Source organism: Halomicrobium katesii DSM 19301, assembly GCF_000379085.1.
GTDB lineage: Archaea > Halobacteriota > Halobacteria > Halobacteriales > Haloarculaceae > Halomicrobium > Halomicrobium katesii.
Window position 1 is genome coordinate 459,165 of sequence record NZ_KB905379.1, and the last position, 111,122, is coordinate 570,286.

Genomic DNA, 111,122 nt, shown 5'->3' on the forward strand with positions numbered 1-111,122 from the left:
GGCTCCGGTATCTCGCGATGTCGACGATGCACGACCCCGACATCACCGTCTACCCGGACAACGACGCCGTCGGCGTGTTCGCCGGTTCGCCACCGGGCGGCGACGAGAGCGAGCGCCGCCTCTCGAAGTATCTCGACGCCGACGCCGAGGTGCCCTACTGGGACGGCGGGGATGGAGGCGGCCAGCGGGAGGAGTAGCGACACGCTTATTCGCGCGAGCGAACGAACTGTGATAACGGCAATGAGCACCGAGACGGGCGATCCGACGGAGTCCGAGGCGTTCGAGCAGGTCTGTGCGGAGCTGGTCGACCGCATCCTCGCGGGCGAACTGGAGCGCGAGGACGTGGAAAGCGCCAAGATGGAGGTCTGTTCGAAGTACTCCGCGCCGAAGGTCCCCAAGAACTCCGAGATCCTCGACTACGCGCCACTGGAGCGACGCGAAGAGCTCGAGGAAGCGCTCCAGCGCAAGCCGGTGCGGACCGCCTCCGGCGTCTCGCCGATCGCGGTGATGACCTCGCCCCACCGGTGTCCACACGGGAAGTGTCTCTACTGTCCCGGCGGCCCCGACTCGGAGTTCTCCTCCTCCCAGTCCTACACCGGCCACGAGCCCGCAGCGGCCCGCGGCGTCCAGAACGACTACGACCCCTACGGACAGGTGACGCTGCGGCTGAACCAACTGCGCGAGATCGGCCATCCCGTCGACAAGGCCGAACTGATCGTCATGGGCGGGACGATGACCGCCCGGAGCCACGACTACCAGGAGTGGTTCGTCAAACGCGCGCTCGAAGCGATGAACGACTTCGACGCCGAGGCCCAGCCAGCGCCAGCGGAAGACGAGAGCTTCGCGCAGGATCCCGAGGAGTACGACTTCCGCTATCTGGAGGACGTGATCGCGGAGAACGAGACCGCCGACGTGCGAAACGTCGCCACGACCTTCGAGACGAAGCCCGACTGGTGTGGCCCCGAGCAGATCGACCGGATGCTCCGACTGGGCGGGACGAAGGTCGAAGTCGGGGTCCAGACCACCTACGAGCGGATCAACCGCGAGATGCACCGCGGCCACGGCGTCCAGGCCAGCGTCGACGCGAACCGCCGGCTGCGGGACTCGGCGTTCAAGGTCGGCTTCCACATGATGCCCGGCCAGCCCGGCATGTCCAAGGAGATGTGCCTGGAGGACTTCCGGCGCATCTTCGAGGACAGCAAGTGGCGACCGGACTACCTCAAGATCTACCCGACGCTGGTCGTCGAGGGGACCGTCACCTACGACTGGTACCGCAAAGACGAGTTCGAGCCACTGGACAACGACGAGGCCGCGGAGCTGGTCGCCGAGATCAAGTCGATGATCCCGAAGTACACGCGCCTCCAGCGCGTCCAGCGTGACATCCCCGCGGACTTCATCGAGGGCGGCGTCTGGAAGTCCAACCTCCGACAGCTCGCCCGACAGCGCATGGACGAACACGGCTGGACCTGCGACTGCATCCGCTGTCGCGAGGTCGGGATGAACGACGAGGACCCAGAGCGCATCGAGAAAGACGTGCTGACCTACGAGGCCGCCGGCGGCACCGAGCACTTCATCAGCTTCGAGGACCCCGACAAGGACCTGCTGATCGGCTTCTGTCGGCTCCGATTCCCGAACGACTCGGTTCGCCGCGAACTGCAAAACGCCGCGCTCGTGCGGGAACTCCACGTCTACGGGAGCCAGGTCGGCCTCGGGAGCGCCAGCGAGGACGACCAACACCAGCACGAGGGGTACGGTCGCCGACTGCTCGCGACGGCGGAGGAACTGGCGGCCGACGCCGGCTACGACAAGCTCGCGGTCATCTCCGGTATCGGCGTCCGGCAGTACTACCGCGAGAAGCTCGACTACAAGCAAGACGGTCCGTACGTCAGCAAGCGGCTGTGACCGGACGAGCAAAGCTGTCGGAACCGTGCAGTGAGGCTGTCGACAGCCATTAGCGTGGGGCCGGCGTACGGTCGGCAATGGCACGGAGGTTGATCGACGGGGTCTGGGAGCTCGATCTGGGACTACTGCCGCCGCTGGCGTCGAACGCGTTTCTCCTCGACGAACGAGAGATGGACGGCACCGACGGCGAGGCGGTGACGCTGTGTGACACCGGACTGTTCTGGAACGAGCCCTCGATCAGAGACGAACTCGCGGCCGTCGGTTACGAGCCCGGCGATCTCGATCGGATCCTGCTGACCCACTACGATCTGGACCACGTCGGCGGGCTCGAACGGCTGCAACCGGAGTTCAGCGGACCGGTCTTTCTCGGGCGAGCCGACTACGAACTGGTCGAGAACGGCGCGCCGCCGTCGAACAACCACAAGGGACTGTTCCACCGCGCCGCCCGGACGCTCTGTCCGCTGCCCGACGGGATCGACCTGCGGCCGGTCGACGACGGCGAAGCCGTCGGTCGGTTCACCAGCTACGCGACGCCGGGACACAACCCCGGGCACACGGTGTACGTCCACGACTGCGGCGTGGCGCTGCTCGGCGATCTCGTCTGGGAGGAAGGCGGTGCGATGACGACACCGATCTGGTTCGACTCCTACGACATGGACCGGGTCCGGGCGTCCGTACGAGAGTTCGCCGCGCGGGCTCCCGCCTTCGAGGTGGCGGCGATGGCCCACGGAACGCCGTTCGTCCGTGACGGTGACGACGTACTCGGCGCACTCGCTGCGACTCTCTGACCGATCGAACGAGCGGGTTTTTGTACTGTCCGTGTGGAGATCTGTCTATGCAACGATCAGTCGCGGTCGTCGGTGCGGGCGCGGCCGGCGCGGCGGCGGCGTACGCGCTCCGGGAACACCCCGCGGACGTGACCGTCTTCGAGAAGAGCGGCGGCGTCTGCGGCCGGGCCGCGACACGGCGGCGCGACGGCTGTGTCTACGAGTACGGGGCCAACTACCTGACTGCCGACGACGATCGCGTGGCCGAACTGGTCACCGCGGAACTACCCTCGGAGGGACTCACCGAAATCGACGAGCCGGTGTGGACGTTCGACGCCGACCGCGAGATACGCGAGGGTCGCGACGAACAGACCACACGCTGGACCTACGAGCAGGGGATCACCCAGCTCGCGAAGCGGCTGTTCGCGGCCGGCGACGCGACGGTCCACCGGCACACGCGCGTCGAGTCACTGGAGCGACGCGGTGGCAGCTGGCGTGTCACCGACGCCGAGGGCGGTACGTACGACTCCTTCGACGCCGTCCTCCTGACGCCACCGGGTCCACAGACCGCGGACCTGCTGGGCCAATCGGAGTGGGAACACGCCGACCGGCGACGCCTCAGAAAGGCCGCCGCGTCTGTCCCCTACCGGACGATCGTCGCCGGCCTGTTGCACTACGAGTTCGAGCTCGACCGGCCCTACTACGGACTAGTCAGCGAGGACGAAGACCACGAGATCGGGTGGATCGGCCGCGAAGAGTGCAAGGCGGGACACGTCCCCGACGGCGAGGCGCTCCTGTTGGTCCAGATGGCACCGGACTGGTCGGTCACCCACTACCGTGACGACGCCGCCACGCTGACCGACGCCATCGCAGACGCGACGGCGACGCTGCTGGACGACGACCGACTGGCCGAACCCGACTGGACCGACCACCAGCACTGGCGGTACGCGCTGCCGGACGACGGCGTGGAGGCGGACGCCCTGGAGACCGCGGCGGAACACGATCTCTTTTTGGCCGGCGACTGGGTCGCGGGCGAGGCGCGGCTCCACGCTGCCGTCCGGAACGGCCTGAGAACCGGCGAGCGAATCGGCGAGCACCTGTAGCGAAGCGGTTTTGCGTCCCGGCCTGCACCACCCGACATGGACCACAAGCGGGAGCTGACGAGCGTCGACCTCGCCGCCCTCGAACGGGAGCTGGGCGGCTACGAGGGGGCCAAGCTCGACAAGGCGTACCTCTACGAGGACGATCTCCTGCGGCTCAAGATGCGGGACTTCGACCGCGGGCGGGTGGAGCTGCTGATCGAGGTCGGCGAGAACAAGCGCGCCCACGTCGTCGACGCCGACCACGTCCCCGACGCGCCGGGCCGACCGCCCAACTTCGCGATGATGCTTCGCAATCGGATCTCGGGCGGCGAGCTGGCCGACGTGCGCCAGTTCGAGTTCGACCGGATCATGGAGTTCGAGTTCGACCGTCCCGACGCCTCCACCACGGTCGTCGCGGAACTGTTCGGCGACGGCAACGTCGCGGTGCTCGACGAACACGGCGAGGTCGTCGACTGCCTGGAGACGGTCCGACTCAAGTCACGCACCGTCGCGCCGGGCAGCCAGTACGAGTTCCCGTCGGCGCGGTTCAATCCGCTGACCGTCGACTACGAGACGTTTCTGGAGCGGATGCGCCAGTCCGACGCCGACGTGGTACGGACGCTCGCGACCCAGCTGAACTTCGGGGGGCTCTACGGCGAGGAGCTGTGTACGCGGGCCGGGATTCCGTACAACCAGGCCATCGAAGACACCGACGAAGCGGCGTTCGAGCGGCTGTACGAGGTGATCGCCGATCTGAAAGCGCGGCTCCGCAGCGGCGACCTCGATCCGCGCGTCTACTACGAGTACGAAGAGATCGAGGGCGAGGAGATCGAGCGTCGCGTGGACGTGACGCCGATCCCCCTCGAAGAGTACGACGACGTAGAGAGCCGTGCCTTCGAGAGCTTCACCGAGGCGCTGGACGAGTACTTCTACGAGGTCGAACGGGAGGACACGGCCGAGGAGATCGCAGACGCGGGCGTCGACCGGCCGGAGTTCGAGAGCGAGATCGAGAAGTACGAGCGCATCATCCAGCAACAGCAGAGCGCGATCGAGGACTTCGAGGCCGACGCCGAGGCCGAGCGCGAGAAGGCGGAGTTGCTGTACGCTCGCTACGACCTCGTCGACGAGATCCTCTCGACGATTCAGGGCGCGCGAGCCCAGGACACGCCGTGGGACGAGATCGAGGCGACCTTCGAGGAGGGCAAAGAGCAGGGCATCGCCGCGGCCGAGGCCGTCGAGGGCCTCGACGGCAGCGAGGGGACGGTGACCCTGTCGATCGACGACGTGCGCGTGACGATCGACGCGACGATGGGCGTCGAGAAGAACGCCGACCAGCTCTACCAGGCGGCAAAGCGCATCGAGGAGAAGAAGGAGGGCGCGCAGGCGGCGATCGAAGACACGCGAGAGGATCTCGAAGCGGTCGAGCGACGCCGCGAGAACTGGGACGCCGAGGACACGACGGAGGCCCAGGAGCAGACGGCGGAAGCAGACGGCGTCGACTGGCTCTCGCGGGCGTCGATTCCGGTCCGGAGACAGGAGCCGTGGTACGATCGCTTCCGGTGGTTCCGCACCTCGAACGGCTTCCTCGTGATCGGCGGCCGCAACGCCGACCAGAACGAGGAACTGGTCAAAAAGTACCTCGACCGCGGAGACAAGTTCTTCCACGCGCAGGCACACGGCGGTCCCGTGACCGTCCTGAAGGCCACTGGTCCCAGCGAGTCCAGCCGCGACGTGGACATCCCGGACCGGGACAAACGTGAAGCGGCGACGTTCGCCGTGGCGTACTCGTCGGTGTGGAAGGACGGCAAGTACGCCGGTGACGCGTACATGGTCGATCCCGACCAGGTGTCGAAGACCCCAGAGAGCGGCGAGTACCTGGAGAAGGGCGGGTTCGCGATTCGAGGCGACCGGACATACTTCCGGGACCTCGAAGTCGACGTGGCCGTCGGAATCTCCTGCGAGGACTGGACCGGCGTTCTCGGCGGCCCGCGATCGGCCGTCGAGGACCGCGTCGCGAGCAGTATCGAGATCGAACCCGGCCAGTACGCACAGAACGACATCGCGAAGCGACTGTACCGGGAGTTCAAAGAGCGGTTCGAAGACGAGTCGTTCGTCCGCAAGGTCGCCAGCCCGGACCTGATCCAGGAGTTCCTCCCGCCGGGCGGCAGTCGGATGGTCGAGTGACTCCGCTCTCCGGTCCGTTTACCAGCAGTGAACGCCCGCCAGAACGGTGTCACAGCGCCGACAGCTACCGATGCGGAATATCCGAGAGTATTAGACGAGAGAACGGACGAACATCGAATTCTCGGCGATACGAGTACTTCGATACACTAATACCTCGTCCGACACCACATCCGATAATGGCAAGTGCCGACCGGTTTCGCGACAGCACGCAGATCCTCCTGCCAGCCGCTGCCCTGGACGGCATCCGCGAAGATCTCGAACGCGAGTTTACGCTGACGGTACGCGAGGAGGGCACACAGGTCCGCATCATCGGTTCGCCAGTGGAGATCAAGGCGGCCTCGGACTTCCTGGCGATGAACGGCGTCAACCTCGCCTGATACGGACGGTTGTAGGCGTTTACCCAGTCGACCGCACGACGGCGTGCGGTCGATCTGGTAAAGACCTACAACTTTCCGTATGACACCGTCGACCGTCACTGTTTGCTGTTCGCGACGACGGGTCGCGAGACACCGTGCGGACCGTCTCGACGGTCGTGATCGACGCGATTCTCCGACACCGACCGGAGCGGTGTGGTTCACTCCCACGCGGCGTCGTCGAAAAGCAATCCTTAAAACTGCTGGGCAGGTCAAACCTAACATGGCTGGAACTATCGAAGTGCTCGTTCCGGGCGGCGAGGCCAACCCTGGCCCGCCCCTCGGTCCGGAGTTGGGGCCGACCCCCGTCGACGTGCAGGCAGTCGTCCAGGAGATCAACGACCAGACCGCGGCCTTCGACGGCACCGAAGTGCCCGTCACCGTCGACTACGACGACGACGGCTCCTTCGAGATCGGGGTCGGCGTCCCGCCGACGGCCGAACTCATCAAGGACGAAGCTGGCTTCGACACCGGATCCGGCGAACCCCACGAGGAGTTCGTCGCCGATCTCTCGGTCGACCAGATCAAACAGATCGCCGAGCAAAAGCAGACCGACCTGCTCGCGTACGACACGAAAAACGCCGCGAAGGAAGTCGTCGGCACCTGCGTCACGCTGGGAGTCACCATCGAGGGCGAGAACCCCCGCGACTTCAAGGAGAAGGTCGATGCCGGCGAGTACGACGACATCCTGCTGAACGCTGCCGAAGCGTAGCGAGGCCACCGACGCCGGTTTTCCGCGTTTTCGCCGCTCCTCACCGACAGGTAGGTGACACGGTGACCGACGACAGTGCCGTCGCTGCCGTGGTTCGACGGCTTTAAGTGTCGCATCGGCTTCGTACCGGGTGAGACAGGCGACTGTACTGTCTACGACAGTACGCCCTGTTTCACTGACCCGTAGAAGCCCGTTGGGCGTACTACGGAGGTGAACAATGGCAGACCAGGATATAGAGAACGCAGTCTCTCGCGCACTCGACGAGGCCGACCCTCGGAACTTTACCGAGACAGTCGACCTCGCCGTCAACCTGCGCGACCTTGATTTGAACGATCCGTCGAACCGTATCGACGAGAGCATCGTCCTTCCTGCCGGTACCGGTCAGGAGACGAGCATCGTCGTGTTCGCCGAGGGGGAGACCGCTCTGCGAGCCGAAGACGTTGCCGACCAGGTCATGTCCAGCGACGAGCTGGCCGAGCTGGGCGACGACGACGATGCAGCGAAAGATCTCGCCGACGATACCGACTTCTTCCTCGCAGAGGAAGGGCTGATGCAAGACATCGGCCGCTACCTCGGGACCGTCCTCGGTCCACGCGGGAAGATGCCGGACCCGATCAGTCCCGACGACGACGTCGTCGAGATGGTCGACCGAATGCGCAAGTCCGTGCAGATCCGCAGCGGTGACCGCCGAACCTTCCACACCCGCGTGGGTGCAGAGGACATGTCCGCCGAGGAGATCGGCGACAACATCGACGTCATCCTGCGCCGCCTGCACGCCGACTTAGAGAAGGGGCCGATGAACATCGACTCGGTCTACGTCAAGACCACGATGGGCCCTGCGGTGGAGGTGGCCTAACATGAGCGCCGAAGCAGAACGAAAGACCGAGACGATCCCCGAGTGGAAGCGCGAAGAAGTCGACTCGATCGTCGAGATGATCGAGTCCTACGACAGCATCGGGGTCGTCGCGATCACCGGCATCCCGTCGCGCCAGCTCCAGGACATGCGCCGTGGCCTGCACGGGACCGCGGAACTGCGCGTCTCGCGCAACACGCTGCTGGAGCGCGCACTCGACGAGGTCGACGCCGACCTCGAACAGCTGGGCGACTACGTCGCCGGTCAGGTCGGTCTGATCGGGACGAACGACAACCCCTTCGGGCTGTACAAGGAACTGGAAGCCTCGAAGACGCCCGCACCGATCAGCGCGGGCGAGATCGCGCCCAACGACATCGTCATCCCCGAGGGTGACACGGGCGTGGATCCGGGGCCGTTCGTCGGCGAACTCCAGAACGTCGGTGCCAACGCGCGCATCGACGGCGGTTCGATCAAGGTCGTCGAGGACTCGACCGTGCTGGAAGCGGGTGGAGAGGTCTCGACGGACCTCGAGAACGTTCTCGGCGAACTCGGGATCGAGCCGAAGGAAGTCGGGCTGGACCTGCGCGGCGTCTTCGCCGACGGCGTGCTGTTCGAACCCGAGGAGCTCGAACTCGACGTCGAGGAGTACGAGGCAGACATCAAGGCCGCCGCGTCGGCCGGGTGGAACCTCTCGGTCAACGCCGAGTACCCGACCACGCAGAACGCGTCGACGCTGCTGCAGAACGCGCGCGGCGACGCCAAGGGCCTCGCGGTGTTCGCGTCGATCGAGGATCCCGAGGTCGTGCCGGATCTGGTCAGCAAGGCCGACGCACAGGTCCGTTCGATCGCTGCCCAGATCGACGACGAGGAAGCGCTGCCGGAGGAGCTCCAGGGCGTCGACGCCCAGCCGGCAGCCACGGACGCATCGACCGACAAAGACGAAACCGACGCTGAAACCGAGGACACCAGCGACGACGCCGAGGCCGAAGCGGCCGAGGACGACGACGACGATGACGACGACGAGGACGCTGGTGACGCACTCGGAGCAATGTTCTAATTACAACAATGGAATACGTTTACGCTGCACTCATCCTGAACGAATCGGGCGCAGAGATCAACGAAGACAACCTCACTGACGTGCTCGACGCCGCCGGCGTCGACGTCGAAGAGTCCCGCGTGAAGGCGCTTGTCGCCGCACTCGAGGACGTCGACATCGACGAGGCCGTCGACGAGGCCGCCGCCGCACCCGTCGCAGCCGGCGGCGCTGCCGCGCCGGCCGCCGAGGACGGTGCCGAGGAAGACGCCGGTGCCGAGGAAGACGCCGGTGCCGAGGAAGAGGCCCCAGAAGAAGAGGAAGCAGGCGACGACGACGAGGACGAGGGCGACGGCGGCGAAGGCCTCGGCGAGCTGTTCGGCTAATTCGGCCACAGCACCAACACTTCGATTCTTTCGACGCAGATCCGAGAGCGACAGCGCCGCGTCCGTGATTCGCCCCGGTAGCGACGCCACAGGTTTATCTTCGAAGGCGGGGCCAGCCCGTCGCAGTGACCGGACCGGTCCAGTTCGTCGTCCACCCGGAGCTGACAGCGGCGGCGCTGGCGGCGATTGCCGGCGGGATCGCACTGGGAACGGTCAGCGGGCTGGTGCCGGGCATCCACGCCAACACGTTCGCGCTGGGGCTGGCGACCGTCGCGCCGGCAGTGCCGGGACCGCCGCGGCTCGTCGGTGCTGCGATGCTGGCCGCCGGGACGACCCACACATTCCTCGACGTGGTGCCGGCGATGGCGCTGGGCGTGCCCGATCCGGCGATGGCCGCCAGCGCGCTCCCCAGCCATCGGCTCGTGATCGCCGGCCGGGGACGGGAAGCGCTCCGGCTGTCAGCGCTGGGCAGCGGGCTCGCGGTGGCGCTGGCCGTCCCGCTGGCGGTCCCGATCACGCTGGCGATGACGCGCCTGTACCCGACGGTCCGTACACATCTCGGCCCGCTGCTCGCCCTCGTCGCGGTGGCCCTGGTGCTCACCGAGCGCGGACGCCGGTCGCGGATCGGTGCCGGCGTCGCGCTGGTCGGTAGCGGTGCCCTCGGCGTCGTCGTGCTGCCGATCGAACCGGACGGTCTGGTCTCGGTCGGGAGCATGTTGATGCCGCTGTTCGCGGGGCTGTTCGGGGCACCAGTGCTGATCGAGAGCATCGGCGGCGACGGCGTACCCCCACAGGACGACGCGACCGTCGCGCTCTCACGGCGCTCGATCGGCGTCGTCGCCCTGACCGGCACCGTCGCCGGAGCGATCGTCGGCTACGTGCCCGGCGTGACGGCAGCGATCGCTGCGACCGGTGCCCTGGCCGCGCTGTCGGGATCGGGACCCAGAGAGTTCGTGGTCGCGACCAGCGGCGTCAACACGGCGACGGCCGTCTTCGCGCTATTCGCACTCGTCGCGCTCGAAACGCCGCGGACCGGCGTGCTCGTCGCCTTCGAGCAGACCGACGCGCCCCTGGCCGTCGGCCTCCTGCTCGTCAGCGTGACCGTCGCCGCGACCGCCGGGTTCGTGCTGGTCCCGCTAGTGGGCGATCGCTACCTCGCCGTCGTGGGGACGCTGGACACGACGCGACTCGCAGTCGCCGTGTTGGCCTCGCTCGTCGCCCTCGGGTGGTTGTTCGCCGGCCCCGTCGGCGTGGCGTCGCTGGCCGCCGGCACCGTGATCGGACTCGTCCCCGCCCGCTGTGGCGCACGACGGGCGAATCTGATGGGCGTCCTGCTCGTCCCCCTGGCGTTATAAGTAGCCCTGTCGGCGAAAGTACGCCAGCATCGCAACGCCGATCAGCGCCATCGCGACGAGGACCGCCGGGTAGCCGTAGGCCCACCCCAGTTCGGGCATGTTGTAGGGGCTCGCCGCCGGATCGAAGTTCATCCCGTAGAGGCCGGCGACGAACGTCAGCGGGATGAAAATCGTCGCGACGACGGTCAGCGTCTTCATCACCTCGTTGGTCGACTGCGAGAGCGCGTTGAGGTAGATGTCCCGCGCGCCCGAAACGAGGTCCCGGTACGTCTCGGTGAGGTCGGCCAGCTGGACGAGGTGGTCGTACACGTCCCGAAAGTACTTCTCGGTCTGTGGCTGGACCTGTGCGGGATCGCCGCGCGCGAGGACGCCGACGGCCTCTCGGGCCGGCCAGATCTGTTTCCGGAAGGAGAGCAGGTCGCGCCGAACCGCGTTGATCCGTTCGAGCGTCTCCCGATCCGGCGAGTCGATCACCTCGTCTTCGATCGCCTCGATGAGGTCCTCGACGCGGTCCAGCACCTCGAAGTAGTCGTCGACGACGACTTCGATGACGCGGTAGGCGGTGAAGTCGGCCCCGTGCTGGAGCAGTCGCTCGTCATCGCGTTCGACCGCGTGTCGGACCCGGTCGACGGCCGACGCAGCGCCCGGCGAGACGGAGACCACCCAGTCGCGGCCGACGAACAGTCCGATCGGCGTCGTCGAGAGCTCTTCGGCGAACGTCGTCGCACCGCCGGCCAGCGTGATCGTCTTCAGCAAGACGAAGGTGTACTCCGGGAACGTCTCGGTCTTGGCGCGAACGCCGTTCCGGAGGTCCTCGACGGTGAGCGGGTGGATAGCGAACGTCTCGGCGATGGCGTCCAGTTCCGCGTCGGTCACCTCGGGCGCGTGGACCCAGGTCGTGCCCTCGGCGTCGCGTACCGCCGAGAGTTCGTCGTGGCGGCTGATCCCGCCGTCGCCGAAGACGAACGCGTCGATCACGGCGCGGACCCTCCCCGAGAGTCGGACGAGCGAGGGCTCTCGCCGGCCGAGATCGTCTCAGACTGGGCGGAGGCGGCACGCGAGCGGGTCCTCGCTGACGATGTCATACGACGGTCCACACCGGGGATCGACAAAAGCGTTCTCGCTGGTCACCGAGCCGCTGGCGGTGGTGAGCGGGCGGACCGCTCGCAGGCGAGGCCGGCTATCCGAGTCGGTATGTCGGGCCGTCGTCGGTGTCCTGTACTTCGACGCCGAGAGACTCGACCTCGTCTCGGAGTTCGTCCGCCCGCTCGTAGTTGCCGGCGGCTCGCTCGGCCTCGCGCACGTCCAGCAGCAGTTCGACGAGATCCTCGGCGACCGACACGTCGCCGTCCTCGGAGTAGCCGAACGAGAGCCCGAGGACGCCACCGCCAAGTTCCTCGATCGTTTCGACGACCTCGCGAAGCGCCCGGTAGTCGAACGACGACTGCTCGTCGACGTGGACGTTGACGGCACCGACGAGTTCCGTCAGCGCAGCGAGCGCCTCGCGGGTGTTGAAGTCGTCGTTCATCGCCGTCTCGAAGTGCTCGCGAGCGGTGGTGACGGCCGTCCGGAGCGTGTCGTCTTCGACCGTCGCGTACGCGTCTACGTCGTCACACGCCCGTACGGCGCGTTCGTAGCCCCGTTCGAGCGTCTCCCAGCGCTCGATTGCCTCGTCGATCGTCGCCTCGCTGTAGACGGCGCTGTTGTGATACGCCGTCGACAGCAGGAACGTCCGCACCACATCCGTCCCGTACTCGTCGACGGCCGCCTCGACGGTGAAGAAGTTGCCCAGCGACGAGGACATCTTCTCGCCTTTGGTCTCCAAGAGGCGGACGTGGAGCCAGTGGCGCGCGAACTGCTGGCCGGTCGCGGCCTCGCTCTGTGCGATCTCGTTTTCGTGATGCGGGAAGACGAGGTCCTGACCGCCGACGTGGATGTCGATGGTCTCTCCGAGGTGGGTCGTGCTCATCGCCGAGCACTCGATGTGCCAGCCGGGTCGGCCCTCGCTCCACGGGGAGTCCCAGGTCTGGGCGCTCTCACAGGCCGCTTCGGGGGGCGACGCCCCTTCGTGCTGGTGGTCTTCGATCGCCGCCGGATCGACGCCGCCGGCCTTCCACAGCGCGAAGTCCGCGGGGTTTCGCTTCTCGCTTTGCTCGTCCGGGTCGCCCTGGGCTTCGATCTCGTCGAGTTGCTGGTTCGAGAGTTTCCCGTACTCCTCGAAGGTCGTCACGTCGAAGTACACGGAGCCGTTGGCCTCGTAGGCGTAGCCCTTCTCGATCAGCGTCTCGACCATCGCGACGATCTCGGGGACGTGTTCGGAGACGCGCGGGTACACCTCCGCGCGCCGGAGGTTGAGCGCGCGCATGTCGTCGATCACCGACTGGACGTAGTGGCGGGCCACGTCGGCCTCGCTCTCGCCGTCCTCGCCCACGCGGGCGACGATCTTCTCGTTGACGTCGGTGAAGTTCTCGACGTGACGCACGTCGTAGCCCAGGTGCGCCAGCCAGCGATGCATCACGTCGACGTGGACCCACCCGCGAGCGTGCCCCAGATGAGCGGGATCGGAGGTCGTCAGGCCACAGTAGTAGAGCAGGACGGAGTCGGGATCCCGTGGCTCGAACGCCTCTCGCTCGCCGGTGAGCGTGTTGGTCACGCGAAGCGTCATCGTCGAGTACCAGACGAGGCGGCGATTTCAAAGCGTCGGATGTCCGGCCACGCTCACGCCTCCAGCGCCGCCTCGACGGCCCGCACCGCGTCCGGACCGTCACGGCGACCGACCACCACCAGGGCCGTCTCCGCGGCGAATCCCGCGGCGTCGACGCCGATCCCCGCTGCTCTGAGCGCGCCGAGCACCCGCTCGAACGTGTCGACGCCGGTGAGGCCGACGACGACGATGCCGGTCAGTGAGCCACTGTCGGGAGCGTACGCGGCGTCGGCGACCGCGATCAGAGCGTCCTCGTCGTCGGTCCGGCCGAGGCCGCTGCGCATCTCGACGCGGGCGTCGGATTCGGGGCCGGCGTCGCCGTCCAGTTCCTCGGCGTAGCGCCGGAGCGCGGTCGCGACGGCGTCGATGTCGCCCTCGACGGAGAGCCAGCGGGCGGCGGCGGTGTAGTTGACCACGCCGGCCCGGAGCGCGTCGTAGAGGAACGGTCTCGCACGGACGGCCTCGCGCGTTCGCGCTGCGAGTGATGCCATAGCGGACCGTTCCGTCGGCCCCGGAAAAGCGCCACTGGTTCCGGCAACGAAGCCCCTAAGACCGCCTCTCCCCAAGAACGGGCTATGCAAGCGCTCGTCATCGCGGCCCACGGATCGCATCTCAGCGCCGGGTCATCGACGCCGACGTTCGACCACGCGGACACGATCCGCGCGGTGAGCGCCTTCGACGAGGTCCGCGAGAGCTTCTGGAAAGAGGAGCCACACTTCAGGGAAGTGCTGCGGACCGTCGACGCCGACGAGGTCTATCTCGTGCCGCTCTTTATCAGTGAGGGGTACTTCACCGAGCAGGTGATCCCCCGCGAGTTCCGCCTCGAAGAGTGGGAGCCGGAGCTGTGGGACTCGGACGGCACCAGCGCCGACACGGCGACGCTGACGGCCGAAGACACCGGGCAGACGATCCACTACTGTGGTCCCGCCGGCACCCACGACGCGATGAGCGACGTGATCGTCCAGCGAGCCCAGTCCGTGACCGACGATCCGGATGTCGGCGACGGCTTCGGGCTCGCGGTCGTCGGTCACGGCACGGAGCGCAACGAGAACTCCGCGAAGGCCATCGAGTACCACGCCGACCGCATCGGGGAGCGCGACCGCTTCGACGAGGTGCAGGCGCTGTTCATGGACGAGGACCCCGAGATCGACGACGTGACGGAGTACTTCGAGAGCGACGACATCGTCGTCGTGCCGCTGTTCGTCGCCGACGGCTACCACACCGAGGAAGACATCCCCGAGGACATGAGGTTGACCGACGACTACCGGACCGGATACGACGTGCCCACGACGGTCGACGGCCACGACATCTGGTACTCCGGTGCCGTCGGGACCGAGCCCCTGATGGCCGACGTGTTGCTCGAACGGGCCGCCGACGCGGGCGCGGACGTGGGCGACGCGATCCAGCGAGTGAAATCCGAGACCGGCGGGGCAGAGGCCAGCGGCGACTGATACGGACGGTTGTAGGAATTTACCGGTGAGCGTCTACCCTGTGGCGACGCTCACCGGTAAGCAACTACAACTTTCCGTATGAGCCCCGAGTACTGGGGCCAAATGTCCCACTGATACTGCCGGCTGTAACTTCGTGAAGATCTTCGCTACCCCGGGGTGGCGAAATCGTTCACAGATTTACAGCCGGTAGTATGAATCGCCCCACTTTTCTCGACAGAATCCGTCCGTTCGACCATGCAGGGTGCCCACTTGGACGCACTGGTGACGACGGCAGCCGACGGCATCGCGTTCGACGGACTCGTCGTGGAACCGGACGACGGCGGTTACGTCGTCGAGGTCGACGGCGACAGTCACGCGGTCGAGACCGACGACGACCTCCGTCGCGTCGCGACAGAGTACCCTGCGTACGTCTCGAACTGGTACTTCTGGCACGCGAGCGCGCCACAGAAGGCAGACCGGTGGGCGTTCCTCCGGTGGATCGAGGGGGCCGAAGAACGCACGGTGCCAGAGCGCTACAACGCGCTCGCCGAGGGCGTGACCCAGACCTGGGGACAGCTACGGATCACGGCCCGTATCGACGACGGCAATCGGCGCTACGACATCAGTCACGTCGACGACACGGCCGCGGACGCGACGCTCGAACGCTATGACGACCCGCTCGACGCGCGAACGCTCGTCAAACACGACGACGACGGCAAGTACCGTCCGCTGAAGACGGCTCCGACGCTGCGGACCGGCTGGCAGTTCGTCGACCTCGACCCGGCCGATCTGGTCCAGACCGTCGAGTTCGTCTACCCCGCGACAGTGGCCAACTGGCACCGCGAACGGACCGGCGACCTCGACGTCAACCACTGGCGCGAGACGATGGAGCGCCAGAGCGGGATCTACGGCGTGGTCCAGACCTGGGATCGCGGCAAGGGGTACGAACACGTCAACTGGGTCGCCGAGGCCTGCTGTGACGACTCGCAGTGTCTGAAGCGTCGGGAGTGGGAGTACGACGACGAGACCGAACTCGACGTCGACGGCGGTGACGGCGAGTTCCCGTGTCGCGAACCGTGCTCGCTGGTGATTTCTGCCGCGCGCCGCTGGACGAAGCTGGAGGGCGAACAGCCCCAGACCTACGAGTTCGAGCTCACCCCGAGCGAGAAAGAACAGGTCGAGCGGATCGTCGAGGCGGTGGCCGACGGCGAGACCGAAGCGATCAGAGAGGCCGACGTGTACGACGGAGCCAACCGCTACCGGACGCGGTTCCTGCGGGCGAAGCTGTTCGACGACGAGGGGAACCTCTGTGGCGTCGAGACCGACGCGGAGTGATCGTCACTCGCCGACTGCGAGCGCGGTCGCGACGGCGACGGCCGCGACGACGACGAACGCCCCGAGCCAGGCGGCCGTCCCACCGACCCAGGCTGCGACCACGAGCGCCAGCGCGACGGCGACGAGCCCGAGAGCCAGCAGCGGCCACGGAACCGCGCTCACGCCGGTCGCGTCGTCGCGCCCGTCCGACCGGGGCTGGGGCTTGGACAGCGACTCGTCGACCTGGACCGGCTCTTCGGTCTCGATTGGCTCGTCGATGTCGACGTCGACGTAGCGAGTCTCGGCCCCGTAGCTGGTCGCGATCTTGAGCTTGCCGAACGCCGAGCCGTGGCTGTGGACGGTGACGCGAACCCGCCGCTCGGACTCGCGCTCGACGTGGTGGTTCGGCGCTTCGATCGAGGCCAGTTCCGAGAGGGCGTCGTCTACGTGCAGGTGAACGTGGGTCGGCTCGCCGTGATTGATCAACAGGATCTCGAAGGAGTCGTCGGTCTCGAAGCGGTCGGCGACTTCGAGCGAGTGCAACGACGCCCTGTTGACGTGCACGGGTAACGTATCAGGCACGCCAGAGAGTGGGCGACGCCGGCAAAAAAAGGTTCACGTAGTGACAGCCATCAGGCCGGCGCGTCCTCGCGCATGTCCGGCGGGAGGAGATTCGGGATCCCGTCTTCGATCGGGTAGCTCTCGCCACACTCCGTACAGACCAGCGAGCCGGCGAGCACTTCCTCGTCGTCGCGCTCGTCGACTTCGAGGTCGAGGTCGTGCTTGTCGAGCGGACAGCAGATGATGTCCATCAGATCCTCCTTCATACACCCGTCTCCGGTCGGCGCTGTAAAAAACGTGCCGGGTGTCGACGGTCTAGAACGGCCGTTTGCAGACGATCGTCTCCTCGCGGCCGGGACCGACGCCGACCGCGTAGATCGGAACGTCGAGTTCGTCGCTGACGTACTCCAGGTAGGTCCGAGCCGTCTCCGGGAGCGCGTCGTAGCCCTCGTCGGCGATCGCGGCCCAGTCCTGCTCGTCCCACCCCTCGAAGGTGCGGTAGTTGACCGCACACTCGCCCCACCGTTCGGTCGTCGGGGGCATCGAGAGCAGTTCGTCGCCGTCGAGCGTGTAGGAGTGGCCGACCCGGATCTCGTCCAGTCCCGCGAGCGTGTCGACGTGGTTGACGACGATCCCGGTGAAGCCGGAGGCCCGCGCGGCGTGGCGAAGCATGGGCATGTCGAGCCAGCCGACGCGGCGCGCGCGGCCGGTGACGGTCCCGTACTCGCCGCCCTCTTCGCGGATGTAGTGTGCCAGCTCCTCCTCGCTCTGGGGCTCGGTGATGTCGGCCGAGACATCCGGTGACTCACTGTCCTCGTAGCCGGGCGTGTGGCCCTCGACGCCCGCCAGCTCCGTCGGGAGCGGGCCGGTACCGACGCGTGAGAGGTACGCTTTCACGATTCCGATGACTTCGCCTTGGCCGACCGTGGTCGGACCCAGGCCGGTCCCGGTACAGGCCCCGCCGGCCGTCGGGTTCGAGGAGGTGACGTAGGGGTAGATGCCGTGGTCGATGTCGATCGAGGTGCCCTGAGCGCCTTCGAGCATGACGTTCTGGCCGCCGTCGATGGCGTCGTCGAGGAACGAGCCGGCGTTGACGACCATGCCTTCCTCTCGGAGTCGGCGGCCGTACTCGCGGTACTGCTCGAAGAGCGGCTCGACCTCGAAGGCCTCGTCGGTCTCGATGCCGAACACGTCCGTCGCGAGGGCACGCTTCTGGGGGACGACGTACTCCAGTCGGGCCCGGAGGGTCTCGGGATCGAGCAGGTCGCCGACGCGAACGCCGCGCCGGCCCGCCTTGTCCTCGTAGGTCGGGCCGATACCGCGACCGGTCGTCGCCGCTTCGAGATCACCTTCCTCGCTCTTTGCGTCTTCTTCGATTCCGTCGAGAACGCGGTGGTAGGGGAAAATAACGTGGGCACGAGCAGCCACGCGAACGTCGGGTTCGATCCCCCGCTCGCGCAGCGCGTCGAGTTCGTCGAACAGCGTCTCGGGGTTGACGACACATCCGTTCCCGAGAACGCCGATCTTCCCGCGGATGGCTCCGCTCGGAACGAGGGAGAGCTTGTACTCCTCGCCGCCGTCGACGACGGTGTGGCCGGCGTTGTCGCCGCCCTGATAGCGGACGACGATGTCCGCCGCGTCGCCGTAGACGTCGACGATCCCGCCCTTCCCTTCGTCGCCGAGCTGCGAGCCGACGATGGTTACGGTCATCAATCCAGATTTTCAGCCACCGGGGTAAACAGATTACGGTACCGCGCGCGACGAGACTGTACGCACGCACCACGACAGCTTTATGCACACATTCGCTGTACGCTAAGGTAGCTCGCTGCCAGATGGTGGGGATCGGCGAAATATACCGGCAAACGGCCCCCCACGACAGCAACTTTTAAATCCTGCAAACACAAGTTAACAATTGCCATGATAGACAGGCTTGAGAAGGAAGTAGATATGCTGGAGCGTCATCTGCAGGTTCTGCGGATGGTCATCGAGAACGAACCGATCGGTATCGTGAAGATGTCCAACGAGACGGGCTACCCGCACCACAAGGTTCGGTACTCGCTGCGCGTCCTCGAAGAGGAGAACCTCATCGAGCCGTCGAGCCAGGGTGCCATCACGACCGAACAGACCTCCGGGTTCGTCGACGACCTCGACGAGAAAGTCGACGAGATCATCGACAAGCTCGAAGGCATGAAGATCGAAGACGCCGCCGAAATCGAAGGCTGACGCTCCAGTCGGGTGGGGATCGGACAGCCACGTTCAGTTCTCCGGATCGAATCGCCGTTCGATCCGTCAGTTACAGTTCCGGGACCGCGAGGTGGAACTCCTGGTTGCGCGCCTCGACCAGACAGAGGTGATAGCCGTCCTTGCGCGAGAGGTTGACGAAGCTCTTTCGCTTGTCGCGGCTCAGCAGTCCGCTGGAAGTCGCCTCCTCGGCCGTTTCGAGCGCAGGCGGTTCGAAGAAGCTCTCGGTGACGAGGAAGGCACCGGCCAGTGACTCGTTCGATGACCCGACCCGTTCGGCCCGCGTGATCAGGTCGGTCATCATGTCGTCGGTCGCCGGATCGCGGGAGTCGTTGATGTTGGCGACGATCAGCGGATTCCCCATCCGGTCGCGCACGACCACGTCGAACTGCTCCTGGGAGCGGTGTTGCTCGCCGTCTTCCGTGTACTCGACGGCGATCTGTCCGTTGAGTTCCGCTCTGTCGATCTGTGGCAGCGCGTCGAACAGCTCCGACATCGCTTCGGGGTTGCCGGTGTCGCGAATCTCGTAGAGGAGGTTCCTGACGAGCCAGTCGACGAAGCGGTACTGGATGCTCTCGGGCAGGAACGTCTCGAACTCCGTGTCGCCGACCGCGGCCGTCGCCGCGTCGAACTGCGTGTGAAACTCCAGCCGGAGATTGTCGTCGACCGCAGATCGGTCGGCGTTCCCGGAGTGGACGGCCGCGAGCGTCGCGTCGCCTTTCGAGTTGTAGCGAACGAAGAGGTTTGTCTGGTCGATGGCCTCTCGCTGGCTCAGCCGCGTCTCCGCGGCCGGCACGTCGTCGTCTTCGACCGACAGCTCTTCGACGCGCTGTTCGAGCCGTTCGATCTCCGTGCGAGCCTCTTCGAGTTCGGACTGGAGTTGATCGCGCTCGTTCGCGAGCGTGTCGAGTTCGGACTGGAGCTGGTCGCGCTCGGCCTCGGTCTCTTCGAGAGCCTGTTCGAGCTCTGCGACGCGCTCCGCGTGGGGCTCTGTCGTGTCCGTCGGCTCGGGCGCTGGTTCGTCCGTCGGCTGGGCTGGCTGGCGATCTGGAGCGTCCGCCGACTGCTGGTCGGCCCATCCCGCCGACTGTCGTTCGGGCTCGTCTCCCGGCTGGGACCGGCGGCGCTCGGTCGCCTCGGCGGAGCGCTCGGGTTCGCGCGTTCGGTCCGGCTCCGGCTCAGCCGTCGCCGACTGCTGGTCGGCCGGTGCGCCGGGATGGCGGGACTGGCGACCCTCGGGCTCCGGGTCGCTCTCGACACCGCCGTTCGTCCCGGCCGACGGCTCCGGGTCCGAGCGCTCGTCGGCGGCCGCGGCCGCGCTCGCGGTGCCGGAGTGGGACGGATCGAGCGACGGGATCGAACGCGTTTCGAGGTCACCGGCACCCGCGGCCGACGGATCGTTGGGCGCGGGCGCGACGCCAGTGCCACTCGCGGACTGCTCCGCTGGTTCGGGCTGTCTGCCCGCCTCGAATTCCTCCGAGACGCTGTCGGTGGGCTGAGGATCGACGGGCTCGCTGGACGCGCGTGTCGCGTTCTCGCCCGCCGGCCGGTCGGTCGCGGGCTGGCTCTGGGTCTCCCGTTCGCGCCGCGTCGGCTCCCCGGATCTGTCGCCGGCCGGCGTCTGATCGCTCTGGCGTCGGTCGCGGGGACGCTGGTGGCTGTCGGGCGACTGCTCGGGTGTTCGGTTCGGCGGCGACTGCTCGGATTCCCCGGACTCGGAGGACGGCGCGGGCGAGTCCGCAGCCGCGTCCGACCGTTCGTCCGTCGACGACGACTCTGACCTGCGTGGCTCGGTCTGTTCGCGGGCGTCGGCGTCCGCTTCGTGCCGCCGTGTCGTCTCTGTCCCCGTCTTCGCGACGGGGTCCGTTCGGGTGTTCCCGCCGTGTCCCGCCGGCTCCGCACTCGCGTCGTCTGCGGTGGTGTCCGCTGGCCCGTCGTCGCCCGGCGCTGCCGGCTCGTCTGGGGTGTCCGGGTCCGGAGACGCAGCCGATTCCGGGGCGGGTTCGTCCGCTGGCGGCTCGTCTGCCGGCGCTTGGCCGGAGACGCTCGCCGTCTCCTCGCTCGACGCCGGCTCGGGCATCGTCGGTTCCGGCACGTCGACGATCTCGATGTCGACCGGCCGGACCTCGTAGATCCCGACTTCGTCGTTGGCCTGCTCGAAGGCCTCGTCTTCGGTCACGAGCTGGTCGCTGTTGCCCACCCAGGCGACGCTCATCGAGCGCCCCTGGTGGTAGATCTGGTAGTAGTCGCCCGAGAGGACGTTCTCCGAGAGCTCGACGAAGCCGGTGAATCCGCCACTGGAGAGCGTCTGGTCGACCTCGGCGATTGGCGTGTCCTCGGTGTAGTACTTCGCCCTGACCTCGTCGGATCGCTCTTGCATGACTGCCAGCAACGGCAGTCCGGGATGCGGTGCCTTCCGTGCGGTCCCACCGGCGTCCTCGAAGTCCTCGATCGATCCGTCGAGGATTCCGACGACGTTGCCGTTGAGCATGAACAGCCGAGACGGACCGGCGACGACGACGCCGGAAAACTCCGAGTCGGCCAGCTCGTGGAGCCCCTCGTACCCACCCGAGAAGGGCACGGTGTCCCACGAGTCGATCTGCTCGACCGTGCGTGCACTCATTGTAACCCACAAGCCGCATGCGGGACAAATACTTTGCGCCCGGTCTGGCACGACGACTCCGACGGGACTATGTTTCCTCGCCCGCAAGCGCGCGTATGAACGAGGAGCAGGGATTGAGCGATCAGTACGGTCGAGCGAGCCCGTGGCCGCTGTTCGTCGCTCTGGGACTGGTCGTCTCGGAGGTCGGGGTCTTCCTGGGCCTGTTTACCGTCGCAGTGTTCGGACTGGTGTTGTTCGGTGGCAGTATCGCCGGCATCCTGACGGAGTCGGGGTACGCGTCCCGCCCGTGGCCGACGCTGCTGGGCTTCGGTGGGCTACTCGCCGTCGTCGGGCTCGGACTCGTCGTCTGGCAGGTGCCACTGTCGGCGGTGACGCTGGAGGGGTTCGGACAGAACGGACTCCTCTCGCGCAGCGTCGCTATCGTGGCTGCCGGCGTGATCCTCGCGGCGGCCGGAAGCGTCGCCTCGGTCGCCGAGCAGACGACGGTCTGACCGACGGAAAATCAAAGAGCTATTAGTCGCCGTTCGCTAACGATCAAGTATGTCACTGCTCGGTTTCGAGAAAGAGACGCTCCTGGATCTGACCGTCAACGCGATCCCACTGGGGATCCTCCTCTTTTTCATCGCGGCCTTCGCCGTCGTCCCGGCGTTCGGCGTCGATCCGGTGTTCAGTACGATGCAGTTCGCGCTGATCGGCTCGATGTTCGCGGGGCTGGCAATTCTCTCGTACTACACCGGCAAAGCGATCGAAGGGGCCGAACAGCAGGGCGAAGAGCACGCCGAGTAACGCCGTTTTTCTCGCGTTGCGCCGACAGTTCCGACTCCCGACTGCGTCGTGTTCGTCGCTCTCTTCGAATCCGTTCGGCCGCCCTTTCAAGTTGAACCGACCCTTTCATTATGCCCCAAACCTGAGGCACACCCATGGCAGGAGAGCAGTTAGTACTGACCGGACTCATGGCCGTTCTCCTCGTCGTGATTGTCGGGGCCCTCGCGCGAGCCGAGGACTGGCGGTCGTACACGCCCCTTGCAGGCGGTGGGGGCTACGGCGAGGCGACGGGACACGGACACGCAGAGAAACCGGGTGGGCTCGTGCGCTGGCTCACGACGGTCGACCACAAAGACATCGGGATCCTCTATGGCGTCTACGCCGTGGTCGCCTTCGCCGTCGGTGGCATTATGGCGATGTTGATCCGGGTGCAGCTGACGCTGCCGGGCGGCGTCATCGTCGGGAACAGCTACTACAACTCGCTCCTGACCAGCCACGGGATCACGATGCTGTTCCTGTTCGGGACGCCGATCCTGGCCGCGTTCGCGAACTACTTCGTCCCGCTGTTGATCGGGGCCGACGACATGGCGTTCCCGCGGATCAACGCGATCGCGTTCTGGTTGCTCCCGCCGGCCGCACTCCTGATCTGGGCGGGCTTTTTCACCGCGCCGCTGACGGGCAACGAGATCGAGCCCGCACAGACGGCCTGGACGATGTACACGCCGCTGTCGGCCGAACAGGCCAACCCCGGCGTCGACCTGATGTTGCTGGGCCTGCACCTCTCCGGGGTCGCGGCGACGATGGGGGCGATCAACTTCATCGCGACCATCTTCACCGAGCGCGGTGACGGCGTGAACTGGGCCAACCTCGACATCTTCAGCTGGACGGTCCTCACCCAGTCAGGACTGATCCTCTTTGCGTTCCCGCTACTTGGCAGCGCGATGATCATGCTCCTGCTCGACCGGAATCTCGCGACGACGTTCTTCGCGACCGGGAACGGCGGGACGATGCTGTGGCAACACCTGTTCTGGTTCTTCGGCCACCCCGAAGTGTACATCCTCGTGCTCCCGCCGATGGGACTGGTCAGCTACATCCTCCCGAAGTTCTCGGGCCGGAAGCTGTTCGGCTTCAAATTCGTCGTCTACTCCACGCTGGCGATCGGCGTGCTCTCCTTTGGCGTCTGGGCCCACCACATGTTCTCGACCGGGATGGACCCGCGGCTGCGCGCCTCCTTCATGGCGGTCTCGTTGGCCATCGCGATCCCCAGCGCCGTCAAGACGTTCAACTGGATCACGACGATGTGGAACGGACAGCTTCGACTGACGACGCCGATGCTGTTCTGTATCGGCTTCGTCTCGAACTTCATCATCGGCGGTGTCACCGGCGTCTTCCTGGCGTCGATCCCCGTCGACCTCGTGCTCCACGACACCTACTACGTGGTCGGTCACTTCCACTACATCGTGATGGGTGCGATCGGCTTCGCCGTCTTCGCCGGCATCTACTACTGGTTCCCGATCGTCTCCGGGCGGATGTACCAGAAGACGCTCGGAAAGGCCCACTTCTGGCTGTCGATGATCGGCACCAACGTCACCTTCTTCGCGATGCTGGCGCTTGGCTACCTCGGCATGCCGCGCCGCTATGCGACCTACAACTTCGACGGTGCCATCGCACCGCTCGCGCAGGTGACGACGTTCCACCAGCTGGCGACTGTGGGCGCGTTCATCCTGCTGGTCGGACAGCTCATCTTCGTCTGGAACGTCGTGACCTCCTGGCTCGAAGGTCGCCGCGTCGAGAGCCACGACCCGTGGAACCTCGAAGAGAACGACATGCTGGGCAACGAGTTCAGCTGGTTCAAAGAACAGCGTGCGACCGCCCTCGCCGACGGCGGCGAAGAGGACGAGTCCGTGATGGCAGACGGCGGACAGCCCGGCCAGCAGTCTGACGAACGGTAGTTCGAGCGGTCTCTTTTCGGTTCGCCGGTCGTCTACACGCCGCCCGAGATGAGAATGATCCCGGTGATGAACATCAGCGACGCGATCCCGGCGAGCACGAGAAAGAGGAGGTCTTTTTCGGCCATAGCGGGTTTTGGCGCTGGAGCGAAAAAGGCTAATCGACTCACTCCCGAGAGGAAAGCGTGAGTGGCACGCTGCGTGGCGATCGACTCGTCGTCAGACTCTACCTGATCATCGTGGCGCTGACGGGCGTGATGGGGTACGTACTGGCCTGGGCGACCGACGAGACGCTCGAACCGGAGCTGTTCGGCGTCGTCGCGCTGCCGCCGACGCCGGTCGGCGTCGCCGTCTTCGGGATGGTAACTATCGGGACCGGGCTGGGAGTGTTGCTGGCGCTGGTGGTGTACGTCGCGAACAACTTCGACGACGCCAGAACGGAGTAGGCAGTCGGGCGATCAGTCGCCCTGGACCTGGTCGCGAATCTCCTCGGGGACGCTCGGGTCACGCAGCGTCGTCGTGTTGCCGAGTTCCTCGCCGTTGGAGATGTTTTCGAGGATCCGGCGCATGATCTTGCCGGAGCGAGTCTTGGGCAAGTCGCCACAGAAGATGACGTTGGCCGGACGGGCGAACTTCCCGATCTCGTCTTCGACGGCCGAGACGATCCGGTCACGGACCGCTTCGCTCGGCTCGATGCCGTCTCGGAGGACGACGTACACGTCCGGCACCTCTCCTTTCTCGGCGTCTTCGCGGGAGGCCACGGCGGCCTCGGCAGCGTCTTCGACCTCGGCGACCGCCGACTCCAGTTCCATCGTTCCGAGGCGGTGGCCCGCGACGTTCATCACGTCGTCGAGGCGACCGAGGACGCGATAGTAGCTGTCCTGTCCGTGGACCGCGCCGTCGCCGGCTTTGTACACCCAGTCCTCGGGGTCGTCGGAGTCGGTGTCCGAGAAGTCCTGCCAGTACTCCTCGATGAACCGCTCGTCGTTGCCGTACACCGTCTGGAGCATGCCGGGCCAGGGCTTTTCGATGACGAGGTTGCCGGCGCGTCCCGACGCGGGTTCGATGGGGTCGCCGTTGTCGTCGTAGATAGCCGGCTGGATGCCCGGAACCGCCTTGCCGGCGGAGCCGGGTTTCATGTCGTCCAGCGCGGGCAGGTTCGTGATCAGGTGGCCGCCGGTCTCGGTCTGCCACCAGGTGTCAACGATGGCCGCGTCCTCGCCGCCGATGTACTTGTAGTACCACAGCCACGCTTCCGGCTGGATCGGTTCGCCCACCGTCGTCATGTGCCGGAAGTCGAAGTCGTAGTCCTGGACGTACTCTTCGCCCCACTTCATGAACATCCGGACAGCGGTCGGCGAGGTGTGGAAGATGTCCACGTCGTAGCGCTCGGCGATCTCCCAGATGCGACCTTTGTGGGGATGATCGGGCGTGTCCTCGTACATCACGCTGGTGGTCCCCAGCGAGAGGGGTCCGTAGACGATGTAGCTGTGGCCCGTGATCCAGCCGATGTCGGCGGCACACCAGTAGGTGTCCTCGGGTTTGATGTCGAGGACGTTCTTCGAGGTGGCCGTCACGTAGGAGAGATAGCCGCCGGTGCGGTGCTGACAGCCCTTCGGCTGGCCCGTCGTCCCGGAGGTGTACATCAGGAAGAGCGGGTCTTCGGCGTCACGCGAGACCGGGTCGACGCGCGCTCGCTCGTTGTCGGCAAGCAGGTCGTCGACGAGCACGTACGGATCGTCCTCGCCGATCTCGACGTCGGGGTGGAGTTCGTCTTCGCGCGTCCACAGCAGGACGGTGTCCACGTCGGACTCGGCGGCGTCCAGCGCCTCGTCGCACTTCTCCTTGTGGTTGAGGAACTCGCCGCGTCGGTAGTAGCCGTCACAGGTGACGACCACGTCGCTGTCGGCGGAGTCGATCCGGTCGGCCAGTGCCTGGGCCGAGAAGCCGGCGAACACCTCCGAGTGCGGCGCGCCGATGCGGGCACAGGCCAGCATCGTCACCGGCAGCGCTGGGAGCATCGGGAGGTGACAGGTGACCACGTCGTCCTCGCGGACGTCGACGTCCTGCAGCGAGGCTGCCATCGCGTTGACCCGGTTGTACAGGTCCTGATAGGTGATCGTCTCGCTCTCGTCGGCGTCGGTGCCCTCCCAGATGATCGCGGCCTGGTTCTTGCGCTCGTCGAGGTGGCGGTCGATGCAGTTGTGCGACGCGTTGAGCTTCCCACCGGTGAACCACTCGTAGAACGGCGGATTCGAGTCGTCGAGCACCTCGTCCCAGTGTTCGTCCCAGTCGAGCAGTTCTGCGTACTCCTCGAACGCCTCCGGATAGTTCTCGTCGAACCGTTCGTGGATCTCCGGATCGGTGACATTTGCCTGGCCGACGAAGTCCGTCGGCGGACGGAAGTACTCTTGCTCCGTCAGGCGAGCCTCAAGTTCAGGTCCCTCATCTGGCATGATTAAATATACCTCATACAGGTGCTCACAGTGGAACCGTATTAAGTTATTCCAAGCGACATGATCTGTATAGATACTGGCATCTCGTTTCCCAAAGACAAACGAATGGCAGGCAAGCACTGGGAATCCATTCACCTTACCACTCTGAAACGCCTGCGGCTCAGCCGACGGAATCTCCGGTCAAAAGCCGTCGTCGGTCCAGTGGAGGCGAACGGTCACTGGAGAGCAAAGACGGGAGTGTCGAGCGGCGTTACAGCTTGGTCGTGTCGGTCGCCGCCGACGAGGCGTCGCCGATCTCACGGTAGTAGGCGACGTAGTACGCGTACATGATCGATCCGACGACCGTACTGATCACGAGACTCGAACCGAGAAACAGGCCGACTTCGGTGGTCGACATGTAATCGAAGACCGAGACCATCCCGGTTCTGGACCGGGTGTCGAGTGCCATCGAGTCGAAACTACTGTAGAACAGGAACGCGGTCGGAGTCTGTACGAGCAGGCCAATGACGAACGCGATCAGGTCGAACCCGACGACCGACACGGCGTTCGAGCGGACGAGCGAGACGCTTCGACGGAACGAGTCGGCGACGCCGTCGCCGTCAAGCACCATCGCCGCGGGGAAAAACTGCGAGAAGAACCACGGGACCAGCACGACGAGGAAACCGACCAGCGAGAGGAGCACGACCACCGGAAGGGTCGCGGCCCCCAACCCGGTGTTGAGCGCGGCCCCGAACACCAAGACGACTGCCACGAAGAAGACGATCGCGACGAGAACGTAGACGACGAGCGTGACGGCACCGAGGAGCAGTCCGCCCAGGAGGAGGCCGACGTAGTGGTCCCGGCCGGCCGCGAGGAACTGCTCGAACGACGGCGAATCCGTCATCGACGCCGCCACGTAGGCGACGAGCCCGCCGACGAGGAACGGTAGCGACAGGTAGACGACGCCGGTCGCCGGATACACGAGCAGCGGATTGACGAACTGCACGGCGGACAGTCCGGTGCTCAGCAGCGAGAACGCGAAGAGGATCGCGACGATCTGGGGCTGTCTGCGGAGGGTGTCGATACCGGTCGAGAGGGCACCAGTGGGCTTCACGTCACAGACGACCTGTCGGCAGCGAATAAGCATTCCGGGTGGCAATCGGCCGGGCAAACGGCGACAATACTCCGTATCAGACCGCCCCGATCGTCTCCCGGTAGCTCCCGTACTCATCCTCGAAGACGCCCATGATCTCGCCCATCGTCGCCTCGGCTTTGACGGCCTCGACGATCGCGGGCATCACGTTCTCGCCGCCGACGGCCGCCTCGCGGACCCGTTCGAGCGCCGCGTCGACGGCCTCGTCGTCGCGTTCGGTCCGTACGTCTGCGAGGCGCTCGCGTTGCTGTTCTTGCACGCGGTCCTCGACCTGCAGGAGATCGGGTTCGGTCTCTTCCTCGACCGCGTAGGCGTTGACGCCGACGACGGTCTCCTCGCCGTCCTCGACGCGTTCCTGGTACTCGTAGGCGGCGTCCTGTATCTCTCGCTGGAAGTACCCGTCCTCGATCCCCGCGAGGACGCCCGCTCGCATGGAGCCGTCGCCCAGTTCGTCCCTGACGTGTTCGATGTACGCCATCGCGTCCGCCTCGATCTCGTCGGTCAGCGCCTCGACGGCGAAGCTCCCGCCCAGCGGATCGACGATGTCCGCAGCGCCGGACTCCTCGCCGATGATCTGCTGGGTCCGCAGCGCGACCCGGACCGCCTTCTCGCTGGGCAGGGCGAGCGCCTCGTCGAAGCTGTTCGTGTGCAGGCTCTGGGTTCCGCCGAGCACGCCGGCCAGCGCCTGGATCGTCACCCTGACGACGTTGTTCAGCGGCTGCTGGGCGGTCAGTGACTGGCCAGCGGTCTGGGTGTGGAACTTCAGTTGCTTGGCGGCCGGTTCGCTCGCGTCGTACCACTCGTCCATGACCCGCGCGTAGATCCGCCGCGCGGCCCGGAACTTCGCGACCTCCTCGAAGATCGAGTTGTGCGAGTTGAAGAAAAAGGAGAGCTGCGGGGCGAACGTGTCCACGTCGAGGCCCCGGTCGAGACAGTCTTCGACGTACGCGAAGCCGTCGGCGAGCGTGAAGGCCAGTTCCTGCGTGGCCGTCGATCCGGCCTCGCGGATGTGGTAGCCCGAGACCGAGACCGGCTTGAACGACGGCGTCTCCTCGGTGGCGAACTCGATTACGTCGGTCACGAGCCGCAGCGACGGCTCCGGGGGGACGACCCACTCTTTCTGTGCGATGAACTCCTTGAACATGTCGTTCTGGAGGGTCCCGCGAAGCTCCGTGCGGTCGACGCCGCGGCGGTCCGCGAGCGCGACGTACATCGCGTAGATCACGGGTGCGCTGGGGTTGATGGTGAAACTCGTCGAGATCTCGGCGAGGTCGATCCCGTCGAAGAGGATCTCCACGTCCCGGAGCGTGTCGACGGCGACGCCCTCCTTGCCGACCTCGCCCTCGGCCATGCGGTCGTCCGAGTCGATCCCCATCAGCGTGGGCATGTCGAAGGCCGTCGAGAGCCCCGTCTGGCCCTCGTCGATCAGGTACTGAAAGCGCTCGTTGGTCTCCCGAGCCGTGCCGAAGCCGGCGAACTGGCGCATCGTCCACTGGCGGCCACGGTACATCGTCGGATAGACGCCGCGGGTGTACGGCTCCTCGCCGGGGAAGCCGAGATCGCGCTCGTAGTCGAGGTCGGCAACGTCGGCCGGCGTGTACAGCCTGTCGACCGCGCGATTCGAGACGGTGGCGAACCGCTCGGCTCGCTCGCCGTAGGCGTCCAGTACTGGATCGAGCGTCTCGGCCTCCCAGTCGGCTTTCGCCTCCCGGATGGCTGCCAGGTCGGCCTCGTCGTACATACTGTGTTCGTTGACATCATGTGACAATAAGTCTTGTACGCGTCGAGGGACCCTACTCGTCTTCGCCCTGGAGGCGTTCGGTCGTCTCGACCAGCGGGTGGCGCGCGTAGTCGACCACTTCGATGTCGTTGATCGAAGTGAGGTCCGCGTCGTCGGCGGTGCGTGCCATCCCGAGGTCGACGGGGTCGTCCAGCACGATCACGTAGGCGTCCATCGTCTCGATGTCCAGCTGCTCGGCCGCTTTCACGCGGTGGTGCCCGTCGGCCAGCAACAGCTCGCGGGTCTGCTCCGGGCTCTCGCCGCCGGCGAACTCGGTGACGGTCGCCTGATCGGGCGGCTGGAGCCCCCCGTTGTCGATGACCACGAGCGGCTCGGCGAGTCCGCGTTTGAGTTCGTAGGTCCGCCCCTCCAGTTCGTCCGCGTAGACGGTCCCCTGTGTCGGCACCAGCTCGTCGATGGCGACCTCGCGCCGTTCGTCCCGCGCGGACACGTCGTGGATCGACTCCAGGGTCCGGGTGAGCTTGTCGACCTTGTTCGGCGTCGCGCGCTCGATGTGCGAACGGATCACGTCCGCGTTCGAGATGATGCCGACGAGATGGCCCGCGTCGTCGACGACCGGGAGTTTCTGGATGCCAGACCGGAGAATGACCCGCCCCGCGTCCTGAACGCCCATCTCCGGGTGGGCGACGAGGATGTCGTCGCTCATCACGCGAAACATCGGCTCGTGGTCCTCGGCCAGCAACAGGTCCCGGGCACTGACGAAGCCCTCGACACGACGCCCCTCACACACCGGAAAGCCGCTGTACTCGTCGCTTTCGGCGATTCGATAGGCTACCGCTTCGACCGTGTCGTCGGGCGACACCGTGGACACGTCGCTGGTCATGTACTCTCGAACGCGTGGTTCGCCGTCCGCTTCCATGTGTTCGTGAACGAGACCACGAGAGAAAAACCCCGGCGGTCCGTCACTCCTCGCCGTCCTCGACGTCGAGATACTCGTCGGTCGCCCCGTAGCGCGACGCGGTGTACACCGGGCTCAGGAGGTGGTTGGGGCGGGCCTGAACGGCGTCGAGGAACCGGTCGTCGACGACGGCGCGAACGACCTCGTGGAGCGACTCGTCCCGATCCTCGATGGATTCGAGGACGCCCAGCGTGATCTGGGCACCGGCCATGTCGGCGTGGCCCCCCGCACTGCCGATCTGGCCGAACGCCTCGCGGAGCACTTCGCCGAGGTCGATCTCGGTCCCGCGAGCCCGCGCCGACGCGTAGATCGTTCCGTCCTTGACGCCGTAGACCAGCGTCGAGTTGATCCCCTGGAGGTCGAGCAGTCGATCGGCGGCCTGTGCGAGCGCGTCGCGGTCCGAGAGCTCTCCCACGCAGCTCAGCAGCACCGATCCCTCCCGCTGGCGGTTCGCGATCGCGTGTCCGATCGTATCGAGCGTGTCGGCGCTCATGCTCGGGTCCTCGATGCGCTGGAGGATGTCGAGGTCGGCGTGTGGCAGCAAGTAGGCCGCGGCCTCGAAGTCGTCGACCGACACCTCGCGTCGAAACTCGCGCGTGTCGACGCTGATGCCAAAGAGGAGTCCCGTCGCGATCGCCTCTTCGACGAGCGAGTCGAACCGGCGGAGATAGTCGGCAAGCAGCGTACTGGTCGCACCTACGTCGCTCCGGAGATCGACGAACCGCGCCTCGACGGGCGCGCGCGGCGGGTGGTGATCGACGACGATGTCGATGGGCGTCTCGGGCGGGAGCTGATCGTTGACGCCGGGACGAGAGTGATCGACCAGCGCGAAGCCGTCGTACGCGTCGAGATCCGCGTCGGCGTCGAGGTTCTGGAGGTCGAACTCCAGTAGGTTCACGAACGCCCTGTTCTCCTGGTGGGTGATCTCGCCGTAGTAACACAGCTCCGTCTCACAGCCGACGGCCTGTGCCAGCCGCGACAGCGCGACCCCGCTCGCGATGGCGTCGGGATCCGGGTTGTCGTGCATGACGACCGCCAGCGTTCCGTCCACGTCGCGTAACACGCGCTGGAGCTGTCGGGTCCGCAGACCGGCCTCGCCGACGCGTTCCATGAGGTGGTCGGTGACCGCCGCGCCGGGATCGACGACCCGGTCGGCGACGTGTTCGAGCGCGTCGTCGACCGCCGGATCGGTCTCCAGCCCGCTGTAGGCGACGAGCATCGCAGAGGGAAAGACAGATCGCACCGCCTGCGCGACGGCCACGTTGCGCTTGGCGTCGCCGACAGCGACGAACACCGTCTCCGGCGTCCAGCCCAGCGACGACAGTACCGAGCGGTCGGCCGGATCCGCCAACTGCACCGTGATCGCGTCCGTACGGAGCGTGTCGACCCGGTGTTCGTCCTCGGTGAGGACCGTCACCTCGCCACGGCCGGCTGCGAGTTCGTCGAGCAGTGACCGGACGAGCGGCCCCGCCCCCAACACCAGGCGAGAAGTCATACGCGAGAGTGAGCGATGGAGCGTCTAAAAACCACTTACTTGAGCCGCTCCTGGAGAAACGAGGGATGTGCCGCCGTGACTCCCTCCGTCGAGAGGATCTCGTCTTCGATGATCTCGCCGACTTCGCCGCCGTCGGCGGCCCGCACTTCCGCCATGAGCATGTGGTCGCCACTGGACGTGTACAGCGACTCGACGGCGTCGATCGAGGAGAGTCCTCGGGTCACCTCGACGTAACAGTCGCTCGCGACGTCCATCCCGACCAGTGCGATCGACTGGCTCGATAGCTTCTTCGGGTTCACGTCGGCCGAGTAGCCGACGATGACGCCTTCCTCTTCGAGTTTGTTGATGTACTTGCGAACGGTCGGTTTCGAAACGTCCGCCCGTTCGGCGATCTCCGCGTACGATGCCTGTGCATCGTCCTCTAAGACAGAGAGAATGCGGCGCTCCGTAGAATCGACGCTCATAGACGTTTCTTTGCCACGGACGAAAAAATACCTTCCGAATCCACAAACGAGGATCTAGTCGCGTCGAGCGGCGTTACTTGTGGTGTTCGAGCAGGGAGTCGGCAGTGCGCTCCCACTCGTAGTCCTCGTCGAAGTACCGCTCTGCGAGCGGTTCTTCGGGCATCTCACCGGTGGCCTGCTTCTCCTCCTGGTAGGAGGGGCTCTCGTCGTCGACGTAGTAGCGTCCGGTCAGGACTTCGCCCTCGTAGAGTTTGTTCTCCGTCTCGAACATCATCTGCTGGGCTTCCTCGCGGTTCGAGGTGTCGAAGTCGTGGTCGTCGGACTGCTGGATGTCCGTGTACGGGACGTAGTGCTTCGCGTCCTTGTTCCAGGTCGGGCACTGGGTGAGGAAGTCGACGTGTGCGAAGCCGTCGTGTTCGATCGCTTCCGCGATGATCTCCTTTGCCTGGTTGGGGTTGACCGCCGCGGTCCGGGCGACGTACGTCGCGCCGGAGGTCAGCGCGAGGCTGAGCGGACGGATCGGGGACTTCGCCGAGCCCGAGGGCTGGGTCTTTGACTTGTGGCCCTTCGGGGAGGTCGGCGAGGTCTGGCCCTTCGTGAGGCCGAAGATCTCGTTGTTGAACACGATGTAGGTCATGTCGTGGTTCTCGCGGGCGGTGTGCATGAAGTGGTTCCCGCCGATCCCGTAGCCGTCGCCGTCACCGCCGGCCGCGATGACCTCGACGTCGGGGTTCGCGAGCTTTGCCGCACGTGCGACGGGCAGCGAGCGCCCGTGGATGGTGTGGAAGCCGTAGCTGTTGAAGTAGCTGTTGAGCTTGCCAGAACAGCCGATACCGGTAAACAGCGCGACCTCGTCGGGGTTGCGGCCGACCTCCGGCATGGCCTGCTTGAGCGCCTTCAGGACGCCGAAGTCGCCACAGCCGGGACACCACGTCGCCTGTGGTTCGATACCGGGCGTAAACTCGTCGCGGTCAACCTCGCGTTCGTCGCCGATTGCTGAGAATGCACTCATAGCTTAGTCACCTGCCGCTGGGAGGTACTTCATGTTGCTCGCGGCGAGATCCTCGCCGTTGATGCTGGTCTCGAAGCCCTCGACGATCTCCGCCGGTTCGAACGGGTTCCCGTTGTACTTCAGCAGACTGGAGAGTTTCGGACCGAAGCGGCCGATCTCCTTCTGCGTGAGGCCGCGGAACTGTGCGCTGGCGTTCATCTCGACGACGAGCGCCTCGTCGACGGATTCGAGCCACGCCGAGACCTCTTCGACGGGGTAGGGTGCCATATCGGAGACGCCGAGTGCCTTCACCGAGTGGCCGTCGTCGTTGAGACGGTCGACGGCCTCGAAGACGGTGTCCTGGTGGCTGCCCCACACGAGGATGCCGTAGTCGGCGTCCTCCGGACCGTGGTAGGTCTGGTGGGACGTGTGCTCGTCTAAGTCAGCACGGATGTCGTCGAGCTTGTCCAGCCGACGGTTCATCTGTGCGATCCGGTTGTCGGGGTCCTCGCTGATGTGACCCGACGGGTTGTGTTCGTTGCCGGTCGCGAGGTAGCGGCCGTCCTTCTGGCCGGGCACCGAGCGCGGGCTCACGTTGGAGCCGTCCTCCGGTTCGTGCTGGAAGCGCTGGAACTTGCCCGAAGCGTGGTGGGCCGCGTCGGCGATCTCCTCTTCGGTGAGCACCGAGCCGGGGTCGGCGTTTGGCTCGCGGTCGAAGAAGCTCTCGTCGACGTTGCGAAGCTCGCCCTGGAGCTTCTGGTCGTAGATCACGATCGACGGGATCTGGTACTCGTAGGCGATCCGGAAGGCCGCTCGCGTCTGGTCGTAGCACTCCCGGATGTTGGCGGGTGCGAAGACGACGCGAGCCGAGTCGCCCTGACTCGTGTACAGGACGTGTTCGAGGTCGGCCTGCTCGGGCTTGGTCGGCATCCCGGTCGAGGGACCGGCACGCATCGCCTCGACGAGCACGACCGGCGTCTCGGTCATCTCGGCGAGGCCCAGCGGCTCGCTCATGAGCGCGAATCCGCCGCCGGAAGAGCCGGACATCGACTTGACGCCAGCGTGGCTGGCACCGAGCGCCAGCGCCGCCGCGGCGATCTCGTCTTCGACCTGCTCGGAGATCCCGCCGAACTTCGGCAGGTGCTGGGACATGATCGTGAACACGTCGGTCCACGGCGTCATGGGGTAGCCAGCGATGAAGCGACAGCCCTCGTCGAGGGCACCGTAGGCGATGGCGTTCGAGCCGGAGAGCAGCACCTGCTCGTCGTCGTGGTCCTCCGCTTCCGGCATCGTGAGGTCGTGGGTGTGTTCGAGTTCCTCGGCTCGCTCGTAGGCGTCTTCGAGCACCGCGAGGTTGTCTTCGAGGATGTCGCCCGACATGTTCTCTCGCATGAGCGCCTCGAAGAAGGCCGGGTCCGTATCCAGCAGCGCCGCCGTGACGGCGACGCCAGCGGTGTTGCGCATGACCTCGCGACCGTGTTCGCGGGCCATCTCGCGGAGGTTCATCGGGTAGACGTGCCAGTCGTTCTCCTCGGCGCGCGCTTCGAGGTTCAGCTCGGCGATGGCGTCCTCGTCGAGGAGTCCCTCGTCGTAGACGACGACGCCGCCCTCTCGGAGATCGTGGAGGTTCTCCGAGAGCGGCTTGACTTCCTCGTCGCCGTAGTAGGCTTCGTCCTGTGGGTTCCGTGCGAAGGAGTCACCGAGGGCGAGGAGGAAGTTGTAGCCGTCACCGCGCGAGCGTACGTCTTCGTCGCCCGCGCGCACCTCTACGAACGTGTGGCCGCCTCGGATGCGCGAGGGATAGTGACGATGTGTGAAAACGTCAAGTCCCGAGCGCATCAGGGCCTTTGCGAAGTTTTGGCTCGTCGAGTCGATCCCGTCACCGGAACCGCCAGCGATTCGCCAGATTAGTTCATTATCTGTCATTTGAGATCATCGGCCCCAGTTGGGAAGCCGTGTATCCACCGTTGGAGGGCCGTGACTAAAGATTTTCCACTACGTCGCACCCCATTAATCATGAACGTCGCGCAGATACCACTCAGATGGCCGTTTTCGACATGTCAAGTGGTCGGCTAGCACACGGAATACCATGAACAACGGGCAGACGGAGACGAGGCACAACCCCTAAGCCGACCCGGACCGTTGCTACCGTAGACGCGATGTCGCTTTCGGAACTCATCGCCGGGGTCGAAGACCACGAGAAACGACTCATCGTGTTCAACGCCGGAGATGACGCGATTGCCGACCTTCAGCGGCAGTTTTCCGACCGAAACGTCGCCGTCACGACCGAGGAGACGGTCAGTGGACGGCCGGGAGAGTTCGTCACTCTGAGTGACGAGGACGGGGTGATCGCGGCGGCCAGCCTCGAACAGTTCACCGATCGACTCGCTCGAAACGACCGGCCCATCGGCGTCGAACAGAGCCCGTATCGTCCGATCCTCGACGAACTCGACGAGACGATGTTCACGTCCTGGAGCATCGGACAGATGATGGCCGCGACCAGAGAGATCGAAGACCGGGCGTTCCGCGTCGGTCGCGGCTCGCTCCACGCCGGTTTCCAGACGGTGTCGACGCTGGCGGGGGAACTCGACAGGTACGAGAAGTTGGGCGACGGCGCGATAGACGTACACGCCTACGCCGCGCCCGACGAGGAGCGCCCAGAGACCGACAACTTCACGCTCCACATCGAGCGTGCGACCGAGATCGAGGAGTCGTGGTTCGTCGTCTTCGACGGCGGCGGCGACGACGGTCAGAAGTGCGCGTTGCTGGCCGAAGAACGGGCCCCGAGAGAGTTCTACGGCTTCTGGACGTACGACGCGGACACCGTCGACTGGATCCTCGAACACCTGTGCTCGACGTACGGCTACGTCGAGCAGTGAGCGGACGGCCGGAAAACGAAAAACTGGGGCTCGGAACCGCGACGCGTTACTGGGGCGTCTGACTGTAGATGAGATTGCGCTGGATGTCGTTCGCGCCCTCGTAGATGACCGGGATGCGCACGTCGCGGTAGACCCGAGAGATCCGGTTCTCGGTCAGGACCGAACGGCCGCCGTGGAGCTGCATCCCCTTCTCGGCACACTGGGTCGACACTTCGGTCGCCTTCGTCTTGGCCATGGCCGCCCAGAATCCCGCGTCCTCCTGGTTGGCCACCTTGTCGGCCGCGCGCCACGTGAGCGCACGGGCGGACTCGAACTCCATGCGCATGTCCGCGAGCTTGTGCTGGACCGCCTGGAACTCGTCGACGGACTTGCCGAAGGCTTCGCGGTCGTGGACGAACTCCCACGCCTCCTCGATGGCGGCCGCGGCCAGTCCGAGGCCGTGGCCGGCGACGATCACGCGGCCGTGGTTGAAGAACTCCGCGAGCATGTAGAAGCCAGCGCCCTCGTGGCCGATGACGTTCTCCTCGGGAACCCGGCAGTCGTCGAAGACGATGTGGGCCTGTTTGGACGCACGAAAGCCCATCTTCTCCGGGATGTGCTCGGCGTCGTAGCCGTCGGTGTCGGTCGGGACGATGAACAGCGAGTAGTTGTCGTAGCGGTTGTTGGGGTCGTCGCCGGTCTTGGCGTAGACCGTGACCCAGTCGGCTTCGACGCCGTTGCCGATCCAGTACTTCTCACCGTTGAGGACGTACTCGTCGCCGTCTTTCTCCGCCGTCGTCTGCATCCCCGCCATGTCGCTCCCGGTCTCGGGCTCCGAGACGGCCAGTCCGGTGAGCTGTTCGTTCTCCGCGACCGGACGGAGGTACTCCTCTTTCTGTTCCTCGTCGCCGTGGTCTTCGAGCATCTCCGCGCCGAAGCTCGCGAGCTGTAGGGTCAGGGCGATGCCGGCGTCGGCCTTGTAGAACTCCTCGGCCATCGCGAGGACCTGCTGGAGGGAGAGCCCGCGCCCGCCGTACTCCTCGCCGATGTCCTGTGCGACCAGCCCGGCCTCCATCCCCTTCTCCAGGATGTCGACCGGGTACTCGCCGCGCTCGTAGTACTCCTGGGCGTTCGGTTCGATGTGTTCCGCTGCGAACTCACGGGCTTCCTGTTTGATGTCCCGTGCTCCTTCGGGAACGACTGTCTCTTCTAGGAGATCCATGTACAGTGTCACGGGCCGCGTTCACAAATAGCTCGTGGAACACCGGCAAACGATAGTGAGGTTTACGGCCTATACTTCGATCTCCTGCATCAGTTCGACCAGTTCGTCGAGTTCGGGGAAGGTGTACACCTTGACGTTGATGTCTGACTCCAGCGCGTGAACGCGAGAGTCGAACATCAGCGCCATGTCCGTCTCGCGGTCGCCGACGAGCTCGTCGACCATCCCGCTGCCGGGGCCGAAGGTGAAGTTCGGCGTCGAGATGTCGATGGTCGTCTCCAGGACGTTCGCCCAGCCGTCGATGAAGCCGCTGGTCATGATGTTGCCGATCTCCTGGATCGCGGACCGCTCCATGTCGGTGAAGCCGTCGGTGGCGTCGCTGGTCTCGCCCATGTCGCCGATCATCCCGCTGGCCAGCTTCTTCGCGTTCTCGGCGTTGAACAGGAAGAGGATGTAGCCGTGTGGGGGTTCGAGCATCCGGATCGAGATCCCGATCTGGCGTTCGTCGCCGATGTGGGTCTTGATGTCGGGGATGTCGATGAAGTTGATCTTGGTGATCTCCATCTCCGTCTCCATCCCGGTCATCTGGCTCAGGTGGTTCGCGACGGTGTTGCCCCCCTCCTTCGCCATCTTGTTGAACAGCCCCAGCTTCCGGATATCGATCATCAGGCTCATGAGTAGTCGATCGTTGGACAGGGGTTACCCGGCCTCACACATAAGCTATGCACCCTCATTTTCGGAGACGAGAATTGGGGAACGAATCCGAGGCCGAGCGGGGACGAACCACGGCGCGTCCGACGGCCGTCCGATCAGACCCGGACCGAGACGGCCATCCCCTCACCGAGCGGGAGCAGACTCGTCTCGAAGTCGGGATCGTCACGCACCGTCGTCAGGTAGTCGGCGATCCCGTGGCTCGACGCGGTCGCGTCGACGGCGTCGCCCGCCAGGAGCGCGCGCACGTCCTCGAAGTCGATCGGCCCCGCTTCGATGGCGTTGTCGGCGGCGACGATCCCGCCGGGCGCGACCTTCTCTCGAACGGCCTCGAAGGCCTCGGCGTAGCGGTCCTTCTCGTTGTCGATCAACACGAGGTCGAAGGGGCCGTCGTACGCGTCGACGGTCTCGATGGCGTCGCCGTGTTCGAAGCGTGCGCGGTCCTCGAACCCGCCCGCCGCGAGGTTCTCGCGCGCGTCGTCCAGTTCGTCGGCGTCGATCTCGGTCAGGACGACCTCGCCGTCCGCCGGGATCGCCGACGCGACCCAGTACGCCGAGTAGCCGTAGCCAGAGCCGAACTCGAAGACGCGCTCGGCGTCGACGGCCCGAGCGAGCAGGCGGAGCCACCCCCCGACTGCCGGGCCGACGGTGGGAAAGCCCTCGCGATCGGCGCGCTCGTCCATCCGTTCGATGACGCCGTCGCGGTCGGGTGCCAGCGTTCGCGCGAACTCCTCGGTCACGTCGGGCAGCGGATCTTCGGACATGGAGCGACGTTCGACACCGACCGTGAAAAACGCCCGCTACCGGTTCCGGCTGACCACGAAGCGGACGTAGTCCGGGGGACGAAACCGTTGAGACCGACCAGCGCGTCGCCGCCCATATCTGCCAGCGCGTGTTCCCGGACCGTCGCTCGGTCCGCGAAGCCGGGCGTGCCGGGCAGTGCCGGCAGGTGGACCATCCCGACGAGCGGTCGGATCGCTCCGAGTGCAGTTTCGGTCATGCCGGTCGTTCGGCCGACCGGGAGAAAAGGGCGCTGGACGACCCGTGCTACGCGTCCCAGTAGTCGGGTTCGTTGCCCGGCTTCCACTTGATCGAACAGCCGCGCGACGGCTTCGCTTCGGCCGTGATCTCCTCGCCGGCCAGCAGCGTCTCGATGTGGGCCTTCATCTCGCGCTCGGTGGGGTCGTCGTCGGGGTCGGTCGCGTCGTCGAGGCGACCGTGGTAGGCCAGCCGGAAGGTCCCACCGTCGTCGACGAAGAGGAACGGATCGGGCGTACAGCGAGCGCCGTAGGCCGCCGCCGTCCCCTGAGACTCGTCGAAGAGATACGCGTCGTAGTCGACGGTCCCGTCGTCGACGAGTTCCCGCATCTTCTCGAAGGAGTCGTCGGGGTACTCCTCGGGATCGTTCGCGTTGATCCCGACGACGGCGACCCCGTCGTACGCCGCCGCGAGGCGGTTCAGCTCGTCGAACTTCGCCTGTGCGTACGGGCAGTGGTTGCAGGTGAAGACGACGAGCAGCGCCTCGCGGTCGGCGAACGCGTCGAGGGTGTAGCTCTCGCCGTCCGTCCCTGGCAGTTCGAAGGCCGGTGCCTCGTCGCCACGCTGGAGGACGTCGTCCTCCGAATCGAGTGCGACCATCTCACCGACAGTTGGTCGGGACCGCCCAAGAAACCTCGCCAGTCGTTACGGGTCCGTCGACGCCGCCGCTCGGATGACGTTGCCGAACGACCGGGCCGCCGCGAAGGCGTCGCTGTCGTCGGCGACCGAGTACAGCGGCTCTTCGCCGTCGCGCTCGCGCTTCTCCAGCAGGCCGAGCTCCGTGATCGCGTCCAGCGTTCCGTTGAGATACAGCGACTTGAGCGGCACGTCCGCCCGGTCGCTCAGTTCTGTCTTCGTGAACGACGCCTCGGAGTCGAGTTCGAGGAGCGTGTCTATCAGTGCCGCAGCGTCGTCGTGCTCCGCGACGACGTGCCACGCGGTGTCGTCGCTGTCGGGGCCGTCCATATCCGGTCGTCGGTCTGGAATAAGATAAACGTGTCCGAGCGTGCGTCGACCCACCACGGTGTAGCAACGCTTTAGTCGGCCCCAGCGCGGGTATACGTATGAGCAATCGGAAGGACGTGCTGGCGGTCCTGCGCGAGAACGCCCGCCAGTCGAACGCGGACATCGCCCGCCAGACCGGCCTGACCGAGCCAGAGGTCGAGCGTATCGTCGACGAACTCGAATCCGAGGGCGTCGTCAAGGGGTACACGGCGATCGTCGACTGGGAGGCCGTCGAGGAGGGCGACGAGCCCGTGCGTGCGACCGTCGAACTGAACGTCACACTGGATCGCGAGACCAACTACATCGACATCGCCGATCGGATCGCCAAGTTCCCGCAGGTGAAGTCGCTGCGCCTGATCAGCGGGGACTACGACTTCGACATGGAGGTGGAAGGCGACTCGATGAGCGAGGTGTCACACTTCGTCAGCGACAAGATCGCGCCGATCCCGGAGATCACCCAGACCGTGACACACTATATCATGGAGTCGTACAAGGAACAGGGCATCGAGTTCGGCGACGGCAACGACGACGATCGACTCTCGATCTCGCCATGACGTTCGAGCCAGCCGACCGCGTCGATCAAGTCCCCCCCTCCGGAATCCGGCGGTTCTTCGAGCTGGCCGAAGAGATGGACGACATCATTTCGCTCGGCGTCGGCGAGCCGGACTTCTCGACGCCGTGGAGCGCGCGCGAGGCGGCGATCGCCTCGCTCGAACAGGGCAAGACCTCCTACACCGCCAACCGCGGCAAGCGCGAGCTGCGCGAGCGAATCGCCGACGACGTGGCCGAGCGGTACGGCCTCGACTACGATCCCGACGAGGAGATCCTCGTGACGACCGGGGCCAGCGAGGGCGTCGACCTGGCCTTTCGCGCACTGCTGAACCCCGGCGATCAGGTCGCCGTGTCCCAGCCCTGCTACGTCTCCTACAAACCGGGGGTCACCTTCGCCGGAGCCGACGTGATCGACGTGCCCACGCGCGTCGCGGACGACTTCAAGCTCACCCGGGAGGTCCTGGAAGACAGCGGCGCGGCCGAGGCGGACGCGCTGATCTTCTGTTACCCGAACAACCCGACCGGGGCGACGATGACAGAGGCGGAGCTGCGCCCGGTCGCCGAGTTCGCCCGAGAGCACGACCTGCTCGTCTTCGCCGACGAGATCTACTCGGAGCTGTCCTACGAGCACGATCACACGTCGATCGCCACCCTCCCGGGGATGCGCGAGCGGACCGTCGTCTTCAACGGCTTCTCGAAGGCGTACGCGATGACCGGCCTGCGCCTCGGCTACGCGCTGGCCCCGCCCGAGGCGATCACGGCGATGAATCGGATCCACCAGTACACGATGCTGTCGGCCCCGACGACGCCTCAGTACGCGGCGATCGAGGCGCTGGACAACTGCGAGAGCGAACTCCGGGAGATGCGCGAGCAGTACGACCGCCGTCGACAGCTCGTCCTCTCGCGGTTCGACGAGATGGGTCTGGACTGCTTTACCGCCAAGGGCGCGTTCTACGCGTTCCCGGAGTGTCCCTGGGACGACGTCGACGCGTTCGCCGAGGCGTTGCTCGAAGCCAAACGGGTCGCCGTCGTGCCGGGCTCTGCCTTCGGCGTGGGCGGGGACGGCCACCTCCGCGTGTCGTACGCGACCGGGATGTCGGACCTGAAGACGGCGATGGACCGAATCGAGTCGTTCCTCGCCGACCAGTAGCGCTCCCGCGATCGAGCCACCGGCATCGCGGTGGCGACGGCGGGCCGAGTATCAGCGACCACCATCGATGGCGTAAAGCTTTTTCACCGGTAGGGGCAGAGGAAACACAATGGCAATTGATGACACGGGGGAGAGCCGGTCCGAGGTCACTCGGGGAGAGGTGACCGAGGAGCCGCCGGCCATCGTCGGTGAGTACACCTGGGAAGATCTTCGGCGGGACCACCACAGCGGGGGTCGGTTCGATCGAAGCCAGTATCTGGGCTTCGACCCGAACGACATCGAATCGGTACTGACCGATGCCGCGAGCAACGCCAAGACGCTGAAACAGCCCTTCGACGCCTACGTCGATCCGGCGGCGACGCCGGTCGCGAAAGGGGTCTACACGTGGGAACACTTCAAGCAAGAGTACTACTACGAGGAAGACAGTACGCCGCCGACGGACGGCGAGAAGATCCCGTTCGACCCCGCCGAGTATCTCGGCTTCGAGCCCGAGGAAGTCGGGAGCGAACTGTCGGCGGCCGACGGGGCCGCAGAGCTACTCGACAACCTCGTCGAGCAGCGAACCGTCGACGTCAATCCGGAACTGGACGAAGACGCCTTCTTCTCGACACAGGACGGTCACACGACTGTCGTCAACCGCTACGATCTGGAGAAGGCCGTCCCGCTGAAGAAAAAGACGCACTTCACGGAGATCGAGCGCTACTGGGTCAACAAACCCTACGGCTGCGTGATCATCTTCCACTCTCGGAAGGAAAACGAGAAGAAGTACTACGTCATCGAGCCCTACCACAACGAGATCGAGGACGATCTCAAGGGGTTCCTCTCGAACAAGCTGAAGACCGCGATCAAGTACTCCGAGGACGACGTGATCGTACAGGGGTCAGAGGCCGACCGGGCCGACGTGATCCAGCGAGAGGCCGAGCAGCTGCTGGACCGCTACGATCTGTACAGCGGCCCCGTGGGCAGCGCCAAACGGGGAGTGCTCGATCAGTTCAAGGAGTTTCTGGACATGGAGGTCGAAGACCAGGCAGTCGGGACCGGCCAGCTCGACGGCATCAGTGCCCGGCCCGAGCCGGCCGTCCTCGAAGACGACCCCGAGCAACTCTCCGAGTACCAGGTCGAGAAGCTGCTGTACGTCCTCAAGCGGGACTTCATCGGCTACCAGAAGATCGACCCGGTGAAACACGACATCAACGTCGAGGACATCTCCTGTGACGGCTACGACTCGCGCGTGTTCGTCTACCACACCGACTACGAACAGATCATCTCGAACGTCGAGCACGGTCGAGAGAGCCTCGACGACTTCGTCGTCAAGCTCGCCCAGCGCTCGGGCAAGGGCATCTCGAAGCGCCAGCCACAGGTCGACGCGACCCTGCCGGACGGCTCGCGCGCGCAACTGACGCTCGGCCGGGAAGTGTCGGACCACGGGACGAACTACACGATCCGGCAGTTCAAGGACGTTCCCTTCACGCCAATCGACCTCATCAACTGGAACACCTTCTCGCTCGACGAGATGGCGTTTCTCTGGCTCTGTATCGAGAACAACAAGAGCCTCATCTTCGCTGGCGGGACCGCGTCGGGGAAGACGACCAGCCTGAACGCCGTCTCGCTTTTCATCCCGTCGAACTCGAAGATCGTCTCCATCGAGGACACCCGCGAGGTCGAACTGCCCCAGCGCAACTGGGTCGCCAGCGTCACCCGGCCCTCGTTCGGCGACGACGACAAGGGCGACGTCGACGAGTTCGACCTGCTTGAGGCCGCGCTCCGCCAGCGCCCGGACTACATCGTCATGGGCGAGATCCGCGGCGAGGAAGGTCGTGTCCTCTTTCAGGTCATGTCGACGGGCCACACCACCTACACCACCTTCCACGCCGACTCCGTCGGCGAGGTCATCAAGCGGTTCACCACCGATCCGATCAACGTCTCGAAGACGCTGTTTACCGCCCTCGACCTCGTTTCGATCCAGACCCAGACCCGCGTCGACGGCAGCAAGGTCCGCCGAAACAAGACCCTGACCGAGATCAACGAGTACTCCGCCGAGAACGACGAGATCAACGTCCGAGACGTCTACGAGTGGCGCGCCGAGACCGACGAGTACATCCAGATGGGCAACTCAAACACCCTCGAAGAGATCAAGTTCGACCGCGGGTGGACCCAGGAGAAACTCGACGAGGAGCTGTTCAAGCGCAAGGTCGTGCTGGCTCACCTCATCGAGAACGGGCTCAACACCTACACGCAGGTGGCGGCGACGATCCAGGCGTTCATCAACGATCCCGGAACGATCCTCACGCTGATCGCCAACGACGACCTGGAGAGTTCGCTGGAGGACCTCCGAGAGATGGAGTCGGTCAAGATCGACATCGACGAGGCCAAAGAGGAGATGGTCCCCAGACCCGAGGCACCGCCGGAGATGCTCGACGAGACCGGCGACATCCTCGACAACGCCGGCCCGCTGTTCGAGAAGTTCCAGGAGCGTGAGACGCCGGACATCGTCTCGGCGCTGATGAGCGGCGACGAGGACAGCGAGCCGACGGACGACGAGGAGGTGGACTTCGGACAGTTCGTACCCAAAGCCGGCGCGGAGGCCGAAGGCGAATGAGCCTCGACACGCGCGGCCAGCGGCAGCTCTCGGGTGGCGCGCTCGGGGACACGTTCTATCCCCTCTTCCAGTGGCTGTTCAACGAGGACGGCGACTTCGTCAGGAACGTCGAGAAGAAGCTCGCACAGGCCCGGATGGCCGACAACGTCGAGATGTTCCTCGCACGCGCGCTGGCGATCGGCGTCATCTCGGGACTGGCGCTGTGGCTCGTGGGCACGCTGATCGGCTACCTCGGCGTCACCTTCCTGCTGGGCGGCACTGGGGCCGAGGCACCGACGTTCATCGGGATTCCACTGCCAGAGGGGGTCTCGGCCGTGCTCGACGTGATCAAGATCCCGGCGCTGATTCTGGTCACCGGGCTGGTGTTCGGTGTCATCGGCTTCGGCATCGGCTTCGGATCGCTGGTCTCGATCCCGTACTTCCGGGCCAACGCACGCGAGCGAGAGGTGAACGTCCTGCTGTCGGACTCGATCTCGTTCATGTACGCGCTGTCGGTCGGGGGGCTCAATCAGCTGGAGATCCTCCAGGCGATGGCCAAGGCCGACGACACCTACGGGGAGTGTGCCAAGGAGTTCCAGTCGATCGTGCTGGAGACGGAGTACTTCGACACTGACTACCGGACCGCGATCCGCAATCAGGCACTCGAGACGCCCTCGGACGAGCTCTCGCAGTTCCTGACGGACATGCTCTCGATCATCAACTCCGGCGGGGACATGACCTCCTTCCTCGAAGATCAGAAGGACAAGCACATGCGGACCGCAAAGCAGGAACAGCAGAAGATGCTCGACACCCTCGAACTGTTCGGGGAGATGTACATGACCCTGTCGCTGTTTCCGCTCTTGCTCATCATCATCCTCGTCATCATGTCGATGATGGGCGACGCGCAGAACCGGCTCCTCTATGGCACGGTCTACGGGCTGATCCCGCTGACCGGTGCCGGCTTCCTCGTGCTCGTCTCAACGGTGACCCGAGACGAGGTCGGCGACGGCTACTTGCGGCCCGACGGCAAGGACGACGACTTCGTCGTCGACGACGGGCTGGGCTTTCTGAACCTCGGACTGGTCGAGAACTACACCGGACAGTACACGATCTTCGACCGCATCAAGAGCCGCGAAGGGACCTACGAGTTCATGCAGGTGCTCAAGCGCCCGGACCTGTTCTTCCGCGATCACCCGCTGTTCGTGCTCGGCGTGACGGTCCCCGTGACGATCGTCGCGTTGCTGCTGGTCGTCGTGTTCGATCTCGCACCGATGAGCCTCGACGGGATGATCGCTCGACCGGTGCTCGGGACGTTCTTCTGGGTGTACGTGCCACTGTACATCAACCTGCTCCCGCTGGCGATCTTCTACGAGTGGAACGTCCGCTCGCGCAAGACGATCATCGGCAGTCTCTCGGAGAACCTCAGGAAACTCGCCAGCGCGAACGACACGGGTATGACGCTGCTGGAGTCGGTACAGGTGGTCTCGACGACATCGGGAGGCAAGCTCTCGGAGGAGTTCGAGATCATGCACGCGAAAGTCAACTACGGCACCAGCCTCAAAGACGCCCTCAGGGAGTTCAACAACAAGTACCACGTCCCGCGACTCGCCCGGACGGTCAAGCTCATCAGCGAGGCACAGGAAGCGTCCAGCCAGATCCAGAACGTGCTCTCGACGGCCGCACAGGCCTCGGAGAATCAGGACGACATCGACCGCGAGCGGATCGCCCGGACCCGAATGCAGGTCGTCATCATCCTCATGACGTACCTGACGCTGCTCGGCGTGATGGCACTGCTGAAGACCCAGTTCCTCGACGTGATGGCAGGGCTGTCCGAGAGCGCGGCCAGTGCGGGCGGCAGTGGTGCGACCGGGCAGAGCTTCGGTGGCAACGTCGACACGGACCTGCTCTCGCTGCTGTTCTTCCACGCCGTCACGCTGCAGGCGCTCCTCTCGTCGTTCATCGCGGGGTACATTCGGGACGTGAACATCATCTCGGGGGTGAAGTTCGCGGTGATCCTGCCGACGATCGCGCTCATCACCTGGATCGCGGTGGGATAGTCACCAGTCCTCGCGAATCGTAGATTCAACACGAGCAGTTCCCTTTCACATCGCTATGGTAACAAAACACTAATAATCCGACGGGCGAATTCTGAATCAACTCGAACGCATCTTCTGGGTGCGTGACAACAGGCCCCCCGTCGTGGATAGAATATGTCGAGAGTACAATGCTGGCTCGGGACGCTGTGCAGAAGTTGCGGACAGTTGTTGAGAGAGTTCAGCAGCCAGCAGAACTGCGACGGGGGGCAGCTACAAAACGAGCGGTACGACGGCGGATCAGCCATCCGCTCGCATTTGTGGGGGGAGTAAGATTGACAGTACGGAAAGACAAGCCGACGAACGACCGTGGACAGACACCGCAGGACTTTGCGGTTGGGGTTGCGGTTCTGTTGCTGACGATCATTGCGACCTTCGTTTTCATACAGAACAGCGTCGTAACGACGTACGACCGCCCGGTCAGCGGAGACGTACAAGAGTCCGCGGACCGAGTCGCCTCCTACGTCGTCGAGAACTACAGCGTCGAAGACAAAGACAATATCTTGCGGTACGATTCGTCTGACGGGATCGAGCAATCACTCAACCGGGATACCGACTCTCTGGACCGGTTGCGAGCCGGTGCTGGGCTAGACGTGGCCACAGACCGACGCATCAATCTATCGATCAACGTCACAGTCGTCGGCAGCGACGCTCTTGCGGATGGTTCTCGAAAACCAGCCACGGGAGTATCTGGAGAACTGACTTGGGGTGAAGCTTATAAGAATCAGGACGGGGCAGCCAGTACAGCGAGGGTGGTTACCCTCGAAGACGAGAGCACAATCTGTTCGAGCAACTGTCTGCTAGTCGTGAGGGTCTGGTAACGATGGAACGGGGACAGGCGTACACGCTGGAAGGGACAATCGGTGCCATCATCGTCGTAATCGCTGTGTTGATCGGCCTCCAAGCAGTCGACACGGGACAGTTGAACAGTCAACAGGATCAAGTCTCGGAGCAACTCAGTACCCAGAGCGAAGACGTGCTGACCGTAGGTGCCGAAACAGGTGCGCTGTCGGAAGTCGTTCGGTGTTGGGGTGCAGACAAATCAGTTGTCGACGGGACGGTCGAGAGCGACAGGAACGCTCGCTTTGAGAAGATGCTGAATCACACCTTCGATAGGCAAAACCGAAACTACAACCTCTATCTGAGCTACTGGAACGACTCTGTCGACGATCGCACGGAACAGGTGATCTCGACCAGTGAGAACCAGGCGCTCGCTTCGCCCGGCCGGACCACCGCGGTCGGGACCCAGCGGATCACTCTCTACGACGATCAGACGATCCAGTTCGGGAACGGCTGTGGGACAGCAGGATACGAGATTAGTGAGGGAGCGTTCAAGATCCCAGATGTCGACGAGGACTCCCCACTATACAACATCGTGGAGGTTCGACTGGTCGTATGGTAGCCGAACGTGGCCAGCTCTTGCTCGTCGGAGCAATCCTCTTTTCGGTCGTCATCGTCGGCGTCGTAATCCAACTGAATGATCTCCAGTACACCGACACCATAGGATCTAACGCTCAGACTGACGCCATCGACCAGGCAGCACAGGCGGAAGCCGAGACGCGGGCTGCCCTCTATGGGCTCGATCTGAGAGTCCGAAACGGAACAGACCGATCGGAGTATCAGGAGGCGCTACGCGAGAACGTCTCGACGTACCAGAACTACTCAGAGAACATGACGGCGGCAGGCGGGGCAACGTACACAAACGTCACGCTCAACCTGGCGGCGTCGGTCAACGAAACAGTAATGACACAGTCGGATGACCCGTACCGGAAACAAACGAGTCCCAGGCGGCCTGGCTGGGACTTGGTCACCGATGCGGAAACCGTGTCACAGTTCTGGCTCAACGAGTCTTCCGTCAAAACTGGCGGAACGTCGTTCCAAGTCGTCGTCAGCAACCCTGCGGGAGACGAATGGAGACTCAAGCTCGAGGGAGTGCCAGTAGCTGGGCCAGGCCCAGACGATGTTGATGTCGTCGTCGAAACGCCGACATCGACGAATACAGCATGTAGACGGTCGGATGCCGACGATATCGAACTGAACTTGATCGATGGCGAAGATGCCATGACACCCCCCAGTTGTACGTTCACGTCGTTCGCTGATGCGCTAGACGGTCCGTACACTATCGAGTTCGAAAAGGGTAACAGAGCCGAAGGTGGATACGAGATTGCCGTCGTCGGTGGCTCAGTCAATACAGGTAACTTTGCAGGCACCCGTGAACGGATTCTGTATCCGGGCATCGATTACAAGTATCGTAGCCCGTCGACGGCGTACAACCGCACTTTCGCCGTTGGGGAGGCGGGATCTTGATGGACAACCGTGCAGTGACGCCGGCCGTCACACACGCTCTGACGATCGGCATTTCGGCAATCATGATCACGGGCTTACTCGTAGGTGCTGGTGGGCTACTAGACGACCAGCGATCATACGTCGTCGAAAACGGGCTCGAGAATGTTGGTAGCGCAGTCACGAGTGAACTCGTCAGTATGGACCAGTTCAACACCACTGGTGTCGATGCGGACCTGAGCTACACTACTACTCATCCAGCGCGGGTCGGAGGGCGGACCTACGACGTGGTTCTAGAACCAGACTCCCCGAAGTCGACTCTAGTACTCGAAGCGACCGGTGAGTCACAACGCACCGTCGTCTATCGGTTCGAGAACGAGAGCAGTGTCTGTGCGAGTGCTGTTGATGGCGGGAAAATCAACGTCGTTTTCGACGTTTCGGAACCGTGTCTCGAACTGAGGGATCCCTAATTATGACCGGAACCGACCGCGCCGTCTCGGATACGTTAGCATTTACTCTCGTGTTCACGATCATTATTACGTCAGTCGGCTTCACCGGAGTCTACGGTGTCGAAGCCGTCGAAGATATCAGTGATAGTGCACAGGCGAACACAGCAGAGCGATCGATGACCAGTTTTGCGAGGGGAGTCGGGGCGGTTCGAGACAACAGAGCCCCACAGCACGTCCAGCGGCTAGAGCTCAGCGGCGATCGACTCCAGACTGCCGACGCCGAGATACGAATCGAGATCGGCTACGAGGACGACAGCTACACCAACGAAACCGTGCCAGTCGAGAGCTTCGTCCGTCGAACCGACAGTGGGACACGGTTTATATACACGGCTGGTGCCACGTTCCGCAGCCAACCGAACGGCGAAGTCGTGACGGGTACACCGGCACTGCGCTGTGGGAGTGACACGGCTCACGTCTCGTTGGTCAGGATCAACGGTCAGGTGAGTCAGAGTAGCGACGGTCCCGTAACAGTTCGAGCGAACGCACAGAACCGCGAGTCGATCACGCCGCTAAGTCCAGATAAAGGTGTAAAGAACGTGAGTGTAAACGTTCGAAACACACGACACACCGACGCCTGGGAGCGTCTGTTCGAGTCGGAACTTCCGAGATGGAACGGCGGGAACGGACGATACACCTGTGACGGGATTGACCGAGCTGTCGTCCACAATACGACCGTCGGAATAGCTGTAAACTGATACTGTCGGCTGTCACTATTGCAAGGGATTTCGGGATCTCGGAGTCGAGAAACGCTTCATAACGGATTGCCGGCAGTATGATGCAGTCGATGTCGCTCAACAGAGAGATGATATCGTGCTTTCGTTGTCCGAGACGCCGTGCTGCTGTGACGAGACAGCGAGCTAGCGGTTCGGGTACCGATGACACTGGCGTACTGTAGTAGTGCATTCTGTCGATCAGTCGCTTCTGACGTGACAGTAGCTGTGAGCGGGGGCATCAGGCCACGACGCAGAGGAGCATCGAAAAGAGCATCAGAAACAAGGACAACAGCCAACCGCTTCGAGTGCTCAGCTGCCGACTTCGATCTGTCCAGAGTCGACGTTGATTGGCGAGTCAGAGTCAGACGATTGTTCGACCGTCCCATCTTCGTGAACGAATAGTTCACCCGTCCAGTAGTCCTCGCGAGCCCCGTCGTCTTCAACCTCGATCGAGTAACTGTAGTAGCCTTCAGAGATCCCCATCGAGGAAGTGTCGAACGTAGCATACCCGGGGTACAGTGGCTTTATTTCCCCGTCTCCGACACTTACGGTAGTCGTGTCAGAGTGAGTAGTGCCGTCGGACTGGTTCGTGATTGTTAATTTGACATCACGGTCGTCTCCCAGTCCGCCACGATTGTTCAGTTTCACGGTCATCCGTGGCACTGACTTTCGTTCGATGAGTTCACTCTCGTTGTAGGTACTCAGCCCAACCTCAGTCTGATTGATCTTAACGTGCGATTCGTTGACGTATGCTCGCTGTGGGATCGCACGGTCGTCCTCAGTCGATACCGTATACCGGATGGTCCCATTGGTGTGTGTCGGAAGGTCAAGAGGGAGTGTGGTGTCGGCGTTGCCCGCCAGAGACACGCCAGATACTGTGTCGACGACCGTGTCGTTGCTACCAGTGACGTTGCGCAGTTCGACAGTTTGAGTGTCGCTTGTGGCGCCGACATTGGTGATCGTCGTCTCGATCCCGACCGTCTCACCCCGTTCAACAGCGGTTGCGTCGGGAGTGAACTGGGTGACTTGGAAGTGGGGCGATCGTGGCACACCGACGGTCAATTGTCCTGCCCGATTTTCCGTCGGCTCGTCTGCGACAGTTACGGTGTATCCGAAGGTCCCAGTCGATCCCGTGGGAACGTCGAAGGTTACGGTCGTCTTCTCACCGGGTTCGAGTTCTCCAGTCGATTCTGTCTCGACAGTCGTACCGCCGAATGCAAACTGGATGTCTGTCTCACCTTCCTGTCCCCCGGTGTTGTTGATGGTCGCTGTAATCGTCTCGGAGTCGCCGCGTCGAACGCTCGCCGGTGCGCTAAGATCGGTAATCTCGTAGGATGCCGGCGGCGAGAGAGTGCGGTTCTTCGACAGGACTTTGAACAGTACGAGGGCGTCGTTGTAGTCGGGATCGCCTGACTGGCTTGCTTGCTCAATGGTCGCGTCTCGGTCGGAGAGTTCGTAAATCAGCACTCGTTCGCCGGGCGACAGGTCAAGGTGGCCGGTCTCGTTCAGGCGACCCTGCAACATCTGCTTGACGTTGCGCTGGTAGTTTGCCGCCTGAGGTTCAAACTCCTCGCCGCCGCGGATGCTCTCTCCGTCCTTCCTTATGACGACTCTGTCGTCTTCGCCATTCCCGTTTATCGAAAGCCGTGTCCTCCCACGGTTGGCGCACTCTTTGCCGACGGCGTCTTGCTCGGTGTTACCCAACGTGATGAGGTCGGGGAACCGTACATCCGTGTACTGGTAATAACTACAGCGGTACGATGTTGCAGTCACGATTGCCCGATCGTCTTTCTCTAGGGTGGCTGTCTCGTTGTACGGGTTCTGACCGTTCAGAAGTTCCTGTTCGGCTTCAGGGTGATTCACATCGCCATCACCCGGCAGTGACTGCCAGAGATCACTCTCCGTTTGGCCGTTAATCAGGAGTGCCATTTCGACGGGATCGTTGATGATACCGTAACGCTGGTAGCCACGGTTTGTCTGGAAGCTGCCGAGACACGAGCTGTATCTGGGATTGCACCATTCTCTGTTGCTCCCTTCCAGTTCTGCTCCGAGGAGTCTGACGCTAACGTCTAGACGTTCGTTGGCGATGATCTGTCCGTCGTCGCTCTCGCCGATGGGCTCTTGGGCCAATACCTCCAGATTCTGAGCGACGGTATTGTTGTCGGTCTCGACGGTGATTTCGTTGGCCTCTCCGAGGACGAACGTCGGTGACGCGACGTCGACAGTAGTACTAACTGTCACTACGTCGCCAGGATCGACGTGTCGGTTAGGTGCCGTCAAGATATCGCGCTCGGTCGAAATCCTGACAGGCTGTGTGTCATCTACACGGCCAGTATTCTTGATGTCTGCTTCGATGGTGACTTGATCACCTTTCACGACGGGATCGTCGGAGAAGCGCAGGGACGTGACGATGAAATTCGGGTACCGTGCCGGTCCGACAGTGAAACCGCCGGTCTGGACCATATCTCCCGTGTCGATTTTGTACTCGTAAGTCCCTGGTGTGGTGATTGTTCCCGAGGCGTTGACCGTCGCCTCGTCGCTGCTGTCAGCGATCGTGCCGTTGATGCTGACAGTTTGATCTTCGTCCGTGACGACATTCCCGTTAGTGTCGTTCCGGATCGTGAGGTTGATATCACGCGTGCCGTTGAGTTGACCAGTATTGCCAACCGTGGCATTGAGCCAGAAGGTGTTGCCAGCGCCCGCATGTTTCGGTGCGTCCGTATGACTGATGGTGAACGTCGGTCCCGTCCCCACAAAGACAGTTCCTTGCTCGGAAGTGCCATCGGTCTGGACCGTCCAGTCGTGGCTTCCGTCTGTAGTCGTCGACAGGGGGTAACTCAGAGTCTTCGTCTGGCCGGGATGGAGGCGCAACATTGTCGTATTCTCTGTCGACCCGTCGAACCCGTAGGCGACTGCTCGCGTCCCGGTCATACTTCCGCGGTTCTCGACAGTCACATCAACTGTCAGGTCGTCGCCGACCTGTCCCTGTGACGGGGCTGAAACAGAAGTGATCTGGAACTCTGGCACGTGATTCCCAGACGTGAACTGAACTGCCCTGGATTCTGACTCGTCTTCCGTCTCGATCGTTGCGTCGTACGTCCCAGCGGTGACCGAACTCAAGTCGCTAGCAGGGACTTCGAACTTCATTCGCTTTGACTCACCACCGTTGAGCGAAACATCCCTCGAATCGGTCGAGACTTCGTTACCGCCCGGGTCTTCGAAGGTGAACGTCACCGTTTGCTCACTGCTCAGTCCACCCTCGTTCTGGACGGTGCCGTTGACGTACAGTGGGCCCGTATCACTGTATCGTTTCGTGGTCACGTTCCGAGCAGAGAATTCTGGCAGCGACACATCACCGAGTTCGAAGGTGATCGAAACGTTCTGGCGTGGACTCACTGAGTCGCTGGGTTGGACATCGACACGGCGGTCATTAAAACGGTCCTCTGCGTAGCGTGCCCACCCGCCAGCGAACTGACTGTCATTGATGAACACAGTGGCGTTCTGAAGTCGTGCCGGCGCACACGTCAGACTGTACGACGTTGCACTGCTGATGTTCGACGGTGTGAGATTCGTGTACAGTAGTACCGAGAGTTCGTCATTGAGCGCGCGCTCGTCCGTAGCGTTGACTTGTGCAGTAATTTCGTTGGAGTCAGTGATGTTTCCAGACACACGCTGGAACTGGACGTTGAGGCTTCCGTCCTTGTACGTGAGTGCCGGCGGCGACTCCATCACTGTACTACCCTCTCTGGACTCCCAGACGCCCCCTCCTTCGTAGCCGACTACCGTGCCATCCTCCTCGTACTGCATTGATCCCAGTGGTTGTACACCTGTGTCACAGGTCGGATTATCGTTCAGTCGTATCCTATATGTCGTATCGTTGTTCGCCTTTACTGACCCCTGAACACTCTCTGGAACCGCAACCGATCGTGATCCAGAGTTGCTCTCATTTCGTGGTACCGACTGGAACATCGAGTCGACCTGTTTGAACATGTCCGATACGACTTCCGCGTTCTGCTCGTTTTGAGTGTCCTGGATTGTCGTTTGACCCGCTGTAAGGATCAGTAACGCCCCCGTTATGGAAATTGCTACTAGCAGGATAACACCCACAAGATTCGAGACACCGCGTTCGTCCAGTTCGTATTGACCCCACATATTTTCCCAGTGATCGCTAGCACAGCATTGTATCATAGAGAATAAAAACCCACCGGATAGATAGGATTAAATCTATCGGGTGGCATAGCTGTGCTCTCACAGAGTGATCACGGTACTTCCCAGATTGTCTCCGCAATATGCTCGCACTCTGGCTCGTGGACGTCTCGGCCGGATCGCTCATGGCCAGCACCTTCCATTGGGGAGAGCCGGGCAATCGATATACTCGTCGACAGACGAGCCATACTAGCGACGGACTTCCCTTTCAGGAACCGCCAGACTGCGGGACCTCCGCTTGCTCTCCTTAGCATCTCCGTTTTCTGAAGGACCATTCGAAAACGCCAATCGCTCCGCTAAAGACGTTATTTCAGCGAAAATGCGATTCAAGATGGCACCAGCATCCGTTTAGTTACAGATGGACTCGCCGGGATTTGAACCAGAGGAAGACGGTCACCTCGCTGCGCTCGGCGCTGCGACTTCCAGGGGTTCAAATCCGGGCGTCGACGACGATTCGCGCCGCTCGCGGATTTTGCTCGCGATGCAGAATAGTGGACTCGCCGGGAGAACCGATTTGAAGGTGTTTCGCACGGTCTTATCTGGCTGGCTGTTCTCGGTCCCTCTACCGAGGGCGTCGTGGTTGCTCATGGATTGGAGAGTTTCGAATTCGATCGGTTGAACGGCTATACCCCTACGCATCGTCGAGAAAGTCTCGGCGTCGCTCCGCGCGTTCCCGCTCGGAGCGCTCGTCGTAGTGCTGCTCGAGGACATCCGGGGTCGCGTTCGACCGGTCGGACACGACCTCCTCGGGAACGCCCTCCCGTAGCATCCGGGTGATGGCACCACGCCGGACGCTGTGGGGAGACCGCGACGAGGGGCACTGAGAACCTTGGTACGGTTCCAGTGCCTCGCACTCGTCCTCGTCACGGTCGTGAGGGCAGTCACGACCGACAATACACGGACGAGAGAGTCGATAGATCGTGTTCCGAATCGTCGCGTTCGCGATCCGGCCGAACCGCGTCGTGATCAGCGGCGATCGTCCGGCATCATCCGTCGTATCCTCACGGTTGTATTCGATGAAGTCGTCGATCGCCTCGCCGTAGTGTTCGCCGACGACTATCGAGCGCTCCGCGGCGGTCCCGTTCTTGAGCGGCGTGTCAGAATCCGGGTCGTGGCGAACCTTCAGGAGCAGCGCTTCACTGTCCCAGTCCGAGACGTCCATCGAGCGGAGTGTCCCGATCCGAATACCAGTGTGCCAGAGGATCGCCATGATGACGTGATCCCGACTCGCGTACCGGAACTTCTCGCAGAACTCCAGGATCCGCTCGGCGCGGTCCTCTTCGAGCTGGACGCTCCGGGACTCGTCTTCGGCGTCGACGTCCGGGAGCACGACCTTCTCGCGCATCCCTTGCTCGACGGCGTCGATCGTCGCGCAGAACTCCAGAAACACGCGTAGCGTCGCGAGGTTACTCTTGAGAGTCAGCGTCGTCAGATCCTCACCACGCCAGACGCGGTACGCGTGGAGATCGCGACCCGTGAGTTCGTTCAGGTCGTCGATGTCCTCGATCTCGCAGAACTCGACGAACGTGTCGAGTCGGTACTTGTGATTCTGGATCGACTTCTTGGACAGCTCGTGCTTGCGATGTTCGAGATACATCTCCACCGCTTTGCGCGGCGAGATCGGCTCCAGATCGGTCACTCGCCGTCACCTCTGCCGGGTCCGAAACTACCAACGTGGTCGTCTGTGTTGTCGTACATGGGTCTCTGTTGGTGACAGCGGCCGCGCCCGGGTTCCAAGCGAGACGCGGCCGCTGTCGAGAGACCTCCGGGGACTCGAACCCCGGTCCACACACCTGCAGGCCCACTCCGCGAGTGTATTTTCCGCGCTATACGTCGCCGCTGTGTCGCCTCTCGTGGAACTGAAGCAGGAGTGCGCCCAGATCGTCCAGTTCCTCGTCGACGCGGTCGGGATCCCCGTCCTCGTCGCGAGCTTCCAGGTGGGCCTGGGTCAGCTCGCCGAGTTCCTCCTGGATCGCCAGCAGTAGCGTGACCTCATCCTGGAGGCCCCACTCCTCGATGTTCCGGTCGGCCTGCGCAATCCAGCGGTCGAACACGGCCGAGGACGCCTCCGGTTCCTCAGAACCACCGTCGGCCCGAATCTGTGGATCGACGTCGACGGTCAGAGTCACTGGATCCGCTCCCTGTGGCTTGATCTTCACACGCTGGGGAGCGAGGTCGGGATTCTTGGCGTCCCGCATTTCGTCGGGATCACCGAACTGGTCCGCGCGGATCATGCCGTAGTAGGCCTCCAGCGGACGACTTCCGAAGTGCTGAATCGTCGACCACGGGGTCCGAAAGACGATCTGGGCGTCGAACTCCCGCAGGTCCTCCGGGATGAACAGCCCCCGCTCGTCGTCGACGTGGGTCTCACGGTCAGTCATCGCGGACCCCCAGCGCTTCGAGCGCGGCGCGAAGGCCGTTCTTGTCGGCCCCGTTCACTGCGTGGACGACCTGCCGGGCCAGCCGTTCCTCTTCGGCGTCGTGCTGCTCGGCGAAGGGCCAGGGGACGCCGCGCGTCTCGATCCAGAGGTCGTACATCGCCTGTTCGTCCAGGGCGATCTCGACGCGTCCCTCGGACTCGGTGGTCACCGCCAGGATCCACGGGCCGTCGGTCCCGGCCGGGCCGTAGGAGATCGCCGGGCGATCGTCGGCGACGCGGTAGTAGTCGATCACCGTCGGTCACCCCAGAAGCAGCCCATACAGAGGTCGTGGGACGCGACGTAGTATCGCGGCTCGACGCGGTCGCCACAACGGGTGCAGAGCCGCGTGTCGGCGAACGTCTCGAAATCGTCGGGCAGTCCGTCAGCGCCGAGACTCACGGTCCGGTGGTGCTCACTCGCCATCGGTCAGTACCTCCTTCGCCTGGCGAACCTCGCGCAGTTCGGCCTCGCTGCCGCCCTGGTCGGGATGCGCTTCTTTGACGCGCTCACGGTAGGCGCGCTTCACCGTGGCCGGGTCCGCGTCGGCGTCGACGCCCAGTACCGTGTGCGCGGCTCGTTCGGTGACGATCGCGTCCTCGTCGCCGCTGGGGAGGCGTGCGTTGGCGAACTCGCTCGCGCCGGAGACGACCGGTCGTCCCTCCATCTTGCGCTTCTCGCGAAGGTAGAGCCCGACCGCCCGGACGTTGCTGAGAAAACGCACGTAGCGATCGCAGGCCAGCGCGAACTGGTCGCCGTCCATCGTCCACCGGAGGACGAAGCCGGAGTCGTCGGGGTTCGCGTTGGCGTAGGGACGACTATCGCGCTTGCGCTCCTTGGCGTCGAACTCGAAGTGGTAGTCGTCGACGCCGATGCGGTCGAGCTCGTTCACCAGCTCGTCGAACGCGCGGGTCAGCCCGACCCGGAAGTCGTTCTTGCGCTTGCGGTCCCGTTTGGGGGTGCGTTCGAAGTCCGGCGGCCAGTCGAGGCTCATCGCAGCACCTCCCGGCGCTCGATCGTGACCGCGCTGACGTGGTCCTCACGGCGGAACTGCTCGTAGTAGTCCTCGACGGTCGGGAAGTCGGCCGTCCACTCGCTGAAGTGGGTCAGCTCGCCGACCGCGTAGCGGAGCCGCCACTGACACTCCTCGACCGTCGGGCCGCTGTGTGCGCCGTCACGGGCGTCGGCCTCGCTCATCGCCCATCGCCCCCGTCGGCGCGGGCCTGCGGCTCAGCGCTCGACTCGCGGCCGCAGATCGCCGCCACGCGGTCGGCGTGGGTATCGATCGCTCCGCGGCCCGCGTCGGTCAGCCGGTAGGCGTTCGTCCGGTCGTCGACGGCCTCGGTCTCGATCAGGCCCGCCTCCTCCAGCGTGTTGAGGTTCTGGTACAGCCGGCTGTGGTTCACGGGGTCGCTGTAGCGCTCGCCCAGCCACGCCCTGATGGCGAGCCCGTAGGGAAGCTCGTCGTCGGCGTCGAGGGCGGCGATGGCGTGCAGGAGATCGCGCTGGAACCCCGTGCGGTCGAACCACGTCGTCATGCTGCCCCTCCTGTTTCTTGCATACCAGGAGCCTGAACGAGGACGCTTGAAGGGCTGCGGCGGGCGGGTGACCGAATAGGGGGTTTGTGATGGTCGAATCCGGGGAGCGCCGTTTTACGGTCGGTATTCAGCCGTCCTAGCGGTGACTGAATCGTGACCGAATGTGATCGAATTGGGTTCGATCTGGGCGATTGCGGCGTCGTTTGTGGTCGATACGTCGTCTGTCGGACGGGGTCTTGAAGTACCCCGCGCGAATCTTTCAACATGGCTTGCGTGCCTTGATCACGGAAGCCCACGCGGACCCGCTGGCTCCAACAGCGGGGTCCGCAGATTCTCAGAGTGGACCCGACGACCAGCGACGGGTCCGCGAAGTGCTTCCGTGAATGCAACAGATGGTAGCAGGTATATAATTCTAACCCTATCTGTTGCATACTGCACCATTTAGTGTCGAGTTATCAGATTCGTGAATATTAACTCCGGGAGTGCTCTTCTTCAAGATGTGCAACCATCCTGGTGGGGAAAATATGATGACATCATTCTGCGGCTCTTAGACGATACTGGTGCTGCCCTGCCGCCCCGGGTCGTCGGATTTAACCTCGAATATCGAGAGATAGCATCTCCGCACAGATCGACTGTTAAACGTCGTCTCCAACGTCTAGAGGAGAATGGGTATGTTGAGAAAGTCGGTGACGGTGGATACTATATGATTTCCGACAATGGTCGTAAGTATCTACGAGACCATTTTGACTACGGGCCAGAGACGAAAGCTTAAACCTGGAATTCAACCTCTCCACGTATTTCTATCACTACGGCCACCCGTCGGTCGTAGTACTTCACCCCTGCATCCTTCATTAATCATTATGGCCCTGTTTGAGAGCTTGAGTCGTACTTGAGGTGCCAGACGAGAAGATTTATACATGGAACCCCAAAATTGAGTTACCATGACTAATCCCCATTATGGGGAAGCAGAGTTCCTCTGCTACCAAGTGATTAAGCAAGTCCGCGAGAGGTACGGACAATCATGGGACTTGCCGAAAACGGAATTCTACAAACTCTGCTATATTGTCGATAGGCGGCTTCAGGAAGAAGATATTGACATTGAGCTATCCACTCACTGGTACCGGTATGGTGGGGTACTGACCACTGATGCCATGAATACTGGCTTCTATTCGCTTGAAGAACAGACATGGGGGGAAAACGCGGGTAGCAATGTGCTTATCGCCGACGGCGTAGAAGATTCTGACTTTGACACCGACGAAGAAGTAGAACGAGCGATATCAGAGATGTCCGAATCCGTAGTTGATGAATTGGGCCAAGGTTACGGTATCTCTGTCTCACAGGACTACCAATACAAGGAGTACGCACCAGATGACTTTGTCCGGAGTCTCCACGAATTTAGAAGTTTTATTCAAGACATTGACGAAGACGATGCTCTAAACAGTGAAGATTATATTAGCGGTGTGGATGTCGGATTCAAAGATATAATTGGAGATTCATCACCCGATAAGACTGGCTCTTCAGCATCCTCAGAGACAAATAACCGAATTCGAGACCATCTAGATGCTCTATTGGCTGAATATCCCGAGGACAAGTATTCACAGATGGAAGGCTTGTTCCTTGACTGGGAAAACCTCTCATGGCAAATGGCGAAGAACGGCTTTTACAGCCGCCTTCAGGATTTCATGGAATCTTTCTGGACGACATTTAGCAGGGTAGAACTCCGACCAAAGAACAATCAGCATGTGCCGCTAAGTATTCGGAGCCAGTGGAATAACCAGATCTCAGACGAGATGGAGTCGTTCGAAAACGAGATCCAAGAGAAGCGTGAAGTCGTGCTGAACAACCGCAGAGAAACAAATGAGTTAGATATTATTAGCGAGAGCTACAGTGACACAGCACGAGATCTCTTCGACCAACCGCTACAGAACGAATGACAGGCAGTACGCAAGTTCTTGATACTGGTGTCCTCGTCGGTATCGCAGTGGCTCATGATCAACATCATGGAAAATGTTTGGAGTTCGTCCTTGAGACCGATGAAGTCTCGTACGCTACTCCGACTGTCGGGAATGAATTTCGGAGTAAGCTACCAGAGGTCCGTGACAGATTAAGCAGGGATATCAAACGCCACAGGAGTTCTTTGGCGAAACAAATCAGCAAAAAGCGTCTGAACAGAACCGACCTGGTACAGATCCGTGAGCAAATATTAGATACTGCTCTAGATGCTCATCGGTTCCTCTTTGAGTTTTATGATCAATTAGCTCAGCAAGGAGAGATCAAGCGAGAAGACCTCATGGACCGACTCTCAGACATGGCGACAGAGGTACATGAGGATGCCGCAAAGGAGCATGGAGGGTTCAACACCCTAGTTTCTGCATGGTCGGGAGGGGTAGATAACTATAGTAAAATAGAGGAAGAGCTGCTGATCTGTGAGGGTGACGATCCTGATGTGTGTTTAGAGGCCCACCATATTGCTGTAACTCTCGGAGGCGAAACTGAACTGGGTACAACAAACCCAAACGATTTTATCAAACAGCAAAAGGGAGAACCAGAAGAAAGAAAAGAAAATATTCTCCGTCTCACAGCCCTGTCGGATGTTCGAGATCTGTCAATAGGTAGGTACCCGTAATTTTGGAAAACCCAATCTGGAAAGGTTTGGTAGGTTCTTTTACTAATTCGGGACATCAACCATCACCGCTAACTACCCCCGGTTAGTGGTCGCAGTTCGCGCTGTGACGTTCCGAACGAGATCGCAGCCACGCGCTGGACGTGGCGCTCGAATAGATCGCGTCCCTCTTCGGTCAGGCGGTAGGCGTTCGTCCGGCCGTCGGCGGCCGCTGTTTCGACGAGGCCCGCCTCTTCCAGCGCGTTGAGGTTCTGGTACAGCCGGCTGTGGTTCACGGGGTCGCTGTAGCGCTCGCTCAGCCACTCCTTGAGCGCGAGCCCGTAGGGCAGCTCGTCGTCGGCGTCGAGGGCGGCGACGGCGTGCAGGAGATCGCGCTGGAACCCCGTGCGGTCGAACCACGTCGTCATGCTGCCACTCCTGTTGCGTGCATACCAGGAGCCTGAACGAGGACGCTTGAAAGGCTGCGGCGGGCGGGTGACTGAATGGCCGTGTCGAGACGGGTGGATCGACGGAGAGCGATTCTCCGGCCGCTTGGCGTCGGTTTCAGCAGTGACCGAATCGTGACCGAATGTGATCGAATCGGGTGCTGGGTGCGTCCGGTCGAGCGGTGCGACTGTCGGTGCATCAGTGTCCTGGTCATGCAGAATCACGCGCGAGTGCGCTGACGGTCAGCTGGCCGAGCGAGTGGCCGCAGGGGTCGGCCGTGTAGCCAGTCGGCCCATCGCAGGCGATCCCGTCGAGCGGGGTCCCACAGACGGGGCACTGGCCGGCGGTCGTAGACTGTGCGTCGGTCGGTTGAGACCTACTAAGTCCCTAGAGTGCGTCGGTTTGCATGCGTTGGTGCGGCCAACGCGATGCCTGTGCTGTGACACGGGCATCGACCCCCGTTTTCAGGGAAGTCGTGAGCCCCGAGAGGCATCGCGTTGTCCGTGGTGAGCAGATATCTGGCCACATTAAAATAGTTTTGGGTAGATATATGGCTATAGATATAAGATATCTGCCCAAAGTGATTTGAAACAGGTGGGATTATTTTACGTCGAAATGACGAACGACTGTGTCACGCCGCCATCGAGCAAAGTGGATGACTGGTAGAGACGATATCATCCTCGAATTCCTCGACGAGAGCGGCGCAATTCTGAACAAGAAGGCGCTGGAGATCAATCTTAACGCAGAGGAAGCTGGAATCTCGTACTCTACGATTCAGCGACGACTTCCTAAACTGGAGGAAACTGGGCTCGTCGAACTGGTGATCGAAGAGGGGACTTGGTATCGGATCACGGACCGTGGCCGGTCGTATCTACAGGGCGAGGCCGATCTGCGGGACGAGTCCGAGCCGGAGAGCTAAACAGTGATCGCAGTTCTGAAGGCGGATTCGCCAAATAACTGGCAATCATGAGGCTGATCTGGCACCTTCAAACAATTATCCGAAAGACACTTTTTGCAACCAAATTATTACCACGTTATGAAAGCTGGGATTGTCGGACTCTTGGATTCGCCTTCAGAGACTATTGAAGCAGTAGACGGAATCACGACACAAGACGGTCGTGAGTACCGGTACTGTATCGAACCACGAGAGACGTTTACTGATGCTCCGGTAAATGGCGTGATCCAGACAGGAGAGGCAGCGATGGAAATCCCGAAAGAAGTGGAGCGTGTCGAGATTGAAGACGGAACAATCACTCGGAAGACAACTGTAAGAACCGAAACCAAGCATACAGAATGGCTCTTGATTCCTGACGAAATCGTCGTCGTGGAAAACAGTGAGGGTCGTTTCTTCCATGATCTGCTTGCGAGTGAATTCGGATGGCGTGCCAACCGAGCACAATTCGATCTAACTTCGATGCGCTCGGATTACGAGGAAACCCAGCTGTGGCAAGTTGGGTTCTACGATCACTTGGGCGAAGCTCAGAAAGGTGTTGTATACGGTGAAGACGTACTTGATGATCAGGATCTTGGAAGCGCTTTGGATGATTCTCAGATCAACCAGTTAGGACTGGTCTACCAGCGTGACGGCGATACTGTAAAGGTGACACTCGCAGAGAGTGGTTACGTAGAATTATATCAGCCATCTGGTTTTGATGCCGATGATTTTGCTGTGTATATCCAAGAAGAAATTAGGAAATACGTCAGTGGAATCCATACTGAAAAGTAGTTCCAGATAGAAAACAAATAATAAATGTTTAGTTATCTCAGTATAGTCTTCACTCTATGAGTGACGCCTCGGACCTAGACGAGAAATTTGAGTATGACGGTCGGCTGGTTTTCAATGGACTGTACTTAGATGCTGAGGACCAAGCACCGTTTAGCTCAAAAGAAGATTTACTCAATGAACTTCCTGAATTTGAGCAAGGAGTCCCACGAAAACCAGGTAGAGGTTTCAAAGATCTGAGCCTTGAGGAGTGGAACGAACGCTACAGTGAACTTCCAAGAGAGCTTGAGGAAGTCCTTGACCAGTCATGGGATGTTGAGTACAAGCACGAAAAGTTCGATACACCGGACGACTTAGTGGATACTGATGGTAATCCCGTTAAGGGGTGGGTCGCCGAGGACTGGTCAGCATATGTATACTGGTATCCGGGAGAGTTTTTAATCATCCAGGCTAGCCAATCGAAACTAAATGAAGTTGAGGATAAACTATTCCCTGTTGTTGGTCGCACAAACTTCGAAGTGAATGACAGCGGAGCAGAAAATGGCGATGACGGAAACAGTGATAGCAATGGTGCAGAAGAGGGACTTTTCAGCCCAGAGTTCCTGCAGTGGCTAGTCTGGAAATACGACACCCTTGGTAGTGCCTCGAAATTGGGAATAAATGAACTCACAGACGCAGCTATGTCTGGAAATCTAGGGGATTTCGGTCGTACAAATGAAGTAAGCGAATCAGATAATATTACAAACTCTCATCCAATCATCGCTGGGATGCTAGAGAACAGAAAATTCGAAGAAATTGAGGGTGTATTCGAGATTCATGATCACGAGATAGATGCTCAAATTTACAGAGACGGTAGTATCCGGGTTATGGCACAGGAGGCCATTGGGGATGCTACGCAATACGTACGGATCCTGTTGGCTAATTTGTTCATGAAGCGCGTGCTTGAAGTCTATCTTCAGTGGCGATCCATGCCACCAGAGGAAAAGTACGTTGATCCGGAGTACTTCAAAGATCTGCATGAGAAGGCAAAGGATATGCCCGAAGCAGCGACATACGACTTTGGGTTTGAATCGTTAGTACTTCACTACGCAAACCTCCGGAATGAAGATCCAGGAGACTACGACTGGGATTTCGAGACGTAACAAAAAACTATCGCAACTGGTATGCGTATCGCAGTCTAAAGCTTAAATCAGCTACCCATGGCAGTTGACAGCGTCCGCCGTCTTTCGGAACGCGGGGTTCAACAGCAACTGCCATTTGAACGGAATACTCAGTTTGATTTGGTGGAGGAAGATTCGGTTACGGCAATTGATCTAATTGGCAACACAGACATTGGTCCGTATCCATTTGTAAACCAAGCGCGAAGATACTGGAGTTTTGAGTTTACAACGGATCCGATGTTTGGTTCCCCGAAGTCGGTCTCTGGTGTGCTTGAAGTTCGCGAAGGTTCAGGATTCGTGTTCTTGATCCTTGATCAAGATACACCGAAACCAGATACTATCTTTTCGGAGCTTCGCGATTCTACACAAACAGATTTTCCGATAGAAACAGACTTCTCACCCACCTACAAATCGGTTTGTGATTTTATTAGAAGTTCAAGCAGCATTGTCAAGGTAGATTCTCCAACGTCAAGGAATCCCAAAGAAAGGATCCAACAAGGAGAGAATATTCCGGTAGAAGTGGCTCGCCTCCGATTCGAACATGAGGAAAGTCACTCAATCACCTATTCAGATGCTCAACTCAGTATTCCAATAGACACTGAAGAGGGAGCATTAGTAGAAAGTGTGGCAAGAGAATATTCATTTCGAGAATATGTAGTTCAAAAGTTTGAATCAGCATTCACTCAAGAATAGTCGATGTTTTTTCGATTTGATTTTTCGAAAGATGTTCTATCTTCGTCCCAAACTTTGCCAGATATATGTGCTGAAATAGAGCCTCGAAGGACCCCACCGAACAGTGTAGAGGAATTGTTGGTTCAATCCAGTGCAAAATTTGTCTTGAGACTGAAAACGAGTAACGATGCTGGGTACAGTGGCCAAATAGGATTTGAAACACCAGATCCCTTTGAGGTCCGTAATGATGGTCTTGGCCTTCCAGAGTTCATACAGTGGAACTATGATGAACAGATCCTAAATGTCGATGAACTGTCTGGGAATGCAGAGATTGTGATGAAAGTCTTACTCCCCGGAAAGTATAGAGGAGAATACCATGGGACAATAGCGATTACTGAAAAAGTATCTTCAAAAGTGGTGTGCACCCATAGTTTGAAATCTGATCCTCCTATTCATTATAAGTAGTTTGAGGAGCACGGAGGGTATTATCTTTTGATTTCAGAATTGACTGAACTTCATTGTGGACATCTGAATCACCGTTCAAGATATCTTCCAATTGTTGCCCCTTATCAAGAGTGATCTTCATAGGGGGAAGAAATTGTCTTCCGATCCCCTTATCTGGTATTCGATGGTCGTACTGTATCTCAAATTGCATATACACATCTTCTGTAGAAATTGAATCGTTATCATCCAACCGCCTCAGCACTGATGAAAACACCTCATCAAAATCGTCAAATTCCTGACTGGGTAAATAGAGTTCCGCTGAGAAATCTGCTTCACTACCAGATTTGACAGATCTGATAAACGAGCCCTTTGTTTTATTCAATTGGTTATCATATCTCGGCTCACCAATGGAAATTGAGTCGCTATCATCATCGTGGCTTGGAATATAAATATGAGAAACAATTGATAGCTGGTCTGCTAGACCAGCCCCAATATTCTCAAGAGTGACCGTTGCAATATCTCCATCTGCCTTGATAGCTTTGACGTTAATCAATGGCTCTCTCTCTGCACGATCTAACTTCATTTGCGTTTTCTGAATACTTGATTGTTCCTTCTGTATTTTACTCATATTAAAATACAACACCACAAGCGAGGCGGAGAATAATCCTGGAATAATGACCCGCAAAAGATCCATCGGCTTTGCAGATTCCTTAGATATTTGGGAGGGCCAAAACGGGTGGATATATATAATCAGTCCTGCTGCTGCAAGTAAAAATATAATGAGTATAGAGTATATAATCAAAGTGCCCGTTGATCGTTCCCCCATGTCATCTCTGCTTTTGTTGCATATTTGTATAATATTTTCGAAGGTGAAGGCAATCGTGATTTGGATCTATTATATTATAGGAAATAGCGGATTTCAGGCCACTCGCTTAGCCCCTATTAACCGACCGAACCGCTCCAACAGCTCCACCCCTTGCTCGGCTGTCGTCGTCAGTTCGTACCCATCCTCACCTTCGACCACAACCCCGAGACTCGGGTGTGACAGCAGCACGAGCGACGACTCGATCCGTGCCACACCGGGCACGTCACCGTCGCGCATCCCGATCAGGACGTGCCGTAGCTCCCCCGCCGTATACGCCCCCACACCGCGCTCCAGGGCGTCCATCATCGACACCAGCTCACCGGCGGCGGCCCGCCGGTCCGCGATCCGCTCGTCGATCTCGTCCAGACGGTCGTCCTGGAACGCGCCAGGCTCGAACAGCACATCGGCAACGAACTCCGGTCGAAGACCGAACGTCTCGTTGCGCTCGACCAGCCCCCGCAGCCGGTCCGCGCTCACCAGCACCAGCCCGTCCCGGTTGGCGTCGTCGATCGCGGCGGGCATGAAGCCGGGGGCGACGACGACGGCGTACTCGGCACCCCGGGCCTCCTGGTGGCCGCGAATCCGGCTCGCGTCGGGCGACTGGAGTTGCCCGTTGCCACGGGCCTTGACCTCGACGATCGCCTCGACCGGCTCGGTCAGCTGCACGTCCGTGTCGTCGCCGCCCTCGATCCACTGCACGTCGAACCCGAGCCGCGAGAACGCTTCGGCGACCAGCTCCTCGAACTCGTCGTAGGCCGCGCCGTTCTCGCTCGCCGCGACCAGGCGCTCGCCGAAGTCCATCGCCGTCTCCTCCTCGTCGTCATCGTCTGGATCATCGTCGACGACATGCACCCGCGGCCCGGAGTCAGTCAGTTCGTTGATCGCCGTCTCGGACGAGTCGTGCTCCGCAGCAACGCGCTCGATGCGATCGTCGGCGACGCGAGTGAACCCCTGGGGCCGATAGCCGGGCTCGTAGCCGACGAGGGCGTTGAACGGCGCTACGTCGATGTCGATCTCCCCGTCGGTCAGTCCGTAGAGTTCGTAGACGATCTCGTCGATCAGGTCATCCGTTCTCTCGATCTTCGCTTACAGTTCCTCGCGCACGTCGTCGATGGCCGGAAACATGACCCGTATCTTGAATCGCCAGCGCTTACAGAGTCGCTTGGAACGTCTCGGCCCATTCCTTCGGCACCGGCAAATCACGAAGGACACGCGACTGCAGCCGGTAATACCCATTATGTGCCTTTTGGCAATGTGCTTCCATCCACATGCGGGCTTCTGGACTGTTGAGGTGAGCGAGAAGCTCATCGAACGGCACACCGTCTTGTGGGACGGCGTAATACACTGAGTGCTTCGGTACGACAGTTCCCTCCGATTCAGCCCAGAACTGTGGTACCTTCGCGATATCGCGGAACACGATCTTTGGCTGCAGTATGTCTTGCATCGGCGGGTTCTCGTGCCACCCGTACCAGGCCTTGCCGTTCTCGACGCACGACCGGTCCTCCAACCGTTCACGGTGATCTTCTAACCACTCATAGAACCTGTCGAGTTCGTCCTCGTCTGCTAGCTCACCTGTCGATGTGTACGGGCACACGAATACCGAATCAGTGTATGGCCCGTCAAAATCCCGCAATTGACTCCCGCTGACGGTCGGATATACCCACTGTTCGTCGATCTCGTCCGGAACGTCGTCGGCATCAAGAACGAACACTTTGTCCGCACCGGTCGCCAGACCCGGGCTGATTCGTTCTGTAATGTCACCGAGCGTCGCACCGGTCTGCATGTCTTCCAGGTCGGCTCCGCGCACGTTTGACGCCCAGCTGTCCCCGGTGACGGGAAGCGTGGTAGTGTGAGTGGTACCATCCCGAAGCGTTACGTGCGTCTCACGAGGTACATCTGGATTCTCGATGCGACGAACCGTCGTTATACATGGGAACGTGATGAGCCCCGTAAATGCGTCTTCTGGAATGTGTTCGATTTCTTCGATCCGGATGTCGCCACTCCTCAGCAAGCGTCGGAGCGGTGCTGCAGTGTCCACATACTCGTATTTTTCCGGCGTCACGAACGACAACACACCAGTCGGTGCGAGCATGGACAGCGCCCGTTCGAAGAACAAAAGATACAGATCGAAACGTTCGACTGCAGTTTGGAACGTCGCTCGATACCGCTCTTTCTCGTCCTCTGAGAGGCCTTCGATCGGCACGTACGGCGGGTTCCCGACAATATAGTCGAACGTCCCCGCATCGAGCATCTCGTCGGCTAAGAAGTCTCGTTCTTCGAATGTGACGTGTGTCAGTCCGCGGTCTCGTGCCTGTGCCAAGTGCTCTGGATCCGTCTCGACCGCGACGCCATCCGGATACTCCCAGCCCTCCTCGTCGCAGACGCGCTCGACTGCGGCAGCGAATGGTGCGTCACCTGCGCCTGGGTATAGAATATGATCGGCACCGGCTGGTGGATCGTCACGAAACGCTCGCTGAACCGTTTTCTCGGCGAGCGCGTCCGGCGTCGGCACGTGCCCTTTCATCTACCTTCGACTGGTGCGTGTTCGGACTTTAATCTACGCACATGCACTACTCACCGAGGGTGTCCTGTTCGTAATCGATGTGCCCCGAAACATGTGACGCGAGGGACTGTGCGAACCGCTTGAATCGAAGTTCCTCATTCGGTTCCCAGAATTCACCGTCCAAACCCTGTTCTTCGTCACTCAACAGGAACGCTGACTCATTCACAAGTCGCTTCCGAACCATGCGAAGACACAAGACCTCCATCCGATCGACATACGTCGCACCGCGGAACTCGTCGTCAACCTCGAAGTTCGTTTCGCGCACCGACGGGACGTTCCGAGATTTTTCGTTATCCGCCATGAGCATCAAGTATCCAATCCAGGGCTGTGGACTCGGAGCGAACACTCCCTCCTCATATGCTTCGATAATGTCGGTGTTGTTCCCGATCGCTTCCTCAGCCCGGTTATTGAGGTTGTTTCCGAAACTCGATGCCTGGCTCTTGTACTCGACAACTGCGAGGAGTTCTCCCTCATGCACGACTGCCGTATCCCACTCTTTTTCGTGTCTGTAGTACCCAGGCAGCGTCGCATAGTAATCGTGTTTCACGGCATCTCTCGGCACACCAGCTTCAACGACGATATCCTCAATGAGCCCAGCAAATGAATCCATTTGCTGCCCCCCGAGGACTTCGGCTCGTCTCCCACGTGTAGAATCTTCGGATTCGCGTTGTGCTTCGCCTTGCCCGGACCGCGTTTCCCAGTACCACTGCACTGCATCTGAGACTTCAGAATCGAGATCCTCAATCATACCTGGAGTGGTTATTCGCGTGTTGTTATTGTATCGATTCAGTCACGAATTCCACGCTTTCCAAGACACTCATCGCTCCCGGGTATCCACAAATCCCTCCACAACTCCGACAGTTCACAGTCGATCCTTGCTTATCCCGAATATCGACGTGGCCCTTCGGACACCGCGTGGTCCACCCGTTCTCGATCAGGTCGGGAATCTCAGATAGCTGGGCCATCCATCAACGATGTTGAGGCCTTCTGTGAGTGGATCGACCGGAACTTGCAGCGTCACATACCGATCGGCGACGGTTCGAAGTTCAGTAGCAACCGCTCGCGGGTCTCGTTCGCCGAACCGCTCGTTCCACTGTTGATGTAGTTCTTGCTGTCACGAGCCAGTACTTCTAGATCATCGGCACCTTCCGGGAGCTCCTGATACGAGCAGATCCCGTAGCCGTCCAGGTCGCCGATCGCGTCGACGAGCTCGCCGTGGACGATCTCGCTGGTCGGGTAGTAGTCCTCGGTGCCGACGTAGGGCGGGTCGAAGTAGAACACCGTCTCCTCGCTGTCGTACTTTTCGACCAGCTCCCGCCAGTGGAGGTTCTCGACGACCACGTCGTCGAATCGCTCTGCGAACTCGCGAAGTCGATCGATCTTGTTCGAGAAACTGAGGGCACTATTCGAGACCTTGCTGGTCGCAAAGCCGTTTTCACCACTGTAGCCAGCACCCCACTGTGCATAGCGGAGATAGAAGAACTGGCCGGCCCGCTTGACGTCGTCTTTCGGCCGGTAGCCCTGGTAGTATGCTTCGGCCCAATCGGTGTGGACAGTCCGCGAGTACGGTACGGACGAGAGCCACTGCACCAGCTCGTCGGGCTGCTCACGGAGCACTTCGAAGAAGTGGACGAGATCCTCGTCGAGGTCGTTGTACACCTCCACAGAGCTTGTCTCGGGATCTTTGTTCGCCAGCACACCTGCAGCGCCGCCGAAGGCCTCGACGAAACACTCGTGCTCCGGGACGTGCTCCAGGATCCACGACGCGAGTCGACTCTTCCCACCGGGGAACGGAAAGACTGCGTCGGGCATCGTCAGTGCGCCCTCCGTGTCTCGATATCGACGACGCCGAACCCGACGAGGATCTCCTCGATCCAGCCAGGGACATCTGGATCACAGACCAGGTCCGTGAGCGCCGTCGGCGTCAGCAGCGTGGCGATACTCTCCCCGTCGATGCCGAACACCCACTTCTCTGTCGCCACGATCTCGATACGAGCTGCGAACTCCGGATCCGAACGCCACAGACGGAGACGGACGTCTTCACCGTCGACACACTCGCGGGCGGTCCTGTCTGGTCGCTGTGTTCGCGACATACCAGAATCGACTAGACGGATGGTAAAATCCCTGCGGCGGGCGGGTGACCGAATCACTTCGATCGACGGTCCGGTCGGGGTATTCGAACAATACAGGCCCGATAACAGTCGATCAGGACTGACCGAATAGTGAACGAATGTGATCGAATCGACGAGTCGTTGATCAATCGAGTGACCGATACCGCATATCCTGCGTGCTGCCGTCGCGTTCGACGAGGTCGGACCGGATCAGGCTACGCAGATACCGCCGTCGAGTCGGACGGGATTTCGGCGACTGGACGCGGTCTTCGTAGCGCGCGTGCAGTGTTCCGCTGTCGATCTCGTCGGCTTCTTCGATGATCCGGAGCAGGAGACGGTGATGCGATCCCAGAGACCGGATGTTCCGGTCACGGATTTCGCTCGCGGCGTCGTCGGCAATAGCGTCCACGACCGGCTCGGTGAGCTGGTGCATGTCGTGTCGATCGACGTGGAGGGCAGCCTGCCGAAGCAGTGCGATCGCGTAGCGTGCGTCGCCGGCGGCGAGATCTGCGATGTAATCGATGACGCCGTCGTCGAGACGCGACCCGACCAGCCCGTGAACGACGCGGCTGTCGAGGATATCGACGAGTTCGGTGTGTCTGTACTTGTCCATTCGGACAGTTTCAGCGCTCTGCATCCGGGATTTTGCCTTCGAACTGAGTGCAGTGAACCACTCGTCTTCGTCGATCGTGATACAGATGAGCGAGACGTTCGGGACGTTCCAGAGGGCGAGCAGTGGTTGTTCGTCGAGAGATCCGACCTCGTCGAGGACCGCGATGATATGGTCGTCACACTCGCGGAGCCGGTGTATGGCCTCCGACGACGCCGTTCCCTCGCGCTTGATATCTGCGCCGAGCCCGGTCTCGCGAACGATCTCGAAGAGGACTGCTGCGGGCGTGTTGTCGGCCATGCAGTTGACGTACGCCCAGTGCAGGTCCAGCGCTTCTTTTTCTAACTGGTCGAGCGTGTACTTCGCGATCGTCGTCTTCCCCGCGCCGCTGGGGCCGAAGATACAGACGTTCTCGGGGCGATCGACCCTCGTCGGGTCGAGAACCGACGACAAATGGTCGAGCTGTCCCTCGCGGTGGTGCAGGTCTCGTGGTGGGTGTTCGGGTCGGAAGACCTTCGCGTTGGTAATCACGCTTCGATCACCTCGAGTACCACTGGGTTGGTGAGGTGCAGAGTGCTCTCGGAAGGACGACGTAGCGTTCAGCACCCACGACATCGCCGTCGATACTGAATCCCCCACAGTTGTCACAGTCGAATCGCCATTCTGTCGGTCTGTCTGGTTCGTCGTCGTGGGGCAACCAGCCGGTGAACTCGATCGAATCAGAGCCACAGAACGGGCAGTATTCGATATCTTCGTGGTCTCGGTATCCTCGAACGATCTGCTCATCTGGTGCATCGACGAGATACGTCATGTGTGCGTGGCGAAGGAGATCGATTGCAGCATCTCGATCCCAGCGGCCACTTTCGTATCGGTCGACGGCCTTCGATCGAATCTCACGATACACCTCTCGGTTGGTATCTGCCATACTCGAGGGATGAGAGAGATAGGAAATAGGTGGTCGCCACGTCCGCGGTGGAAGTGAAAGTAGTTCTTTGAGTAGTGAAACGAGAGTACCGGCTTGTTATACAAGTCAATCAGTAACAGATCCAGTGATTTTCACTCGATAGACGGGGTGTCGGATGCAAGTGCAGACGGTCACACGTCACGAATCTAATTCATAGAAATATGAATAGGTGCCGAATCGCGGCGTGTTCGCGAGAGCGGGTCCCGGTTGGTCCCGTCACTGTAATCACGCCCAAGACCACACCTAGATACGGGCACTATTATTAAAGAAGCCCTCCGTCAGTCACCACGAAAACTCAGGAATAGCGGCGTATGTTCACGAGCATAGCATCTGATCCACCCGGATCGATTCGGATCCGAACCGACGAAGGGAACAGATACCGCTTTGACGCGATCAAGAGAGCCTGCGATTTCTACGATGCGAATTGGTCAGGTGCCGTCGCCTACGCTTGCGACAAGTTAGTCCGAATCGCCGGCGCCGTCAAGGACATCCTCAACTTGTTTGACTCCATCGAAAAGCGTCGTGAGATCGACAATCGTCTTGATCGGGCCGCGAGTTTTGAGGTTGATCTCAATCACAAGAACGTGGTGGGTGTGGAATAGAAAGAATTCTTGATCATTCTCAAAACAAGAGACAACACCAACAGCAACCCGGCTTAGTGAGGGATCATAGATCGGCAGTCAAACAAAAGATATAAATCTACCTGTCACGTTCTTCACTTCCATGCTACTCAGCAGCTTCCTGTATTTCATCGGTGTTGTCGGGGGAATAGGAGGGATAATCGTCGCGATGAAGGAGACGATATCTGTAAGTCCAACTATCGGGATCTTGACTCTACTAGTATCTATTGCCATTCTTTGGATTGGCGTGTTGTTAGAATCTATTGAGGAGAGCTATTTTGCCGCTGGGGCATGACAGGAAGTCCAGTAATTGTTCTTGGAATTGCTGGATCGGTCATATCGTTGGGAATGGTGATTTCTGCTAATATATTTTATACCAAGATTGGGACATATCATCCAGTGAACTCACTCCATGATGAGAACAAACCGAATACTGAACCAGGATATCTCAAAATACTAAAATTATCTATATATAACTTCATCATTGCAATTTCAGTCACCGGATTGATTTTTATATATACTGCGTTTCCAATTGGTGGTGAAAGTCTGTTTGGGCTCACTCAGGGAAAGGCACTAATAATGGCATCAATAGTCATGAATTTTTCAATCCGTGTTTGTTCCCTGAGCGAGCTTACGTCCAACACTATATTTGACAGATCTATCAGCTTCGGATATTCATTTATACTAAGCATCTATTTCCTATCTTTCTTTGCAGCTAGTGTTTATTTATTAGAGAATAACTTCTCTGTTGATCGACTTGTGATTAATTCTATACCTTCAGGAGAACTGTCTGTCATATTATTATTAGTAATCTTCGGACCTATAGTCTCTTCAGTCGCTAGTGAATTGATATTGGCTATTACTGGTGTTGATGACGATAGAAAAGATGAATTTTCAAGAGAAGATATGAGCATCCTCTAAGAGTCGAGCCTGTACGACTACTTGCTCTCCTCAGTATATACGGTAGAAAATTATTCGTCGTTCGGAGACCCGAACAGCATCGTGATCACAAGGATAGTCTGATCATAAACATAGATCTCCACTCACTTCCTGAAACGAGCCCGCTACAGTCTTACCGACTTGTTAAACAAGTCGTAACAGACTCCCCGATTTTCACTCGGTACACGGGGTGCCGCCGGCCCGATCACGCCGTTCGCTATTGTTTTAGTAACGGATCCTGAAGGAACCGTTATGCGAATCGAAGCGACAGCGGGCAACGAACACAAGGTCTGGCTCACTGACAGCGAGATCGAGGACCTTCGGCGGGCAACGAACAGCCAGCGCGACGACCTCATCATCCAACTCGGCGCGTTCGTCGGCCTGCGCGCCTTCGAGATCCCGCAGGTCCGGCCCGTCGACGTCAAGCAAAGCGAAAGCGGCCAGTACCGCCTCCGGGTACGGGCAGGAAAGGACACGGCCGGCAACGGTGGGAAGCCTCGTGATGCCTATCTGCCCGATCGCGTCGAGCGAGACCTTCAGCGCTTCCAGAATGAGCACAACATCGCACCGAAAGACCCCTTCGTCGACCTCACCCAGCCCGGCGTCCGGGCAGTAATCCGACGGACAGCCCAACGTGCAGCTGACGCGACCGGCGACGCGGACTTCGAGAAGGTCTCGACGCACGATCTCCGACGGCGCTTCGCACAGAGACTCCTGGTCGACCAGCAAATGAACCCACGCGTCGTGATGGCAGTGGGGGGCTGGGATAGCTTCGCCGCTATCGAGCCGTATCTCAACGCGCCGAGCGAGGAAGTGATCGACGAGGCATTTGCGGATTTATAGCTTTCAACACTGTCAGCAGGTGATCTGGTTGGAAAGATACAACTATTTTCAACGTGATTTAGTTGTCAATGTCTGTTGGAAATCTCAAGGCCGCAAAAGATTTTCATCGGGTCGTGTATTTGCCTGCATTTGGATTTGGACTAGTATACCAAAGTACAACGAACAAATTGCTAATTCTTGCTGCTGTACTTTATTTGATGATTGCTGCTTATCTTGACCCATGGATAAGACAAATTGAGAACACAATCAAAAAAAGCAGTGTGCGGAGGCTAGAGGAATTATTTGATGAAGTTTCTGCTAAACTCACCAGAAATAGGAATATCGCAGTTGTTCTGGTACTAATTGGGTATTTTGGATCGTTCGTGTTGTATGCATTCTTCCTAACCAGAACGGCGATCATAATCTTGGCAGTGTTTCAGGCGATCTTCGCTTTCCGACTTTTTTATATGATGATAGGAATAGCAACTTCTATCGACATAATTCAGAATGTCCGGGACGATCGTAATTGAGGAGATTTCCTACCGAAGATTCATTACTTGGAGGGACAGTCTGCAACACGGAAAGGCCGCCTCGCGACGTCTCTTTCGTGGATCGGTCGATGCCTACTCGCGGACTGCCACATCCCACAGTGACAACCGCCGATCGGGACCGTCGAGGCGGTGGCTATGCGGTTGGCGACTGTCCTGAAAGGTTTTCTGGAGAAGGGGTCAGTCGAGCCGGACGATGAAGGTTCCCTCGTCGGAGTCGTGGTCGATCGCGACTTCGTCTCCCTGGTCGACGTCGAACTGTTCGAGGAGACCTTTCGGGATCGAGACGCCGGCACACCCGTTCCCCAGGTCGGTGACGGTCCGCGAGTAGGGCTTCTGCATAGACAGGTATGCTGTTGCGATACTGAACAAAAAGCATTGTCACCGGAATCAGCTAATCCTCAGCGGATTACCAGCGAATCCTCAGCTGATCCTCAGCTAACTAACAGCTAATTATTTCGATGCTTTATCCACGGGGCCAGTGGCCCGCGGTGTCCGCGGCCGTTGGTCGCGGAGGTGTACCCCTACCCATGCGACACGACGACTCTGGTGGCGAAGATCCACCGGACGGCGCGGCTCGATCCGCGCTGCGGAACTGGCGTATCGACTGGTTCAACATCGACGAGCGTCGCCGCGCGCGGTCTCGTCGAGAGGCCGGCGGCGCGAGCCGCGACCTCGCCGGCGAGATGCTGGCCGGAGGCGGTCTGTGACTCTCGTCTCCGTCGACGGCGTTCGCCGATCGGATCTCTCAGTTCTCGGCTGGGCGGCAATCGCGGGCGCGAGCTGTCTCGCGCTCTGGACGCTCGTGGCTGGCGTCGAGGTCCTACTCTACGGCGACAGAGTCGGAGATCTCGTGATCGGCGGCGTACTGACGGTGGTCCTCCTGGGCTTCGCCCAATCTGAGGCAGCTCCGGAAATCGAAGGGACGTGTCAGCACTGCGGCGAGAGCATCCGCACGCAGTCCAACCGCGATGGCGTCGACGAAGTCGTCGAGGTCATGTCGACCGTATCGCCCCGTCGGGCGGCGATCGGTCCGCTCTCGGTCGTACTGCAGACGAGGACTGGCGAGTGGCTCTATTGCTGTGGCGACTGCGCCCAAGCAGACCAGGACCGACGGCAACTGACCGAGCGGCCTGACGACGGCCACGAACAGACAGACGACCAGGGCACGCTCCGGCCCGCAACGGAGCACTCAGATTCATGATCGGACACACTACGGACGGCTCGAATCGCTCTCAAACGCTTGCGGTGCTGCTGGCAACGCTCGTCGGCCTCAGCATGGTGGTGATGGCCGGCGGTGCCGTCGCCCAGACGACCGAGACGGCAACGCCAACGCCAACCTCGAACTCGGATGAACTGGCTGACGAAACTGTCTCAGTCGACAACGACACGCAGGAAGTCTACCTCAAGGTGACCAACACGAGTGGTGACACGGTCGACTACGTCGTCTACGGTATCGACGAAGGGATCACCACCGAGGTCAACACCGGGACAATCTCGGCGACCGCGGGCAACTCGACCGAAACGACGTTCGCGGCCGACACGGACTCCTACGACTCCTACCGGTTCGTCGTGAACCAGGACCCGGACGACGGTGACAACGAATCGGTCGAGTCAGTCGAAGTGGGCGAGATCGTCACCCAGTCGTCTGATGGCGGCGGCGCGATCTTCGCTGGTGGCGGTGGCGGACTCCTCACGCCGATGAACCTCCTGATCGCGGTACTCATCTTCGCCGGAGCGTACCTCCTCGGGGTCTTCGACCCGGTGAAACGACGGATCTCGGGGTGATCGCGGATGTCTTCGTCAGATGACGCTGAGCTGAAGTTGGGCGAAGGAGGCGGGACTGAAACCCTGACTGGGATCACCAACTTCCTCCAGGACGACGGGAGTGCTGGGAAGGTCCTGAGCGCGTCGTTTATCGGTCTCGTGGTCTCGCCGTTCGTCGCGTTCGCGGATGTCGTCCAGGCGATCGGGACGTTCTTCGCCAAGCCGTTCTCGGGCGCTGGAGAGGCGATCAGCGCACTCCTCGCAGGGCTGTTCGAGGCACCGGGAGACCTGCTCGATGCCGGCGCGGACATCACGGAGACCGCGTTACGGACGGCACTGGGCGAGACACTGGCAGGGATCATCGCGTTCCCGCTGACAGTCGGTCTGGTGGTGCTCGGTCTCTACATAGTCACACTGTACCTCCGCGAAGATGAGACCGGAGATACCCTTCCGGGTGTGCCGGTAGATATCCCGTTCGTGGGGGTCGAAGAGGAGGACACGGTCGACGAATGAAAACTCCCCAGCCCCACCACGCCGGTCGAGGTGACCCTCGATGAGCGACAGCGACGGGGGGCTGACGGACTACCTCAACGAACAGGAAGGCGACAGTACGTTCTCCGTCAACGGGACTGAGTACACACTCGTCGACACGAACAACCCGGTGAACTGGGCACGAGTCGGGACGGCGATCACGCTGTCCGGCATCGCGACGATCTCGGTGATCTTCCAGGAGTTCGTCGACACCTGGTTCGGCGGCATCGAGGACATCATCAGAGGTGCGGCGAGCTGGGTCGGCGAGGTAAATCCGGAGAGTGCCAGCGGTTCCGGCGTCCTCGGAGAACTGTTCGTGCCGCTGCTCCGGTGGTACCGCGAGGGCCTCTGGGAGGCGAGTCTGGAGACGTTCGGTGTCTTCGGCTACCTCGTCGCGGTCGGTATCACGCTGGTATCGATCGGCATCGTCGTGATCGGATTCCGACGCGCCGGGCAGCGCCTGGCGGGAGGGCGCTGATGTCGGCGTCTGGCTCGGACGACGGGTCCGTGTTTGACCCGTGGGAGTACCTCCCTGGCGGCGACGGAAACTCAGACACGGAGGACGACCCCGGATCTGTCGAGTCGGTGAGTCCGTTCGATCAGAGCACGATCGACGTGCTGCAGACGTTCGGCTCGTCACCGGTCGGGTTCATCTTCGGGGTGGTGCTGACGCCGATCCTGAACGGCATCGAGGGCGTCGTCAGGCTCATACTTTACTACCTCAACCTCGTCGCCTTCGGCGACTCGCGTGCATCGACGGATGGGACACTCGGGCTCGTCGACGTGCCGAGACTCGCGAGCGGGGCCATCATCGAGGCGGGCAACCTGATCGGCGAGCCGATCCTCAACGAGGCGATCGACCCGCTCGTCGACGGACTGATCGGAATCGGTGACTGGGCCGGTCCGTGGGGGCTCCTCGGCGCGGCGATCGCGCTGGTCGTGATCGTCAACCTGTACGCCGCGACGCTCCGGAAGGCCCTGGAGATCGTGCTCGACCTGATTCCCGGTGGAGGTGCAATTCTCGAATGAACGATTGGCTGAAGCATCCGGTGACGGCTGCGACGGCAACCGCGGGGACGCTGTTCAGCGTGTTCCAGCTCGATGTCATCACGGTGTTGCTGACGTGGGGCTGGGGCAACCTCGGACAGCTGTTCTACATGGCGACGCTGCTGGTCAGCTCGTCGTCGATCCTGCCGGTCTCGCAGACGACCGTCGCGAAGGTCGTCGGAGCGCTGGCGTTCCTGCTGCTGCTGAAGCTCGGTATCGAGGCGCGCAAGCAAGTCAACAACCGACTTGAGGAGACTGAATCATGACACACAACGACACTGAACGGACGTATCGACAGACGACGGCAACGTGGAGGGGTCCCTGATGGCGGGATCGATCGGCATCGCGACGGTGACCGGCTGGGTCATCATCGGCCTCGTCGCCTACATCCTGGGTGAGTACACCTCCGTCCTGGCGAAGGTCGCCGGCGGCGCGAAGATCGCGGGCTACGGCGTCACGCGGTTCAAGGGACGGCCAGCCCGCCAGACGGCGCTGGGCCTCGGCGGCTTTTTCGGTGGGATCTACGCCGGCGGGTTCCTCTGGGCGGCAGCGGCGTCGTTCCTCGGTGCCAGCGCCGCAGCTGGTGGCGCGGTCGCCTGGGGCCTGACCGCCAAGGAGGTGATTGTCGTGTTCCTGGCCGCGCTGGTGGTCGGACTGGCGCTGTACACGGGAGCAGCGGCTGAGGAGGCGGTCGACGATGCAGATTAACGTCTCCGGCTTCGGAGCGGTCGTGCTGGCCGCTGTGATCCTTCTGGCCGCGGCACTGCTGGTCGCCCCTGATGCGACGACGAGCTACGTGAACGGCATCGCGAGCGCACTCACTGGAGGATGAGACACGTGCGCCCCTACTCCAACGGAGGTGGTCGCGTCGCGATCGCCGCGGTAAGCATCGTCGTCCTGGTCGTCACGATCTCGGTGGTCGGGCTGGCGACGCCCGCATCGGCGGCCGTGACGACCGACCCACTACAGGCAGAGGCGAACGACTCCAGCAACGAGACGGCCGTCAACTGGACGGCTCCGGGGCCGTTCGGCATCGATGAGCTACGGACCGGCGGCCAACAGGTCAGCAGCAGCGGCTCACAGGGGCCGCCCGCGTCGACGCGGATGCTCGGATCGGGTGGCATGGTACTCAAGAAATTGCCCATCAATCCCGCACAGAACTCGTATCAGCCGGTCCAGCAGAACGAACGTCTCGAAACGGACTACCTGCTGGCCTACACGTCGGCCTTTGCCGACGCCGTCGGTGACTACGAGTTCGTCGTCGTCTGGTACCAGCCCGAGACGACGCGCATCAACGGTACTCAGCGCACCTACGCGGCGAACCAGACCATCCAGCGCATCGGCTTCGAGGCAGACAGCGGCTACTCCGCGTCCCGACTGAAGCTACAGTCACACTACGACGAGACGTGGCAGGCGACGGCGTGGATCGAAAAAGATGGACAGCGCGTCGACGGCGCGCGGTGGCGATTCAGCCATCAGACGAACCCGCTGACGGCGAGCCCGGCGTATCCGACAACCTCGAAGGGCGACCTCTGGCGGTGGGGCGCGCTGAACCTGATGCTGCCGGCGATTGCCGGAATCCTCTTTTCGGGGATCGCCGCTCGGCACGTCCTGTCGCGGACGATCGTTGGCTCACTCAAGGGCATCAGCTACTGGGCTGTCGTCGTGGTGGTCCTCGTGGGCATCGCGGCGCTCCTGGCCACGTGGCAGACATCGATCATCCTGGCGAACGCGCCGGTGGTGGTCGGGCTGTTGATGGGGCTGTTGGCCCTGCCGGTGATGCTCTCGATTCGCGATTCGGACCTCTCCCGCGCGGGGTTCTTCCGACGCGCCCTCCGCCGGGATGCGATCAGTCCAGGCGGCGATCAGACTGTCGGGACCCGACGGGTCGAAAACAAGATCAAGAAGGTCTATCGCCACGGTGAGGACCTCTATGCGCCCGTTGCCGGCATTCGGCCGATGCTGGCCCGCTACTGGGCAGACCCGGCGAGCATCCCCACTGAGGACTGGGAGAGCTACGACTCCGGCGACGGCGATCTCGACCAGCTGTTCGAGGTCGATCCCGAGGCCGACGAAGTGCTCACCCACCGGCCGGCGCGACTCAAGTTCGCGCCGTCGCTCTCGGTCGAGGTCGACGACGAAGACCTCGCCGACCCGCCGGAGAAAGAGGGCATTGCGGCCCTTCCAGCGGCGATCAACGCGGCGCTATCGAACTTCGTGAAGCGCCGGAACTGGCGGTTCATCGGCATCGCACTGGGCGGTGGCGCGGCCGTCTACGGGGTGACGATGGCGTTCTTGGGCGCACCGCTGATCGCCGGCGGGCTCGCACTGCTGCCGGCGCTGATCGAGGGCCACGAGGCCCGCGACGGCGAACTCAACGTCGAGTGGGGACCCTCGCACTGGAACGATGTCCAGGCACAGGTCCAGACCGAGCGCCAGGAGTACGAGGAGCGCCGGACCTTTGACCAGGTCCTCGAAGCCGTCACCGACCTGGAATGGGGCGAACACGAGAAAGGCCAGCAGATCGTCGAGCGGGTCCGCTCGGAGATCGCGAAGGCGCTCGACGAGGAGCACGGCGGCAACCAGCCGTCGACTGACTCGACGGACTCGCCACCACAGCGAGGTGTCGGCGATGACTGAAGCCGTCGCTGATCCGGTGGCAGAGGACGGCCATCACGCCCTCAAGTGGCTCGAAGGCGACGAGACGGGCGAGAATCGCTCGTTCGCCGCGGCACTGGACTCGCTGCGAGCCCAGCAGCGCCATCTCCAGCAGTCGCTTCGCGACGGCTTCGGCGGCCGGCGCGAAGTGCTGGAGTGGTGCCACGCCGTCGACGTGGTCTCGGTCGGCGAGACGCCGTCGGACTGGCACAGTGACCTCGCTCGCGACCGCTGGCGGATGGCCTGCCTCATGGCAGATCCGGACGACCGCGAGACGATCTGCCAAGAGGTGCCGACCGACGAGACGACGATCCAGTCGGTCCGCCGGAAGCTGATTCGGCAAGTGCTGACCCCAGCCTTCCAGCGGGCGCTGGAGACGCTGCGAGAGCGCGTGTCAGAGTTTTCGGACACGGACGGTGTTCGGACGCGACGCGGATGAAACACGTCGCAGGGCGGCCACGGCTCCACCAGCGAGCCGTCGAACAGCACTGTCTCCTCCGCGCCACGTTGCGGGAGCCGCCCCGCGTCGAGGCGGAGGTGATGGCCTGGGCGGAGGATATCATCCACGCGACCGAGGGGCACCTCGACAACGGATTCGTCGAGACGGTGCTGGATCGCCACGGCGAGTGGTGGCACAGTCTCACGACCGGCCCGTCGGTCCGGCTGGAGTGGCTGCTGGCCGACGAGGTGTTCCCGGCAGTGAACGCGACGCTCTCGGAGCTGGCGACCAACGGCAACGAGCTCGCGGAGACTGCCGGTCGTCGGCGGGGGGTGCCGGAGGGATGACGGATCTCGATATCGAAGATATCCGGGCCGCTCGCGCCAGAGAACAGGATCAGTCGTCACTCGTGGAGTTAGGCGACCCGACTATCTTCGATCGCCTCGACGACGCCGTCGACGCCGACGAGATCGACGCGGATCGGTCGTTCGAACTGGCGACCGAACTGGCTGACGAGCGAGCTGCGAAGATACTCCAACTCGCCTCGCTGAACGCGGCCGGGATGACCGTCAACTGGGACGGGGTGGCTGACGACGAGCGCGCCCTCGTCGACGACCTCGTGGCCCGGATCGAGGAGTGGCGCGAGTCGATCCTGCCGGACCCCCACCCGGATGAGGGCGGTGATGACGGTGGCGAGTAAGGCTGATATCGCGGACCGGTTCGCTCGCTATCTCCGCTGGGAACTCGCCGACGACCTCGCGCTGCTGGCTCAGCAGTATCCCGACGCGACGGAGTTGGTACTGGACTGGACGGACCTCGCCCGGTGGGACCCGTCGCTGGCTGAGGACATCCTCGACGCGCCCGATTCGATGTTCGACCACATCGAGGAAGCCGTCCGACGGGTGCCGCTCCCGATCGACCTGAAACTCGGACAGGCGACGGTCCAGTTCAAGAACCTGCCAGAGTCGCACACGACGGCAGCAGGCGAGTTCTCGCCCAGCGAGCGCCGGGCGCAACTGCTGGCGTTCGAGGGCCAGGTCGCCAAGCGGACACAGGTCAAACCGCGGCTGGTGAAAGGGGCTTTCGAGTGCCAGCGATGCGGGACACTCACCCGAATCCCGATGCGTCCGGGGGCCTACCTTGAGCCTCACGAGTGCCAGGGCTGTGAGATGCAGGGGCCGTTCCGGATCAACGCCGACCAGAGCGTCTATCAGGACTATCAGAAACTCCTGCTGGAGAATCCGGGCAGCGCCGCGATGGGCGGCGATACGGCTGATATCACCGTCCACCTGAATGGCGGGCTGGCCGGAAACGCGGCGATCGAGAGCTGTCAGGACGTGGTTGTCGTCGGCGAACTGCAGTTTCGCGGCGGCGGCCCGACTCCGAGCCCGGAGGTCGTCGCGAACAGCATCGAGGCGTCTGGCCAGTCCTATCAGGACCAGGAGTTCACGGCCGAGCAACGGGCGCTGTTCGAGCGGCTTCGAGAGCGCCCCGAGTCGTTCGATATCGGGACGAAAAACCCGTCGACGGCCGACGTGTTGATGGCCGCGGCCGCGCCGAAGTTCGTCGCCGGGTCCCATCCACGCGATCGGCAGGTCGTTCGCGGGCTCGTGCTACAGTTGGTCTCGGGCTCGACGTTCGACGCCGCCGACGGCTCGCACTACCGCGGGGACATCCACGTCCTCTTGCCGGGTGATCCCGGCACGGGCAAGTCGGTCCTCGCGAAGTGGGCGGCGGCCGTCTCGCCCCGGTCAGCGTTCGCCTCTGGTGAGCGCGTCAGCGGCCCCGGACTCACGGCAGCGGCGGTGAAAGACGACTTCTCCGATGGCGGGTTCTCGATCGAGCCGGGGGTGCTGGTCCGATCCCACGAAGGGCTGGCCGTCGTCGACGAACTCGACAAGGCCGGCGAGGATGCGATCGAGAAGATGCACTCGGCGCTGGCTGACCAGATCGTCCCGCTGTCGCTGGCAGGCCAGTCGATGACGCTCCCGGCTGAGTGTGGCTTACTCGGCGTGGCAAACCCCCGCGGCGGGCACTTCGCCGGAGACGAGCCGCTCGTCGACGCGCTCGCGCTGGAGAGCCCGCTGCTGTCCCGGTTCGATCTCATCATGCAGATGCGATCGAAACAGGACCGAGAGCACGTTCGGGAGCTGGCGGAGTCGATGCTTCGGACGTGGTTGGCAGCGCTGAAAGACGCGACCGATCAGCGCCTCGACGACCAGGAGGCCGACGCGATAGACCCGATCCTCTCCATCGAGGAGTACCGGTCGATCATCGTTCGAGCCCGGCAGTTGCATCCGACGCCGGCGAACGACGCCGTCATCGAGGAACTGGCCGAGTGGTTCGAGGAGCAAAAGATGGCGCTGCCGGAGCGCTATCGCGACGCGCTCGCCGATGCCGACGGCCAGTATCGCGGGCCTCCGGTCCCGGTGACGGCGCGGAAACTCGGCGCTGCCCGACGACTGGCACAGGCCAGCGCTCGGGCGAACCTTCGCGACGAGATCACGCTCGACGACGTGGCCGTCGCGAAGGAAATGGTGAGCCGGGCGCTGGCCGATCTGGATATCCCGATCGTCTACAACGCCGGCCTGAACGGCGGCGATGTCCAGCACCGCGAGACGACTGAACTCTCAGGACTGAGCTAAAAAATGTCATACAACGAAAATCCAGACGGAGACGGATTTACAGTAGAAACGCAACAGGGACAGCCGATCGTCGCCGGGATGGACGCGCCGGGATCGTACCCGACTGACGCCGAGGAGATCCGGCAACGGCTCGATATCCCAGCGTTCGACCCCGAAGCGTTTGTCCCACGCGAGGGAGCGGCGCTGTCGGGTGTCTACCCCGATATGCTGATCCACGTCGCGGACGGCGCTGCAGGCCCGTCGACGGTGACCAGTCCGGGCGCGAGCCTGACGATGGTCGAAGCTCCGAAGGGGTCGGGCAAATCGACAGCGGCCGACCAGTTTGCCACGTACCAAATGGCGTACAACGACGAGCGGATCGTCCGAAACGGCCGGCAGAACACCTCTGAATGGCGTCGTGTCAAGGACTGGACGACGCTGTGGCTACCCGAGGGCGTCGAAGTCGACGGGCGGTGGATGGAAGCCGTCGATCGCGACGCGCCCGAGCCCGACGATCTCGTGCGCGCGGTGCGCTACTACTCGGACGTGTCCGATCTGGTCGAGCGACTCCAAGACCACCCGAAAGGGACGTACAACGTCGTATATCCCGACCCGCTGTTCCGTGGTTGCCACGAGGCAGTTTCGCAGGCCGACACCACCGTCCAGCAGCCTCAGTTCACGCCGAAGACCGAGGACAACCCGACGCCGGCCTCTCACTGGTGGTTCGGGTTCATCGCCGCTCGAACGTTCGAGGGCGTTCGCGTCGACGCTGACGGGGAGCGCAACTGGATGACGGCCTACATCGACGAGTTCGGGATGCTGGCTCCAGAGAGCGCCAGCGGCGGCGAGAAAGGCCACTACACGTACGAACTCGTGAAGATCATGTCCGATATCGCCAAGGAGGGACGGAAGGCAGGGCTGTCGATCGTCGGCTTCGCCCACCACGAGGAGGACGTTCACAACCACTGGCTCAAGGAGTTTGATTACTGGATCGAACTCTCGAACAAAGAGCGAGGGAACCGGACGGCAAAGAGCGAAGCCCCGAAGCCGTTCCGTGACATCGAACAGGATCAAGACCTGCTGTCCACTCGACCCCGCGGCTTCGGCCTGTGCTACAACGGGAGCCGCTTCTCGGAGTTCCAGTTCTCCGACCTGGGCTACCCGCACGGCACGCCGGAGTTCCAGCTACGGCTCGGCATCCCGTCGACGGTCGCGATCGAGGCCGGCGAGTCCGAGATGCTCGTCGATGATATCGAGATCGCAACCGACAGCGCCGGGCAGCCATCGTTCGTCGAGGAGTACCGCGCCGCTGCTGGAGCGGTCCACGAGCTTCGCGTACTCGCGCCCGGGTGTGGGGTCGTCGACCTCACTGGCGACGAACCTGAGATCATTGAGAGGCTGTCCAGCCCCTACGAGGAGGGGAGCTTCCCGACCAACCCGATCCGAAAGACCGACGCGGCATTCGATCTCGTGTTCGAACTCGACAGCGGCGACGAGCTGGTCGCGGCTCGAATCCCACGCTCAACCGGAGCGACTGCCACCGATCACCGTGGGGTGGCCGATGACTGACCCGTTTGCCGCCCTCGAACCCACCCGAAAAGCTTCTCGACGCCACGGCGTCGCCGCGCCGGCAGCAGCCGGCGGCGGCCGGTCCGGGCGGCGGTGGCGACTCGAATCGGTTTCAACTCAGAATACTGAGCCTCGGTGCGCGCGCGTATCAGGAACAGGAACGGAAGGGGGGACCCCCCGGATCACCGATTCTGGAGGTTTTGCATGAACGCCGACAACATTCCACTGACACGAGAACAGATGACGATCGTCGGCATGGCGGTCGCAGTGATCGCCGTCACAATCGCGTCGCCGATGCTGTTGGCTCCGTCGACGAGCCCGGCGACGGACGGCGCGAACAACGGCACTGTCTACACTGACACTGCCCCGGCAACAGCAACGCCAGCAAGCGACGACACGGACAATACCAACGATCGGATCGAGGAGTTGAACAACGACCGACGGCAGCCAAGTACGAACCTCTCGCAGGTGCCGGACTCGCACGTGGACGCGAACGGGTCCGAGCCGCCCGTGTCGGCGTCGACGGGTGCCCAGACGTTGCGGGTATCGACCACGTCGATCGATGGTGAGTCAGCGCTGAACCTGACCGACAGCCGCCAGCACGACGGACGCTGGGTATCGGTCTCGACAGAGTGGCTCGAATCTGAGTATGGAACAGTCCCCGATGTCGTCGGTGTTGCACACGAGAGTGGGGATACGTACTCCGAGCCCGTCCACGCCCGCAACGGGAAGGCGGTGTTCTGGGTGCGCGGGTTCTCGACGAACATCGTCACGTTCGGCGGCGTGCTCAAGATCTCCGGCCAGCCTGCCGCGACCGGCACGACGCACCTCTACGAGGTCCAAGAACTGGACAGTGCGACTGATCCCGAAATCCAGCTGACCGGCCAGGTCAACAGCGAGCGGGACACGAAGCAGGTCCTCAACGCCGCAAACGGCGAGTCGATCCCGCTGTCGGTCGCTGGGAACCTCCAGCCACAGAATCCGGAAGTGACCTTCACCGGCATCGAGCAACAGTCGACTGATGCCAGTCTGTTCTCGTCGACGTTCAGCGATAGTGATTCGACGACCTACTCGGTCGACGGCAACTCAGATGCGACTGATGTCTCTGTGACGTTCTCCGGCAAGTCATCCACGAACAGCGAGGTGGTCTCAAAAACCGCGCTGTCGAATGGCGAATCGTTCTCTTATCAAGTTGGTGGAAACACCCAGACAAAGGACGCGAGCGTGACGTTCACAGGAGATTCATCAGCAACGGATCAGACCGATAGCGGTAATGATCTGTCGCTGTCTGCAACAGAATCAATCGATATTGGCGGTAATCTTGACCCCACGGGGCCGTCAGGAAACAACAATCCAGAGTTAACTCTCTCGCCAGCTCCAGATAGCAAATCTGAATTGGATAGCTCTGGGTCCGATAACCCTCTGTGGGGGTATGATGCAGGGGAGGATGTGTATTATAAAGGCGAGTATGGGATCAAAAGCGTCCCTCCCTCTATTGATTCGGTGACGGTTGATATTCCAAATTCGGAAACTAATGGACATACAACAATTATCGACGTTTATGTGGACTCGGGGATGCCGGACGGCTCCCCCACCGATGGGACGTTAGTCACGTCGGGCCACTCGGTTTCCTCGGGGGTATCTGGAGAGTACACAATACCGTTTGATACCTATGAGCCCTCTGGAGAGAATATCCATATATCATTTGTAACAACATCGTCCGGAGCAGAGGCGGCTGGCGAGACAGAAAAATACTATATTGACGGTAGAGATGTCTCGGAGGAGCGGGTTTGGAGAGTAAACAAATACGGAGACGCGAAACTATCTCGACAGGGAGCAATCAAAGTCTCCGGATCGGGAGCGACCAACGTAGAGGTAACTGCAAGTGATGGTACAAGCCATAGTTTCGGCACAATCACAACAAAAGAAACAGCAAGTTATCCGATATCGGCGGGTGTCTCCTCGATAGATATCAGCGGGACTGGAGCGGTTGATTATACGCTCGACTACTCGGAACGGACCGCTACGGAAGATCCGTCAATCGACGTGGACGGCGACGGGACTGACGAGGCAAGTCACAACGGCGTTCTCACGAGCGGCCAGACGGCGACGAAATCGATATCGAACCTCTCGCCGGGCTCGAAGACGGCCGCGATCTCGACGAGCGCCTCTCAGACTGATGTGACGATCGACCTCACGGAGACAACCGCGACCAAGGACCCAGCTGTCGATATCGACGATGACGGCCAGTCAGAGGCCAGCTACGACGGCGTGCTACTGGACGGCGAGAACGTCACGCGCTCCGTCGAGAACGTCCCGTCTGGAACACAGACGGCGACCGTCTCGACGGGCCACAAAGTCGGCGTCACCGCCGGCTCGACGGTCCGAACGGTCACCGAGGACCCGACGCTGGACATCGACGGCGACGGGCAGCCTGAGGCTGAGCACCTCGGAAAGCTCGCCGACGATGAGACCAAGACGGTCCAGATCTCCGAGTTCGATCGCAACGTGACAAGTGCCACGGTCGGCACGAACGAGGGCGTCGTCGACGTTGATCTCGGCTACACTGAGCGTGTCGTCACCGAGAATGCGGGCGTGATCGTCAACGGCAACCCAGTCCGGATGGACGGCACGCTCAGTCAGGACGACACGACGACGCTGACGGCGGACTCCGCGTGGCTGCAGTCTGGCGAGAACAACGTGACGGTCGTGGCCGGCGACGGTGATCTCTCGACCGACGCGCCGAAGCCGACGGTCGCGATCACCTACCAGCACGACCTGACGACGCGACGGACGGTCACCTTCGAAGACGAAGCGTTCAGCGAGCGCTACAATATCTCGCGAACGTACCTCTCCAGCCGTGAGGAGGCGACGCTGACGATCCCACACGCGGAGAACATCATCTCGTTGCGGACCCTCGAAGCGCGGATCGGCGAGTCCGGCGGCTGGACGACGATCCCCGACTCCGCGCTGACGATGGACGGCACCAGCGCCGTGATCGATGTCGCCGCGCTGACCGGCGGGACCGTCGACGCTGACACGACCGTCGAGATCCGGTCGACCGGTTCGAAGGTGAATGTCCACAACGGCACGGTCACTGTCGTCGAGACGACGCCCGTCGGCTACGATCTCGACTCGCGGCTCCGGCTCGACTCCTGGTCGTCGGACTCCTACATCAGCGTCCGCAACACGAGCCAGGCAGAGCTACTCCACTACGGCGCGAACGAGAGTTACACCGCCGAGTCCGACTACGCGGAACTCTCGACGAGCCACGGCCAGCGTGTCCACTTCCCAGCTGCGACGAGCGGCAGCGAGGTCGGCCTCAAGACCGTTCCGCTGAAGCTCTCTCCAGCGAACGGCACGATCCGGGCGAGCGTGCCCGAAGACCAGACGAATGCCACCGCTCCCGTGTTCTCCGTCTCGCCCGGTGACCGTCGTGGCGACGCGTTCGGTGTCGAGTACACCGGAGCGTCCGATGGCTCCTGGTACGGTGTCTACGAGGTCGACACGACCAAGCGATTCGACCGCGCCCAGGGCCAGCAACAGATGGCCGTCCCGACGGACGATATCGACTCGCTGATCCGCGTCAAAACGGCTCCAGCCCCGAGTTCGGACCCTGAACCCGCGAGCTCTATCTTCGAGGCTGCGTCGGAAGGGAACTTCCTCGAACTGTCGCTGCTCTTCGGCGGCGTCGCACTGCTGATCGTCGTCGGCCGCCGTCCCGAACGATCCCGTGCCGGTATCGACTCGATCGCTCAGCGGGCGGGCGCGCTGGTCGAGCGTGTCCCGCGAGGAGATCTGCTGTCCGGTGTGGTTGAAGCAGCCATCACGACCGTCGGCGACGCGATCGTCACGGTCGGTGAGAACGAGGTCCTGACCGCTGCGGTCGGACTGGCGACGGTCGCGATGGCGATCCAGTCGGGCCTGCTACAGATCGGTCCGGAGGCCGGCGCGATCGGGACCGTCGCCGCGATCGCCATCGGGTCGCTGCTGGTGTTGATCCGATCCAACGAGTTCACGACGGCGCGGTGGCTCGGGATCGTCGGGGTGTCGGCCGTGGTCGCACTGCAGGCACTCGGGCAGGGCGACCTGCTGACGACGCTCGTCGAGTCCGACGCGTTCGTGCTGGTGCTGATCCTGGTCGGCTACGTCGTCATCCAGCTGGTCCGCGAATACCGGGCGAACAACTCGCCCGACGACGATCGCCCACAGGTCAACATCGTCGCCGACCGGGGCGGTGACAAGTAATGCAGTTCGAGTGGTTCAGCATCCTGACGGGGGAGATCGGCCGCTCCGCAGCGCTGGTCGTGGCGGTAGTGTACGGCGGGCTCAAGTTCCGCCGGATCAGCGCCCTCCTCAGCGGGATCGTCGGGGCGATCGGAACGGCCGCGACGATCGGGGCGGTGGTGATCGGCGCACTCGTCTTGGGGATGGCGACGGGCTGGGTCTCGATCGACCTCGGACAGATGCTCTCGGATCTCTGGACCGGCGGCACCGCGTTGTGGGACACCGCTGGGAAGCACGTGTTCGAGTGGGTCTCCAAGGAGGTGATCTGATGAGCTTGGAGGGCCTCGACGAGCCGCGTCGTCGGTACCTGAACCTCTCGGACACGGAGCGGATCACGCTCCTCGAAGTCGCCCGCTACGAGGCAGGGCCGATGCCGCCCTTCGGGGGGGTGCTGCTGGAGTCGGTCCGCGAGTGGACGGAGTTGTCGGAGGGTCGGTTCTGGGACTACGGGGTCTCGCCGCTCCTTGAGGCCGGACTGATCGAGTCGCACGCGGACGGCCAAGCGAAGCGGTTCACCCTCACCGACGAAGGCCAGCGAGTGCTGGCCGGCGGTCGAGACGCGCTTACGGACGTGCTGGAGGGACTGCCAGATGAGTGATCTTGATTCAACTGATCTGGTCGCCTGCGTACGCTGTGCTGCGGAACCGGCCGAAGGGTGGTGTCCGGCGTGCGGTCGACGCCGAGGAGGGAGAGCATGGTAGATCCGTGGCTGGTCGTCGCGGTGATCTGGGCAGTTGCAGCCATCACGGCGGAGTATGACCTCCTGCTACGGGTCGCGGATCGGCTCGATCCTCCAGAACTCGAACCGTCGCCGATCGACGAAGCACACGAAGCGTACTTCCAAGACCGGATCGACGAGGACGAGCTGGAGCGTCGGCTCGAGATCCTCGTCGACGACCGGGCGAAGACGATCCGTGACATGGCTGACGACACCGACGGGATCGGCGAAGAGTTCTCTCGAGACCTTGCACGGGAGTTCGAGACGGTCGCGGAACTCCAGGGGGCGGACGTTGACGACCTGCAGGAGATCGACGGGATCGGCGAGAAGAAGGCGAAGAAGCTGCGCGAACAGTTGGACTAACAGTAGATGGTAGTCCAGTTTCTTTATTCAGAATCAGCCGCGAAACCGGCGGTCAGTACATGTATAGACCGCTCAGAGGGCACTGTCTAGTTGATCGAGGCAATTCGGGAAATTACCGTAATTTCTCTCTCATTGGGGTCTAACTCGGACAGTAAAGTAGTTCTATCAACATGTACACGTTTGAGTTACGGTAAGTAGGAAACCGCCGATAGCTGAACTAGACAGTGCCGACGTGACCCATATTCCAAACATAAGTGTTATTAAGTCCAGACACTATATTATTAATAGATGGAATCGAAGACGACGCCAGAGCCCGCTGTAGCGCTTCCAACGGAGTATGAATCACTCTGTATTGGAATTACAGTACACGATCCACAGACGGGACACATTCTAAACGCAAACCAAAGAGCGGAGGCAATACTCGGATATAATCTTGAGCGCCTCCGACAAATGCAGATAAGCGAATACACTGCGCGCACATACGTTCACTCTAGCGATGAGTTCCTCGCTCAACTTAGATCAGTTATCAACGACGGCCACCAGCAGTTACGATGGCGCGTTCAGCGTGAAAACGGGGAGCTCCGCTGGGTTCGGTTCCATTTTGCGAAATTCGAAGTTGACGGTCAAACGTGTGTCCGCGCAGAACTCAGGGATGTCACGGAACTTCATGAAGCGACGCATCACAGAAGTTTGTTACGGCGAGTTCTTAGACATAATTTACGGAACGAGGCGACAGTGCTCATGGGCCAAAGTGGACGCATTCGGACGAACGCTGAGACGGCGTCAGTTCGTGAGGCTGCCGATTCAATTCACTCAGCGGCAGAAAACATCGGCTCGATCGTTGAATCTGTCAAACAAATAGAAGATGCTGTGGATCAGAAGGGATCACCCAGTGCACCCCAAAATGCGACTAAGATACTACGAGATGTCTCCGCTGCGGTTAGCAGCGACTGTCCTAAAGCAAATATTTCTATTAACGCACAGGATGAATTGCAGATTCCAGCTGATGAGGCGCTTACTTATGCTCTCAGACACGCCCTTGAGAACGCCATCACGCACAGCTCTGAGACCGAGCCAACTATAAGAATCTTTGCTGAAGCACTGCCGGACTCTGACCGAATCAAAATTTCTATCAGGGATAACAACCCGCCGATCCCGAAATGCGAAATCGATTCAATTCGCGATCACGAGAGCATTACAGCGACATCACATGGGACCGGTGTCGGACTTTTTATTATAAAATGGTGCGTTGAGTCTCTAGGTGGTGAAATCGAAATTAACCGAGTACAGCCACGTGGAAACGAGGTGCTGATTTATTTTCCCACCATGCGACCAGCTGCCGTCTCTTTGGGGAGCGGTTGTGACGCCTATTAATTGAACTCCAGACGATTATAAATAAGCCGGCTTATCCTATTCTATACATGCCGACTGATGAGCTTCCTGTATCTATTGGTTATGACTGTGCCTACTAAGTCACCTCATCGTGTGAGACACGCGGTCACAGTCTCACAGATGTAGCCCGAGAACTCCAATATCTCGACTACTTTTTTGCATCGATCTACTGGCTAGTGTTCACGGGGCAGACACACACTTGTTCCAGTTTCTACCGTCAACCCGCAACGTCGATACTTAATCAGAACCGGTTTGTGCGACACACGCTGTGGGCCTTGCAATAGACGTGTAATAAACGAGGATGACTGTTTCACTGAGTTCGGTAAGGGGCAACTCAGTATCGCAATCGAGGGTGCGGCTGTACGGTTACAGGGAAGTAGCGATCAGTGACTCTCGTGGACATGCTCGCGCAGCGAGTCGGCCTCTTCGAACTCCTCGTCACAGGCAGCACATCGGTTGTGGTGCAAGGCGACGTGCTGGGTCACACCGGCGGCGCTCTGGAACTGTGCATCGCAGTTGGTGCATGCGTAAGACATTGCAGTAACAACTCAACCTCACATATACAAGTATTTTATTAAAAGCGAAGGTGGATCAGTTGCTTCAGAATATTAATACAGGCTCAGTAGTTCACAAAGCCGCTCAGTTAGAACGTCTGCTTGCTGAAGATGTGTCTAAAACCAAGCAAGCAGACAATGAGAGCTGCGCTTCAGATATTATCTAAAACTGGAAGGAATCCCGGTGGTCAGTTCGCACACGCACTTACCGAATTGCCCACTTCGGTTTCAAACAACTTTCTGAATGAAAAATTGCCCACCAACTACTGCTAACTTCTTTGGTTTCGAGTGCTTCTTGTGCTTCGTGCGGTAGCGGTGCGGCGGCTGAGTTTTTTCGCTGATGTGCCCTTATGCACACGCTAAGTGGGGTTTGCCCACCTGCCGGGAATGACCCGAAGCACCCACGGTCACGTAGCTGTCTGAAACACGACAAGATTGGTGGTGGGGCCGGCTGGCACGCGGGATCACTTATAAAGATTAGAGGGGAACGGTAGCGTTGCCACTCAACTGTCGGGCGACTACCCGATATCTCCGACCCGCTCGCCCCAGATCACGACCTTGTTGCCGCGGATCACGCCGGCCTCACGCTCGATGACTCCCTTCTCTCGGTGGTTGACGGTGACCGTCGCGTCGAGGAACTGATCGGAGATCCGGTGTCCCGTCTGACGGGCGGCAACGTAGCCCGAGCGAAGGATCTGCTGAATCTCGTAGCGGCTGTAGGAGCCGGCGTTCAGCGTGATCTCGAGGCCGTCGCGGTCGCCCGAGACGGAGGCACCGTAGCGACGAGCCCACTTCGCGAACGCGGAGTCCGCGGCGAGGAGATCGTCACCCTCCTGGACGGCTTCGATACCGTTCTCAACCCACTCGGCGGCGTCGGCCAGCATCCCGAACAGGTCCTCGAACTTCTCGCGCATGAATTCGTCGGCGAAGTCGATCACACCGTTGGCAGTCTGGAGGACATCGTCGAACGTCTCGACAGCGCGGTAGACCGTCGACGAGGAAGTGTCGGTCTCGTCGACGAGACGCTCGTAGTGCATCTGGCCGCCGTCCGCCAGCGCCCGGATCACGGAGCGCTCGCCACTGGAGACATCGTCGGCAGCGAAGTGGTGCAGCGCGAGACCTTCCTCGACCTCGCGCAGCTCGTGGAGCGGGTCGGGATAGAGGCTGAGGTCGCGATCGGTCTCCTCGACGTCCCAGTAGGCATCGTCGACGTAGACGTTGTCATCAGCGACGGTCGGCAGGCCGGCCCAGTCCAGCGTCGTGATGAGGTACTCGTCAAGCTCCTGGTGGAGATCATCGACGTCGAACTCGTCGTCGGCCTCCCACGGGATCGAGGACTCGTCGCTGTACTTCGTCGAGAACTGCACCTCGATCTTCGGATCCGTCGTCGGATCACTGGGCCGGCGGTTCTGTGTCGGGTTCTTGCGACGGTAGCTCTTGAGCAGCTTCCCGACGGTCTGATCGGGCAGGAGCTTCGAGAGGCCGGTCGGGTTCATCGCGACGGCATGTCGATGGCCGAAGACCTCCTCGTTGTCCCACTTGTACTCGCCGGAGCCACCGCGCTGACTGGCGAACGTAGCCAGTCGCTCGAGGAGCCCTGTCTGTGCGACGACCTGCTGTTCGACGAGATCGCGGACGGCCCGAACGTAGAGCGCGTAGTTGTAGACGCGCGACCACTCGTGCAGGTGCTCGCGAGCGAAGTAGTAGGGCTGGATGCCCATCGCGTCAACGAGACCCTTGACCACGTCGATCAGCTGGTCGCGAGGGACGTTCGCGCTGTCGACCTGGACACGAACGCCCTCGGGAAGATCGTCGGGCAGACTCTGGATCGGGTCGCCACTGTCGACGTGGGTCGCGTTCGGCAACGACGGGCGGATCTGGACGTTGACGCGCTTCCGACCGACAGCGTCGGTCGCAACGAGTCCAACGTTGTACTCGTAGTAGGCGTCGCCGCTGTCCTGGTCGCGGGTCGCGATCGAGCCCTGCCAGTACTTGACCTTCTCTTCGTCGTGGTTGAGCCGCCACTCGTCACCGGCGGCCTCGAAGGTCCCGATATCGTCGCCCTGTGAGATCTGCGCGCCGTTCTCACCCTCGTAGGTGTCCTGCAGACAGCGGTCGAACTCGGAGACGAACGCGAAGTACGGACTCATTCCGTGCCGTCGATTGGCGAACAGGAGCTTCGCGCCGATCTCGTGGATACCGGGATCGATCGTCGCGCCACACTCGAGGTCACACCGGCGAGCGGCTTCCCAGCGAGCCCGTTCAGCACACTCGTGGCTAGACTCGCCACCCGTTCCCTCGTAGGTGTCCTGACACCAGCGACAGGCGGCGTTGTCGACCTCGGCGGGCTCGATCGTCGGGGACGCGAATGGCTGCTCGATCTCGTATCCACCGTTCAGAAGAGGATCCTCGTAGTTTGTCACTGCTGGTCACCCCCGCGAACGGCTGCCAGCGCCCCACGAAGGCGGGGCTTGCACGTGCCGTCGGCGTCGATGACGGTGACGATCGACCCGTCGATCTGGACCAGAACGGTCTCGCTGGCAGCGTGGTACCGGACTTCGTCGGCCGTGAGGCCGTGGGGGACGGTGATCGGCTTGCCCTCGTGCCAGGCCGTCCGGGGACCGCCGACACCGGAGCGATCGGCCCGTTCGGCCCACCGCTCGTGGGCGTGGTCGGTGATGGGGACGGGTTTCACGCCTCGTCACCTCCGTCGGCCGCGACAGCGCCAGTCTCGGCGCTCTCGCCGACGCTGTCGGATTGTTCGAAGAGATATGGGTATCGCTCCGGAAGTGAGCCGAACGCGCGCTCAGCGGTGAAGGTCGCGCGATCAGCAGCCTCGTCGACATCATCGCGATCGGGAAACTCCGTCTCGACCGGCGCAAGGTCACGATCGTCGTCGCGCTCCTCGAGGCGATCGGGACGCTCGCCGTGGAGTTCGATCCACTCCTCTCGCTGGTCGAGACGCTGCATGATCTTCGCTCGCGGCTCCCGATCGTACTCGTCTGCGAGAGCACGTTCGACGGCCTTCCAGGCACGGATGCGCTCGATCGAGTCGATGCCGTCGATGAGACCGAGCACGATGTTGCGACGACTGGGGTCGCGGACGAACTCCCAGTCGAGCCACCGCGCTGGATCTTCGCCGATATCCTGCTGGATGCGCTCGAAACACCGGCGCTGACGCTGGGAACCGCCCTGATTCGCGGACGGCATGGTCAGCGATCGACCTCCGCGGCGTCGAAGACGCTGCCCCAGCTGATCTGTGCGTAGTCCGACCGGGTGCCGCTGGAGTCGATCCAGCTGTGGATCACGTCGTCGACGGTCGTCGCCGGGACGATCTTGAGCGCGACCGGCGGCCGATCGGGCAGGTCTCGACAGACTGCGAAGAGGTAGACGCCACCGATCTCCAGGAGCGCCTCGTGCTGACTCCGACGGATCTTGAAGCGGCCGCGGCGACCGTCGGCGTAGGTGACGATGGTGCTCTTGATCTCGACGACCGTGCCACGCTCCAGGACACACAGCCCGACGAATGGAATCTCGATCGTCGGTGAGAGTGCTGTCGTCGCGACGGCGTCGTAGTGTTCCTCGACCTCGTCAGGGACGAGCTGGAGGGCAGGGACGTGATCAGCCGTGATGACGATCTCGACGCTGATCCCGGCCTTCTTGTTCGGCGCGAGTGAGGCGTCGAGACTCACTGCGATCTCTCCTGTTCAGTATCCGTGACCGATAGAACGGTTTTTTCAGCCGACGCCTCGCGGATTAAGCGGACATTCGACCCGACAATGAATCCGGTCTTACTATGAGAGATTCTCTCGGCGTCCTCGTGTGAGAGGTAAAATACGTCACCGGCGTCCTCGCGGCGGTCGTGTTCCTCCCACTTCCGGCGGTTCGCTTCGCGGACGAGTGTAACACTCGCGGCGTGGTCAAACTCGAACGTAGCGGCCTCATCGTCGGCCATAATTCGCGTCAGGTCTTCTTTTGAGAGGGGGACAACCCGCTCAGTACCGTCCGACGACATCACGCACCACCTCCTACAAACCCGTCGAGAGTGGCGTCTTCCCAGTTCGACGGATTGCACTCCTCGTGAAGCCACCCATTCGGAGACTGGTCGGCAGATGTCGCGTCAAGAGGACGTCCACAACGGGCACACTCGCGTTCAGCCCACGGTTTCACATCAAACCCGAAGCCTGTGACCTCGATCTGAAGGCCGGTGACCGGATCTTCTCCGTGCGGCTCGCGCTGACTTGGCAGCGGTTCGGCATCGACGAGCTCAAGCGACTTGCTATCCGCCTGGCGTCCAACGCTCTCACGACACCGCTCTGGGATCTCGCCGCGGTTCGGAATAGCGAGGCGATGTCCCTCGTTCCCAAACCCATCATGATACGACGAACAGAGGCGTGCGATGCCGAAGTCCGTCATTACGTAGAACGTGAGACACGGCCGGGGGTCCTCCTCAGCATTTACGTCGATACAGCCCTCAAACTGCCCGTCATAGATACGGAGCGCAGTCGATTCGTCGACATTGTCGAGAGTCAGACTCTCAGTCTCGCCCGAGGACTGACCGCCGTCGGCGACGATCGGGTCAGCGTCGTAACGGTCTTGGAGGATGTCGCGATACCGCTGGCGATTGTCGTCATCCTCGACGGGATCGGCGTCGGCAGGATCAACAGCGACGACGCTCGCGAAGTCCCGCTCGGGCGTCGCCCGACCGTCATCGAGGACGGCGTCCCAATCGCGGACGAACGCTGCTGAGCCGTCACGGGAAACGTAGCAGGCCTGAACGACAGGCCGATCTCGATGCGGGCCGTCGACGGGCTCGCCCGCGCCGTCGACTGTCCACTGCAGTTCGACACCGAGTTTCACCTGGACGGCGTAGAACTGCTCTTCGCCCTCGTCGGCGACCTCGTGACGGCCGTTGTCGGCCCACGATTCGGGGATCTGATACCGGCGCTCTTCCTGAAAGCGCCACTCGCGATCGCTACCGCTTGAGGACGTGGCCGCCATCAGGCGTCACCTCCTGCGATACGGCGAGCCTCTTCGATCGTCGTGACATCCTCGCGTTGGAGGATGTAGGTTCGACTGTCGTGTTCGCAACTCTGGCCGGACGGTGTCTCGGCTTCGCCGCCCTGGTCGATCGACCGGTGCAACCGGGTTCCACCACGGCCGTAAACGTAGTGCGTGACGCAGTCGTGAATCTCGCCGTCGGGGAAACAGAGTGGACAGAGATCCCGTTGATGGCGTCGAGACGTGTCGAGCGGTGCGGTCCGCCAGTCGGCGACGTGGTAGCAGGCGGACTCGGCGGCAGGCTCCTCGTCGCTCACGCGCGACACCCCCCGTTCGGCAGGGCCGGGCAACTCGTGTGTTCGTCTACGAACGATCCACAGAAACGGCAGACTTCCCTCTCAGAAACCGCCGGACGGCGGGACCCGCGTTTGGATTCCTTAGCATCTCTCGTTTCTGAGGGATCGGTCGAGAACCCAAATCGCTGCGCTAAGGAACTGAGACCACTGAGAATTGCGTTCGGGGTGCCATCGCCACCCCGATTAATTACAGATGGACTCGCCGGGATTTGAACCCGGGGCCTTCCCCGTGCCAGGGGGATGATCTACCACTGATCTACGAGCCCTCGCATCGTTTCGTACCGTGTGCGTTTTCTTAAACCCATCGAAGGGATCGGACCGTGGGTCACGGTGTCGTCCGCCGTCGTCGAGCACGTCGTGTCGACTGATGTATAGTTCGGCCACAATAAATAAGGCGGGCAACAGCCTCCCTCCACCAGAGTCAGCGCGGTTTCGGGTCACAGTATGCGGGGTTACACACGCGGACAGACGACGTTGGATTTCGCGTTCGGTATGAGTCTCTTCCTCGCCGTCGTGCTGTTCGTCTTCCTGTTCGTGCCCGGCGTGGTCGAGCCGTTCACCGCGGGGGCACAGGAGGAGACCGTCGCCGTCGACAGGGCAGCAGACGATCTCTCGCGGGCGACGCTGGGCAGCGCCGAGCGTCCGAAGGTCCTGAACGGCACGTGTACGGCGGTGTTTTTCGACAATCGCTCTGCGAGTGGCTGTCACTTCGCGGGCGAGACGACGAACGAGCGGCTGGGGCTGGACAGCCGCCAGCGGGTCAACGTCACGGTGACGCGAAACGGGACGACGGCCCGGGAGGGGGCGAGTCCGCTGTGCTGGGACGCGGACACCGCGTCGCTGCGGGACCGGAGCGACTGCGAGAGTGGCGACGTGTCTCTCCGGGCGGGCGAACCGACGACGGCCGACGTGGACGAGTCGGTGACCGCGCGTCGAGTGGTGTCGCTGAATCACGAGGTCGTCACGCTGGAGGTCGTACTGTGGTGATACTGCCGGCTGTCCGTCTGTACAGAATATTGCGGTCCCGTGGTCGCGAATATCGTGACACAGGTACAGCCGGTAGTATGAGTCCGGAACGCGGGCAGGCCCACACGCTCGAAGCGGTGATCGCGGGGCTGTTGCTGTTGAGCAGCGTCGTCTTCGCGATGCAGATGACGGCAGTGACGCCGCTGTCGGCCAGCACCTCGAGCCAGCACATCGAGAACCAGCAGCGTTCGGTCGCGCAGGGCGTGCTCGCGACGGCGGCCGACCGGGGCGCGCTCTCGACGAGCGTCCGGTACTGGAACGACACCGACGGTCGGTTCCACGGCACGCCCGACATCGGGTTCTACACGAACGAGCCGCCGGACACGACCTTCGGGCAGATCCTGGAACGGACGCTCGACGAGCGCAGTATCTCCTACAACGTCTACCTCCGGTACCGCAGGCCGAGCGGCGGAATCGCCACCCGGCGGATGATTTACCGGGGTCGGCCGAGCGACAACGCGGTGTCGGCCGCACGGACCGTGACACTCGGGCCGGACGATCCGCTGATGCGACCGGACGAGACCGCGAACGAGTCGGTGACGGTCGGTTCGGCGAGTCGCTATCCCGTCCAGCGGGTCGGCACCTCGGTGTACAACGTGGTCCGCGTGGAGGTGGTCGCGTGGCGGATCTGAGCCGCCTGGATCGCCGCTGTCGCTCGCTGGGCGACGACCGCGCACAGGTCATTCTGGTGGCGGCCTTCGTGATGGCGGTCACGTTCGTCATGCTGGCGCTGGTCGTCAACTCGGCGATCTTCACGGAGAACCTCGCCAGCCGCGGCGAAACGGCTGGCAGCGACGACGCGTTGCTGGTGCGCCAGTCGATCGAGCAGTCGACCGGCCACGCGATCGAGTACGCGAACACGCACAACGCCAGCGACACGACGACGCTGGCGACAAGCCTCGACGAGAGCGTCGGGACGCTCTCGGCGCTGTCGGGAGCGCATCACGCCTCGGGCGGGAAGGTGGTCAGCGTAGCGGGGCCGACCGACATCGAGAACGGGACTAGAGTCAGGGACGACGCCCCCGGCGGCTCCTCGTTCGAAAACGCGAGCGAGGGCAACGCGACGAGTGTCGACTGGCGCGTCGCCCACGGCGTCGCGGAGACGCGTGCCTACAGGATGAACGTGAGCGGCGTCAACCGGACGGGCAACTTCGGCGGTCCGGCCGACCAGTTCCGGGTGCGGATCGAGGACGGCGCGGGCGCGACCTGGATCATGAACGTCACCCACGACACTGCCGACGGGACCTACAAGATCGGCGTCGAGGACGGTGCCGGACGACAGGGCGTCTGTGCGGTCGACGACGGGGTCGACTACTTCCACGTCGATCTGACGGCGGGGCTCGTCGACGGGGCACCGTGTCCGGCGCTGTCGTTCGGCGAGGGCGTGTCGGAACCCTACGAGATCGCCTACGAGGAGGGCGACAAGGTGACCGGCAACTACTCGCTGGTCGTCGGCGACGACGCCACCAGCAACGGGAACCTGCCGTCGTCGTCGACCGGAGACGATCCGTACGCGACGCCCGCCATCTACGCCGCGAACGTCACGTACCGCTACGACGGGGCGAAGCTGCGCTACGAGACGACGATCCGGGTCGCGCCGGGTGAGCCGACGTGAACGATCGCGCCGTCTCCTCGACGTTCAGCTACGTGCTCAGCCTCGCGATCGCGACCATGCTGGTGACGGGGCTGCTCGTCGCGTCCGGCAGCTTCGTCGAGGACCGCCAGCGCCAGGTCGTCAGATCCGAACTCCAGGTGATCGGCCAGCAGGTGTCGGCGGACATCGCACGCGCGGACAGGCTCGTCAGAGCCAGTGACGATCCGGCCGGTGCGACGGTGCGGATCGAACAGCAGTTCCCCGCCCGAATCACGGGCACGACCTACCGGCTCGAACTCGTGGCGACGCCGTCACCGACGATCCGCCTGCGGTCGAGCAGTCCCGAGGTCCGTGTCACGGTGGGCGTCCAGAACAGGACGGCACTCAGCAACTCGTCGGCCGACGGCGGAACGGTCGTCGTCGGCTACGACGGCAGCGCCCTGGGGGTGCGCAATGACTGATCGCGCGGTCAGTGAGGTGCTCGGGTTCGCCCTCGTGTTCGGAATGGTCGTCGCCTCGGTCGCGATCATCTCGGTCAGCGGACTGGGGACGCTCCAGGACGTGCGGGACGCCGAGCAGACGAACAACGCACAGCGGGCCTTCGACGTGCTGGCGGACAACATGGCCGACATCCATCAGCGGGGGGCCCCGAGCCGAGCGACCGAGGTCAGCCTCGGTAGCGCACAGTTGTACACGGGCGAGAACGTGACGATCAACGTGACCGCAATCGACCGCGACACCGCCGACGGGAACGAGAGCGTCGAGCGATCGGTCAGGCCGATCGTCTACGAGAGCGACGGAGCGCAACGGCTCGTCTACGAGGGTGGCGCGGTGTTTCAGGTCTCCCGTGATGGCGGATTTCACACCGTCGAACCGCCGCTGGTGGCCCGAGACGGCCGTGTGCTCGTCCCGATCGTCCAGACGCGGACCGAGCGCGTCCGGAGCGTCGGCGGGTCGACCGTCCTGGTACGCGCGAACCAGCAGTCCTCGGCCGTCGCCGTCTCCGGTGGACAGTTCGAGAACGTCAGCGTGACCGTCACGTCGCCGCGGTGGGAGCTCTGGCAGCGAGCCTTCGAGCAGACAGCTCTCTCGGAGTGTGCGCCCGATCCGGACGCGGCCAGCGTGACGTGCTACCTGGAGCCGGGGGCGTCGCCGGATCGACTGTACGTTCCCGTCCACGAGATCGATCTGACGATCGAGCTGTGACGGCCGAGGAGTCGCACTGTCGGCTGTGTGCGTGACCGATGTCGCCACCCCGGGCAGCGAATATCGTCACGAAGGGACAGCCGACAGTGTCAGTCGCGAGCTTCGATCTCGATCTCCGAGACGTGGAGGTAGGTCAGTCGGACGATGTTCTCGGCCGGCGGGACGGCGTTGACCCGCTTCAGCGACCGGTCGTAGTGGACCTGTCCGCCGTTGTCAATCGTGACGCTCCCGGTGACGACACCGCCGTAGAGGCTCCCCTTCTCGACCGTGAACGAGCTACTGCCGAGCGTGCCGCCAGGTGCGAAGACGACGCCCTCGAACAGGTGGGTGTCACTGGAGGTCCCGTCGATCCGTCCCTGGAAGTCCTCGCGGCCGTAGAGCCAGAACTGGGAGGCGTTCTGCCCCTCGTCGATGTCGATCTGGCCGCCGCTTCCCTCGATCGAGAAGTGGTGGTCCGACGCCGTCGTCGTCTGTCCGTCGACGTACAGGCGGACCGTCCCGTTTCCGACGACGTGGATTCGGCCGTCGTTCTTCAGCTGGACGTAGTCACGGACCGCGAGACTGATCGTCCCGTCGGTCCCGGTGTCCAGCGTCAGCGTCTCGCCGTCGAGAACGAGTCGATCGAGGTGGTACTCGCCGGTCGAGAGCGTCTGGTCGCCGTCGCTCAGCGTCGTCCCCGTGATCGCGCCCGTGTCGCCGTTGTCGTTGTCCCCGGTCGCGTTCTCGTACCGTCGCTCGATGACGGCGTCGATCGGACCGATCCCGTCGACGCCCGAGAGCTGTTCGATCGAGCCGTCGACGCCGCCGCTGCCGGTGACCTTGATGTCGTCGGTGTAACCGGCGTCTCGGGTCACCACACCGCTCCCTTTGACGGTCACCTTGCCCCCCGACGCCAGCGAGCCGTTGACCTGGCTGTTGCCCTTGACCGTCACGTCGCCGGCCGTCCGGATCGACCCGTTGTGCGTCTTCGTGTCGGCGTACAGCCCGGTCCCTTTCGAGGAGTTGTAGCTGTCGGTCCGGGTCTGATCGCCGCTCCCGGCCAGTACGATCTCGCCGCCCGCTGACGTGGCCGCGACGGCGTTCGTGACGGTCTGTGGCCCGGCCGGGACGACGAGTGTCACCGTCGCCGTCTCGTTCGCGTGATCGAGCGTGGCCTCGCCGTCCGTACGCTCTTCGAAGAATCGGCCCCACGCCCGGTAGTACTCACTCCTGACGGTCACGTTGACGCGGCCGCCGTCGAGCGGGTTCACCCACTGTTCGTCGGCCGAGGCGTTCGGAAAGTGCTGCGTCGAGCGACCGCCCGGTCGAACCGCGATCCGGCCGTCGAGCGACTCGTCGCCGGAGACGGTCACCAGCGGGAGCGTCAGCGTCGCGTCCCGGTAGTGAAACTCCGGCGGCGAGACCATCAGCGAGCCGCCGCCACCGTCCGTCTTCCAGACGCCGCCTCCCTGGTACGCGACCGAGCGGCCGTCGTTCTCGTAGGCGATCGAGCCGAGCGTCGCGTTCATCACCGTCTTCGTGGAGTCGTTGGACGTGTTCGTCACCGCGACGGTCATCCGCCCCGCGTCGTCCCGGAGCCGATAGGCGGCCCCGTCCGTCCTCGACAGCGAGAGCTCCTGTCCGCCGGCACTCCCCAGCGCGACCATCGCGACGGTCGAGTCCAGTTGTGTCAGGCCCTTCTCGGCGCGCTCGACGCCCATCGTCTCTCGGGTGTCAGACAGCGACTGGGCACCCAGCGTCACGACGGTCAGCGAGCCGGCGACGACCATCGAGACGAGGAGGATCACGGCGATCGGCGACGACTGCCCGCGCCGGCCGAGGCCCCGGTACATACCGCCACGGACGCGACTGAGGGGAATAAGGCGCGCGACCGTTCGAACCGTTTAGCACCGTTCAAACGGTTATCGCCGGTGATATTCGAGAGGGGAAATCGGTCGGGCCGGCCCGTCACCGTTCACGGACAGCCACCGGCCGCAGTAGAAACGGTTTTACGCGCCGAGTGGGGAGAGTACGTCGGGAACAGCACGACCGCAAATCTGACCCGCCACGCGGTTGCGTGGCTTCGAGATTGCGGCCGTGTCCGGTGTTTCGACACCACACGCTCGCGCTGCGAGTAGCACGTAGCGGTCTGTGCCGTTCCAACCTAACAATGGCACGAATGCACACACGACGCCGCGGCTCGTCCGACTCGGACAAGCCCGTGGCAGACGAACCGCCGGAGTGGAGCGACGTAGACGAAGACGCGATCGAGGAGCGAGTCGTCGAGCTCGCAGAGCAGGGCCACTCGCCCAGCGAGATCGGCCTCAAGCTCCGCGACGAGGGCGTCCAGGGGACGCCGATCCCGGACGTCTCGCTCGCGACGGGCAAGAAGGTCACCGAGATCCTCGAAGAGAACGACGCGACCGCCGAACTGCCCGAAGACCTCCGGAACCTGATGAAGAAGGCCGTCCGCCTGCGAGAGCACATGGACGAAAATCCGGGCGACCACCAGAACAAGCGCGCGCTCCAGAACAACCAGTCGAAGATCCGCCGCCTCGTCGACTACTACCGCGGCGACGAGATCGACGCGGACTTCACCTACAGCTACGAGCGAGCGAAGCAACTGATCGAGTAATCGATGTCCACAGCCGGTCGCGATCAGGCGTCCGCCACGCCGCCCAGTGACCTCGCCGGCACGCTCGACGGGGCCGACTTCGTTCGGCTCGTCGCGCGCGCCGACGGGGACGGGCTGGCAGCCACGGGACTTCTCGCACGCGCTCTCGCGGCGCGCGAGACGCCATTCCAGGCGTCGGTCGCGCGAACGGGCGAGGCGGGAGCCCGGACGACGGACGCCGACGTCACGGTCAGCGTCGGTGCCGAGAGCGTCGACGCGACCGCGACACTCGCGGACGAGCCACTGAGCACCGCGGCCGTCGAGACGGTGCGGGCGCTTGGCACCGAGCCCGATCTGGCGCTCGCGCTGGCCGGCACGACCGTCGCCGACGGCGACTCCGACGAGGCCACGCTGGCCGAGGCCGCCGGGTTCGAGCGCCGCCCCGGCGTCGCCGTCCCGGTGAGCGAGTACGTCGACGGGCTCGCACACTCGACGCTGTTGCACGCGCCCTTTTCGGGCGAGCGCGCGGCCGTCGAGGACGCGATCGAGGCGCTGGGCTCCGACGACGACACGGACCGACACCGTCGCGTCGCCTCGCTGGTCGCGCTGGCGATCGCGGGCGACGAGACCGCCACCGATCGAGCCACCGAGGCGATCCAGCGGGCGCTGCGCCCCTACGTCGGCGGCCCGTTCGAGACGATCGGCGGCTACGGCGACGTGCTGGACGCCGTCGCACGCGAACGGCCCGGACTCGGCGTCGCGCTCGCGCTCGGCCACGACGGCGTGCGCGAGCAGGCACTCGACGTCTGGCGCACGCACGCCAGCAGAGCCCACACCGGAATCCGGACCGCGTCGACCCAGCGGTACGACGGCCTGTTCGTCGTCCGTGGCGACGCGATGCCCGTCGAGACGGTCGCCAGACTCGTCGCGCGGTTTCGCTCGCCCGAGCCGGTGACGCTGGTCGTCGCTGGCGACAGGGCCGCGGTTCGCGGGACCGACGACCGATCCGTCGCGCCCGCGCTCGACGCCGCGACGACCGCCGTCGGCGGAACGGCGACCCGCACGAACGCGCGGTTCGAGGGCGACACCGACGACCTCGTCGAGCGGGTCCGGGAGGCACTATGAGAGAAGCGACGATCCGGACGGCCCACGGCGACGACGCCGCGGCCGAGCGGATCGCCAGCGCGCTCCGCCCGGACAACACCGACGAGATGGCCACGCGCGTCGACGGCGACGAGATCGTGACGACGATCGACCGCGAGACGACCGGCGGACTCCACTCGACAGTCGACGACTACGTCGTCAACCTCCGCGTCGCAGCACAGCTTGCCGACCAACACACAACACACACATCATGAGCGAACGATCCGTATCCCGACAGAAGCAAGAAAAGCGGTGGTACACCGTGCTCGCTCCCGAGCAGTTCGACCGGGAGGAACTCGGTGAGACCACGGCAGACGAGGCAGAGAAGGTGCTCGGACGCACCATCCAGACAACGCTTGGCGATCTGAAAGACGACGCCAGCGAGAACAACACGAAGCTGACCTTCAAGATCAACGAGGTCGCCTCCGACTCCGCGTACACGGAGTTCATCAAGCACGAGCTGACCCGCGACTACCTGCGGTCGCTCGTCCGCCGGGGCTCCTCGAAGGTCGAGGCCTTCATCACCGTGCTGACGACGGACGACTACCGCGTCCAGATCCAGCCGGTCGCGCTGACGACCAAGAAGGCCGACGCCTCCCAGGAGAAGGCGATCCGCCGACAGATGATCGACATCGTCGAGGAGACGGCCGAGGACCGCAGCTTCGAGCAGCTCGTCGACTCCATCGTCGAGGGGCGGCTCTCCTCTGCACTGTACAGCGAGTGCAAGGACATCTACCCGCTTCGCCGGGTCGAGATCCAGAAGACCACGATGGAAGCCCGTCCCGAGGAAGTCGCAGCCGAAGAAGAGACCTCGGTCGACGTCGAGGAGTAGCTGCGCTTTCGCCGCGTTTTTTCGACGCCACGCCCGTAGCGGCCGGCTAATCGCCGGTAGACGGAGCCCAACGAAGGGGGCGTCGGCAGAACGACGCCCCAATGAGTCACCTCGAACAGCGGCCGTCGAGCTACGAGTATCGGGCCGTCGAGTCGACCGACGTACAGGGGTTTCTCGACCTCCACGAGACGGTCTGGGGACACGAGCGGCGGGCGGCGTGGTTCCGCTGGCGGTTCGGAGAGAACCCGTACGTCGACGAGATTCCGATGGTCGTCGCCGAGTGCGACGGGAAGGTCGTCGGTGCCGAGCCCTGTCTGGCGTTCAGAGTGCGACTCGGCAAGGAGACGGTGCTGGCCTTCCAGCCGGCCGACTGGGTCGTCCACCCCGACCACCGCGAGCGCGGGGTCTTCACCGGGATGACCGAACGGTTGCTCGAACAGTACAGCGACGGCCCCGCGAAACTGTACTTCAACTTCCCGACGGCCGCCCTCGTTCCGGGCCTGGAGTCGTTCGACTGGACGCTCAGGGACGGGCCGCGAACGCACTACCGGGTCCAGAACCCCCAGCGGCTCGTCCGTCACGGGTCGAGTTCCAAGCGGGAGTTCCGATCGATCGCGTCCCGACACCTCGGCCGGCTGGCGACGCCCCTGGCCCGGGGCTATCTCTCCGTTCGGGACCGACTCCGCCGCGACGGGGCGGCGATTGCCGTCGAGCGACACCACGGCGTCCCCGCCGACCTGCTCGCCGGACTGAGCGACGGCGAGGGACGGGACGCCGTCCACGTGGTCCGAGACGCCGACTACTACCGGTGGCGCTTCGCGAACCCTCGCTGGGAGACGACGACGTACGTCGCCCGGCGCGACGAGAGAGCCGTGGCAGCCTGCGTCATCTGTCGAGAGCAACGCGGCGACATCCGGACAACCGCCGTCCTCGATACGGTGCCACGCGGTGACGGAGTCGCGCCGGCGGCCTTCGAGGCGCTGCTGACGCCGATCGTCGCCGACGCGGCCGACTCGGACGTCGTCAAGGTCGGCGAGGGGCCGATCCCGCCGTCCGTCCTCGACGCGTTCGGCTTCCGGGCGAGTGACGCGTTCCCGCTGTCGATGCTCTCGGACCGGTCTGTCCTCGCGGTGCGTCCGGCACACCGCTCGGAGGACGGGACGGTCGACGTTGCTGGCGTCGATCCGACCGAGCGAGAGTGGGAGCTGGCGCTCGCGGATCGAGACGTTGCCTGATACCGACAGTGGCGGTTGTCGGGGGAGCAGGACACGGGGTCGCGGAATCCGTCACGGACGAGCTACTCGACGACGACCGTCCCGATCATTCCCCCGCGCTCGTGTGGGATACAGAAGTAGCGGTGCTGGCCGGCGACCTCGAAGGTGTGGCTGTACGTGTCCCCCTGGTACAGCGAGCCGTCTGTCGCGTTCGTCCACCCGTCGCGGGCGGACGGTTCGTCGTCGAACCCGCCGGAGGCGAAGTAGTCTGCCCCGTCCGGGATGCCGTCCTCGTAGGCAGTCACGGAGTGGGCGTGAGAGCTCGTGTTTCGCCAGACGACGGTGTCGCCGGCGGCGACGGTGATCTCGGCGGGATCGAACGCGTTGCTCGTCATCCCGACGTCGTAGTCTCCCGACTCGGCGAGGCCGCCGAGACACCCCGCCAGTCCGACCACACTCGCTCCGGCGACCGTTCGCAGGTAGGCGCGACGCTCCATAGCTCACGTCGGGACTGGACGATCAAAGACGGCTCGGTTCCGGACGGCCTCGGTTCGGAACTGCAAAGTGGAGTCGCCGGGAGGCTCAGGTATGAAAGCGACCGCGAAGGCACACCCGATCCAGGGGATCGTCAAGTATCACGGGATGCGCGACGAGGAACTGCGCTTGCCCTACCACGACAGCATCAGCGTCTGTACGGCACCGAGCCACTCGAAGACGACCGCGGCGTTCGATCCCGACCTCGACGCCGACGAGTACGTCATCGACGGCGAGCCGGTCGAGGGTCGCGGGGCCGAGCGCATCGCGGCCGTCGTCGACCACGTCCGCGAGCTGGCGGGGATCGACCACCGCGTGCGCTTCGAGTCGGAGAACTCCTTCCCGACGAACATCGGCTTCGGTTCCTCGGCCTCCGGGTTCGCGGCCGCGGCGATGGCGCTCGTCGAGGCGGCGGGCCTCGACATGACCCACCCCGAGATCTCGACGGTCGCACGCCGTGGCTCGTGCTCTGCCGCGCGGGCCGTGACGGGCGGGTTCTCCCACCTCAAGAACGGCATGAACGACGCGGACTGTCGCTCCGAGCGCATCGAGACCGAGCTGGAAGACGACCTCCGGGTCGTCGCCGGCATGGTCCCGTCCTACAAGGAGACGGAGGCGGCCCACGAGGAGGCCGCGGCGAGTCACATGTTCGAGAACCGGATGGCCCACATCCACGGCCAGATCGCCGCGGCGCGAGACGCCATCGCGGCGGGGGCGTTCGATCGGACCTTCGAACTGGCCGAGCACGACTCGCTGTCGCTGGCGGCCACGACGATGACCGGGCCGGCGGGCTGGGTGTACTGGCAGCCACGGACGATCGAGATCTTCAACGCCGTCCGCGAACTCCGTGAGGAGGGGGTCCCGGTCTACTTCTCGGTCGACACCGGCGCGAGCGTCTACGTCAACACCACGGCAGAGCACGTCGACCGCGTCGAGGAGACGGTGGCCGACTGCGGCGTCGACACCCGCGTCTGGGAGGTCGGCGGCCCCGCGCGGGTGCTCGACGACTCCGAGGCGCTGTTCTGAGCGGATTCCCAGCGTTCGACGCCGATACCGACGGATAAATGCAGCCAGAGCCACTACAGCGCGAATATGTCCGACCGGATCGTCGGCGAGCTTCAGGACCAGGCGACCGTCGAGGAACGTGTGGCATCGGGTGCGACCACCGACTGGATCGTCGACCACTGGACCACGTTCCGCGACGGCCTCCTCGGCGAGCGAAACGGCACGCCGTTCCCGTGCTTTTTCGGGGCCGAATCCGTGGCCAACGGAGATCCGCTGTACACAGCGGTCCCGTCGATGACCGACAAGGACGCGTTGCTGGATCTGGGCCGGACCCTCCTGCAGTATCTGGACACGTACCAGGAACACAGCGACCGCGCGTCGCTAGTCACGTTCTTCAAGCCGCCAGAGCGCGAACTCACGGAGGCCCAGTACCACGAAGCGCTGTGGAACATCTTGCAGTTCCTGCACGTCCACGATCCAGCACCCTGGCCCGAAGACATCCCGACAGAGCCAGACGATCCCCACTGGGAGTTTTCCTTCGGCGGCGAGCCGATCTTCCCGACCTGCCGAGCACCCTTCTACGAGGATCGGAAGAGCCGGTACTGCCCCGTGGGGCTGGAGATCACCTTCCAGCCGCGGGCGCTCTTCGAGGACATGGGCGTGACCGCCGATACCGAGGCCGGCGAACACGCCCGGGAGATCATCCAGGACCGACTCGAAGGGTACGACGGCGTCTGTCCGCACGCGGACCTCGGAGACTGGGGCGTCGAAGGAGATCGAGAGTGGCCACAGTACATGCTCTCGGAGGACGACCGACAGGCACCCAGCGAGTGCCCGATCTCGACCACCCGCGAGCACCCCAAGTCGACGCGGCTGCTTGACGCCCGCGAGAGCGTGGGCTACCCTAACTGAGACCATGTCGGGAACACCGGTACTGGTACTGGTCGACTTTCAGCGAGGGTTCGACGAACCCGGCTGGGGAACGCGCAACAACCCCGACGCCGAGGCGAACGCGGCGCGACTCCTCTCGGCGTGGCGAGAGCACGACCGTCCGATCGTCCACGTCCGCCACGACTCGACGGAGCCCGACTCGCCGCTGCGGGCGGGCGAGCCCGGTTTCGACTACAAGCCCGAACTCGCCCCCGTCGACGGTGAGCCGGCGTTCCGAAAGCGGGTCAACGGTGCGTTCGTCGACACC

123 protein-coding genes, 1 tRNA gene and 1 pseudogene (2 of these 125 cut by a window edge) are annotated in these 111,122 nt (G+C 62.4%); 74 read left to right on the top strand and 51 right to left on the bottom strand.

Translation table 11 applies throughout. The features are described from left to right. The 11 genes from HALKA_RS0117785 to HALKA_RS0117835 form a co-directional block, all read left to right on the top strand. A protein-coding gene (locus HALKA_RS0117785; protein ID WP_018259263.1) for a cupin domain-containing protein crosses the window boundary here: on the top strand, positions 1-197 show its 3' portion. The gene continues 319 nt to the left of window position 1, outside the view; 197 of the gene's 516 nt are visible here — the last part of the coding sequence; the start codon falls outside the window, past its left edge; its stop codon occupies positions 195-197. 43 nt (positions 198-240) lie between these two features. Continuing rightward, positions 241-1,902: a tRNA uridine(34) 5-carboxymethylaminomethyl modification radical SAM/GNAT enzyme Elp3 gene (locus HALKA_RS0117790; RefSeq protein ID WP_018259264.1), complete on the top strand. Its 1,662-nt coding sequence runs from the start codon at positions 241-243 to the stop codon at positions 1,900-1,902. 77 nt (positions 1,903-1,979) lie between these two features. Then, a complete protein-coding gene (locus HALKA_RS0117795; RefSeq protein WP_018259265.1) occupies positions 1,980-2,690 on the top strand; it encodes an MBL fold metallo-hydrolase in 711 nt (236 codons plus the stop codon). Between the two features lie 47 nt (positions 2,691-2,737). Next, on the top strand, positions 2,738-3,772 hold the full coding sequence (locus HALKA_RS0117800) for an NAD(P)/FAD-dependent oxidoreductase (RefSeq protein WP_018259266.1): 1,035 nt from the start codon (positions 2,738-2,740) through the stop codon (positions 3,770-3,772). Positions 3,773-3,808: 36 nt separating this feature from the next. After that, positions 3,809-5,935, top strand: coding sequence for a ribosome rescue protein RqcH (gene rqcH, locus HALKA_RS0117805; protein WP_018259267.1), 2,127 nt, complete (start codon positions 3,809-3,811; stop codon positions 5,933-5,935). Positions 5,936-6,111: 176 nt separating this feature from the next. Beyond that, positions 6,112-6,312, top strand: coding sequence for a VNG_1110C family protein (locus HALKA_RS0117810; protein ID WP_015763143.1), 201 nt, complete (start codon positions 6,112-6,114; stop codon positions 6,310-6,312). A 259-nt stretch (positions 6,313-6,571) separates the two neighbouring features. Next, a complete protein-coding gene (locus HALKA_RS0117815; protein ID WP_018259268.1) occupies positions 6,572-7,060 on the top strand; it encodes a 50S ribosomal protein L11 in 489 nt (162 codons plus the stop codon). Between the two features lie 217 nt (positions 7,061-7,277). Further along, positions 7,278-7,916, top strand: coding sequence for a 50S ribosomal protein L1 (locus HALKA_RS0117820; protein ID WP_015763141.1), 639 nt, complete (start codon positions 7,278-7,280; stop codon positions 7,914-7,916). Between the two features lies 1 nt (position 7,917). After that, positions 7,918-8,970, top strand: coding sequence for a 50S ribosomal protein L10 (locus tag HALKA_RS0117825; RefSeq protein ID WP_018259269.1), 1,053 nt, complete (start codon positions 7,918-7,920; stop codon positions 8,968-8,970). A gap of 8 nt (positions 8,971-8,978) precedes the next feature. After that, positions 8,979-9,332, top strand: coding sequence for a 50S ribosomal protein P1 (rpl12p, locus tag HALKA_RS0117830; protein WP_018259270.1), 354 nt, complete (start codon positions 8,979-8,981; stop codon positions 9,330-9,332). 125 nt (positions 9,333-9,457) lie between these two features. Continuing rightward, entirely contained in the window at positions 9,458-10,687 is a 1,230-nt protein-coding gene (locus HALKA_RS0117835) for a tripartite tricarboxylate transporter permease (RefSeq protein ID WP_018259271.1), read from the top strand. Here the strand turns inward: HALKA_RS0117835 and corA are convergent. From corA to HALKA_RS0117850, 3 genes are all read right to left on the bottom strand, one after another. Further along, entirely contained in the window at positions 10,682-11,665 is a 984-nt protein-coding gene (corA, locus tag HALKA_RS0117840; RefSeq protein ID WP_018259272.1) for a magnesium/cobalt transporter CorA, read from the bottom strand. The two genes, HALKA_RS0117835 and corA, sit on opposite strands and share 6 nt — an antisense overlap. A gap of 202 nt (positions 11,666-11,867) precedes the next feature. Then, positions 11,868-13,352, bottom strand: a complete 1,485-nt coding sequence (gene cysS, locus HALKA_RS0117845) for a cysteine--tRNA ligase (RefSeq protein ID WP_018259273.1) — start codon at positions 13,350-13,352, stop codon at positions 11,868-11,870. 53 nt (positions 13,353-13,405) lie between these two features. Further along, positions 13,406-13,882 (bottom strand): DUF7523 family protein, encoded by a 477-nt coding sequence (locus tag HALKA_RS0117850; RefSeq protein ID WP_018259274.1) that lies wholly within the window; start codon positions 13,880-13,882, stop codon positions 13,406-13,408. A gap of 84 nt (positions 13,883-13,966) precedes the next feature. Here HALKA_RS0117850 and HALKA_RS0117855 point away from each other — a divergent pair, with 84 nt between their 5' ends. Further along, on the top strand, positions 13,967-14,842 hold the full coding sequence (locus HALKA_RS0117855) for a CbiX/SirB N-terminal domain-containing protein (RefSeq protein ID WP_018259275.1): 876 nt from the start codon (positions 13,967-13,969) through the stop codon (positions 14,840-14,842). A 234-nt stretch (positions 14,843-15,076) separates the two neighbouring features. Beyond that, on the top strand, positions 15,077-16,156 hold the full coding sequence (locus tag HALKA_RS0117860; RefSeq protein WP_018259276.1) for a DR2241 family protein: 1,080 nt from the start codon (positions 15,077-15,079) through the stop codon (positions 16,154-16,156). Positions 16,157-16,159: 3 nt separating this feature from the next. On the opposite strand, the gene HALKA_RS0117865 is transcribed toward HALKA_RS0117860, so the two are convergent. The 3 genes from HALKA_RS0117865 to HALKA_RS0117875 are packed head-to-tail and all read right to left on the bottom strand — an operon-like array spanning position 16,160 to position 18,406. Beyond that, positions 16,160-16,717 carry a DUF7524 family protein gene (locus tag HALKA_RS0117865; RefSeq protein ID WP_026190408.1) on the bottom strand — a complete coding sequence of 186 codons (558 nt, stop codon included), beginning with the start codon at positions 16,715-16,717 and terminating at the stop codon, positions 16,160-16,162. A gap of 50 nt (positions 16,718-16,767) precedes the next feature. Continuing rightward, positions 16,768-16,962 carry a methytransferase partner Trm112 gene (locus HALKA_RS0117870; protein WP_018259278.1) on the bottom strand — a complete coding sequence of 65 codons (195 nt, stop codon included), beginning with the start codon at positions 16,960-16,962 and terminating at the stop codon, positions 16,768-16,770. 49 nt (positions 16,963-17,011) lie between these two features. Then, on the bottom strand, positions 17,012-18,406 hold the full coding sequence (locus HALKA_RS0117875; protein ID WP_018259279.1) for an adenylosuccinate synthase: 1,395 nt from the start codon (positions 18,404-18,406) through the stop codon (positions 17,012-17,014). 207 nt (positions 18,407-18,613) lie between these two features. On the opposite strand from HALKA_RS0117875, the gene HALKA_RS0117880 reads away from it, so the two are divergent. Next, complete coding sequence (locus HALKA_RS0117880) at positions 18,614-18,919, top strand: hypothetical protein (RefSeq protein ID WP_026190409.1); 306 nt, start codon at positions 18,614-18,616, stop codon at positions 18,917-18,919. Positions 18,920-18,989: 70 nt separating this feature from the next. Here HALKA_RS0117880 and HALKA_RS0117885 read toward each other — a convergent pair whose 3' ends face one another. Next, the gene (locus tag HALKA_RS0117885) at positions 18,990-21,560 is read right to left on the bottom strand and encodes a DUF7527 domain-containing protein (protein ID WP_018259281.1); all 2,571 of its coding nucleotides are present in this window, start codon (positions 21,558-21,560) and stop codon (positions 18,990-18,992) included. 95 nt (positions 21,561-21,655) lie between these two features. Here HALKA_RS0117885 and HALKA_RS0117890 point away from each other — a divergent pair, with 95 nt between their 5' ends. From HALKA_RS0117890 to HALKA_RS0117910, 4 genes are all read left to right on the top strand, one after another. Next, positions 21,656-22,051 carry a DUF7541 family protein gene (locus HALKA_RS0117890; protein ID WP_018259282.1) on the top strand — a complete coding sequence of 132 codons (396 nt, stop codon included), beginning with the start codon at positions 21,656-21,658 and terminating at the stop codon, positions 22,049-22,051. A 49-nt stretch (positions 22,052-22,100) separates the two neighbouring features. Then, on the top strand, positions 22,101-22,346 hold the full coding sequence (locus HALKA_RS0117895; protein WP_015763126.1) for a DUF6684 family protein: 246 nt from the start codon (positions 22,101-22,103) through the stop codon (positions 22,344-22,346). A 134-nt stretch (positions 22,347-22,480) separates the two neighbouring features. Beyond that, entirely contained in the window at positions 22,481-24,277 is a 1,797-nt protein-coding gene (locus HALKA_RS0117900) for a cytochrome c oxidase subunit I (RefSeq protein WP_026190410.1), read from the top strand. Between the two features lie 182 nt (positions 24,278-24,459). Next, the gene (locus HALKA_RS0117910; RefSeq protein WP_018259284.1) at positions 24,460-24,720 is read left to right on the top strand and encodes a DUF7520 family protein; all 261 of its coding nucleotides are present in this window, start codon (positions 24,460-24,462) and stop codon (positions 24,718-24,720) included. 12 nt (positions 24,721-24,732) lie between these two features. Here the strand turns inward: HALKA_RS0117910 and acs are convergent, their stop codons facing one another. From acs to HALKA_RS0117950, 8 genes are all read right to left on the bottom strand, one after another. Then, a complete protein-coding gene (acs, locus tag HALKA_RS0117915; RefSeq protein ID WP_018259285.1) occupies positions 24,733-26,730 on the bottom strand; it encodes an acetate--CoA ligase in 1,998 nt (665 codons plus the stop codon). A gap of 250 nt (positions 26,731-26,980) precedes the next feature. Then, positions 26,981-27,823, bottom strand: coding sequence for a DUF7847 domain-containing protein (locus tag HALKA_RS0117920; protein ID WP_155119455.1), 843 nt, complete (start codon positions 27,821-27,823; stop codon positions 26,981-26,983). A 76-nt stretch (positions 27,824-27,899) separates the two neighbouring features. Continuing rightward, positions 27,900-29,603 carry an acyl-CoA mutase large subunit family protein gene (locus tag HALKA_RS0117925; RefSeq protein ID WP_018259287.1) on the bottom strand — a complete coding sequence of 568 codons (1,704 nt, stop codon included), beginning with the start codon at positions 29,601-29,603 and terminating at the stop codon, positions 27,900-27,902. A 52-nt stretch (positions 29,604-29,655) separates the two neighbouring features. Further along, positions 29,656-30,522, bottom strand: coding sequence for a CBS domain-containing protein (locus HALKA_RS0117930; protein ID WP_018259288.1), 867 nt, complete (start codon positions 30,520-30,522; stop codon positions 29,656-29,658). 43 nt (positions 30,523-30,565) lie between these two features. Continuing rightward, positions 30,566-32,056 (bottom strand): DHH family phosphoesterase, encoded by a 1,491-nt coding sequence (locus HALKA_RS0117935; RefSeq protein WP_018259289.1) that lies wholly within the window; start codon positions 32,054-32,056, stop codon positions 30,566-30,568. Positions 32,057-32,091: 35 nt separating this feature from the next. Beyond that, complete coding sequence (lrpA1, locus tag HALKA_RS0117940; protein WP_018259290.1) at positions 32,092-32,520, bottom strand: HTH-type transcriptional regulator LrpA1; 429 nt, start codon at positions 32,518-32,520, stop codon at positions 32,092-32,094. Between the two features lie 73 nt (positions 32,521-32,593). Continuing rightward, on the bottom strand, positions 32,594-33,532 hold the full coding sequence (locus HALKA_RS0117945; protein ID WP_018259291.1) for a thiamine pyrophosphate-dependent enzyme: 939 nt from the start codon (positions 33,530-33,532) through the stop codon (positions 32,594-32,596). 3 nt (positions 33,533-33,535) lie between these two features. Continuing rightward, positions 33,536-35,437 carry a 2-oxoacid:acceptor oxidoreductase subunit alpha gene (locus tag HALKA_RS0117950; protein ID WP_026190411.1) on the bottom strand — a complete coding sequence of 634 codons (1,902 nt, stop codon included), beginning with the start codon at positions 35,435-35,437 and terminating at the stop codon, positions 33,536-33,538. 233 nt (positions 35,438-35,670) lie between these two features. Here HALKA_RS0117950 and HALKA_RS0117955 point away from each other — a divergent pair, with 233 nt between their 5' ends. Continuing rightward, positions 35,671-36,390, top strand: coding sequence for a DICT sensory domain-containing protein (locus tag HALKA_RS0117955; protein WP_018259293.1), 720 nt, complete (start codon positions 35,671-35,673; stop codon positions 36,388-36,390). 46 nt (positions 36,391-36,436) lie between these two features. Here HALKA_RS0117955 and HALKA_RS0117960 read toward each other — a convergent pair whose 3' ends face one another. From HALKA_RS0117960 to HALKA_RS0117985, 6 genes are all read right to left on the bottom strand, one after another. Then, positions 36,437-37,591, bottom strand: a complete 1,155-nt coding sequence (locus tag HALKA_RS0117960; protein WP_018259294.1) for an acyl-CoA dehydrogenase family protein — start codon at positions 37,589-37,591, stop codon at positions 36,437-36,439. A gap of 69 nt (positions 37,592-37,660) precedes the next feature. Continuing rightward, on the bottom strand, positions 37,661-38,263 hold the full coding sequence (locus tag HALKA_RS0117965) for a chemotaxis protein CheC (RefSeq protein ID WP_018259295.1): 603 nt from the start codon (positions 38,261-38,263) through the stop codon (positions 37,661-37,663). Between the two features lie 134 nt (positions 38,264-38,397). Then, a complete protein-coding gene (locus HALKA_RS0117970) occupies positions 38,398-39,063 on the bottom strand; it encodes an O-methyltransferase (protein ID WP_018259296.1) in 666 nt (221 codons plus the stop codon). Continuing rightward, on the bottom strand, positions 39,036-39,299 hold the full coding sequence (locus tag HALKA_RS21720) for a hypothetical protein (protein WP_018259297.1): 264 nt from the start codon (positions 39,297-39,299) through the stop codon (positions 39,036-39,038). Before HALKA_RS21720 ends, HALKA_RS0117970 begins: the two co-directional genes overlap by 28 nt. Before the next feature lie 47 nt (positions 39,300-39,346). Next, positions 39,347-39,937 carry a thioredoxin family protein gene (locus tag HALKA_RS0117980; protein WP_018259298.1) on the bottom strand — a complete coding sequence of 197 codons (591 nt, stop codon included), beginning with the start codon at positions 39,935-39,937 and terminating at the stop codon, positions 39,347-39,349. A 45-nt stretch (positions 39,938-39,982) separates the two neighbouring features. Next, positions 39,983-40,303, bottom strand: coding sequence for a hypothetical protein (locus HALKA_RS0117985; RefSeq protein WP_018259299.1), 321 nt, complete (start codon positions 40,301-40,303; stop codon positions 39,983-39,985). A 98-nt stretch (positions 40,304-40,401) separates the two neighbouring features. Between HALKA_RS0117985 and HALKA_RS0117990 the strand changes: the two genes are divergently transcribed. The 9 genes from HALKA_RS0117990 to HALKA_RS0118030 all read left to right on the top strand — a co-directional run bounded on the left by HALKA_RS0117990 (position 40,402) and on the right by HALKA_RS0118030 (position 50,202). Next, positions 40,402-40,896, top strand: coding sequence for an Lrp/AsnC family transcriptional regulator (locus HALKA_RS0117990; RefSeq protein ID WP_018259300.1), 495 nt, complete (start codon positions 40,402-40,404; stop codon positions 40,894-40,896). After that, positions 40,893-42,044 (top strand): pyridoxal phosphate-dependent aminotransferase, encoded by a 1,152-nt coding sequence (locus HALKA_RS0117995; RefSeq protein WP_018259301.1) that lies wholly within the window; start codon positions 40,893-40,895, stop codon positions 42,042-42,044. Before HALKA_RS0117990 ends, HALKA_RS0117995 begins: the two co-directional genes overlap by 4 nt. A 109-nt stretch (positions 42,045-42,153) precedes the next feature. Next, the gene (locus HALKA_RS0118000; protein ID WP_018259302.1) at positions 42,154-44,643 is read left to right on the top strand and encodes a type II/IV secretion system ATPase subunit; all 2,490 of its coding nucleotides are present in this window, start codon (positions 42,154-42,156) and stop codon (positions 44,641-44,643) included. Next, a complete protein-coding gene (locus tag HALKA_RS0118005; RefSeq protein ID WP_018259303.1) occupies positions 44,640-46,679 on the top strand; it encodes a type II secretion system F family protein in 2,040 nt (679 codons plus the stop codon). The genes HALKA_RS0118000 and HALKA_RS0118005 overlap by 4 nt, the downstream gene beginning before the upstream one ends. A gap of 311 nt (positions 46,680-46,990) precedes the next feature. After that, positions 46,991-47,536: a DUF7287 family protein gene (locus HALKA_RS0118010; RefSeq protein WP_018259304.1), complete on the top strand. Its 546-nt coding sequence runs from the start codon at positions 46,991-46,993 to the stop codon at positions 47,534-47,536. A 2-nt stretch (positions 47,537-47,538) separates the two neighbouring features. Next, positions 47,539-48,117, top strand: coding sequence for a DUF7288 family protein (locus tag HALKA_RS0118015; RefSeq protein WP_018259305.1), 579 nt, complete (start codon positions 47,539-47,541; stop codon positions 48,115-48,117). Next, the gene (locus tag HALKA_RS0118020) at positions 48,111-49,022 is read left to right on the top strand and encodes a DUF7261 family protein (protein ID WP_018259306.1); all 912 of its coding nucleotides are present in this window, start codon (positions 48,111-48,113) and stop codon (positions 49,020-49,022) included. Before HALKA_RS0118015 ends, HALKA_RS0118020 begins: the two co-directional genes overlap by 7 nt. Beyond that, entirely contained in the window at positions 49,022-49,468 is a 447-nt protein-coding gene (locus HALKA_RS0118025; RefSeq protein ID WP_015763098.1) for a DUF7266 family protein, read from the top strand. The genes HALKA_RS0118020 and HALKA_RS0118025 overlap by 1 nt, the downstream gene beginning before the upstream one ends. A 2-nt stretch (positions 49,469-49,470) precedes the next feature. After that, positions 49,471-50,202 (top strand): DUF7289 family protein, encoded by a 732-nt coding sequence (locus tag HALKA_RS0118030; protein WP_015763097.1) that lies wholly within the window; start codon positions 49,471-49,473, stop codon positions 50,200-50,202. A gap of 327 nt (positions 50,203-50,529) precedes the next feature. Here the strand turns inward: HALKA_RS0118030 and HALKA_RS0118035 are convergent, their stop codons facing one another. The 8 genes from HALKA_RS0118035 to HALKA_RS0118075 all read right to left on the bottom strand — a co-directional run bounded on the left by HALKA_RS0118035 (position 50,530) and on the right by HALKA_RS0118075 (position 58,381). Then, positions 50,530-54,408, bottom strand: coding sequence for a DUF7289 family protein (locus HALKA_RS0118035; RefSeq protein ID WP_449404881.1), 3,879 nt, complete (start codon positions 54,406-54,408; stop codon positions 50,530-50,532). A gap of 649 nt (positions 54,409-55,057) precedes the next feature. Next, on the bottom strand, positions 55,058-56,065 hold the full coding sequence (locus HALKA_RS0118040) for a tyrosine-type recombinase/integrase (RefSeq protein WP_018259308.1): 1,008 nt from the start codon (positions 56,063-56,065) through the stop codon (positions 55,058-55,060). Positions 56,066-56,252: 187 nt separating this feature from the next. Beyond that, positions 56,253-56,807 (bottom strand): nucleoside triphosphate pyrophosphohydrolase family protein, encoded by a 555-nt coding sequence (locus HALKA_RS22060; protein ID WP_018259309.1) that lies wholly within the window; start codon positions 56,805-56,807, stop codon positions 56,253-56,255. Then, complete coding sequence (locus tag HALKA_RS0118055; protein ID WP_018259310.1) at positions 56,800-57,099, bottom strand: hypothetical protein; 300 nt, start codon at positions 57,097-57,099, stop codon at positions 56,800-56,802. The genes HALKA_RS22060 and HALKA_RS0118055 overlap by 8 nt, the downstream gene beginning before the upstream one ends. After that, complete coding sequence (locus HALKA_RS21170) at positions 57,096-57,269, bottom strand: hypothetical protein (protein WP_018259311.1); 174 nt, start codon at positions 57,267-57,269, stop codon at positions 57,096-57,098. Before HALKA_RS21170 ends, HALKA_RS0118055 begins: the two co-directional genes overlap by 4 nt. Further along, entirely contained in the window at positions 57,259-57,837 is a 579-nt protein-coding gene (locus HALKA_RS0118065) for a J domain-containing protein (RefSeq protein WP_018259312.1), read from the bottom strand. The genes HALKA_RS21170 and HALKA_RS0118065 overlap by 11 nt, the downstream gene beginning before the upstream one ends. Continuing rightward, the gene (locus HALKA_RS0118070) at positions 57,834-58,040 is read right to left on the bottom strand and encodes a hypothetical protein (protein WP_018259313.1); all 207 of its coding nucleotides are present in this window, start codon (positions 58,038-58,040) and stop codon (positions 57,834-57,836) included. Before HALKA_RS0118070 ends, HALKA_RS0118065 begins: the two co-directional genes overlap by 4 nt. Then, positions 58,037-58,381 (bottom strand): PadR family transcriptional regulator, encoded by a 345-nt coding sequence (locus HALKA_RS0118075; protein WP_018259314.1) that lies wholly within the window; start codon positions 58,379-58,381, stop codon positions 58,037-58,039. The genes HALKA_RS0118070 and HALKA_RS0118075 overlap by 4 nt, the downstream gene beginning before the upstream one ends. 941 nt (positions 58,382-59,322) lie before the next feature. Between HALKA_RS0118075 and HALKA_RS0118080 the strand changes: the two genes are divergently transcribed. Together HALKA_RS0118080 and HALKA_RS21175 are read left to right on the top strand one after the other, a co-directional pair. Then, a complete protein-coding gene (locus HALKA_RS0118080) occupies positions 59,323-60,315 on the top strand; it encodes a hypothetical protein (RefSeq protein WP_018259315.1) in 993 nt (330 codons plus the stop codon). Further along, positions 60,312-61,007 (top strand): hypothetical protein, encoded by a 696-nt coding sequence (locus tag HALKA_RS21175; RefSeq protein WP_155119457.1) that lies wholly within the window; start codon positions 60,312-60,314, stop codon positions 61,005-61,007. Before HALKA_RS0118080 ends, HALKA_RS21175 begins: the two co-directional genes overlap by 4 nt. A 68-nt stretch (positions 61,008-61,075) precedes the next feature. Here the strand turns inward: HALKA_RS21175 and HALKA_RS0118085 are convergent, their stop codons facing one another. Next, the gene (locus HALKA_RS0118085; protein ID WP_018259316.1) at positions 61,076-61,411 is read right to left on the bottom strand and encodes a PadR family transcriptional regulator; all 336 of its coding nucleotides are present in this window, start codon (positions 61,409-61,411) and stop codon (positions 61,076-61,078) included. A gap of 674 nt (positions 61,412-62,085) precedes the next feature. Here HALKA_RS0118085 and HALKA_RS0118090 point away from each other — a divergent pair. The 5 genes from HALKA_RS0118090 to HALKA_RS21190 all read left to right on the top strand — a co-directional run bounded on the left by HALKA_RS0118090 (position 62,086) and on the right by HALKA_RS21190 (position 65,450). Continuing rightward, complete coding sequence (locus tag HALKA_RS0118090) at positions 62,086-62,349, top strand: winged helix-turn-helix domain-containing protein (RefSeq protein WP_018259317.1); 264 nt, start codon at positions 62,086-62,088, stop codon at positions 62,347-62,349. Positions 62,350-62,466: 117 nt separating this feature from the next. Next, complete coding sequence (locus tag HALKA_RS0118095) at positions 62,467-63,156, top strand: hypothetical protein (protein WP_018259318.1); 690 nt, start codon at positions 62,467-62,469, stop codon at positions 63,154-63,156. 56 nt (positions 63,157-63,212) lie between these two features. Further along, complete coding sequence (locus HALKA_RS21180; RefSeq protein WP_155119458.1) at positions 63,213-64,295, top strand: hypothetical protein; 1,083 nt, start codon at positions 63,213-63,215, stop codon at positions 64,293-64,295. 57 nt (positions 64,296-64,352) lie between these two features. Beyond that, complete coding sequence (locus HALKA_RS21185) at positions 64,353-65,006, top strand: hypothetical protein (protein ID WP_155119459.1); 654 nt, start codon at positions 64,353-64,355, stop codon at positions 65,004-65,006. Between the two features lie 3 nt (positions 65,007-65,009). Continuing rightward, positions 65,010-65,450 carry a hypothetical protein gene (locus HALKA_RS21190; protein WP_155119460.1) on the top strand — a complete coding sequence of 147 codons (441 nt, stop codon included), beginning with the start codon at positions 65,010-65,012 and terminating at the stop codon, positions 65,448-65,450. Here the strand turns inward: HALKA_RS21190 and HALKA_RS21195 are convergent. The 8 genes from HALKA_RS21195 to HALKA_RS21535 all read right to left on the bottom strand — a co-directional run bounded on the left by HALKA_RS21195 (position 65,434) and on the right by HALKA_RS21535 (position 72,503). Then, positions 65,434-66,255, bottom strand: coding sequence for a hypothetical protein (locus HALKA_RS21195; RefSeq protein ID WP_155119461.1), 822 nt, complete (start codon positions 66,253-66,255; stop codon positions 65,434-65,436). The genes HALKA_RS21190 and HALKA_RS21195 overlap by 17 nt on opposite strands. Before the next feature lie 93 nt (positions 66,256-66,348). Further along, complete coding sequence (locus HALKA_RS21725; RefSeq protein ID WP_018259321.1) at positions 66,349-67,146, bottom strand: restriction endonuclease; 798 nt, start codon at positions 67,144-67,146, stop codon at positions 66,349-66,351. Between the two features lie 298 nt (positions 67,147-67,444). Beyond that, on the bottom strand, positions 67,445-68,818 hold the full coding sequence (locus HALKA_RS0118115) for an Eco57I restriction-modification methylase domain-containing protein (protein WP_018259322.1): 1,374 nt from the start codon (positions 68,816-68,818) through the stop codon (positions 67,445-67,447). A gap of 46 nt (positions 68,819-68,864) precedes the next feature. Next, entirely contained in the window at positions 68,865-69,605 is a 741-nt protein-coding gene (locus HALKA_RS0118120; protein WP_018259323.1) for a PaeR7I family type II restriction endonuclease, read from the bottom strand. Positions 69,606-69,874: 269 nt separating this feature from the next. Next, positions 69,875-70,669, bottom strand: coding sequence for a DNA adenine methylase (locus HALKA_RS0118125; protein ID WP_018259324.1), 795 nt, complete (start codon positions 70,667-70,669; stop codon positions 69,875-69,877). Between the two features lie 2 nt (positions 70,670-70,671). After that, on the bottom strand, positions 70,672-70,950 hold the full coding sequence (locus HALKA_RS0118130; RefSeq protein ID WP_018259325.1) for a hypothetical protein: 279 nt from the start codon (positions 70,948-70,950) through the stop codon (positions 70,672-70,674). Positions 70,951-71,113: 163 nt separating this feature from the next. After that, positions 71,114-72,109 (bottom strand): Cdc6/Cdc18 family protein, encoded by a 996-nt coding sequence (locus tag HALKA_RS0118135; RefSeq protein WP_018259326.1) that lies wholly within the window; start codon positions 72,107-72,109, stop codon positions 71,114-71,116. A gap of 7 nt (positions 72,110-72,116) precedes the next feature. Further along, complete coding sequence (locus HALKA_RS21535; RefSeq protein WP_018259327.1) at positions 72,117-72,503, bottom strand: hypothetical protein; 387 nt, start codon at positions 72,501-72,503, stop codon at positions 72,117-72,119. Positions 72,504-72,853: 350 nt separating this feature from the next. Between HALKA_RS21535 and HALKA_RS0118145 the strand changes: the two genes are divergently transcribed. The 5 genes from HALKA_RS0118145 (at position 72,854) to HALKA_RS21205 (ending at position 75,453) form a co-directional block, all read left to right on the top strand. Next, positions 72,854-73,144 (top strand): DUF7692 domain-containing protein, encoded by a 291-nt coding sequence (locus tag HALKA_RS0118145; RefSeq protein WP_018259328.1) that lies wholly within the window; start codon positions 72,854-72,856, stop codon positions 73,142-73,144. Between the two features lie 121 nt (positions 73,145-73,265). Further along, positions 73,266-73,457 (top strand): hypothetical protein, encoded by a 192-nt coding sequence (locus HALKA_RS0118150; RefSeq protein WP_018259329.1) that lies wholly within the window; start codon positions 73,266-73,268, stop codon positions 73,455-73,457. Further along, positions 73,454-74,083, top strand: coding sequence for a hypothetical protein (locus HALKA_RS21200; protein ID WP_155119462.1), 630 nt, complete (start codon positions 73,454-73,456; stop codon positions 74,081-74,083). The genes HALKA_RS0118150 and HALKA_RS21200 overlap by 4 nt, the downstream gene beginning before the upstream one ends. A gap of 270 nt (positions 74,084-74,353) precedes the next feature. Beyond that, positions 74,354-74,944 carry a site-specific integrase gene (locus HALKA_RS0118155; protein WP_018259330.1) on the top strand — a complete coding sequence of 197 codons (591 nt, stop codon included), beginning with the start codon at positions 74,354-74,356 and terminating at the stop codon, positions 74,942-74,944. A 68-nt stretch (positions 74,945-75,012) separates the two neighbouring features. Next, positions 75,013-75,453, top strand: a complete 441-nt coding sequence (locus HALKA_RS21205; RefSeq protein WP_155119463.1) for a hypothetical protein — start codon at positions 75,013-75,015, stop codon at positions 75,451-75,453. A gap of 198 nt (positions 75,454-75,651) precedes the next feature. On the opposite strand, the gene HALKA_RS21210 is transcribed toward HALKA_RS21205, so the two are convergent. After that, positions 75,652-75,813, bottom strand: a complete 162-nt coding sequence (locus tag HALKA_RS21210; RefSeq protein WP_018259332.1) for a hypothetical protein — start codon at positions 75,811-75,813, stop codon at positions 75,652-75,654. Between the two features lie 188 nt (positions 75,814-76,001). Between HALKA_RS21210 and HALKA_RS0118170 the strand changes: the two genes are divergently transcribed. The 15 genes from HALKA_RS0118170 to HALKA_RS0118240 are packed head-to-tail and all read left to right on the top strand — an operon-like array spanning position 76,002 to position 86,106. Next, on the top strand, positions 76,002-76,181 hold the full coding sequence (locus HALKA_RS0118170; protein ID WP_018259333.1) for a hypothetical protein: 180 nt from the start codon (positions 76,002-76,004) through the stop codon (positions 76,179-76,181). Beyond that, positions 76,178-76,675 (top strand): hypothetical protein, encoded by a 498-nt coding sequence (locus tag HALKA_RS0118175; RefSeq protein ID WP_018259334.1) that lies wholly within the window; start codon positions 76,178-76,180, stop codon positions 76,673-76,675. Before HALKA_RS0118170 ends, HALKA_RS0118175 begins: the two co-directional genes overlap by 4 nt. Further along, positions 76,672-77,259, top strand: coding sequence for a hypothetical protein (locus HALKA_RS19850; protein ID WP_018259335.1), 588 nt, complete (start codon positions 76,672-76,674; stop codon positions 77,257-77,259). Before HALKA_RS0118175 ends, HALKA_RS19850 begins: the two co-directional genes overlap by 4 nt. A 6-nt stretch (positions 77,260-77,265) precedes the next feature. Further along, positions 77,266-77,751, top strand: coding sequence for a hypothetical protein (locus tag HALKA_RS0118185; RefSeq protein ID WP_026190414.1), 486 nt, complete (start codon positions 77,266-77,268; stop codon positions 77,749-77,751). 40 nt (positions 77,752-77,791) lie between these two features. Next, positions 77,792-78,247 (top strand): hypothetical protein, encoded by a 456-nt coding sequence (locus HALKA_RS0118190; protein ID WP_018259337.1) that lies wholly within the window; start codon positions 77,792-77,794, stop codon positions 78,245-78,247. After that, positions 78,247-78,798, top strand: a complete 552-nt coding sequence (locus tag HALKA_RS21215; RefSeq protein WP_018259338.1) for a hypothetical protein — start codon at positions 78,247-78,249, stop codon at positions 78,796-78,798. The genes HALKA_RS0118190 and HALKA_RS21215 overlap by 1 nt, the downstream gene beginning before the upstream one ends. Then, a complete protein-coding gene (locus tag HALKA_RS21220) occupies positions 78,795-79,082 on the top strand; it encodes a hypothetical protein (protein ID WP_018259339.1) in 288 nt (95 codons plus the stop codon). The genes HALKA_RS21215 and HALKA_RS21220 overlap by 4 nt, the downstream gene beginning before the upstream one ends. Before the next feature lie 58 nt (positions 79,083-79,140). After that, entirely contained in the window at positions 79,141-79,524 is a 384-nt protein-coding gene (locus HALKA_RS0118205; RefSeq protein WP_018259340.1) for a hypothetical protein, read from the top strand. Next, on the top strand, positions 79,514-79,648 hold the full coding sequence (locus HALKA_RS22210; RefSeq protein ID WP_018259341.1) for a hypothetical protein: 135 nt from the start codon (positions 79,514-79,516) through the stop codon (positions 79,646-79,648). Before HALKA_RS0118205 ends, HALKA_RS22210 begins: the two co-directional genes overlap by 11 nt. Continuing rightward, positions 79,645-81,456, top strand: a complete 1,812-nt coding sequence (locus HALKA_RS0118215) for a hypothetical protein (RefSeq protein ID WP_018259342.1) — start codon at positions 79,645-79,647, stop codon at positions 81,454-81,456. The genes HALKA_RS22210 and HALKA_RS0118215 overlap by 4 nt, the downstream gene beginning before the upstream one ends. Continuing rightward, positions 81,449-81,913, top strand: coding sequence for a hypothetical protein (locus HALKA_RS0118220; protein ID WP_155119464.1), 465 nt, complete (start codon positions 81,449-81,451; stop codon positions 81,911-81,913). Before HALKA_RS0118215 ends, HALKA_RS0118220 begins: the two co-directional genes overlap by 8 nt. After that, positions 81,910-82,260, top strand: a complete 351-nt coding sequence (locus HALKA_RS0118225; RefSeq protein ID WP_018259344.1) for a hypothetical protein — start codon at positions 81,910-81,912, stop codon at positions 82,258-82,260. The genes HALKA_RS0118220 and HALKA_RS0118225 overlap by 4 nt, the downstream gene beginning before the upstream one ends. After that, on the top strand, positions 82,257-82,613 hold the full coding sequence (locus HALKA_RS0118230; RefSeq protein ID WP_018259345.1) for a DNA replication complex GINS family protein: 357 nt from the start codon (positions 82,257-82,259) through the stop codon (positions 82,611-82,613). The genes HALKA_RS0118225 and HALKA_RS0118230 overlap by 4 nt, the downstream gene beginning before the upstream one ends. Next, positions 82,597-84,558 carry an ATP-binding protein gene (locus HALKA_RS0118235; RefSeq protein WP_018259346.1) on the top strand — a complete coding sequence of 654 codons (1,962 nt, stop codon included), beginning with the start codon at positions 82,597-82,599 and terminating at the stop codon, positions 84,556-84,558. Before HALKA_RS0118230 ends, HALKA_RS0118235 begins: the two co-directional genes overlap by 17 nt. A 3-nt stretch (positions 84,559-84,561) precedes the next feature. Further along, entirely contained in the window at positions 84,562-86,106 is a 1,545-nt protein-coding gene (locus HALKA_RS0118240; RefSeq protein WP_026190415.1) for a hypothetical protein, read from the top strand. 570 nt (positions 86,107-86,676) lie between these two features. Here HALKA_RS0118240 and HALKA_RS22065 read toward each other — a convergent pair. Then, positions 86,677-87,117, bottom strand: a complete 441-nt coding sequence (locus HALKA_RS22065; protein WP_018259349.1) for a hypothetical protein — start codon at positions 87,115-87,117, stop codon at positions 86,677-86,679. Between the two features lie 1,035 nt (positions 87,118-88,152). Here HALKA_RS22065 and HALKA_RS22070 point away from each other — a divergent pair. The 6 genes and pseudogenes from HALKA_RS22070 to HALKA_RS22075 all read left to right on the top strand — a co-directional run bounded on the left by HALKA_RS22070 (position 88,153) and on the right by HALKA_RS22075 (position 92,848). Beyond that, entirely contained in the window at positions 88,153-90,354 is a 2,202-nt protein-coding gene (locus HALKA_RS22070; protein ID WP_018259350.1) for a hypothetical protein, read from the top strand. Continuing rightward, positions 90,354-90,662 (top strand): hypothetical protein, encoded by a 309-nt coding sequence (locus HALKA_RS0118260; protein WP_018259351.1) that lies wholly within the window; start codon positions 90,354-90,356, stop codon positions 90,660-90,662. Before HALKA_RS22070 ends, HALKA_RS0118260 begins: the two co-directional genes overlap by 1 nt. Continuing rightward, a complete protein-coding gene (locus HALKA_RS0118265) occupies positions 90,662-90,991 on the top strand; it encodes a hypothetical protein (RefSeq protein WP_018259352.1) in 330 nt (109 codons plus the stop codon). The genes HALKA_RS0118260 and HALKA_RS0118265 overlap by 1 nt, the downstream gene beginning before the upstream one ends. A gap of 96 nt (positions 90,992-91,087) precedes the next feature. Then, positions 91,088-91,474, top strand: coding sequence for a helix-hairpin-helix domain-containing protein (locus tag HALKA_RS0118270; protein ID WP_018259353.1), 387 nt, complete (start codon positions 91,088-91,090; stop codon positions 91,472-91,474). A gap of 288 nt (positions 91,475-91,762) precedes the next feature. Continuing rightward, a pseudogene (locus tag HALKA_RS22410) lies at positions 91,763-92,140 on the top strand (PAS domain S-box protein); the annotation flags it as partial. 75 nt (positions 92,141-92,215) lie between these two features. Then, positions 92,216-92,848, top strand: coding sequence for a sensor histidine kinase (locus tag HALKA_RS22075; protein WP_245545437.1), 633 nt, complete (start codon positions 92,216-92,218; stop codon positions 92,846-92,848). A 401-nt stretch (positions 92,849-93,249) separates the two neighbouring features. Here the strand turns inward: HALKA_RS22075 and HALKA_RS21540 are convergent, their stop codons facing one another. The 9 genes from HALKA_RS21540 to HALKA_RS0118325 form a co-directional block, all read right to left on the bottom strand. After that, positions 93,250-93,402, bottom strand: a complete 153-nt coding sequence (locus HALKA_RS21540) for a C2H2-type zinc finger protein (RefSeq protein ID WP_018259355.1) — start codon at positions 93,400-93,402, stop codon at positions 93,250-93,252. A gap of 536 nt (positions 93,403-93,938) precedes the next feature. Further along, positions 93,939-95,843, bottom strand: coding sequence for a DUF7845 domain-containing protein (locus HALKA_RS0118285; RefSeq protein ID WP_018259356.1), 1,905 nt, complete (start codon positions 95,841-95,843; stop codon positions 93,939-93,941). Further along, positions 95,840-96,115 (bottom strand): hypothetical protein, encoded by a 276-nt coding sequence (locus HALKA_RS0118290; RefSeq protein WP_018259357.1) that lies wholly within the window; start codon positions 96,113-96,115, stop codon positions 95,840-95,842. Before HALKA_RS0118290 ends, HALKA_RS0118285 begins: the two co-directional genes overlap by 4 nt. Further along, the gene (locus tag HALKA_RS0118295; RefSeq protein WP_018259358.1) at positions 96,112-96,630 is read right to left on the bottom strand and encodes a hypothetical protein; all 519 of its coding nucleotides are present in this window, start codon (positions 96,628-96,630) and stop codon (positions 96,112-96,114) included. The genes HALKA_RS0118290 and HALKA_RS0118295 overlap by 4 nt, the downstream gene beginning before the upstream one ends. 2 nt (positions 96,631-96,632) lie before the next feature. Beyond that, complete coding sequence (locus tag HALKA_RS0118300) at positions 96,633-97,112, bottom strand: PD-(D/E)XK family putative nuclease (RefSeq protein ID WP_018259359.1); 480 nt, start codon at positions 97,110-97,112, stop codon at positions 96,633-96,635. Further along, positions 97,109-97,435: a hypothetical protein gene (locus HALKA_RS0118305; RefSeq protein WP_018259360.1), complete on the bottom strand. Its 327-nt coding sequence runs from the start codon at positions 97,433-97,435 to the stop codon at positions 97,109-97,111. Before HALKA_RS0118305 ends, HALKA_RS0118300 begins: the two co-directional genes overlap by 4 nt. Further along, positions 97,435-98,421, bottom strand: a complete 987-nt coding sequence (locus tag HALKA_RS21225; RefSeq protein ID WP_155119465.1) for a hypothetical protein — start codon at positions 98,419-98,421, stop codon at positions 97,435-97,437. The genes HALKA_RS0118305 and HALKA_RS21225 overlap by 1 nt, the downstream gene beginning before the upstream one ends. Beyond that, on the bottom strand, positions 98,421-98,738 hold the full coding sequence (locus HALKA_RS0118320) for a hypothetical protein (RefSeq protein ID WP_018259363.1): 318 nt from the start codon (positions 98,736-98,738) through the stop codon (positions 98,421-98,423). Before HALKA_RS0118320 ends, HALKA_RS21225 begins: the two co-directional genes overlap by 1 nt. 233 nt (positions 98,739-98,971) lie before the next feature. Beyond that, a tRNA-Ala gene (locus HALKA_RS0118325) sits at positions 98,972-99,043 on the bottom strand. Between the two features lie 178 nt (positions 99,044-99,221). Here HALKA_RS0118325 and HALKA_RS0118330 point away from each other — a divergent pair. From HALKA_RS0118330 to HALKA_RS0118350, 5 genes are all read left to right on the top strand, one after another. Further along, positions 99,222-99,764 carry a DUF7287 family protein gene (locus HALKA_RS0118330; protein ID WP_026190417.1) on the top strand — a complete coding sequence of 181 codons (543 nt, stop codon included), beginning with the start codon at positions 99,222-99,224 and terminating at the stop codon, positions 99,762-99,764. Positions 99,765-99,841: 77 nt separating this feature from the next. Continuing rightward, positions 99,842-100,435: a DUF7288 family protein gene (locus HALKA_RS0118335; protein ID WP_018259365.1), complete on the top strand. Its 594-nt coding sequence runs from the start codon at positions 99,842-99,844 to the stop codon at positions 100,433-100,435. Further along, positions 100,423-101,418, top strand: coding sequence for a DUF7261 family protein (locus tag HALKA_RS0118340; protein ID WP_018259366.1), 996 nt, complete (start codon positions 100,423-100,425; stop codon positions 101,416-101,418). The genes HALKA_RS0118335 and HALKA_RS0118340 overlap by 13 nt, the downstream gene beginning before the upstream one ends. Then, complete coding sequence (locus HALKA_RS0118345; RefSeq protein WP_018259367.1) at positions 101,415-101,858, top strand: DUF7266 family protein; 444 nt, start codon at positions 101,415-101,417, stop codon at positions 101,856-101,858. Before HALKA_RS0118340 ends, HALKA_RS0118345 begins: the two co-directional genes overlap by 4 nt. Continuing rightward, the gene (locus tag HALKA_RS0118350; protein ID WP_018259368.1) at positions 101,851-102,603 is read left to right on the top strand and encodes a DUF7289 family protein; all 753 of its coding nucleotides are present in this window, start codon (positions 101,851-101,853) and stop codon (positions 102,601-102,603) included. Before HALKA_RS0118345 ends, HALKA_RS0118350 begins: the two co-directional genes overlap by 8 nt. Before the next feature lie 89 nt (positions 102,604-102,692). Here the strand turns inward: HALKA_RS0118350 and HALKA_RS0118355 are convergent, their stop codons facing one another. After that, positions 102,693-104,435 (bottom strand): DUF7289 family protein, encoded by a 1,743-nt coding sequence (locus HALKA_RS0118355; protein ID WP_018259369.1) that lies wholly within the window; start codon positions 104,433-104,435, stop codon positions 102,693-102,695. A 317-nt stretch (positions 104,436-104,752) separates the two neighbouring features. On the opposite strand from HALKA_RS0118355, the gene HALKA_RS0118360 reads away from it, so the two are divergent. From HALKA_RS0118360 to HALKA_RS0118380, 5 genes are all read left to right on the top strand, one after another. Beyond that, on the top strand, positions 104,753-105,217 hold the full coding sequence (locus HALKA_RS0118360; RefSeq protein ID WP_015763089.1) for a 30S ribosomal protein S15: 465 nt from the start codon (positions 104,753-104,755) through the stop codon (positions 105,215-105,217). 3 nt (positions 105,218-105,220) lie between these two features. Continuing rightward, positions 105,221-106,321: a hypothetical protein gene (locus tag HALKA_RS0118365; protein WP_018259371.1), complete on the top strand. Its 1,101-nt coding sequence runs from the start codon at positions 105,221-105,223 to the stop codon at positions 106,319-106,321. Continuing rightward, the gene (locus tag HALKA_RS0118370; protein WP_018259372.1) at positions 106,318-106,554 is read left to right on the top strand and encodes a KEOPS complex subunit Pcc1; all 237 of its coding nucleotides are present in this window, start codon (positions 106,318-106,320) and stop codon (positions 106,552-106,554) included. The genes HALKA_RS0118365 and HALKA_RS0118370 overlap by 4 nt, the downstream gene beginning before the upstream one ends. Then, complete coding sequence (locus tag HALKA_RS0118375; RefSeq protein ID WP_026190419.1) at positions 106,551-107,171, top strand: 30S ribosomal protein S3ae; 621 nt, start codon at positions 106,551-106,553, stop codon at positions 107,169-107,171. The genes HALKA_RS0118370 and HALKA_RS0118375 overlap by 4 nt, the downstream gene beginning before the upstream one ends. A 101-nt stretch (positions 107,172-107,272) precedes the next feature. After that, on the top strand, positions 107,273-108,406 hold the full coding sequence (locus tag HALKA_RS0118380) for a GNAT family N-acetyltransferase (RefSeq protein ID WP_018259374.1): 1,134 nt from the start codon (positions 107,273-107,275) through the stop codon (positions 108,404-108,406). 62 nt (positions 108,407-108,468) lie between these two features. Here the strand turns inward: HALKA_RS0118380 and HALKA_RS0118385 are convergent, their stop codons facing one another. Continuing rightward, positions 108,469-108,882: a plastocyanin/azurin family copper-binding protein gene (locus tag HALKA_RS0118385; RefSeq protein WP_018259375.1), complete on the bottom strand. Its 414-nt coding sequence runs from the start codon at positions 108,880-108,882 to the stop codon at positions 108,469-108,471. Between the two features lie 91 nt (positions 108,883-108,973). Here HALKA_RS0118385 and mvaD point away from each other — a divergent pair, with 91 nt between their 5' ends. The 3 genes from mvaD to HALKA_RS0118400 all read left to right on the top strand — a co-directional run. Beyond that, positions 108,974-109,945, top strand: coding sequence for a phosphomevalonate decarboxylase MvaD (mvaD, locus tag HALKA_RS0118390; RefSeq protein WP_018259376.1), 972 nt, complete (start codon positions 108,974-108,976; stop codon positions 109,943-109,945). A 66-nt stretch (positions 109,946-110,011) separates the two neighbouring features. Next, positions 110,012-110,836: a YqcI/YcgG family protein gene (locus tag HALKA_RS0118395; protein ID WP_018259377.1), complete on the top strand. Its 825-nt coding sequence runs from the start codon at positions 110,012-110,014 to the stop codon at positions 110,834-110,836. Between the two features lie 4 nt (positions 110,837-110,840). Further along, on the top strand, positions 110,841-111,122 hold the 5' portion of the coding sequence (locus HALKA_RS0118400; protein ID WP_018259378.1) for a cysteine hydrolase family protein. 267 nt of this gene lie beyond the right edge of the window; 282 of the gene's 549 nt are visible here — the first part of the coding sequence; the start codon lies at positions 110,841-110,843; its stop codon lies off the right edge, out of view.

Excerpts from the sequence above, each read along its gene's own strand:
- HALKA_RS0117855 (WP_018259275.1), top strand. The coding sequence starts at position 13,967 with ATGCAAGCGCTCGTCATCGCGGCCCACGGATCGCATCTCAGCGCCGGG.
- HALKA_RS0118145 (WP_018259328.1), top strand. The coding sequence starts at position 72,854 with ATGTTCACGAGCATAGCATCTGATCCACCCGGATCGATTCGGATCCGA.
- HALKA_RS0117860 (WP_018259276.1), top strand. The coding sequence starts at position 15,077 with ATGCAGGGTGCCCACTTGGACGCACTGGTGACGACGGCAGCCGACGGC.
- HALKA_RS0118395 (WP_018259377.1), top strand. The coding sequence starts at position 110,012 with ATGTCCGACCGGATCGTCGGCGAGCTTCAGGACCAGGCGACCGTCGAG.
- HALKA_RS21535 (WP_018259327.1), bottom strand. The coding sequence starts at position 72,503 with ATGGCAGATACCAACCGAGAGGTGTATCGTGAGATTCGATCGAAGGCC.
- HALKA_RS0117930 (WP_018259288.1), bottom strand. The coding sequence starts at position 30,522 with ATGGAAGCGGACGGCGAACCACGCGTTCGAGAGTACATGACCAGCGAC.
- HALKA_RS0117950 (WP_026190411.1), bottom strand. The coding sequence starts at position 35,437 with ATGACAGATAATGAACTAATCTGGCGAATCGCTGGCGGTTCCGGTGAC.
- HALKA_RS0118220 (WP_155119464.1), top strand. The coding sequence starts at position 81,449 with ATGACTGAAGCCGTCGCTGATCCGGTGGCAGAGGACGGCCATCACGCC.
- HALKA_RS0117880 (WP_026190409.1), top strand. The coding sequence starts at position 18,614 with ATGATAGACAGGCTTGAGAAGGAAGTAGATATGCTGGAGCGTCATCTG.
- HALKA_RS0117925 (WP_018259287.1), bottom strand. The coding sequence starts at position 29,603 with ATGTACGACGAGGCCGACCTGGCAGCCATCCGGGAGGCGAAAGCCGAC.
- HALKA_RS21180 (WP_155119458.1), top strand. The coding sequence starts at position 63,213 with ATGAGTGACGCCTCGGACCTAGACGAGAAATTTGAGTATGACGGTCGG.
- HALKA_RS21205 (WP_155119463.1), top strand. The coding sequence starts at position 75,013 with ATGTCTGTTGGAAATCTCAAGGCCGCAAAAGATTTTCATCGGGTCGTG.
- HALKA_RS0117795 (WP_018259265.1), top strand. The coding sequence starts at position 1,980 with ATGGCACGGAGGTTGATCGACGGGGTCTGGGAGCTCGATCTGGGACTA.
- HALKA_RS0118085 (WP_018259316.1), bottom strand. The coding sequence starts at position 61,411 with ATGACGACGTGGTTCGACCGCACGGGGTTCCAGCGCGATCTCCTGCAC.
- HALKA_RS21175 (WP_155119457.1), top strand. The coding sequence starts at position 60,312 with ATGACAGGCAGTACGCAAGTTCTTGATACTGGTGTCCTCGTCGGTATC.
- HALKA_RS0118240 (WP_026190415.1), top strand. The coding sequence starts at position 84,562 with ATGTCATACAACGAAAATCCAGACGGAGACGGATTTACAGTAGAAACG.
- HALKA_RS0117800 (WP_018259266.1), top strand. The coding sequence starts at position 2,738 with ATGCAACGATCAGTCGCGGTCGTCGGTGCGGGCGCGGCCGGCGCGGCG.
- HALKA_RS0117815 (WP_018259268.1), top strand. The coding sequence starts at position 6,572 with ATGGCTGGAACTATCGAAGTGCTCGTTCCGGGCGGCGAGGCCAACCCT.
- rqcH (WP_018259267.1), top strand. The coding sequence starts at position 3,809 with ATGGACCACAAGCGGGAGCTGACGAGCGTCGACCTCGCCGCCCTCGAA.
- HALKA_RS0117810 (WP_015763143.1), top strand. The coding sequence starts at position 6,112 with ATGGCAAGTGCCGACCGGTTTCGCGACAGCACGCAGATCCTCCTGCCA.
- HALKA_RS21190 (WP_155119460.1), top strand. The coding sequence starts at position 65,010 with ATGTTTTTTCGATTTGATTTTTCGAAAGATGTTCTATCTTCGTCCCAA.
- HALKA_RS22210 (WP_018259341.1), top strand. The coding sequence starts at position 79,514 with ATGCAGATTAACGTCTCCGGCTTCGGAGCGGTCGTGCTGGCCGCTGTG.
- HALKA_RS0118075 (WP_018259314.1), bottom strand. The coding sequence starts at position 58,381 with ATGACGACGTGGTTCGACCGCACGGGGTTCCAGCGCGATCTCCTGCAC.
- HALKA_RS21215 (WP_018259338.1), top strand. The coding sequence starts at position 78,247 with ATGTCGGCGTCTGGCTCGGACGACGGGTCCGTGTTTGACCCGTGGGAG.
- HALKA_RS19850 (WP_018259335.1), top strand. The coding sequence starts at position 76,672 with ATGATCGGACACACTACGGACGGCTCGAATCGCTCTCAAACGCTTGCG.
- HALKA_RS0117890 (WP_018259282.1), top strand. The coding sequence starts at position 21,656 with ATGAACGAGGAGCAGGGATTGAGCGATCAGTACGGTCGAGCGAGCCCG.
- HALKA_RS0118330 (WP_026190417.1), top strand. The coding sequence starts at position 99,222 with ATGCGGGGTTACACACGCGGACAGACGACGTTGGATTTCGCGTTCGGT.
- HALKA_RS0118080 (WP_018259315.1), top strand. The coding sequence starts at position 59,323 with ATGACTAATCCCCATTATGGGGAAGCAGAGTTCCTCTGCTACCAAGTG.
- HALKA_RS0117885 (WP_018259281.1), bottom strand. The coding sequence starts at position 21,560 with ATGAGTGCACGCACGGTCGAGCAGATCGACTCGTGGGACACCGTGCCC.
- HALKA_RS0118270 (WP_018259353.1), top strand. The coding sequence starts at position 91,088 with ATGGTAGATCCGTGGCTGGTCGTCGCGGTGATCTGGGCAGTTGCAGCC.
- HALKA_RS22060 (WP_018259309.1), bottom strand. The coding sequence starts at position 56,807 with ATGACTGACCGTGAGACCCACGTCGACGACGAGCGGGGGCTGTTCATC.
- HALKA_RS0117965 (WP_018259295.1), bottom strand. The coding sequence starts at position 38,263 with ATGAGCCTGATGATCGATATCCGGAAGCTGGGGCTGTTCAACAAGATG.
- HALKA_RS0118350 (WP_018259368.1), top strand. The coding sequence starts at position 101,851 with ATGACTGATCGCGCGGTCAGTGAGGTGCTCGGGTTCGCCCTCGTGTTC.
- HALKA_RS0118185 (WP_026190414.1), top strand. The coding sequence starts at position 77,266 with ATGTCTTCGTCAGATGACGCTGAGCTGAAGTTGGGCGAAGGAGGCGGG.
- HALKA_RS0118360 (WP_015763089.1), top strand. The coding sequence starts at position 104,753 with ATGGCACGAATGCACACACGACGCCGCGGCTCGTCCGACTCGGACAAG.
- cysS (WP_018259273.1), bottom strand. The coding sequence starts at position 13,352 with ATGACGCTTCGCGTGACCAACACGCTCACCGGCGAGCGAGAGGCGTTC.
- HALKA_RS21170 (WP_018259311.1), bottom strand. The coding sequence starts at position 57,269 with ATGGCGAGTGAGCACCACCGGACCGTGAGTCTCGGCGCTGACGGACTG.
- HALKA_RS0117960 (WP_018259294.1), bottom strand. The coding sequence starts at position 37,591 with ATGGATCTCCTAGAAGAGACAGTCGTTCCCGAAGGAGCACGGGACATC.
- HALKA_RS0118295 (WP_018259358.1), bottom strand. The coding sequence starts at position 96,630 with ATGCCGTCCGCGAATCAGGGCGGTTCCCAGCGTCAGCGCCGGTGTTTC.
- HALKA_RS0117935 (WP_018259289.1), bottom strand. The coding sequence starts at position 32,056 with ATGACTTCTCGCCTGGTGTTGGGGGCGGGGCCGCTCGTCCGGTCACTG.
- HALKA_RS0118125 (WP_018259324.1), bottom strand. The coding sequence starts at position 70,669 with ATGCCCGACGCAGTCTTTCCGTTCCCCGGTGGGAAGAGTCGACTCGCG.
- HALKA_RS0117900 (WP_026190410.1), top strand. The coding sequence starts at position 22,481 with ATGGCAGGAGAGCAGTTAGTACTGACCGGACTCATGGCCGTTCTCCTC.
- rpl12p (WP_018259270.1), top strand. The coding sequence starts at position 8,979 with ATGGAATACGTTTACGCTGCACTCATCCTGAACGAATCGGGCGCAGAG.
- HALKA_RS0118375 (WP_026190419.1), top strand. The coding sequence starts at position 106,551 with ATGAGCGAACGATCCGTATCCCGACAGAAGCAAGAAAAGCGGTGGTAC.
- HALKA_RS0117820 (WP_015763141.1), top strand. The coding sequence starts at position 7,278 with ATGGCAGACCAGGATATAGAGAACGCAGTCTCTCGCGCACTCGACGAG.
- HALKA_RS0118215 (WP_018259342.1), top strand. The coding sequence starts at position 79,645 with ATGAGACACGTGCGCCCCTACTCCAACGGAGGTGGTCGCGTCGCGATC.
- HALKA_RS0117825 (WP_018259269.1), top strand. The coding sequence starts at position 7,918 with ATGAGCGCCGAAGCAGAACGAAAGACCGAGACGATCCCCGAGTGGAAG.
- HALKA_RS0118260 (WP_018259351.1), top strand. The coding sequence starts at position 90,354 with ATGCAGTTCGAGTGGTTCAGCATCCTGACGGGGGAGATCGGCCGCTCC.
- HALKA_RS0118130 (WP_018259325.1), bottom strand. The coding sequence starts at position 70,950 with ATGTCGCGAACACAGCGACCAGACAGGACCGCCCGCGAGTGTGTCGAC.
- acs (WP_018259285.1), bottom strand. The coding sequence starts at position 26,730 with ATGCCAGATGAGGGACCTGAACTTGAGGCTCGCCTGACGGAGCAAGAG.
- HALKA_RS0118305 (WP_018259360.1), bottom strand. The coding sequence starts at position 97,435 with ATGTCGTCGGACGGTACTGAGCGGGTTGTCCCCCTCTCAAAAGAAGAC.
- HALKA_RS0117850 (WP_018259274.1), bottom strand. The coding sequence starts at position 13,882 with ATGGCATCACTCGCAGCGCGAACGCGCGAGGCCGTCCGTGCGAGACCG.
- mvaD (WP_018259376.1), top strand. The coding sequence starts at position 108,974 with ATGAAAGCGACCGCGAAGGCACACCCGATCCAGGGGATCGTCAAGTAT.
- HALKA_RS0118035 (WP_449404881.1), bottom strand. The coding sequence starts at position 54,408 with ATGATACAATGCTGTGCTAGCGATCACTGGGAAAATATGTGGGGTCAA.
- HALKA_RS0117995 (WP_018259301.1), top strand. The coding sequence starts at position 40,893 with ATGACGTTCGAGCCAGCCGACCGCGTCGATCAAGTCCCCCCCTCCGGA.
- HALKA_RS0117985 (WP_018259299.1), bottom strand. The coding sequence starts at position 40,303 with ATGGACGGCCCCGACAGCGACGACACCGCGTGGCACGTCGTCGCGGAG.
- HALKA_RS0118025 (WP_015763098.1), top strand. The coding sequence starts at position 49,022 with ATGGACAACCGTGCAGTGACGCCGGCCGTCACACACGCTCTGACGATC.
- HALKA_RS0117790 (WP_018259264.1), top strand. The coding sequence starts at position 241 with ATGAGCACCGAGACGGGCGATCCGACGGAGTCCGAGGCGTTCGAGCAG.
- HALKA_RS0118095 (WP_018259318.1), top strand. The coding sequence starts at position 62,467 with ATGAAAGCTGGGATTGTCGGACTCTTGGATTCGCCTTCAGAGACTATT.
- HALKA_RS0117970 (WP_018259296.1), bottom strand. The coding sequence starts at position 39,063 with ATGTCCGAAGATCCGCTGCCCGACGTGACCGAGGAGTTCGCGCGAACG.
- HALKA_RS0118150 (WP_018259329.1), top strand. The coding sequence starts at position 73,266 with ATGCTACTCAGCAGCTTCCTGTATTTCATCGGTGTTGTCGGGGGAATA.
- HALKA_RS21200 (WP_155119462.1), top strand. The coding sequence starts at position 73,454 with ATGACAGGAAGTCCAGTAATTGTTCTTGGAATTGCTGGATCGGTCATA.
- HALKA_RS0118265 (WP_018259352.1), top strand. The coding sequence starts at position 90,662 with ATGAGCTTGGAGGGCCTCGACGAGCCGCGTCGTCGGTACCTGAACCTC.
- HALKA_RS0118065 (WP_018259312.1), bottom strand. The coding sequence starts at position 57,837 with ATGAGCCTCGACTGGCCGCCGGACTTCGAACGCACCCCCAAACGGGAC.
- HALKA_RS0118030 (WP_015763097.1), top strand. The coding sequence starts at position 49,471 with ATGACCGGAACCGACCGCGCCGTCTCGGATACGTTAGCATTTACTCTC.
- HALKA_RS0118365 (WP_018259371.1), top strand. The coding sequence starts at position 105,221 with ATGTCCACAGCCGGTCGCGATCAGGCGTCCGCCACGCCGCCCAGTGAC.
- HALKA_RS0118115 (WP_018259322.1), bottom strand. The coding sequence starts at position 68,818 with ATGAAAGGGCACGTGCCGACGCCGGACGCGCTCGCCGAGAAAACGGTT.
- HALKA_RS0118335 (WP_018259365.1), top strand. The coding sequence starts at position 99,842 with ATGAGTCCGGAACGCGGGCAGGCCCACACGCTCGAAGCGGTGATCGCG.
- HALKA_RS0118090 (WP_018259317.1), top strand. The coding sequence starts at position 62,086 with ATGACTGGTAGAGACGATATCATCCTCGAATTCCTCGACGAGAGCGGC.
- HALKA_RS0117870 (WP_018259278.1), bottom strand. The coding sequence starts at position 16,962 with ATGAAGGAGGATCTGATGGACATCATCTGCTGTCCGCTCGACAAGCAC.
- HALKA_RS0118170 (WP_018259333.1), top strand. The coding sequence starts at position 76,002 with ATGCGACACGACGACTCTGGTGGCGAAGATCCACCGGACGGCGCGGCT.
- HALKA_RS0118235 (WP_018259346.1), top strand. The coding sequence starts at position 82,597 with ATGACGGTGGCGAGTAAGGCTGATATCGCGGACCGGTTCGCTCGCTAT.
- HALKA_RS0118205 (WP_018259340.1), top strand. The coding sequence starts at position 79,141 with ATGGCGGGATCGATCGGCATCGCGACGGTGACCGGCTGGGTCATCATC.
- HALKA_RS0117875 (WP_018259279.1), bottom strand. The coding sequence starts at position 18,406 with ATGACCGTAACCATCGTCGGCTCGCAGCTCGGCGACGAAGGGAAGGGC.
- HALKA_RS0118190 (WP_018259337.1), top strand. The coding sequence starts at position 77,792 with ATGAGCGACAGCGACGGGGGGCTGACGGACTACCTCAACGAACAGGAA.
- HALKA_RS0117980 (WP_018259298.1), bottom strand. The coding sequence starts at position 39,937 with ATGGTCGCACTCGATTCGGAGGACGACGTCCTCCAGCGTGGCGACGAG.
- HALKA_RS0118355 (WP_018259369.1), bottom strand. The coding sequence starts at position 104,435 with ATGTACCGGGGCCTCGGCCGGCGCGGGCAGTCGTCGCCGATCGCCGTG.
- HALKA_RS22075 (WP_245545437.1), top strand. The coding sequence starts at position 92,216 with ATGGGCCAAAGTGGACGCATTCGGACGAACGCTGAGACGGCGTCAGTT.
- HALKA_RS0118370 (WP_018259372.1), top strand. The coding sequence starts at position 106,318 with ATGAGAGAAGCGACGATCCGGACGGCCCACGGCGACGACGCCGCGGCC.
- HALKA_RS0118385 (WP_018259375.1), bottom strand. The coding sequence starts at position 108,882 with ATGGAGCGTCGCGCCTACCTGCGAACGGTCGCCGGAGCGAGTGTGGTC.
- HALKA_RS0117945 (WP_018259291.1), bottom strand. The coding sequence starts at position 33,532 with ATGAGTGCATTCTCAGCAATCGGCGACGAACGCGAGGTTGACCGCGAC.
- lrpA1 (WP_018259290.1), bottom strand. The coding sequence starts at position 32,520 with ATGAGCGTCGATTCTACGGAGCGCCGCATTCTCTCTGTCTTAGAGGAC.
- HALKA_RS0118225 (WP_018259344.1), top strand. The coding sequence starts at position 81,910 with ATGAAACACGTCGCAGGGCGGCCACGGCTCCACCAGCGAGCCGTCGAA.
- HALKA_RS0118005 (WP_018259303.1), top strand. The coding sequence starts at position 44,640 with ATGAGCCTCGACACGCGCGGCCAGCGGCAGCTCTCGGGTGGCGCGCTC.
- HALKA_RS0118070 (WP_018259313.1), bottom strand. The coding sequence starts at position 58,040 with ATGAGCGAGGCCGACGCCCGTGACGGCGCACACAGCGGCCCGACGGTC.
- HALKA_RS21185 (WP_155119459.1), top strand. The coding sequence starts at position 64,353 with ATGGCAGTTGACAGCGTCCGCCGTCTTTCGGAACGCGGGGTTCAACAG.
- HALKA_RS0117955 (WP_018259293.1), top strand. The coding sequence starts at position 35,671 with ATGTCGCTTTCGGAACTCATCGCCGGGGTCGAAGACCACGAGAAACGA.
- HALKA_RS0118380 (WP_018259374.1), top strand. The coding sequence starts at position 107,273 with ATGAGTCACCTCGAACAGCGGCCGTCGAGCTACGAGTATCGGGCCGTC.
- HALKA_RS0118020 (WP_018259306.1), top strand. The coding sequence starts at position 48,111 with ATGGTAGCCGAACGTGGCCAGCTCTTGCTCGTCGGAGCAATCCTCTTT.
- HALKA_RS21195 (WP_155119461.1), bottom strand. The coding sequence starts at position 66,255 with ATGGGGGAACGATCAACGGGCACTTTGATTATATACTCTATACTCATT.
- HALKA_RS0117990 (WP_018259300.1), top strand. The coding sequence starts at position 40,402 with ATGAGCAATCGGAAGGACGTGCTGGCGGTCCTGCGCGAGAACGCCCGC.
- HALKA_RS21720 (WP_018259297.1), bottom strand. The coding sequence starts at position 39,299 with ATGACCGAAACTGCACTCGGAGCGATCCGACCGCTCGTCGGGATGGTC.
- HALKA_RS21540 (WP_018259355.1), bottom strand. The coding sequence starts at position 93,402 with ATGTCTTACGCATGCACCAACTGCGATGCACAGTTCCAGAGCGCCGCC.
- HALKA_RS0118120 (WP_018259323.1), bottom strand. The coding sequence starts at position 69,605 with ATGATTGAGGATCTCGATTCTGAAGTCTCAGATGCAGTGCAGTGGTAC.
- HALKA_RS0118015 (WP_018259305.1), top strand. The coding sequence starts at position 47,539 with ATGGAACGGGGACAGGCGTACACGCTGGAAGGGACAATCGGTGCCATC.
- HALKA_RS0118230 (WP_018259345.1), top strand. The coding sequence starts at position 82,257 with ATGACGGATCTCGATATCGAAGATATCCGGGCCGCTCGCGCCAGAGAA.
- HALKA_RS21220 (WP_018259339.1), top strand. The coding sequence starts at position 78,795 with ATGAACGATTGGCTGAAGCATCCGGTGACGGCTGCGACGGCAACCGCG.
- HALKA_RS0117895 (WP_015763126.1), top strand. The coding sequence starts at position 22,101 with ATGTCACTGCTCGGTTTCGAGAAAGAGACGCTCCTGGATCTGACCGTC.
- HALKA_RS21225 (WP_155119465.1), bottom strand. The coding sequence starts at position 98,421 with ATGGCGGCCACGTCCTCAAGCGGTAGCGATCGCGAGTGGCGCTTTCAG.
- HALKA_RS0118000 (WP_018259302.1), top strand. The coding sequence starts at position 42,154 with ATGGCAATTGATGACACGGGGGAGAGCCGGTCCGAGGTCACTCGGGGA.
- HALKA_RS0118155 (WP_018259330.1), top strand. The coding sequence starts at position 74,354 with ATGCGAATCGAAGCGACAGCGGGCAACGAACACAAGGTCTGGCTCACT.
- HALKA_RS21210 (WP_018259332.1), bottom strand. The coding sequence starts at position 75,813 with ATGCAGAAGCCCTACTCGCGGACCGTCACCGACCTGGGGAACGGGTGT.